General features: G+C 64.9%; 114 protein-coding genes (2 of these 114 running past the window's edge). 71 read left to right on the top strand and 43 right to left on the bottom strand.

Annotated features, from left to right (window positions below):
• From radA to ACQ4MJ_RS19770, 7 genes are all read left to right on the top strand, one after another.
• A protein-coding gene (gene radA, locus ACQ4MJ_RS19800; protein WP_431151549.1) for a DNA repair protein RadA crosses the window boundary here: on the top strand, positions 1-868 show its 3' portion. Its footprint begins 509 nt before the window's first position; the window shows 868 of its 1,377 coding nt (coding positions 510-1,377); the start codon falls outside the window, past its left edge; the stop codon is at positions 866-868.
• Between the two features lie 49 nt (positions 869-917).
• The gene (locus ACQ4MJ_RS19795) at positions 918-1,337 is read left to right on the top strand and encodes a glycerate kinase (protein ID WP_431151550.1); all 420 of its coding nucleotides are present in this window, start codon (positions 918-920) and stop codon (positions 1,335-1,337) included.
• A gap of 127 nt (positions 1,338-1,464) precedes the next feature.
• Positions 1,465-2,403, top strand: a complete 939-nt coding sequence (locus ACQ4MJ_RS19790) for a branched-chain amino acid transaminase (protein WP_121421947.1) — start codon at positions 1,465-1,467, stop codon at positions 2,401-2,403.
• A 5-nt stretch (positions 2,404-2,408) separates the two neighbouring features.
• On the top strand, positions 2,409-2,615 hold the full coding sequence (locus tag ACQ4MJ_RS19785) for a zinc-finger domain-containing protein (protein ID WP_055399857.1): 207 nt from the start codon (positions 2,409-2,411) through the stop codon (positions 2,613-2,615).
• A 3-nt stretch (positions 2,616-2,618) separates the two neighbouring features.
• A complete protein-coding gene (locus ACQ4MJ_RS19780; protein ID WP_055399868.1) occupies positions 2,619-3,434 on the top strand; it encodes a glycosyltransferase family 2 protein in 816 nt (271 codons plus the stop codon).
• On the top strand, positions 3,434-4,699 hold the full coding sequence (locus tag ACQ4MJ_RS19775) for an O-antigen ligase family protein (RefSeq protein WP_176887904.1): 1,266 nt from the start codon (positions 3,434-3,436) through the stop codon (positions 4,697-4,699). The genes ACQ4MJ_RS19780 and ACQ4MJ_RS19775 overlap by 1 nt, the downstream gene beginning before the upstream one ends.
• A 176-nt stretch (positions 4,700-4,875) precedes the next feature.
• On the top strand, positions 4,876-5,850 hold the full coding sequence (locus ACQ4MJ_RS19770; protein WP_431151551.1) for a glycosyltransferase: 975 nt from the start codon (positions 4,876-4,878) through the stop codon (positions 5,848-5,850).
• A 374-nt stretch (positions 5,851-6,224) separates the two neighbouring features.
• Here the strand turns inward: ACQ4MJ_RS19770 and ACQ4MJ_RS19765 are convergent, their stop codons facing one another.
• Positions 6,225-7,388, bottom strand: coding sequence for an NAD(P)H-dependent flavin oxidoreductase (locus tag ACQ4MJ_RS19765; RefSeq protein ID WP_431151552.1), 1,164 nt, complete (start codon positions 7,386-7,388; stop codon positions 6,225-6,227).
• Positions 7,389-7,431: 43 nt separating this feature from the next.
• Entirely contained in the window at positions 7,432-8,301 is an 870-nt protein-coding gene (locus ACQ4MJ_RS19760; RefSeq protein WP_431151553.1) for a LysR substrate-binding domain-containing protein, read from the bottom strand.
• 198 nt (positions 8,302-8,499) lie between these two features.
• Here ACQ4MJ_RS19760 and ACQ4MJ_RS19755 point away from each other — a divergent pair, with 198 nt between their 5' ends.
• Positions 8,500-9,678: a YbfB/YjiJ family MFS transporter gene (locus tag ACQ4MJ_RS19755; RefSeq protein ID WP_431153044.1), complete on the top strand. Its 1,179-nt coding sequence runs from the start codon at positions 8,500-8,502 to the stop codon at positions 9,676-9,678.
• A 62-nt stretch (positions 9,679-9,740) separates the two neighbouring features.
• Here the strand turns inward: ACQ4MJ_RS19755 and ACQ4MJ_RS19750 are convergent, their stop codons facing one another.
• Positions 9,741-10,979 (bottom strand): HAMP domain-containing sensor histidine kinase, encoded by a 1,239-nt coding sequence (locus ACQ4MJ_RS19750; RefSeq protein WP_228897664.1) that lies wholly within the window; start codon positions 10,977-10,979, stop codon positions 9,741-9,743.
• Between the two features lie 153 nt (positions 10,980-11,132).
• Positions 11,133-11,855, bottom strand: coding sequence for a response regulator transcription factor (locus tag ACQ4MJ_RS19745; RefSeq protein WP_055401574.1), 723 nt, complete (start codon positions 11,853-11,855; stop codon positions 11,133-11,135).
• A gap of 280 nt (positions 11,856-12,135) precedes the next feature.
• On the opposite strand from ACQ4MJ_RS19745, the gene ACQ4MJ_RS19740 reads away from it, so the two are divergent.
• Positions 12,136-12,816 (top strand): response regulator, encoded by a 681-nt coding sequence (locus ACQ4MJ_RS19740; protein WP_431151554.1) that lies wholly within the window; start codon positions 12,136-12,138, stop codon positions 12,814-12,816.
• Positions 12,817-13,114: 298 nt separating this feature from the next.
• A complete protein-coding gene (locus ACQ4MJ_RS19735; protein ID WP_431151555.1) occupies positions 13,115-14,734 on the top strand; it encodes a sensor histidine kinase in 1,620 nt (539 codons plus the stop codon).
• Here ACQ4MJ_RS19735 and ACQ4MJ_RS19730 read toward each other — a convergent pair.
• Entirely contained in the window at positions 14,616-16,034 is a 1,419-nt protein-coding gene (locus ACQ4MJ_RS19730) for an AmpG family muropeptide MFS transporter (protein WP_431151556.1), read from the bottom strand. The two genes, ACQ4MJ_RS19735 and ACQ4MJ_RS19730, sit on opposite strands and share 119 nt — an antisense overlap.
• A gap of 130 nt (positions 16,035-16,164) precedes the next feature.
• Here ACQ4MJ_RS19730 and ACQ4MJ_RS19725 point away from each other — a divergent pair, with 130 nt between their 5' ends.
• On the top strand, positions 16,165-17,016 hold the full coding sequence (locus tag ACQ4MJ_RS19725; RefSeq protein WP_431151557.1) for a M48 family metallopeptidase: 852 nt from the start codon (positions 16,165-16,167) through the stop codon (positions 17,014-17,016).
• A 138-nt stretch (positions 17,017-17,154) separates the two neighbouring features.
• Here the strand turns inward: ACQ4MJ_RS19725 and ACQ4MJ_RS19720 are convergent, their stop codons facing one another.
• From ACQ4MJ_RS19720 to ACQ4MJ_RS19710, 3 genes are all read right to left on the bottom strand, one after another.
• Positions 17,155-18,219, bottom strand: coding sequence for a GGDEF domain-containing protein (locus tag ACQ4MJ_RS19720; RefSeq protein ID WP_431151558.1), 1,065 nt, complete (start codon positions 18,217-18,219; stop codon positions 17,155-17,157).
• Positions 18,220-18,518: 299 nt separating this feature from the next.
• The gene (locus tag ACQ4MJ_RS19715) at positions 18,519-19,157 is read right to left on the bottom strand and encodes an MBL fold metallo-hydrolase (protein WP_431151559.1); all 639 of its coding nucleotides are present in this window, start codon (positions 19,155-19,157) and stop codon (positions 18,519-18,521) included.
• Between the two features lie 59 nt (positions 19,158-19,216).
• On the bottom strand, positions 19,217-20,134 hold the full coding sequence (locus ACQ4MJ_RS19710; protein ID WP_431151560.1) for a LysR substrate-binding domain-containing protein: 918 nt from the start codon (positions 20,132-20,134) through the stop codon (positions 19,217-19,219).
• A 111-nt stretch (positions 20,135-20,245) separates the two neighbouring features.
• Here ACQ4MJ_RS19710 and gstA point away from each other — a divergent pair, with 111 nt between their 5' ends.
• From gstA to ACQ4MJ_RS19695, 3 genes are read left to right on the top strand one after another with little or no spacing between them, the layout of a single operon-like run.
• On the top strand, positions 20,246-20,854 hold the full coding sequence (gene gstA, locus ACQ4MJ_RS19705; RefSeq protein ID WP_431151561.1) for a glutathione transferase GstA: 609 nt from the start codon (positions 20,246-20,248) through the stop codon (positions 20,852-20,854).
• A gap of 32 nt (positions 20,855-20,886) precedes the next feature.
• Positions 20,887-21,114, top strand: coding sequence for a tautomerase family protein (locus tag ACQ4MJ_RS19700; RefSeq protein WP_121421962.1), 228 nt, complete (start codon positions 20,887-20,889; stop codon positions 21,112-21,114).
• A complete protein-coding gene (locus ACQ4MJ_RS19695) occupies positions 21,111-21,488 on the top strand; it encodes a nuclear transport factor 2 family protein (protein ID WP_055400737.1) in 378 nt (125 codons plus the stop codon). The genes ACQ4MJ_RS19700 and ACQ4MJ_RS19695 overlap by 4 nt, the downstream gene beginning before the upstream one ends.
• A 144-nt stretch (positions 21,489-21,632) precedes the next feature.
• Here ACQ4MJ_RS19695 and ACQ4MJ_RS19690 read toward each other — a convergent pair whose 3' ends face one another.
• A complete protein-coding gene (locus tag ACQ4MJ_RS19690; RefSeq protein ID WP_431151562.1) occupies positions 21,633-23,537 on the bottom strand; it encodes a GspE/PulE family protein in 1,905 nt (634 codons plus the stop codon).
• A 22-nt stretch (positions 23,538-23,559) separates the two neighbouring features.
• A complete protein-coding gene (locus ACQ4MJ_RS19685) occupies positions 23,560-24,363 on the bottom strand; it encodes an exodeoxyribonuclease III (RefSeq protein ID WP_431151563.1) in 804 nt (267 codons plus the stop codon).
• Positions 24,364-24,373: 10 nt separating this feature from the next.
• Here ACQ4MJ_RS19685 and pyrE point away from each other — a divergent pair, with 10 nt between their 5' ends.
• On the top strand, positions 24,374-25,072 hold the full coding sequence (pyrE, locus tag ACQ4MJ_RS19680; protein ID WP_055394401.1) for an orotate phosphoribosyltransferase: 699 nt from the start codon (positions 24,374-24,376) through the stop codon (positions 25,070-25,072).
• Positions 25,073-25,077: 5 nt separating this feature from the next.
• Entirely contained in the window at positions 25,078-25,770 is a 693-nt protein-coding gene (locus ACQ4MJ_RS19675) for a DUF4124 domain-containing protein (RefSeq protein ID WP_431151564.1), read from the top strand.
• Between the two features lie 76 nt (positions 25,771-25,846).
• Here ACQ4MJ_RS19675 and ACQ4MJ_RS19670 read toward each other — a convergent pair whose 3' ends face one another.
• The 4 genes from ACQ4MJ_RS19670 to gatC form a co-directional block, all read right to left on the bottom strand.
• Positions 25,847-27,004: a hypothetical protein gene (locus ACQ4MJ_RS19670; protein ID WP_431151565.1), complete on the bottom strand. Its 1,158-nt coding sequence runs from the start codon at positions 27,002-27,004 to the stop codon at positions 25,847-25,849.
• Positions 27,005-27,136: 132 nt separating this feature from the next.
• Positions 27,137-28,582, bottom strand: coding sequence for an Asp-tRNA(Asn)/Glu-tRNA(Gln) amidotransferase subunit GatB (gene gatB, locus ACQ4MJ_RS19665; protein ID WP_431151566.1), 1,446 nt, complete (start codon positions 28,580-28,582; stop codon positions 27,137-27,139).
• A 1-nt stretch (position 28,583) separates the two neighbouring features.
• Positions 28,584-30,077 carry an Asp-tRNA(Asn)/Glu-tRNA(Gln) amidotransferase subunit GatA gene (gatA, locus tag ACQ4MJ_RS19660; protein ID WP_121421968.1) on the bottom strand — a complete coding sequence of 498 codons (1,494 nt, stop codon included), beginning with the start codon at positions 30,075-30,077 and terminating at the stop codon, positions 28,584-28,586.
• Between the two features lie 12 nt (positions 30,078-30,089).
• Entirely contained in the window at positions 30,090-30,389 is a 300-nt protein-coding gene (gatC, locus tag ACQ4MJ_RS19655) for an Asp-tRNA(Asn)/Glu-tRNA(Gln) amidotransferase subunit GatC (RefSeq protein ID WP_055394393.1), read from the bottom strand.
• Positions 30,390-30,595: 206 nt separating this feature from the next.
• On the opposite strand from gatC, the gene ACQ4MJ_RS19650 reads away from it, so the two are divergent.
• The 4 genes from ACQ4MJ_RS19650 to mrdA all read left to right on the top strand — a co-directional run bounded on the left by ACQ4MJ_RS19650 (position 30,596) and on the right by mrdA (position 35,282).
• Positions 30,596-31,639, top strand: a complete 1,044-nt coding sequence (locus tag ACQ4MJ_RS19650; protein ID WP_005798130.1) for a rod shape-determining protein — start codon at positions 30,596-30,598, stop codon at positions 31,637-31,639.
• A 130-nt stretch (positions 31,640-31,769) separates the two neighbouring features.
• Entirely contained in the window at positions 31,770-32,693 is a 924-nt protein-coding gene (gene mreC, locus ACQ4MJ_RS19645; RefSeq protein WP_176887922.1) for a rod shape-determining protein MreC, read from the top strand.
• Between the two features lie 31 nt (positions 32,694-32,724).
• Positions 32,725-33,243 carry a rod shape-determining protein MreD gene (gene mreD / locus ACQ4MJ_RS19640; protein ID WP_055394387.1) on the top strand — a complete coding sequence of 173 codons (519 nt, stop codon included), beginning with the start codon at positions 32,725-32,727 and terminating at the stop codon, positions 33,241-33,243.
• 98 nt (positions 33,244-33,341) lie between these two features.
• Entirely contained in the window at positions 33,342-35,282 is a 1,941-nt protein-coding gene (gene mrdA / locus ACQ4MJ_RS19635; protein ID WP_218301235.1) for a penicillin-binding protein 2, read from the top strand.
• Positions 35,283-35,458: 176 nt separating this feature from the next.
• Here the strand turns inward: mrdA and ACQ4MJ_RS19630 are convergent, their stop codons facing one another.
• The 5 genes from ACQ4MJ_RS19630 to ACQ4MJ_RS19610 all read right to left on the bottom strand — a co-directional run bounded on the left by ACQ4MJ_RS19630 (position 35,459) and on the right by ACQ4MJ_RS19610 (position 39,882).
• Entirely contained in the window at positions 35,459-36,355 is an 897-nt protein-coding gene (locus ACQ4MJ_RS19630; RefSeq protein WP_055394385.1) for a DMT family transporter, read from the bottom strand.
• An 89-nt stretch (positions 36,356-36,444) separates the two neighbouring features.
• Positions 36,445-37,200, bottom strand: coding sequence for an amino acid ABC transporter ATP-binding protein (locus ACQ4MJ_RS19625; protein WP_055394382.1), 756 nt, complete (start codon positions 37,198-37,200; stop codon positions 36,445-36,447).
• Positions 37,197-37,979: an amino acid ABC transporter permease gene (locus ACQ4MJ_RS19620; RefSeq protein WP_121421972.1), complete on the bottom strand. Its 783-nt coding sequence runs from the start codon at positions 37,977-37,979 to the stop codon at positions 37,197-37,199. The genes ACQ4MJ_RS19625 and ACQ4MJ_RS19620 overlap by 4 nt, the downstream gene beginning before the upstream one ends.
• 125 nt (positions 37,980-38,104) lie before the next feature.
• On the bottom strand, positions 38,105-38,869 hold the full coding sequence (locus tag ACQ4MJ_RS19615; protein WP_121421973.1) for a transporter substrate-binding domain-containing protein: 765 nt from the start codon (positions 38,867-38,869) through the stop codon (positions 38,105-38,107).
• A gap of 254 nt (positions 38,870-39,123) precedes the next feature.
• Positions 39,124-39,882: a sulfite exporter TauE/SafE family protein gene (locus ACQ4MJ_RS19610; RefSeq protein ID WP_055394375.1), complete on the bottom strand. Its 759-nt coding sequence runs from the start codon at positions 39,880-39,882 to the stop codon at positions 39,124-39,126.
• A gap of 365 nt (positions 39,883-40,247) precedes the next feature.
• Between ACQ4MJ_RS19610 and ACQ4MJ_RS19605 the strand changes: the two genes are divergently transcribed.
• Complete coding sequence (locus ACQ4MJ_RS19605) at positions 40,248-41,609, top strand: ammonium transporter (protein WP_431151567.1); 1,362 nt, start codon at positions 40,248-40,250, stop codon at positions 41,607-41,609.
• A gap of 190 nt (positions 41,610-41,799) precedes the next feature.
• Positions 41,800-42,129, top strand: coding sequence for a hypothetical protein (locus tag ACQ4MJ_RS19600; protein WP_431151568.1), 330 nt, complete (start codon positions 41,800-41,802; stop codon positions 42,127-42,129).
• 36 nt (positions 42,130-42,165) lie between these two features.
• On the opposite strand, the gene ACQ4MJ_RS19595 is transcribed toward ACQ4MJ_RS19600, so the two are convergent.
• Together ACQ4MJ_RS19595 and ACQ4MJ_RS19590 are read right to left on the bottom strand one after the other, a co-directional pair.
• Entirely contained in the window at positions 42,166-42,516 is a 351-nt protein-coding gene (locus tag ACQ4MJ_RS19595; RefSeq protein WP_121508865.1) for an antibiotic biosynthesis monooxygenase family protein, read from the bottom strand.
• 20 nt (positions 42,517-42,536) lie between these two features.
• Complete coding sequence (locus ACQ4MJ_RS19590; protein WP_431151569.1) at positions 42,537-44,216, bottom strand: GMC family oxidoreductase; 1,680 nt, start codon at positions 44,214-44,216, stop codon at positions 42,537-42,539.
• A 444-nt stretch (positions 44,217-44,660) separates the two neighbouring features.
• On the opposite strand from ACQ4MJ_RS19590, the gene ACQ4MJ_RS19585 reads away from it, so the two are divergent.
• From ACQ4MJ_RS19585 to ACQ4MJ_RS19570, 4 genes are read left to right on the top strand one after another with little or no spacing between them, the layout of a single operon-like run.
• Positions 44,661-45,785: an MlaE family ABC transporter permease gene (locus ACQ4MJ_RS19585; protein ID WP_176887926.1), complete on the top strand. Its 1,125-nt coding sequence runs from the start codon at positions 44,661-44,663 to the stop codon at positions 45,783-45,785.
• Entirely contained in the window at positions 45,782-46,669 is an 888-nt protein-coding gene (locus tag ACQ4MJ_RS19580) for an ABC transporter ATP-binding protein (protein WP_121421978.1), read from the top strand. The genes ACQ4MJ_RS19585 and ACQ4MJ_RS19580 overlap by 4 nt, the downstream gene beginning before the upstream one ends.
• A complete protein-coding gene (locus ACQ4MJ_RS19575) occupies positions 46,669-47,631 on the top strand; it encodes an MlaD family protein (protein WP_121421979.1) in 963 nt (320 codons plus the stop codon). Before ACQ4MJ_RS19580 ends, ACQ4MJ_RS19575 begins: the two co-directional genes overlap by 1 nt.
• A gap of 12 nt (positions 47,632-47,643) precedes the next feature.
• Positions 47,644-48,342 carry an ABC-type transport auxiliary lipoprotein family protein gene (locus tag ACQ4MJ_RS19570; RefSeq protein WP_431151570.1) on the top strand — a complete coding sequence of 233 codons (699 nt, stop codon included), beginning with the start codon at positions 47,644-47,646 and terminating at the stop codon, positions 48,340-48,342.
• Positions 48,343-48,425: 83 nt separating this feature from the next.
• Here ACQ4MJ_RS19570 and ACQ4MJ_RS19565 read toward each other — a convergent pair whose 3' ends face one another.
• The 3 genes from ACQ4MJ_RS19565 to ACQ4MJ_RS19555 all read right to left on the bottom strand — a co-directional run bounded on the left by ACQ4MJ_RS19565 (position 48,426) and on the right by ACQ4MJ_RS19555 (position 53,471).
• Entirely contained in the window at positions 48,426-49,829 is a 1,404-nt protein-coding gene (locus ACQ4MJ_RS19565; RefSeq protein WP_431151571.1) for an NAD(P)/FAD-dependent oxidoreductase, read from the bottom strand.
• A gap of 172 nt (positions 49,830-50,001) precedes the next feature.
• Positions 50,002-51,447: a DUF1501 domain-containing protein gene (locus ACQ4MJ_RS19560; protein ID WP_121421982.1), complete on the bottom strand. Its 1,446-nt coding sequence runs from the start codon at positions 51,445-51,447 to the stop codon at positions 50,002-50,004.
• Positions 51,448-51,458: 11 nt separating this feature from the next.
• Positions 51,459-53,471, bottom strand: a complete 2,013-nt coding sequence (locus tag ACQ4MJ_RS19555) for a DUF1800 domain-containing protein (protein WP_431151572.1) — start codon at positions 53,469-53,471, stop codon at positions 51,459-51,461.
• Positions 53,472-53,898: 427 nt separating this feature from the next.
• Between ACQ4MJ_RS19555 and ACQ4MJ_RS19550 the strand changes: the two genes are divergently transcribed.
• The 4 genes from ACQ4MJ_RS19550 (at position 53,899) to ACQ4MJ_RS19535 (ending at position 56,674) form a co-directional block, all read left to right on the top strand.
• Complete coding sequence (locus tag ACQ4MJ_RS19550) at positions 53,899-54,117, top strand: CsbD family protein (RefSeq protein WP_055398709.1); 219 nt, start codon at positions 53,899-53,901, stop codon at positions 54,115-54,117.
• Between the two features lie 119 nt (positions 54,118-54,236).
• On the top strand, positions 54,237-54,818 hold the full coding sequence (locus tag ACQ4MJ_RS19545; RefSeq protein ID WP_121421983.1) for a hypothetical protein: 582 nt from the start codon (positions 54,237-54,239) through the stop codon (positions 54,816-54,818).
• A 198-nt stretch (positions 54,819-55,016) separates the two neighbouring features.
• Positions 55,017-55,532: a hemerythrin domain-containing protein gene (locus ACQ4MJ_RS19540; RefSeq protein ID WP_431151573.1), complete on the top strand. Its 516-nt coding sequence runs from the start codon at positions 55,017-55,019 to the stop codon at positions 55,530-55,532.
• Between the two features lie 95 nt (positions 55,533-55,627).
• Positions 55,628-56,674 (top strand): sensor domain-containing diguanylate cyclase, encoded by a 1,047-nt coding sequence (locus ACQ4MJ_RS19535; RefSeq protein WP_055398715.1) that lies wholly within the window; start codon positions 55,628-55,630, stop codon positions 56,672-56,674.
• An 88-nt stretch (positions 56,675-56,762) separates the two neighbouring features.
• On the opposite strand, the gene ACQ4MJ_RS19530 is transcribed toward ACQ4MJ_RS19535, so the two are convergent.
• Both ACQ4MJ_RS19530 and creD read right to left on the bottom strand, forming a co-directional pair.
• Complete coding sequence (locus ACQ4MJ_RS19530; RefSeq protein ID WP_431151574.1) at positions 56,763-57,083, bottom strand: hypothetical protein; 321 nt, start codon at positions 57,081-57,083, stop codon at positions 56,763-56,765.
• Positions 57,080-58,561 (bottom strand): cell envelope integrity protein CreD, encoded by a 1,482-nt coding sequence (creD, locus tag ACQ4MJ_RS19525; RefSeq protein ID WP_431151575.1) that lies wholly within the window; start codon positions 58,559-58,561, stop codon positions 57,080-57,082. The genes ACQ4MJ_RS19530 and creD overlap by 4 nt, the downstream gene beginning before the upstream one ends.
• Positions 58,562-58,762: 201 nt before the next feature.
• Here creD and ACQ4MJ_RS19520 point away from each other — a divergent pair, with 201 nt between their 5' ends.
• Positions 58,763-59,125, top strand: coding sequence for a phosphopantetheine adenylyltransferase (locus ACQ4MJ_RS19520; protein ID WP_431151576.1), 363 nt, complete (start codon positions 58,763-58,765; stop codon positions 59,123-59,125).
• On the opposite strand, the gene creC is transcribed toward ACQ4MJ_RS19520, so the two are convergent.
• Positions 59,122-60,588: a two-component system sensor histidine kinase CreC gene (creC, locus tag ACQ4MJ_RS19515; protein ID WP_218301226.1), complete on the bottom strand. Its 1,467-nt coding sequence runs from the start codon at positions 60,586-60,588 to the stop codon at positions 59,122-59,124. The two genes, ACQ4MJ_RS19520 and creC, sit on opposite strands and share 4 nt — an antisense overlap.
• Positions 60,589-61,027: 439 nt before the next feature.
• Here creC and ACQ4MJ_RS19510 point away from each other — a divergent pair, with 439 nt between their 5' ends.
• Entirely contained in the window at positions 61,028-62,290 is a 1,263-nt protein-coding gene (locus ACQ4MJ_RS19510; protein ID WP_431151577.1) for a porin, read from the top strand.
• 238 nt (positions 62,291-62,528) lie between these two features.
• Here the strand turns inward: ACQ4MJ_RS19510 and ACQ4MJ_RS19505 are convergent, their stop codons facing one another.
• The 3 genes from ACQ4MJ_RS19505 to ACQ4MJ_RS19495 all read right to left on the bottom strand — a co-directional run bounded on the left by ACQ4MJ_RS19505 (position 62,529) and on the right by ACQ4MJ_RS19495 (position 64,790).
• Entirely contained in the window at positions 62,529-63,233 is a 705-nt protein-coding gene (locus tag ACQ4MJ_RS19505; RefSeq protein WP_431151578.1) for a response regulator, read from the bottom strand.
• A 6-nt stretch (positions 63,234-63,239) separates the two neighbouring features.
• The gene (locus ACQ4MJ_RS19500; protein WP_055402029.1) at positions 63,240-63,875 is read right to left on the bottom strand and encodes a MarC family protein; all 636 of its coding nucleotides are present in this window, start codon (positions 63,873-63,875) and stop codon (positions 63,240-63,242) included.
• A 168-nt stretch (positions 63,876-64,043) separates the two neighbouring features.
• A complete protein-coding gene (locus ACQ4MJ_RS19495) occupies positions 64,044-64,790 on the bottom strand; it encodes an SDR family oxidoreductase (protein ID WP_431151579.1) in 747 nt (248 codons plus the stop codon).
• A 115-nt stretch (positions 64,791-64,905) separates the two neighbouring features.
• Here ACQ4MJ_RS19495 and ACQ4MJ_RS19490 point away from each other — a divergent pair, with 115 nt between their 5' ends.
• Complete coding sequence (locus ACQ4MJ_RS19490) at positions 64,906-65,595, top strand: dienelactone hydrolase family protein (RefSeq protein WP_431151580.1); 690 nt, start codon at positions 64,906-64,908, stop codon at positions 65,593-65,595.
• Positions 65,596-65,746: 151 nt separating this feature from the next.
• A complete protein-coding gene (locus ACQ4MJ_RS19485; RefSeq protein ID WP_431151581.1) occupies positions 65,747-66,685 on the top strand; it encodes an amidohydrolase in 939 nt (312 codons plus the stop codon).
• A gap of 38 nt (positions 66,686-66,723) precedes the next feature.
• Here the strand turns inward: ACQ4MJ_RS19485 and ACQ4MJ_RS19480 are convergent, their stop codons facing one another.
• A complete protein-coding gene (locus ACQ4MJ_RS19480; RefSeq protein ID WP_158603838.1) occupies positions 66,724-67,839 on the bottom strand; it encodes a heavy metal sensor histidine kinase in 1,116 nt (371 codons plus the stop codon).
• Between the two features lie 55 nt (positions 67,840-67,894).
• Positions 67,895-68,578: a heavy metal response regulator transcription factor gene (locus ACQ4MJ_RS19475; protein ID WP_431151582.1), complete on the bottom strand. Its 684-nt coding sequence runs from the start codon at positions 68,576-68,578 to the stop codon at positions 67,895-67,897.
• 788 nt (positions 68,579-69,366) lie between these two features.
• Between ACQ4MJ_RS19475 and ACQ4MJ_RS19470 the strand changes: the two genes are divergently transcribed.
• Together ACQ4MJ_RS19470 and ACQ4MJ_RS19465 are read left to right on the top strand one after the other, a co-directional pair.
• A complete protein-coding gene (locus tag ACQ4MJ_RS19470) occupies positions 69,367-70,380 on the top strand; it encodes a porin (protein ID WP_057228604.1) in 1,014 nt (337 codons plus the stop codon).
• A 273-nt stretch (positions 70,381-70,653) separates the two neighbouring features.
• Positions 70,654-72,204 carry a tetratricopeptide repeat protein gene (locus ACQ4MJ_RS19465; protein ID WP_218301220.1) on the top strand — a complete coding sequence of 517 codons (1,551 nt, stop codon included), beginning with the start codon at positions 70,654-70,656 and terminating at the stop codon, positions 72,202-72,204.
• 74 nt (positions 72,205-72,278) lie between these two features.
• Here ACQ4MJ_RS19465 and ACQ4MJ_RS19460 read toward each other — a convergent pair whose 3' ends face one another.
• Entirely contained in the window at positions 72,279-73,409 is a 1,131-nt protein-coding gene (locus ACQ4MJ_RS19460; protein WP_121421994.1) for a magnesium transporter CorA family protein, read from the bottom strand.
• A 58-nt stretch (positions 73,410-73,467) separates the two neighbouring features.
• Entirely contained in the window at positions 73,468-74,475 is a 1,008-nt protein-coding gene (gene hemB, locus ACQ4MJ_RS19455) for a porphobilinogen synthase (protein ID WP_431151584.1), read from the bottom strand.
• A 325-nt stretch (positions 74,476-74,800) separates the two neighbouring features.
• Here hemB and ACQ4MJ_RS19450 point away from each other — a divergent pair, with 325 nt between their 5' ends.
• The 21 genes from ACQ4MJ_RS19450 (at position 74,801) to ACQ4MJ_RS19350 (ending at position 89,948) form a co-directional block, all read left to right on the top strand.
• Positions 74,801-75,229: a CopD family protein gene (locus ACQ4MJ_RS19450; protein WP_121507830.1), complete on the top strand. Its 429-nt coding sequence runs from the start codon at positions 74,801-74,803 to the stop codon at positions 75,227-75,229.
• 12 nt (positions 75,230-75,241) lie between these two features.
• A complete protein-coding gene (locus ACQ4MJ_RS19445; protein WP_431151585.1) occupies positions 75,242-76,339 on the top strand; it encodes a VanZ family protein in 1,098 nt (365 codons plus the stop codon).
• A gap of 55 nt (positions 76,340-76,394) precedes the next feature.
• On the top strand, positions 76,395-76,754 hold the full coding sequence (locus ACQ4MJ_RS19440) for a (2Fe-2S) ferredoxin domain-containing protein (protein WP_121421997.1): 360 nt from the start codon (positions 76,395-76,397) through the stop codon (positions 76,752-76,754).
• Between the two features lie 96 nt (positions 76,755-76,850).
• Complete coding sequence (locus tag ACQ4MJ_RS19435; protein WP_431151586.1) at positions 76,851-77,504, top strand: alpha/beta hydrolase; 654 nt, start codon at positions 76,851-76,853, stop codon at positions 77,502-77,504.
• Positions 77,505-77,623: 119 nt separating this feature from the next.
• Entirely contained in the window at positions 77,624-78,793 is a 1,170-nt protein-coding gene (locus ACQ4MJ_RS19430; protein WP_121421999.1) for a D-alanyl-D-alanine carboxypeptidase family protein, read from the top strand.
• Between the two features lie 259 nt (positions 78,794-79,052).
• Positions 79,053-79,430: a 30S ribosomal protein S12 gene (gene rpsL / locus ACQ4MJ_RS19425; RefSeq protein WP_007851137.1), complete on the top strand. Its 378-nt coding sequence runs from the start codon at positions 79,053-79,055 to the stop codon at positions 79,428-79,430.
• A gap of 172 nt (positions 79,431-79,602) precedes the next feature.
• Complete coding sequence (gene rpsG / locus ACQ4MJ_RS19420) at positions 79,603-80,076, top strand: 30S ribosomal protein S7 (protein WP_005798541.1); 474 nt, start codon at positions 79,603-79,605, stop codon at positions 80,074-80,076.
• Between the two features lie 151 nt (positions 80,077-80,227).
• Positions 80,228-82,330 (top strand): elongation factor G, encoded by a 2,103-nt coding sequence (fusA, locus tag ACQ4MJ_RS19415; protein ID WP_055401687.1) that lies wholly within the window; start codon positions 80,228-80,230, stop codon positions 82,328-82,330.
• Between the two features lie 222 nt (positions 82,331-82,552).
• On the top strand, positions 82,553-83,743 hold the full coding sequence (gene tuf / locus ACQ4MJ_RS19410; protein ID WP_056642984.1) for an elongation factor Tu: 1,191 nt from the start codon (positions 82,553-82,555) through the stop codon (positions 83,741-83,743).
• A 26-nt stretch (positions 83,744-83,769) separates the two neighbouring features.
• Positions 83,770-84,081, top strand: a complete 312-nt coding sequence (gene rpsJ / locus ACQ4MJ_RS19405) for a 30S ribosomal protein S10 (RefSeq protein ID WP_005796953.1) — start codon at positions 83,770-83,772, stop codon at positions 84,079-84,081.
• A gap of 232 nt (positions 84,082-84,313) precedes the next feature.
• Positions 84,314-84,988, top strand: a complete 675-nt coding sequence (rplC, locus tag ACQ4MJ_RS19400) for a 50S ribosomal protein L3 (protein WP_055394981.1) — start codon at positions 84,314-84,316, stop codon at positions 84,986-84,988.
• Positions 84,988-85,608, top strand: coding sequence for a 50S ribosomal protein L4 (rplD, locus tag ACQ4MJ_RS19395; protein WP_008906425.1), 621 nt, complete (start codon positions 84,988-84,990; stop codon positions 85,606-85,608). Before rplC ends, rplD begins: the two co-directional genes overlap by 1 nt.
• Entirely contained in the window at positions 85,605-85,919 is a 315-nt protein-coding gene (rplW, locus tag ACQ4MJ_RS19390) for a 50S ribosomal protein L23 (protein WP_010467173.1), read from the top strand. The genes rplD and rplW overlap by 4 nt, the downstream gene beginning before the upstream one ends.
• A 2-nt stretch (positions 85,920-85,921) precedes the next feature.
• The gene (gene rplB, locus ACQ4MJ_RS19385) at positions 85,922-86,746 is read left to right on the top strand and encodes a 50S ribosomal protein L2 (protein ID WP_010467175.1); all 825 of its coding nucleotides are present in this window, start codon (positions 85,922-85,924) and stop codon (positions 86,744-86,746) included.
• Positions 86,747-86,756: 10 nt separating this feature from the next.
• Positions 86,757-87,032: a 30S ribosomal protein S19 gene (rpsS, locus tag ACQ4MJ_RS19380; protein ID WP_010467177.1), complete on the top strand. Its 276-nt coding sequence runs from the start codon at positions 86,757-86,759 to the stop codon at positions 87,030-87,032.
• A gap of 9 nt (positions 87,033-87,041) precedes the next feature.
• A complete protein-coding gene (gene rplV, locus ACQ4MJ_RS19375; protein WP_007847806.1) occupies positions 87,042-87,374 on the top strand; it encodes a 50S ribosomal protein L22 in 333 nt (110 codons plus the stop codon).
• A gap of 15 nt (positions 87,375-87,389) precedes the next feature.
• A complete protein-coding gene (rpsC, locus tag ACQ4MJ_RS19370) occupies positions 87,390-88,271 on the top strand; it encodes a 30S ribosomal protein S3 (protein ID WP_055394983.1) in 882 nt (293 codons plus the stop codon).
• Positions 88,272-88,273: 2 nt separating this feature from the next.
• Positions 88,274-88,690, top strand: coding sequence for a 50S ribosomal protein L16 (gene rplP / locus ACQ4MJ_RS19365; RefSeq protein ID WP_015012190.1), 417 nt, complete (start codon positions 88,274-88,276; stop codon positions 88,688-88,690).
• Between the two features lie 16 nt (positions 88,691-88,706).
• Positions 88,707-88,901, top strand: coding sequence for a 50S ribosomal protein L29 (gene rpmC / locus ACQ4MJ_RS19360; RefSeq protein WP_055394985.1), 195 nt, complete (start codon positions 88,707-88,709; stop codon positions 88,899-88,901).
• Between the two features lie 9 nt (positions 88,902-88,910).
• The gene (rpsQ, locus tag ACQ4MJ_RS19355) at positions 88,911-89,180 is read left to right on the top strand and encodes a 30S ribosomal protein S17 (RefSeq protein WP_055394987.1); all 270 of its coding nucleotides are present in this window, start codon (positions 88,911-88,913) and stop codon (positions 89,178-89,180) included.
• A 258-nt stretch (positions 89,181-89,438) separates the two neighbouring features.
• Positions 89,439-89,948 carry a peroxiredoxin gene (locus ACQ4MJ_RS19350; protein WP_431151594.1) on the top strand — a complete coding sequence of 170 codons (510 nt, stop codon included), beginning with the start codon at positions 89,439-89,441 and terminating at the stop codon, positions 89,946-89,948.
• 142 nt (positions 89,949-90,090) lie between these two features.
• Here ACQ4MJ_RS19350 and ACQ4MJ_RS19345 read toward each other — a convergent pair whose 3' ends face one another.
• The 3 genes from ACQ4MJ_RS19345 to ACQ4MJ_RS19335 all read right to left on the bottom strand — a co-directional run bounded on the left by ACQ4MJ_RS19345 (position 90,091) and on the right by ACQ4MJ_RS19335 (position 93,146).
• Positions 90,091-90,981, bottom strand: coding sequence for a reverse transcriptase family protein (locus ACQ4MJ_RS19345; protein WP_431153045.1), 891 nt, complete (start codon positions 90,979-90,981; stop codon positions 90,091-90,093).
• A gap of 946 nt (positions 90,982-91,927) precedes the next feature.
• The gene (locus ACQ4MJ_RS19340) at positions 91,928-92,419 is read right to left on the bottom strand and encodes a GNAT family N-acetyltransferase (protein ID WP_121422003.1); all 492 of its coding nucleotides are present in this window, start codon (positions 92,417-92,419) and stop codon (positions 91,928-91,930) included.
• 46 nt (positions 92,420-92,465) lie between these two features.
• Positions 92,466-93,146, bottom strand: a complete 681-nt coding sequence (locus ACQ4MJ_RS19335; protein ID WP_121507823.1) for a cytochrome b/b6 domain-containing protein — start codon at positions 93,144-93,146, stop codon at positions 92,466-92,468.
• Positions 93,147-93,305: 159 nt separating this feature from the next.
• Between ACQ4MJ_RS19335 and ACQ4MJ_RS19330 the strand changes: the two genes are divergently transcribed.
• Entirely contained in the window at positions 93,306-93,761 is a 456-nt protein-coding gene (locus ACQ4MJ_RS19330) for a c-type cytochrome (RefSeq protein WP_055394996.1), read from the top strand.
• Positions 93,762-94,003: 242 nt separating this feature from the next.
• Here the strand turns inward: ACQ4MJ_RS19330 and ACQ4MJ_RS19325 are convergent, their stop codons facing one another.
• Complete coding sequence (locus ACQ4MJ_RS19325; RefSeq protein ID WP_121422005.1) at positions 94,004-94,507, bottom strand: peroxiredoxin family protein; 504 nt, start codon at positions 94,505-94,507, stop codon at positions 94,004-94,006.
• A gap of 211 nt (positions 94,508-94,718) precedes the next feature.
• Between ACQ4MJ_RS19325 and ACQ4MJ_RS19320 the strand changes: the two genes are divergently transcribed.
• The 5 genes from ACQ4MJ_RS19320 to ptsP are packed head-to-tail and all read left to right on the top strand — an operon-like array spanning position 94,719 to position 99,003.
• The gene (locus tag ACQ4MJ_RS19320; protein WP_055395000.1) at positions 94,719-95,267 is read left to right on the top strand and encodes a hypothetical protein; all 549 of its coding nucleotides are present in this window, start codon (positions 94,719-94,721) and stop codon (positions 95,265-95,267) included.
• Complete coding sequence (locus ACQ4MJ_RS19315; protein ID WP_431151596.1) at positions 95,264-96,550, top strand: MFS transporter; 1,287 nt, start codon at positions 95,264-95,266, stop codon at positions 96,548-96,550. Before ACQ4MJ_RS19320 ends, ACQ4MJ_RS19315 begins: the two co-directional genes overlap by 4 nt.
• Entirely contained in the window at positions 96,547-96,999 is a 453-nt protein-coding gene (locus ACQ4MJ_RS19310) for a PTS sugar transporter subunit IIA (protein ID WP_055395004.1), read from the top strand. Before ACQ4MJ_RS19315 ends, ACQ4MJ_RS19310 begins: the two co-directional genes overlap by 4 nt.
• A complete protein-coding gene (locus ACQ4MJ_RS19305; RefSeq protein ID WP_121422008.1) occupies positions 96,968-97,237 on the top strand; it encodes an HPr family phosphocarrier protein in 270 nt (89 codons plus the stop codon). Before ACQ4MJ_RS19310 ends, ACQ4MJ_RS19305 begins: the two co-directional genes overlap by 32 nt.
• A complete protein-coding gene (gene ptsP, locus ACQ4MJ_RS19300) occupies positions 97,234-99,003 on the top strand; it encodes a phosphoenolpyruvate--protein phosphotransferase (protein WP_055395009.1) in 1,770 nt (589 codons plus the stop codon). The genes ACQ4MJ_RS19305 and ptsP overlap by 4 nt, the downstream gene beginning before the upstream one ends.
• Positions 99,004-99,087: 84 nt before the next feature.
• Here ptsP and ACQ4MJ_RS19295 read toward each other — a convergent pair whose 3' ends face one another.
• The 5 genes from ACQ4MJ_RS19295 to ACQ4MJ_RS19275 form a co-directional block, all read right to left on the bottom strand.
• On the bottom strand, positions 99,088-99,921 hold the full coding sequence (locus ACQ4MJ_RS19295; RefSeq protein WP_431151598.1) for a DMT family transporter: 834 nt from the start codon (positions 99,919-99,921) through the stop codon (positions 99,088-99,090).
• A gap of 103 nt (positions 99,922-100,024) precedes the next feature.
• Entirely contained in the window at positions 100,025-100,735 is a 711-nt protein-coding gene (locus ACQ4MJ_RS19290; protein WP_055396224.1) for an AraC family transcriptional regulator, read from the bottom strand.
• Positions 100,736-100,767: 32 nt separating this feature from the next.
• Positions 100,768-101,748 carry a lipoyl synthase gene (gene lipA / locus ACQ4MJ_RS19285; RefSeq protein ID WP_431151599.1) on the bottom strand — a complete coding sequence of 327 codons (981 nt, stop codon included), beginning with the start codon at positions 101,746-101,748 and terminating at the stop codon, positions 100,768-100,770.
• 15 nt (positions 101,749-101,763) lie between these two features.
• Entirely contained in the window at positions 101,764-102,459 is a 696-nt protein-coding gene (lipB, locus tag ACQ4MJ_RS19280) for a lipoyl(octanoyl) transferase LipB (RefSeq protein WP_228897621.1), read from the bottom strand.
• A 26-nt stretch (positions 102,460-102,485) separates the two neighbouring features.
• The gene (locus ACQ4MJ_RS19275) at positions 102,486-102,803 is read right to left on the bottom strand and encodes a YbeD family protein (RefSeq protein ID WP_055396230.1); all 318 of its coding nucleotides are present in this window, start codon (positions 102,801-102,803) and stop codon (positions 102,486-102,488) included.
• Positions 102,804-103,079: 276 nt separating this feature from the next.
• Here ACQ4MJ_RS19275 and ACQ4MJ_RS19270 point away from each other — a divergent pair, with 276 nt between their 5' ends.
• The 8 genes in view from ACQ4MJ_RS19270 to atpD are tightly spaced (at most 60 nt apart) and all read left to right on the top strand, a layout consistent with a single transcriptional unit that may run on beyond the window.
• Positions 103,080-103,553, top strand: a complete 474-nt coding sequence (locus tag ACQ4MJ_RS19270; RefSeq protein WP_055396234.1) for an ATP synthase subunit I — start codon at positions 103,080-103,082, stop codon at positions 103,551-103,553.
• A gap of 19 nt (positions 103,554-103,572) precedes the next feature.
• The gene (atpB, locus tag ACQ4MJ_RS19265; protein ID WP_121422014.1) at positions 103,573-104,451 is read left to right on the top strand and encodes a F0F1 ATP synthase subunit A; all 879 of its coding nucleotides are present in this window, start codon (positions 103,573-103,575) and stop codon (positions 104,449-104,451) included.
• A gap of 60 nt (positions 104,452-104,511) precedes the next feature.
• Complete coding sequence (atpE, locus tag ACQ4MJ_RS19260; RefSeq protein WP_007847749.1) at positions 104,512-104,781, top strand: F0F1 ATP synthase subunit C; 270 nt, start codon at positions 104,512-104,514, stop codon at positions 104,779-104,781.
• Positions 104,782-104,815: 34 nt separating this feature from the next.
• Positions 104,816-105,286, top strand: a complete 471-nt coding sequence (locus ACQ4MJ_RS19255) for a F0F1 ATP synthase subunit B (RefSeq protein WP_007847746.1) — start codon at positions 104,816-104,818, stop codon at positions 105,284-105,286.
• Between the two features lie 10 nt (positions 105,287-105,296).
• Positions 105,297-105,839, top strand: a complete 543-nt coding sequence (locus ACQ4MJ_RS19250; RefSeq protein ID WP_055396238.1) for a F0F1 ATP synthase subunit delta — start codon at positions 105,297-105,299, stop codon at positions 105,837-105,839.
• A gap of 42 nt (positions 105,840-105,881) precedes the next feature.
• Positions 105,882-107,435 carry a F0F1 ATP synthase subunit alpha gene (gene atpA / locus ACQ4MJ_RS19245; RefSeq protein ID WP_055396240.1) on the top strand — a complete coding sequence of 518 codons (1,554 nt, stop codon included), beginning with the start codon at positions 105,882-105,884 and terminating at the stop codon, positions 107,433-107,435.
• Positions 107,436-107,453: 18 nt separating this feature from the next.
• Entirely contained in the window at positions 107,454-108,320 is an 867-nt protein-coding gene (gene atpG, locus ACQ4MJ_RS19240; protein ID WP_055396242.1) for a F0F1 ATP synthase subunit gamma, read from the top strand.
• 33 nt (positions 108,321-108,353) lie between these two features.
• On the top strand, positions 108,354-108,651 hold the start of the coding sequence (gene atpD, locus ACQ4MJ_RS19235) for a F0F1 ATP synthase subunit beta (protein WP_055396243.1). It continues 1,109 nt past the right edge of the window; 298 of the gene's 1,407 nt are visible here — the first part of the coding sequence; it begins with the start codon at positions 108,354-108,356; its stop codon lies beyond the right edge, outside the window.

Genomic DNA, 108,651 nt, shown 5'->3' with positions numbered 1-108,651 from the left:
TGCGGTGGCCGTGATCGACTCGATCCAGACCGTGTACTCCGACCAGCTCACGTCCGCGCCCGGCTCCGTGGCGCAGGTGCGCGAATGTGCGGCGCACCTCACGCGTTGTGCCAAGGCCTCGGGCGTGGCCATCGTGCTGGTGGGCCATGTGACCAAGGAAGGTGCGCTGGCGGGGCCGCGCGTGCTGGAGCACATGGTGGACACGGTGCTGTACTTCGAAGGCGACACGCACAGCCAGTTCCGCCTGGTGCGGGCCATCAAGAACCGCTTCGGCGCGGTCAACGAAATCGGCGTGTTTGCAATGACCGAGAAGGGCCTCAAGGGCGTGAGCAACCCCAGCGCCATCTTTTTGAGCCAGCATTCCGAGCCCGTGCCCGGCAGCTGCGTGATGGTGACGCTGGAGGGCACACGCCCGCTGCTGGTGGAGATCCAGGCACTGGTGGACAGCGGTGGCCCCAGCCCCCGGCGCCTGTCCGTGGGCCTGGACAAGGACCGCTTGGCCATGCTGCTGGCCGTGCTGCACCGCCACGCGGGGGTTGCGTGCATGGACCAGGACGTGTTCGTGAATGCCGTGGGCGGCGTGCGCATCAGCGAGCCAGCGGCCGACCTGGCGGTGATGCTGTCCATCACCTCCAGCCTGCGCGGCAAGGCGCTGCCGCGCGGCTTTCTGGCGTTTGGCGAGGTGGGGCTGGCGGGCGAGGTGCGGCCCGCGCCCCGCGGCCAGGAGCGCCTGAAGGAAGCTGCCAAGCTCGGTTTCAGTGTGGCCGTGGTGCCCAAGGCCAATGCGCCCAAGAAACCCATTGAGGGGCTGACCATCCACGCGGTGGAGCGGGTGGAAGAGGCCATGAACGTGGTGCGGGGCTTGTAAGCAATGCCCACAGCCACACACGGTTGAGGCCGTAAGACAATCCCAGCCTATGAATCTGCGCAATATCCTGGTGCCCCTGGGGGCGGTGGCCCTGGTCGGGTTTGGTTTTACAGCCTACGGTTGGGCCGGTGTGGCGGCCGTGGTGGGCGGGCTGGTCATGTGGGCCCTGCTGCATTTCACGCGGCTGGTGAATGTGATGAAGAAGGCCGCCAAGCGCCCCATCGGCTATGTGGGCAGTGCGGTCATGCTCAATGCCCGGCTGGTTGAGGGCGTGAACCTGATGCATGTGGTGGCCATGACGCAGGCGCTGGGGGAACTGCTGTCGCCCGAGGGCGCTGACCCCGAGGTGTACCGCTGGACAGACGGCACCCAGTCGCATGTGACCTGCGAGTTTCGCCATGGCAAATTGGTGAAATGGACGCTGTTGCGGCCGGAGGGCGAAGCGGCCGCCACTCCCCCCCAAGGCTGACCGCTGCACAGGCCCTTGCCCTTGGCGGGGCACCATTTGCTGCACTGCACCCTGGTGCCCCGGTTCCTGGCCCGCTGCGGCCCCGTAAAATCCCGGTTTTGCGACCCACAGCAACCAAAGGATTCCCATGAGCCCCGTAGTTCCCTCGATGGCCGACCGTGACGGCAAGATCTGGATGGACGGCCAGATGGTCGATTGGCGCGACGCCAAGATCCATGTGCTGACCCACACCCTGCACTACGGCTGCGGCGCCTTCGAAGGCGTGCGCGCGTACAACACGGCCAACGGCACGGCGATCTTCCGACTGGAAGAGCACACCGACCGCCTCTTCAACAGCGCCAAGATCTTGCGCATGAAGATCCCGTTCACCAAGGAAGAAGTGAACGAAGCCCAGAAGGCTGTGGTGCGTGAAAACAAGCTCGAATCCTGCTATCTGCGTCCATTGACCTGGATCGGCTCGCAAAAGCTGGGTGTTTCGCCCAAGGGCAACCAGATCCACCTCATGGTGGCCGCCTGGGCCTGGGGCGCCTACCTGGGCGAAGAAGGCATGAAGCGCGGCATCCGCGTCAAGACCAGCAGCTACACCCGCCACCACGTCAACATCACCATGACGCAGGCCAAGGCGGTGAGCAACTACACCAATTCCATCCTCGCCAACATGGAAGCGCTGGACGACGGCTACGACGAAGCACTGCTGCTCGACAGCTCTGGCTTCGTGTCCGAAGGTGCGGGCGAAAACATCTTTGTCATCAAGAACGGCGTGATCTACACGCCCGACCTGTCGGCCGGTGCCCTCAACGGCATCACCCGCAACACCGTGTTCCACATCGCCAAGGACCTGGGCCTGGAGATCGTGCAAAAGCGCATCACGCGCGACGAGGTGTACATCGCCGACGAAGCCTTCTTCACCGGCACGGCGGCTGAAGTGACCCCCATCCGCGAACTCGACCGGATCGAGCTGGGCAGCGGATCACGCGGCCCCATCACCGAAAAAATCCAGAGCGCCTTCTTTGACATCGTCAACGGCCGCAACTCCAACTACGCCCACTGGCTCGCGAAAGTCTGAACACCATGTCCCAAGCCGCCATCGAACTCCTGGCCAAGGACCTCAATGCCCAGGGTGGGGTTTTCTGCCCCAGCCCCAAGGCCGATATGAAAATCTGGAACAGCCACCCCAAGGTGTACCTGGATGTGGCCCGCACCGGCGAGGCCAAGTGCCCGTACTGTGGCACGGTGTACCGCCTGAAGGCGGGCGAGCACGTACACGCTGGCCACTGATTGATGCCCGTGGGAACCGGCGGCGCATCGGCGCCGCCCACGTTGACCGTGGCGGTGCTGACCCACAACGAGGCGCACCGCATCGAGGCCTGCCTGAAAAGCGCCGCGTTCGCCGACCAGCTGCTGGTGGTGGACAGCGGCAGCACGGACAACACCGTGGCCATCGCCCAAAGCCTGGGCGCCGAAGTCCACAGCTATCCCGACTGGCAGGGCTTTGCCGTGCAGCGCAACCGGCTGCTGGCGCATTCGCGCGGCGACTATGTGTTTTTCCTCGACGCTGACGAGGTGATGACACCCGCGTTTGCGCAGGAGCTGCAGGCCATCGTCCGTTCGGGCGAGCAGGCAGTGTGGACCATCCGCTGGCGCATGGTGGCCTATGGGCACGAGCTCAAGTATTTCCGGTCGCAGTCGCAGATCGAGCGCCTGTTTGTGCGTGCGCTGGTGAAGGAATACACCGGGGTGGTGCACGAGCAGGCCCAGCTCCATGCCCTGCCCGGTGGCGCAGCGGTGCCGCGTCGCCTCATCAAGGCGCGGCTGCTGCACTACTCCCGCACCACGGTGCGCGGCAGCCTGGAGAAGCTTACCCAGTACGTGATGCTCGGTGCCGCCAAGCGGGCGGAGGCGGGCAAACGCGGCGGGGTCTTGCGGGGCCTGGCGTCGGGCGGGTCGATGTTCCTGCGTCTGTATGTGTTCCGGCTGGGTTTTTTGTGTGGCGGCGCGGGCTTTCTGTACTGCCTGTTTGTGGCGCTGGAGGGCTTTTTCCGGTACGCCGCCCTGCACTACGACCGCGACAGCCTGACGGGGCGGGTGATTCGCTGATGACGTCTCCGCAGGATACCCACCGCTGGTTTTCCCGTTGCGCCAGCATTGGCGCGTTCATGGTCCCGGGGCTGGCGCTGTGGCTGCCCTCGGGCTATTCCTACGGCGCCGTGCTGCTGCTGCTGGCCACGCTGGCCAGCGCGCCGCTGTGGTGGCGCCGCCCTGCGCCGCGTGCCGCCTGGTGGCTGACGGCGGCTTTTTCGTGCATGGCTGCGCTGTGGATGCTGGATGTGGGCGCCACCTGGGGCTGGGGCAGCATGGATCGGCCGGTCAAATACCTCCTGGCCTTGCCCTGCATCTTTTTCCTGATGACGTTCGAGCCCCGTGCCGCCTGGCTGTGGATGGGTGTGGCGGTCGGCGCAGTGGGCAGCGGGCTGGTGGCGCTGTACCAGACCTTCGTGATGGAGCTGCCGCGTGCCAATGGATTTACCAACGCCATCCAGTACGGCAATCTGAGCATGCTGCTGGCCGTGATGAGCGGCCTGCTGCTCGTCGTGCAATGGAAGCGCTGGTGCCTGTGGCAGCGGTTGCTGCTGGCCAGCGCCATCGGGCTGGGTGCCGCCGGCTCGGTGCTCTCCCAGTCGCGCGGCGGCTGGCTGGCGCTGGTGCTGTTGCTGCCCGTGTGTGCCTGGCTGCTGGTGCGCACCACCGGGCAGCGGCGCGTGTACTGGGGCCTGTGTGCGCTGGCGCTGGCGGCGGCTGCGCTGTCGCAGGTGCCTGCGGTGGAGCAGCGGGTGGACGAGGCGCGCCAGGAAGTGCAGGTCTACAAGGACCACGGTGACGGCCGCAGCTCGGTTGGCCAGCGGCTGGCGCATTGGCGCCTGGCGTGGCAGATGGGCTGGGACCGGCCCTTCACCGGCTGGGGCCGGGCCGGGTACACCGACGAGAAGGCCCGGCGCGTGGCCGCCGGGCTGGCGCATCCCGTGGTGCTCGAATTTGGGCACGCGCACAACGAAATCCTGGACCTGTTTGCCAAACGCGGGCTGCCTGGCGTGCTGTTGCTCATGGCGTTCTACGGCATTCCGCTCGCGATGTTCTGGCCCACGGCGCGGCGCATTCGCGACGGTTCCGGCAAGATGGACAAGGAGTCGCTCTCGCTGTGCCTGGTGGGTGTGATGGTGCCCCTGTCGTACATCGGTTTTGGGCTCACGCAAGTGTTTCTGGCTCACAACAGCGGCAACATGTTCTACCTCTTCATGTGCCCCCTGGTGCTGGCGGCCCTGCACGAGCGGCGCACGCGCATGGGCTGCCCAAGACCTCTTTAGATGAAGCACCCCCTGAGTCGCTTCGCGCCTTCCCCCTCTCTCGCTGCGCGGGAGGGTGGCGCCACCCGTGGCCTGGCAAAGCCAGTTCCACTGGTGGCACTGGCTTGGGCCGCGCCAGTTTCATGGTCTGCGGGTGTAGCGTAGCGCCATGGAAAACTGAGACGAAAGATTTCCCTATGCACATCCTGCTCATCAACAACTCCCCCATCCCCGTCTACGGCTACGGCGGCACTGAGCGCGTGATCTGGGATCTGGGCAAGACGCTGGTGCAGCTTGGCCACCGCGTGAGCTACCTGGTGCCCCACGGCTCCAGCTGCGACTTCGGCCATGTGCTGCCCATCCGCCCCGACGCACCGTGGGAGGGGCAGATCCCGGCCGATGTGGACATTGCGCATTTCCAGTTCAACCCCCGCACCGAGCTGAGCCGGCCCTATCTGGTCACCGAGCACGGCAACGCGCGCAAGCCCAAGCCGCTGCCGCTGAACACCGTGTTCCTCTCGCGTGACCACGCCGCGCGTTACGGTTCCACCGAGTTTGTCTACAACGGACTCGATTGGAGCGGCTATGGCCCTGTGGACTTTGACCGCCCACGGCCCCACTACCACTTTCTGGGCAAGGCGGCCTGGGGCGTGAAGAACGTGCGCGGCGCGATCAAGGTGGCCAAGATGGCCGGCGTGGAACTGGACGTGCTGGGCGGAGACCGCATCAACTTCAAGCGCGGCTTTCGCTGGACGTTGTCGCGCAAGATCCACTTTCACGGCATGGTGGGCGGCGCGCAGAAGACCGGCCTGCTCAATGCCTCGCGCGGGCTGATCTTTCCGGTGCGCTGGCACGAGCCCTTTGGCCTGGCCGTGATCGAAAGCCTGTACTTCGGCTGCCCGGTGTTTTCCACGCCCTACGGCGCATTGCCCGAGCTGGTGCCGGTGCACTGCGGCGTGCTGTCGGCCGAAGCCTCCGTGCTGGCCGAGGCGGTGCGCAACAACCGCTTTGACGCCCGCGCCTGTCACCAGCATGTGGTCGATCACTTCGGCGCCGAGCGCATGGCGCGCAACTACCTGCGCATGTACGAGCGCGTGCTCGCGGGCGAGAAGATCAACGCCCAGCCGCCCGTCATCCAGGGGCCTGCGCGCGAACTGCCCTGGAGGCAGTGAATCACCCCCTGAGACGCTGCGCGCCTTCCCCCTCTCTCTACGCGCTTCGCGCTATGGGAGGGGGACGCCATCGGTGGCCCGGCGAAGCCGGTTCCACGGTGGCACTGGTTTTTTGCGGCGCGCCGGTATCGAAAGGAGTGAGCATCGCGGGCCGGTCACCCGAGGGGCCGAGGATCGCCAACCGGCGCTCCCATGTCGCCCCACCCGTTGCCCGTCGGGCCGAGCCGTTCGAGGCGGGCACCTTCCCCGGTCATTCGGGCTGAGCTTGTCGACGCCAGGGCGCGCCATGCAGTGGCGGCCGCTGAAAAACCAGTCAAATAGGCCGCTAGCGCTTATTCATCAAGCGCAACTTGCTATTTAATTAATAGCAAAAGTCACCTCTGCCCCGCGCCCTGCGCTCCCACGGCTGCCAGCGCGGCGCGCCATTCCTCTTCCAGCACCGCCACGAGCGCCGCCGCTGGCATGGGGCGCACCGCCGCCACGCCCTGGCCGGCCCACAGTGAGAGGTAGTCCGCCCGCCCCGCCTCGGCAGACGCCCGGCGCAGCGCGCCGGTGAGGGCGTTCTGCACCGGGTAGGCTGGCACATCGGCCTCGTGCGCGTGCAGCCGCTGCAGCATCGTGTTGACGATGCCACGCGCCGGGCGGCCCGAGAAGACGCGGGTGGTGCGCGTGTCCGTGCCGGTGGCGTGGGCCAGCGCATCGCGGTAGGCCGGGCCGATGCCCGACTCGTCGCAGGCCAGGAAGGCCGTGCCCATCTGCACCGCCTCGGCGCCCAGGGCCTGGGCCGCGGCGATACCGCGGCCGTCCATGATCCCGCCGGCCGCGATCACCGCCACGCCCCGGGGGCGCAGCGCATCCACGCACTGCGGGATGAGGGCCATGGTGCCCACCATGGACGCCGCAAAGTCGGCCTGCGAGGGGCCCTTGGCGGCAGGGGCCTTTTCTGCGGGCGCAAGGCCCTCGGCCTGCAGACGGCCCGTGGGCAAAAAAGTGCCCCGGTGGCCGCCCGCCTCCATGCCCGATGCGACCACCGCGTCCGCGCCCACATCGGCCCAGGCCACGGCCTCGGCCACGGATGTGGCCGTGCCGATGACGGTGCAGCCCGCGCTGTGCAGCCGCTCGACCTGCGCGGCGTTCAGGATGCCAAAGGTAAAACTCGCCACGGCAGGGCGCGCTTCGACCAGGGCGTCGAACTGGGCCGCAAAGTCCTCGCACCAGCGCGCGGGCACGGCGGGCGTGAGGCCGAACTCCGCATACAGCGGCGCCAGACGGGCCACGGCCTTTTCCACCGTGGCCGCATCGGGCGCGGGCGTGTCCTGCACGAAGAGATTGAGCCCGAAGGGCCGGTCGGTGCGCCGCCGCACCTCGGCCGCCGCCTCGGCCATGGCGGCGGGGGAGCGCATGCCGCAGCCCAGGGTGCCCAGCCCGCCCGCCGCAGACACGGCGGCAGCCAGCGCCGGGGTGTCGGCACCCGTCATGGGCCCCTGGATGATGGGCAGGCGCAGGGAGAGGGCGGTGCGCAGGCTGGGGTGGGGCATGGTGGCGTTCCGTTCGCTAAAAAAGGGAAGAAGAGAAGGGTTGTCAGTCGCGCAGCACTTGCTGCAGCGCATCCAGCGCCGCGGACCGGTAGCCGTGGCGCCACACCAGCAGCGTCTGCAGGGTGGTCAGGGGGTGCTGGGCCAGCAGCGCGGCGTGGGGCGAGAGCTGGAGCACCGAGCGTGGCACGATGCCCACGCTGCCACCCCCCGCCACGCTGGCCAGGATGGCGTGGTACGAGCCCAGTTCCAGCGTCTGCATGGGCGGGGTGCGGGTTGCGAACCAGTCCTGCGCCACCCCCCGGTAGGTGCAGCCAGGCTCGAACACCGCCAGCGTGCCGGGCACCACATCCTGCGGGCCGGACACGGGCGGATGCCCCGTGGGCAGCACCAGGATCAGTTCCTCGGCGAACACGGGGCTGGCTTCCAGCGCAGGGTCGGGCGACTGCCCTGGCGGCCAGGCCACCAGCACGGCGTCGAGCGCATGGGCGCGCAGCCGCTCCAGCAGTTCGCGCGTGGGGGCGGTCGACAGCTCCAGCGCCACCCCGGGCCACTGGCGGTGCAGTTGCGCCAGCGGGGCGGGCAGGCGGCTGGCGGCGGTGCTTTCCATCGAGCCCAGGCGCAGGCGTCCCGTGGGCTGGCCTGGCCGCACGGCCTGCCGAGCCTCCTCGGCCAGCGCCAGCAGCCGGTCGGCGTAGCCCCGCAGCACTTCGCCCTCGGGCGTGAGCGCCATACGCTTGCCCTCGCGCAGGAACAGCGGGGTGCCCAGGTCGGCCTCCAGCTGGCGCACCCGCGTGGTCACATTGGACTGCACGCGCTGCAGCCGCTCGGCCGCGCGCGTGACGCTACCCTCTGCCGCCACGGTGCGGAAGATGTCGAGGGCGGCCAGATCGAGTGGGGGGGATGCTTTATCCATCTTGAAAAAGTATGAATGTCAAAAATTCAATCTCTTGCTAAGATCATAAGACCCCGCATCCGACGCCGCAACTCCCCTCCCACCGTCCCACCGCGCAACCGCCCCCATGCCGTGACCCAGGCCACTTCTTCTTCCACGCTTGCAGCCACCCGCCGTGGCGACACCTGCTCCTCCGCGCTCCAGGTCGCACTGGCGGGCATGGCCGCGCTGGCGGCCGCCATGGGCATCGGCCGCTTCGCCTTCACACCGCTGTTGCCCATGATGCTGCACGACGGCGTGGTGGACATCGCCACCGGCAGCTGGCTGGCCACGGCCAACTACGCGGGCTACCTGGGGGGTGCGCTGCTGTACATGGCCTTGCCCTGGCTGGGCCGGCGCCTGGACGCGGTGCCTGACAATGCAGCCCTGGTGCGCAGCGGGCTGGTGGCCACGGTGCTGCTCACGGCCGCGCTGGCCTTGCCATGGCCCTGGCTGTGGCCCCTGATGCGGCTTCTGGCCGGTGTGGCCAGCGCCATGGTGTTCCTGGGCACGGCCAACTGGTGCATGGGCCGGCTGGCCCACCTGGGACATCCGGCCCTGGGCGGGTTGATCTTTTGCGGCCCGGGCCTGGGCATCGTCGCCACCGGCCTGCCCACCAGCGCCATGGTGGCAGCGGGCTGGAGCGCCGCCACGGGCTGGGCCGTGTTCGCCGTGCTCGCCGCCTTGCTGTGCGCGCTGGTGTGGCCGGTGGTGCGGGGCAGCGAAGCCTCCTCGGTGGTGCCAAGTGCCGCAAGCACGGCGGCAACGGCGCCACCTCCGCCCGCGCCGCATCCGGCAGCCGAGCGCGCCCTGCTGGCGCTGGCCTATGGCCTGGCCGGCCTGGGCTACATCGTCACGGCCACCTTCCTGCCCGTGATCGCGCGGGCCGCGCTGCCTGCAGGCTCGGCCTGGCCCGACCTGTTCTGGCCCATCTTCGGCGCGGGTGTGGCGTTGGGGGCGCTGCTGTCCACGCGCATTCACCCTGCGCGGGACCGGCGCCTGCTGCTGGCGGGGGCCTACCTGCTGCAGGCGGCGGCCATCGGCCTGGGCCTGCTCTGGCCCGGCCCGGCAGGCTTTGCATTCGGTAGCCTGCTGCTGGGCCTGCCCTTCACGGCCATCACGTTCTTTGCGTTGCAGGAGGCGCGACACCAGTGGCCCCAGGCGGGCGCAGGCTTCACCGGCCTGATGACCGCGCTGTACGGCATCGGCCAGATCGCGGGGCCGCCCATGGCGGCTGCACTCTTGGCGCGCGCGGGCTCGCAGGCGCAGGGGTTTGACTGGGCGCTGGGTGTGGCGGGGGCTGCGCTGGGGTTGGGGGCGGCGCTGTATGCGCTGATGGCCTGGCGCTGGAGAACGTGAGCTAAGCTAAAAATGGCCTGTAGCGCTTATCCAATGAGCGCATGCAGCTATCGATGTGATAGCTATTGGGGGAGGGGCAACCGCAGCACAAAGCACGCGCCACTCGCGCCATCCGGCCGGTCCTCGCAGTGCACCGTGCCGTTGTGGCGCCCTGCAATCGAGCGCACCAGCGCCAGCCCCAGGCCCACGCCCCCGGCGCGCTCGCTGGCGCCGGGCAAGCGGTAGAAGGGCTCGAAGATGCGTTCACGGTGGGTCACGGGCACGCCCGGACCCCGGTCGCACACGCGCACCTCGGCGTGACCCTGGCGGCGTTCGACCACCAGGGTGATCTCGCCGGTGCTGTAGCGCCGGGCGTTTTCCAACAGGTTGCGGATGGCGCGGCGCAGAAGCTTTGGGATGCCGCGCACATCCACGGAGTCCGAACTCACGTCCAGATCGGCGTCCACGCGTGCACACTCTTCGGCGGCCAGACCGATCAGATCCACCAGCTCCACGGTACCCACATCGGCTTCGCGTGCATCCAGGCGACTGGCCAGCAGGATCTCGTCCACCAGCTGGTCCAGCTCGGCAATGTTGCGCAGGATTTCCTCACGGAACGCGGGCGAGGGCTGCTGCCCGCCCATCAGCTCCAGCCCCATGCGGATGCGGGTGAGCGGTGAGCGCAGTTCGTGCGAGGCGTTGGCCAGCAGCGATTTGTGCGACTTGACCAGCGTTTCCACGCGCGCAGCGGCGGCGTTGAACTGGCGCGCGAGGTCGGCCACTTCGTCCTGCCCTTGCTCGGGCACACGCACCGACAGGTCACCCTCGCCAAACTTTTGCACGCTGCGTTGCAGGGCTTCGAGCCGCAGCGTGAGGCGCCGGATGATGGGGTACACACCCACGGCCACGGCCAGGCCCACGATGCCCAGCAGCCACAAAAAGCCGAACGGTGGCCGGGTCCAGAACGCGGCGTCGCCCTGGTTCGGACCTCCGGGTCGGCCGCTCCGATCGCCGCGTGGCTGGCGAGGCGCCATCTGCAGCAGAAAGACCTGCCCAGTGTCCGATTGGATCTGGAATTCAATGCCTTCGCCCGGCTCGCTGGGCTGGCGCGTGGCCAGGCCCTTGAGCACCTGCGTGCCGTTGGGATCGCGCAGCACCATCTCGCGCGAGGGCGGCACGAACGGCTGGGCGTTCTGCGCCTTTTGTTCCTCGGCCATGCGCCAGGCCCAGCCCACGGTCAGCGTCAGCACCGCGATGCCGCCGACCACGGCCAGCCAGATGCGCAGGTACAGACGGCGGGAGAAGGGAGTGGAAAGTGACATTGAAACTCGATTAGCGTCAGCGTCAATATCCGCAGCACGCGCGCTGCTGGAAACTGGCGCAGCACAGGCCAGTGGCCGCCGCGCAAGGGCCGCCCCGCCGCGCTGGCGGCGTCCCCCTGTGGGGGATGGCGCGAAGCGACTCAGGGGGCATGGCTAATCCTGTTGTTTCGCAAAAACGTAGCCCACGCCACGCACCGTGAGGATGCGGCGCGGGTTCTTGGCGTCGGCCTCGATGGCGGCACGGATGCGACCCATGTGCACGTCGATGGAGCGGTCAAACGCCTCCAGCTCGCGGCCGCGCACGGCCTCCATGATCTGGTCGCGCGTGAGCACGCGACCCGCGCGCTCGGCGAGCGCCACGAGCAAATCGAACTGGTAGGAGGTGAGGTCGGCCAGCTCGCCTGCCACGGTCACGGTGCGGGCGTCGCGGTCGATCTCCAGCGTGCCAAAACGCAGGACCTGCGTGGCCGCCGTTGCATTGCCGCCATCAGTGCGGCGGCGCAGGATGGCGCGGATGCGGGCCAGCAGCTCGCGCGGCTCAAACGGTTTGGGCAGGTAATCGTCGGCACCCAGCTCCAGGCCGATGATGCGGTCCATAGGGTCGCCCTTGGCGGTGAGCATGAGCACCGGCACCTGGGCCGCATGGCCTTGCAACGAGCGGATGCGCCGGCACACTTCCAGGCCGTCCATGTCGGGCAGCATGAGGTCCAGGATCACGAGGTCGGGCAGCGGCCCGGCGTCGGGTCCCTGCAGCTGCGCCAGGCCACTCTTGCCGTCCGCGCGGTGCGTGACCTGCAGGCCCGACTGGCCCAGGTACTCGCCCACCATCTGTGCGAGGCGGGCGTCGTCTTCGATCATCAGCAGTTGGGAACTCATGGGGGCAGTGTAGTAGCGGGTGGCTTCATGGTCGCCAAGGGCTGTCTCGGTGCGTTGTCGGCCATGTAAACCTCCCGTAAAGCCACCAAGCCCGTGCAGCCGTACGACCGCGGTCAAACTTGCCCTGCCGCGCGGTCCCGCCCGGGCCGCTTGTGTTGCACGCATGCCATGCGCAGGAGGCGCAGCTTCTTCTTGTGTGGGCACTGCTTTGCCCCTACGCTCGGAGCATGAATTCCCCCTTCCTTACGCCGGGATGCCACGGCGCCAGCCCGCCGTCCGCATGACGCTCCCGGAGCCTCGCCTTGCCCCGTCCGGGCGCGACGTCTCCGTGGCGATCGTGGAGGACGATCCGCGCACGCGGCGGCGGTTCGAGCACGCGCTGGCGCGGGCCGACCGCCTGTGGCTGGCCTACTCTGCGGGCACGGTGGGCGAGATGGTGGCTTGGCTGCGCCAGAACAGCGTAGATGTCCTTTTGGTGGATCTGGGCTTGCCGGATGGATCGGGCCTGGATGTGATCCGTGAATGCCAGAAGCTGTCGCGAGGGACCGAGATCATGGTGATCACCATGTTCGGCGACGAAGCAAACATGATGCGGGCTTTCGAGGCGGGCGCGCGCGGCTACTTGCTGAAGGACGGGACGGAAGACGACTTGGCTGAACATGTGCTGAGTCTGAATGCGGGGGGGTCTCCGATGACGCCCATCATCGCGCGGCAGTTGCTGGCACGACTGTCTCCTGTGGCGTTGCAGCAGGGCGCACCGGTTGCTGTCGAGGCGCTGACCACCCGAGAGCGGGATATCCTGGCCAAGCTTGCGCGGGGATATACCTATTCGGAAACTGCCGAGATCCTTGGTATCGCTGCGTCTACTGTCCAGTCGCATGTCAAGAATATCTACAGCAAGTTGGCGGTTCATTCCAAGACTGAAGCGATCTATGAGGCGCGGCAACTGGGGCTCTTGTAGGGGCGGTCTGCTCCAAAGGGCGCTGGCGGTGCTTCTCCGGTTTTTCGGAAGCGGAGTGTTGTCCCTGCTGCTGTGTGGCGGGGCCTTCGCGCAGGAGGAGCCTCTCACCCTTGAGTTCGCGCGTGCCTACCTGGAGCCTGAAGGTGCCGCGGCATGGTCAGGTCGGGTGACACTTCCCCACCTTTGGGACAAGGTCTACCCGGGTCGTGCGGGGCGTGCTCGTTATCAGCTGGAGTTGCCGCCAGTTGCGTCGGATGGGGTTCTTCGGGGGCTCTTTTTTCCTCGTGTCGGAAATCAGGTGGAGATCTTTGTTGGGGGCGACTTGATTGCGCATCGCGGCGTTCTGGGCGATAGCCGCCACGATGCGACCAAAGCGCCGCTGTGGGTGCCGGTGCCAGCGAGCCTCCTGTCCACCACCGCTCCCACGGTGCTGGTGGTGCGCGTGGCGGTGCAACCGGTGCGTTGGGGTGGGTTGGCCGCGCCACGCTTCGGACCAGAGGTCAACTTGCTGCCGCAGTACCGCGAGCGCTATGTCTGGCGGCAGTGGGGGGCTGTCGCTGTGGTGTTTGCGCTTGCACTCACGGGTGTGATTGCCGGGGGGCTCTGGCATCTGACCCGTGAACCCGTGTATGGCTACTTTGCGCTGTGTGCACCTTTTGGAATGCTGCGATACGGCGACCGGCTGTGGGAAGTGCCTCCGCTGGGCTGGCCACTGTGGGGAGGGATCGTGGCCTTCTCATTGACAGTGCACATGCTGCTGCTGGTGCGCTTCTCGCTTGCGTTGCTGGGTCGCGACGGCATCGGCGTCCGGCGGGGCTTCTGGGCCTTGGTGGTGGCCGAGGCCGCGCTGGTTTGGGGGGGCTATGGTATGGGAAAGCCTTGGTGTTGGACTGCTGGCTTGGCGCTGCTGTTCGTGCCGTCTTTCTGGGCATATGCCGTGGCGGCCCGCGAAGCCTTGGTGGTGAGGCAACCAGAGGCCGTAGCGTTGTGTCTTGCCAGCTTCATCCCCATAGGCGCAGGCCTGTATGACTTCCTGGAAATTCGGGTGTCCACCGAAAGCGTGGGCCGCTCTTCCTATCTTCCCCTGGCCACCATGCTGTTCGTGCTGCTCATGGGCTGGCTGATCCTGAGTCGTTATGCCCGCCAGGTGCGTGCATACCAGGCCCTGAGCAATTCCCTGGACGAGAAGGTGCGCCAGCGTGAGCGTGAGCTTGAGGTCAGCTACGCGCTCCTGCAGCAGGAGCATGAGCAGCACGCGGCCCTGCAGGAGCGCCAGCGCATCATGCGCGACATCCACGACGGCGTCGGCTCGCAACTGGTGGGGCTGCTCAGCCTCATTGGCAAAGGCCGGTCCAGCCGGGCCGCGCTGCGTGAGCATGCCCACGCGGCGCTCGATGAACTGCGCATGGCCGTGGACGCCATGCAGCCGGTGGACGGTGACCTGGCCACCGTGCTGGCCACGCTGCGCTACCGGCTACAACCGCGGCTGGCCGCCTCGGGCATCTCGGTCGATTGGCAGGTTGACGAAGAACTGCCTACGCTGGACAGCCTCACGCCGCACAGGGTGCTTCAGATCCAGCGCATCCTGCTGGAGGCATTCACCAACGTGCTGAGGCATGCGCAGGCCAGCACGGTGCGGGTCAGCGCTCGCCATGAGGCTGGGCCGAGCCACCCGCCGCACCTGGTGCTGGAGATCGCCGACAACGGTGTGGGCATGAGGGACCCCGCCCACATGCACGGCGGACAGGGCCTGGCCAACATGCGCGCACGCGCGCAGGCTATCGGCGCGCAGCTGGATGTCACGTCTGTGCCGGGCCAGGGGACGTGTGTGCGGATTGCGTTGCTGGGGGAGCCTGCACCCGCGATGCCAGCCACACCAGCACCAGCACCGGCAGCCCCAGCAGCGCCGTCGATGTGAAGAACTGCGCATAGCCAAACGCATTCACGTAATCGCCAGAGAAACCCGCCACGAATTTCGGCAGCAGCAACATCATCGAGCTGAACAGTGCGTACTGCGTGGCCGAGTAACTCACGTTCGTCAGGCTCGACAGATAGGCAATGAATGCGGCCGACGCAATGCCACTGGCCAGGTTGTCGGCCGACACCACGGCAATCAGCGCCGTCACGTCGTGTCCGTGGCCCGCCAGCCAGGCGAACAGCAGGTTGCTGGCCGCGCTCAGGATGGCGCCCAGCATCAGGATGCGCATCACGCCAAACCGCATCGATAACACGCCGCCCACAAAGGCGCCGGCCAGCGTCATGATCACGCCGTAGATCTTGGTCACGGCGGCGACCTCGTCCTTGGTGAAGCCCATGTCCACATAGAACGGGTTGGCCATGATGCCCATCACTACATCGCTGATGCGGTACACGGCGATCAGCGCCAGGATCAGCGCCGCGTGCCAGCCATAGCGGCGCAGAAAATCGGCAAAAGGTTCCACCATGGCGCTCTGGATCCACTCCGCCGCGTTGCGCGCAGGGGGCAGTTGCACGGGCGCGGGCTCGCGTGAGAACAGCACGGTGACCACGCCCACGGCCATCGAGGCCGCCATCCCCAGGTACGCCACTTGCCACGCGCTGTTCTGGTAGGCCGCAGCGCCTTGTGCGATGGCCTGGCCCACGGCGGGCGTCACCTCGGAGCGCGCTGCAATCCACAACACGCCCGCTCCGGCCCAGATCATGGCCAGGCGGTAGCCCGTCTGGTACGACGCTGCCAGCGCCGCCTGGTGGTTGGCGTCGGCGGATTCGATGCGAAACGCATCGAGCGCGATGTCCTGCGTGGCCGAGCCAAATGCCACGGCCAACGCGCACCACACGATGGGCCCCAGGGTCTGGCGCGGGTCGGCCAGCGCCATGCCCACCAGCCCAGCCACGATCAGCGCCTGCGACAGCAGCAGCCAGCTGCGCCTGCGCCCCAGCGCGTGTGTGAGCAGCGGAATCGGCAGCCGGTCTACCAGTGGTGCCCACACCCACTTGAAGCCATAGGCCAGGCCCACCCAGCTCAGGTAGCCGATGGTGCTACGGTCAATGCCCGCCTCGCGCAGGCGAAAGCTCAGCGTGCCCAGTACCAGCAGCAGTGGCAGCCCGGCCGAGAACCCGAGCGTAAGCATGCGCAGGCTGGCGGGCTCCAGGTACACGCGCAGGGTCTGCAGCCAGGGCGTGCGGTGCGGCTTTTCCGGGGTGAGGTTGGGGGCGGATGAAGTGGAGGTGTCTGACATGGGCGCGCGGAGGTTTTGTCTATCATCGCCGACACACCCTTGTAGCCAGCCTGCCGGCCTCCATCTGCGCGGCAGACTCTGGTGTGTTGTGTGCCAGCTCTGCTCATTATTCCTTCTGGGATCGCCTTGTATGTGTCTTTTCTGCCCCACTCCCTCTGTTGCGCCCTCGTCCCCGTGGTCGCCGCGCCGCGCCTTCCTGCTGGCGGCAGGCGCCAGCGCTGCGGCGCCAGTGCTCGCGCAGGTCGAGGTGGGCTCGGCATCCAGCCTGCGCAAGCTGGTGCCCGCTGAAACGCTGGAAAACTCCGCAGCCCAGCAGTACCAGCAGATGCTGCAGCAGGCCAAGGCCAAGCGCGCGCTGGCACCCAGCGACCACCCGCAGCTGCAGCGCCTGCACGCCATCGCCAAGCGGCTGATTCCGCACACCATGCCGTGGAACGACCGCGCCAAACAATGGCGCTGGGAGGTCAACCTCATCGGCAGTTCGCAGATCAACGCCTTCTGCATGCCTGGCGGCAAGATTGCGTTCTACACCGGCATCCTGGACCAGCTCAAGCTCACCGACGATGAGACCGCCATGATCATGGGCCACGAAATGGCCCACGCGCTGCGCGAACATGCGAGAGAGCGCATCGCCAAGACACAGGGCACCAACCTGGCGCTGCGCCTGGGCTCGCAGCTGCTGGGGCTTGGCGACCTGGGCCAGGCGGCGGCGGGGCTGGGTGGGCAGCTGCTCACGCTGCAGTTCAGCCGCTCGGACGAGACGGATGCCGACCTGGTGGGGCTGGAGCTGGCCGCCCGCGCAGGCTACCAGCCCTCGGCCGCCGTAAGCCTGTGGCAGAAGATGGGCAACGCCAGCGGCAGCAAGCAGGGCGGGCTGGCGTTTTTGTCCACACACCCTTCAGGCCCCGCGCGCATCCGTGAGCTGGAGGTGAATGTGCCCAAAGTGCAGGGCCTGTACGAGGCGGCGCGGCGCAACGGGTAGTCGTGGACGGCGGGTGGGTGGCAGAGGCGCGCCATCGAAAGGTGCCTGGGAATCCTGATGCTACTGTTTTAATAGCTATTAGCGCTTGATGAATAAGCGATAGCGGCCAGTTTGACTAAGAATTTGGCTGCCGTGGAGCTATGCCACGCTCACCCGGTTGCGGCCCGCGTTCTTGCTTTGGTACAGCGCCTTGTCGGCGCGTGCAATGGCAGCTTGCAGGTCTTCGGCGCTGTGCACCTGGGCCACGCCAAACGACATGGTCAGCGCAATGGGCGCCTGGCCCACGTCCAGCGGCGTTTGCTCGATGGCGGCGCGGATGCGTTCGGCGGTGGCACAGGCGGCGTCCAGCGGGCTGGCGGGCATCAGCGCCAAAAACTCCTCGCCGCCCCAACGCGCCAGCACGTCCCCTTCGCGCAGGTTGGCGGCCAGCACTTTGGCCATGGCCACCAGTACCTCGTCACCCACGGCGTGGCCGTATTGGTCGTTGATCCGTTTGAACAAGTCCACATCACACAGCAGCAGGGTGACTGGCGCACCGTCGCGCTGGCTGCGCGCCAGCGCGTTGGTGGACAGGGCTTCGAAGTGGCTGCGGTTGGCCAGGCCGGTCAGCGCATCGAGCGTGGCCTGCTTGCGCAAGCGGGCCTCCGCGATCAGGATCGTGCGGCGGTAGAAGGCCGACAGCGCGGCCGACATGGCGAACACCAGACAGATGTGTACCCAGTTCACGATGTTGACGCTGCGGGCGGGCAGGGGGTCGAGCGGACCCAGGTGGCTGCTCAGTGCATGCAGGCCCAGGTAGTACGCCAGCAACGCCAGCACCATCGGTGCGGCATACCCGCGCGTATTGGCAATCACGATGGCAGGAATGAACATCAGCAGGTAGTAGTGAAATCCGCTGTCCCAGCCGATGAGCAGCGATCCCAATGCCGAGTGCCCCACCACCTCCAGCCAGATCAGCAACAGCCCGGCCACGTTGTAGCGTTTCTGTATGAGCCGGTATGCGCCCAGGTACATGCCGATGCTGACCACGTTGATGGCCGCCAGCGGCAGCGATCCCAGCCACAAAAACAGCGCGATGTAGCCGACATCGATAGCCGCAGCGGTCAGCGCCACCCGCTGCACCATGGCCCAGTAGGCCTTGCCCGCCAGGCTGGAGCCACGCTGCGGTGCTAGGGGAGGGCGTGGCTTGAAGGTGGGGTTCATGGCGCGAAAGCGGGGCGGGGCGGATGGAGCCTGGGCAAGGGTGCCACAGGCTGCTTACAACACGATACATCGTAAGCATGCAGACCATCGGCGGTCCGCAGAACTGGCCGCTTTTGCCGCGCATATCCGCCCCGGGCGGGCGCCTGGGTGGGGCGGGGCTACCTCCTAAAAGGATAATTTAGTAGTCAAATTTGCCGCTAGCGTTTGTCCATCAAGCGCTGGCAGCTATCAAAAAGATACTAATGAGGCGATGTGCAGTGAAGCGCTGCGGGAATTTTCTGAGGCTCTTCAGGCACGTCTCAGGTCCCGCCCACGTAGGGATTGCTCTGGCGCTCACGCCCGAAAGTGCTCTCCGGACCGTGCCCCGGGATGAACACTGTCTGGTTGCCCATGGGCCACAAGCGCTGGGTGATGCTGTCGATGAGCTGCTGGTGGTTGCCCTGCGGGAAATCCGTGCGGCCCATGCTGCCCGCAAACAGCACATCGCCCACAAACGCCCGGTCGATCTGCGGCGCGTGGAACACCACATGCCCTGGCGTGTGCCCGGGGCAGTGGCGCACGTTCAGGGTCTCGTTGCCGATCTGCACCGTGTCGCCATCGTGCAGCCAGCGCGTGGGCGTGAAGTGCTGCGCGGGCGGAAACCCAAACATCGCGCTTTGCTGCGGCAGGCCGTCAATCCAGAACTGGTCACCCGGGTGGGGGCCAACGATGGGCAGCGAAAGCCGCTCTGCCAGCTCGCCCGTGCCGCCCGCGTGGTCGATGTGGGCGTGGGTGAGCCAGATCTGTTCGAGCGTGAGGCCTAGGCGCTGGATCTCTGCCAGCAGCACCTCCAGGTCGCCGCCGGGGTCGATCACGGCGGCTTTGTGGGTGGCGTCGCACCAGACGAGGGAGCAGTTTTGCTGGAACGCGGTGACGGGGATGGTGAGGTAGTGGAGCATGGTGGGTGAGGTGGTGGTGTGTATTTTTGCAGGCCTGGCGCACGGCGGCCGGGAGAGGCTCAAGCCCGTGCCAGCCGATCGACGAGGAAATCCACCAGCACGCGCACGCGCAGCGGCATGTGCCGGTTGGCGGGATACAGCAGCGAAAACGGGCGAGAGGCACCGGCATGGGCGGGCAGCACCTCCCGCAAGGCGCCGCCGTGCAGATCGGCCTCCACAATGAAGCGGTAGGTCTGCAGCAGCCCTGCGCCTGCACGCGCCAGGGTCACGGGGCCCAGGATGTCGTCGGCACAGCGCAGGTGGCCTTGGGTGGGCACCTCCACATCGCGCCCGGCGGCGTCGCGCAGTATCCATGGCACCGCCTGGCCGCTGCTGGGCAGCACAAACTGGATGCATTCGTGCGCCGCCAGGTCGGCGATGGCATGCGGCGTGCCGCAACGCGCCAGGTACGCCGGGGCAGCGACCACCACCAGGGCGGCGTCCTCCAGCTTGCGCGCCACCAGCCCCGAGTCGATGGGGGCTCGACCGCGCACGGCCAGGTCAAAGCCTTCTTCGGTGAAGTCCACGTTGCGGTTGCTCAACTGCAGCTCCAGCTCCACGTCGGGGTAGGCCTGCGCAAATGCGGGCAGCAGGGGCAGGATGCGGCAGTGCCCGTAGGAGGTGGGCAGGCTGAAGCGCACGAGGCCTGCCGGGCTTTGCTGTTGGCCCGACAGCTCGCGTTCTGCCTCGGCCAGCTGGCCCAGCGCCTGGCGGCATTGCTCGTAGTAGCGCTTGCCTGCGTCGGTCAGCCGCACCTGGCGCGTGGTGCGCTGGAACAGCCGCACGCCCAGGCGCGCCTCCATGCGCGCCACCGATCGGCTCACGGCCGCCGCCGTCAGCCCGGCCGCCTGGGCGGCGGCCGTGAAGCTTTGCCACTGCGCGGTCAGGCAGAACAGTTCGATGCTGCCCAGCTTCAGGTCGTCAAATTGGCGCGCCATGTTCTGTTTATTACTTCATGTAATCAGTGAAATTACTGGTGTCTAGTTTATTGCTGTTTGCATCGCCAATACCATCGTTTCACCTTTCCACCACGCCCCCAAGGCCTCCCCATGAAGCTGTACTTTTCCCCCGCCGCCTGCTCCTTGTCGCCCCACATCCTGCTGCTGGAATGTGGCCTCACTTTCGAACTGGAGAAGGTCGATACCGCGCGCCACCAGACGGCCGATGGGCAGGATTTCTATGCGATCAACCCCAAAGGCCAGGTGCCCGTGCTGGAGCTGGACGACGGCTCCCGCCTCACCGAAGGCCCGGTCATTGCGCAATACATCGCCGACCAGGCCCAGGCCACGCAACTGATGCCGGCCGCCGGCACGCGGGCGCGCTACCGGGTGATGGAGTGGCAGAACTACGTCAGCACCGAGCTGCACAAGTCCTTCACGCCCCTGTTCCACGCCGGGCTGGACGACAACGCCAAGGCCGCGCTGGCCGCCCTGCTGCGCAAGAAGATGGAGTGGCTGGACGCGCAGCTGCAGGACGGCAACTACCTGACGGGCGAGCACTTCACGGCGGCCGACGCCTATCTTTTTGTGGTGCTGGGCTGGGCCAAGTTCGTGAAGCTGGACATCAGCGACCTGGCCCATCTGCAGGCTTTCCTGCGCCGTGTGGCCGCGCGCCCCGCCGTGCAGGCCGCGATGCGGGCCGAAGGGTTGCTGGGCTGAGAGGCCATTGCTTCATTCCAAGGAAAATAGCCATGCCTTACATCAACATCAAAGTGACCCGTGAAGGCGTCAGCAGTGCGCAAAAAGCGGCGCTGATCCAAGGCGCCACCGATTTGCTGGTGCGCGTTCTGAACAAGGAGCCCGCCACCACCTTTGTCGTGATCGACGAGGTCGAGACCGACAACTGGGGCGTGGCCGGTGAAACGGTGACCGTGCGCCGCCAGCGCGCTCGCGCCGCCGCCGACGGGAGCGCGCCATGAGTGACCCGCGCTTTGACGCAGTCGCCGCCGTGCTGCAGGAATATTTCGACGGCCTGTGCCACAGCGATACACAGCGCCTGCGCCGCGTGTTCCACCCGCAGGCGGTCTATGCCTGCGCCACGGCCGAGCCGGCGGTGATCCTGCGCATGGAGGAATATTTCCCCATCGTGGACCAGCGCCCCTCGCCCGCCAGCCGGGGCGAGACGGTGCAGGAGCGCATCCTGTCCATCGAGTTTGCCGGGCCGGTGACGGCCCTGGCCAGGGTGGAATGTGCCATCCTGCCCAAGCACTTCACCGACCTGCTGACCCTGATCCACGTGGACGGGCGCTGGCAGATCATTGCCAAGGTGTTTCACTACGAGCTGGATCGCTGAGGCGGCGGTGCGCGCAAGCCGGTGGGCGAGTTCCTCTTCTCGGAAGGACTCATTGATTGATAGCTGCTAGCGCTTGTCAGATAAGCGCTAGAGCCCAATTTGGCTAAAAAACCGGCGGCAGGCATCATCGGCGGTGGGCCCGCCTCACAGGTTGGTTGCCGCGACCACTTCCGACATGTCGGTCAGCCCCTGCAGCACCTTCTCGATGCCGTCTTGGCGCAGGGTCAGCATGCCGGCGGCCAGAGCCGAGTGGCGGATGTCCGAGGCGGGGGCGCGGTGGCGGATGTGCTGGCGAATGGTCTCGTCGCTCATCATCAGCTCATGGATGCCCAGCCGGCCGTGGTAGCCATGGCCTTCGCACTTCGTGCAGCCCACATGGCGCCACAGGCGCAGCTCGCCCTGTGCGCCGCCGTGCTGCTGGCGCCAGCGCGCCACCTGTGCCTCGCGGGCCTCGGGGGAGTTGTTGGTGCCGCTGTCCAGGTACTGCGATGCCAGGCCCAGCAACGTGTCGTGGTCGGCCACACGCGGCTCGCGGCAGGCTGTGCACAGGCGGCGCACCAGGCGCTGGGCCAGGATGGCGAGCAGCGAATCGGAGAAGTTGAACGGGTCCAGGCCAATCTCCAGCAGCCGCGCAATGCTCTCGGGCGCCGAGTTGGTGTGCAGGGTGGACAGCACCAGGTGCCCCGTCAGCGAGGCCTCGATGGCGATGCGCGCGGTTTCCTCGTCGCGCATCTCGCCGATCATGATCACGTCGGGGTCGGCCCGCAAAAAAGTGCGCATGGCGGCGGCAAAGGTCCAGCCGATGCGCGGGTTCACCTGCACCTGGCGCAGGCCCTCCTGCGTGATCTCGATGGGGTCTTCGGCCGTCCAGATCTTGCGGCCTGCGGTGTTGATGTCGCGCACCACCGAGTGCAGCGTGGTCGTCTTGCCGCAGCCCGTAGGGCCGCACACCAGCACCAGGCCATAACTTTTTTGCACCACGGAGCGCAGTGCCAGCAGGTTGGGCTGGCTCAGGCCGATGTTCTCCAGCGGCAGGGGCTTGGCACCCGCCAGCAGGCGCAGCACCACGTCTTCCAGCCCGCGCGAGGTGGGCACGGTAACCACTCGCAGCTCCACCGGCGGGCCTCCGAAGCGCGCGAAGTCGATCTTGCCGTCCTGGGGCTTGCGGTGCTCGGAGATGTCCATGCCCGCCATGATCTTGATGCGCGCCACCATCGCAAAGCGGTAGCGCGCGGGCAGCTCCAGGTAGGGCGTGAGGTCGCCGTCGATGCGCAGGCGGATGCGCACGTTCTGCGGCGCGGGCTCGGTCTCGATGTGGATGTCGGACGCGCGGTGGTGGATGGCTTCGTCGATCACCGAGTTGATGAGCCGCACCAGGGTGTTGTCCGACTCGCTGATCACGTCCGCCTGCTCGGAGTCCGCGTCCGGGACGGTGCTGCCCAGGTTGGCGGCCAGCTCGCGCGAGGTGGCGCGGGCAGCGGTGGTGGCGTCGGCGCCGCCAGACTGGGTGCGGTAGGCGCGGTGGATGGCGGGCATCAGCGTGCCTGGCGCGGCCTGCAGCGGAATGAGCCGCCGCTGCGTGAGAAACCGCAGTTCGTCCAGCAGCACGCGATCGAGCGGGTCGGCCATCAGCAGCACCAGCGCGTCATCGCGGGCAATCAGCGGCAGCACCGATTCACGCTCTGCCATCGCCCTGGGCACCATGGCCAGGGCCGCCGGATCGGGGGTGATGTCGCCGGGGTGCACGGTGTAGTCGCCCAGCCACGCGGCAATGACCTGGCGCAACTGCTCCTGGGTCAAGACACCGTCATCCACCAGGATCTGCCCTATTAGCCGGTTTTGCCCGGCGCTGCGCTCCTGCTGCTGGGTCTGCAGGCCGTCTTGCAGGGCCGACGGGGACAGCATGCCGGCGTGGATCAGCGCCTCACCCAGGTGCCGCGCCTTGCCGACGGTGGGATGGGGGGCGGAGAGCTGTTTCCACAAGGATTCCGCATTGGGCGGGCGGAATCCGTGGGCGGGGAGGGAGGGGGGAACAGCGGTGTCGGTCATCAAGGGTCAGGAGCGGGCATCGTCAAAGGCTGAAGTCATAGTCCACCGTGATGGGAGCGTGGTCTGAGAACTTTTCACCTTTGTAGATGGATTCAGCACGTGCCAGCGCCGCGAGCGCGGGGGTGGCCAGGTGGTAGTCCAGCCGCCAACCCACGTTGTTGGCATACGCCTGCCCCCGGTTGCTCCACCATGTGTAGGCGGTGTCTGTGGCGGTAGGTTGTAACTGACGGTAAACGTCTATGATGCCGCCGCCCTCATCAGTTGTGTGCAACAGTTTTGTCATCCAGGCCCGTTCTTCGGGTAAAAAACCACTGTTTTTCTGGTTGCTGCGCCAGTTTTTGAGGTCGATTTGCTGATGCGCAATGTTGATGTCGCCGCACAGAATGAAGTCACGTTCGCGCTTGACTTTCATCAGGTGGGGATGCATCTCGGCCAGAAACCGGAACTTGGCCTGCTGGCGTTCTTCGCCCGAGGAACCACTCGGAAAGTAAGCGCTGATGATCGACAGCTTGCGGGCCGGTGTGTCAAAACGCAGCTCCACATATCGACCTTCTGTATCGAACTCTGCTGACCCATAGCCAATGACTACATCAGAGGGCTCATGCCGGGTATAGATGCCCACGCCGGAATAGCCCTTTTTCTGGGCAAAGTGGAAGTGGCCCTGCAGGCCCGCCATGCGCTCGAACCGGTTGGCCATGTCGGCCGCCTGGGCCTTCACTTCCTGCACACAAATACAATCCGGCCGCGTGGCTGCCATCCAGCTTTCCACGCCTTTGCTGGTGGCCGAGCGGATGCCATTGAGATTGAGGCTGGTTAACTTGAACAAGGAATTCCCCATGGTGGATGTTGGCGCGCAAACCTCTGAACAGGGCCAGCTGGCGCAGGATTTTGTACGTTTTGCCGTCGAATCGGGCGTGTTGCGGTTTGGCGAATTCAAGACCAAGGCGGGGCGCCTGAGCCCGTATTTCTTCAACGCAGGGCTGTTCGACGATGGCCGCAAGATCGGGCGGCTCGCGGAATTCTATGCAAAAGCCCTGCTGGCCAGCGGCATCGAATTCGACATGGTATTTGGCCCTGCCTACAAGGGCATTCCGCTGGCCGCTACCGTGGCCGTGGAGCTGGCGCGCCTGGGCCGCAACGTGCCCTTTGCCTACAACCGCAAGGAGGCCAAGGACCACGGCGAGGGCGGCACGCTGGTGGGCGCACCCCTCAAAGGCCGGGTGCTGATCGTGGACGACGTGATGTCGGCTGGCACCGCCGCCCGCGAGTCCATCGCCATCATCCGCGCTGCGGGTGCCACGCCGCATGCGGTTGCAATTGCGCTGGACCGCCAGGAAAAAGCCACGGAGAATGGCCAGGACGTGGACCACAGCGCCGTGCAGTACGTGCGCGAGCAACTGGGTATGCAGGTGTGTGCCATTGCCCGGTTGGCAGACTTATTGCTGTATCTCTCCCAAAACGGGGAAGAGGGGATGCGCTCGCATCACGAAAAGGTGCTGGCCTATCGCCAGCGGTACGGTGTTAACGAAGGGTAGACCATTTGAGCAAGTCGGCGTGGATCATGGGCGGGGTGATGCTGCTCACCCTGGGCGCAGAGCTGGCCTCGGCACAGTCCCAGGGTGCGACGGGCGGTATCTACACGTGCGTGGACCGCAACGGCCGTCGGCTGACGGCCGACCGACCCATCCCGGAATGCCTGGACCGCGAGCAGCGCGAACTCAGCCCTTCGGGCATCACGCGCCGCCAGATTGGCCCCTCGCTCACCGAGCTGGAGCGCGCAGCCCAGGACGCCCAGAACCGCAAGGATGCCGAAGAGCGCGCCCGTGTGGTGGAAGAGCGCCGCCGCGAACGCGTGCTGGTGGCCCGCTACCCCGACAAGGCCGCCCACGATGTGGAGCGCGCTGCGGCCATCCAGATGGTGGATGACGTGACGGCCACCGCAGAAAAGCGAATGCTGGAGCTGAAGGCGGAGCGCAAGAAGCTCGATGTGGAGATGGAGTTCTACAAGAAGGACCCCAACAAGGCCCCCATGACGCTGCGCCGCAAGATCGCTGAGATTGACGACAGCCTGGCCGAGCAGCAGCGCTTCATCGCGGGGCAAGACCAGGAAAAGCGGCGCGTGCATGCGCGGTTTGACAACGAGCTGTCGCAGTTGCGCAAGCTGTGGGATGCGCAGGGCATGAGCGCAGGCTCCCCCGCAAGCCTAGCCACACCACTGGCGCCTTCGCGATAGTGGGTGGTGGTATCTGGGTCGTGGGCACTCGCCCCTCTTCTGTCCACCCTCACTCGCTGTGCGTCCGAGAGTCTGATTATTTCCAGCCTGCCTTGTTGATTTCCGCCAAGACCAGATTGGCCACGTGATCTTGGGCGTGCTGCGAAATACGATGCTTGGTGGTCGTGAATGAACTGCTGCTGTCGACCCATTGCCAAACCATGTATGACTTCCACCAGGTGGCGCTCTTGTCCGAGCTTTCGGTAGGGGCGGGAAGCGCGGCCAATTCGCTGGCGGAACACAACTCTTGATTGGCGGCGCTGGCGCATGCCGGTGTAGTTGTGTTGGCGTATCCGTACTGTTGCGGTTTGGCGATCTGCTCTCTGACCAGGAGGGCTCCATCCACCACCCTTACCTTGGTGTTGGTTGCAAATCGTTGTGCCAACGCGGTATTGAAGCTTTGTGTCCACTGGTCCAACTTCGCCATGCTCTGGGCGGAATGCGCGGTACCTGTCAGTAGGTGCGCTGGTATGGTGTTGAGTACCGCGACGCGTGTCACCCCATTTTGGAGGGCATACCGGTCGATGGCATCTGCCAGTCGACCTGCCAAGGCCTTCATGTAGAGATCAATGACGGTTACAAGGGTCCGCTGTTCAGTAGGCAGCAATCGGTTGACTTCCGCCGCGCCCAGCAGCCTCTCGAGCCTCTCGATATAGTTGGCGACGACAATGCGCTCGCTTTCAGGGCCCAAGCCACCAATGAGGGAGAGTGCCGATCGGGCTTCCAGAATGTGCGCGTAGCCTGTGCCTACCAGTAGGATGTCGTTGGCGCCCAGACCCTCGGCTGCAGCTCGCTGCAACTGCCCCACGATGCTGACGCCATCGTCGGTTTCTAAGGAGGTGGGGCCGCTGGTCAGGCTACTACGGGAATGGTCGTTGATAGCATAACTGGTGCACACGGCATTACCCGCTGTCCAGCCGATGACGGTGCCTGCACCGACTAGGACAAAACGGTTGCACAACGCCTCGCCGCGCAGTCGCTGGGCGACCAGATCTGGCCAGTTGCGGTAGTCCGGTGTTAGCGAGACGGCATAGTTGGCGCCACCACCTGCTTCCCATCCTCCGCCAACCACTTTAATGCTAGCGCGGGTAGAAGGAGGTGTTGGTGGCTCTGCAGGAACTTCGTTCGATCCGCCTCCACCACATGCTGTCAGCACCACAGCACTGAGTGCAGCAATCACAAATCCATTGTTCATCCACGCTCTCCCCACATTTAAAGTAAAGATTGTTGTATAGCCAATGTCCAGACTCTGTATCTGCGTGCAACGGTGCACCAGGGGGCAAGCTTCAGGTGATACCTGACGACCAAAGGTTCCGATGCCTGGTGCCTAGGCAAGTTTACCCCTGAGTAACTCGTTTACCTGTGTCGGGTTGGCCTTGCCCTTGCTGGCTTTCATGATCTGGCCGACCAGCGCGTTGAAGGCCTTGTCCTTGCCCGCGCGGAACTGCGCCACGTTGTCGGGGTTGGCGGCAATCACTTCGTCGATGATCTTCTCCAGCGCGCTGGAGTCGTTCATCTGCTTGAGTCCCTTGGATTCGATGACGGCATCCACGTCGTTCGACTCTCCGGTCCACAGCGCGTCAAACACCTGCTTGGCGGCGTTGTTGGAGATCGTGCCGTCGGCAATGCGGCCGATCAATGCGGCCAGCTGAGTTGCCGTGACAGGGGCCTGCTCGATACCGGTCTCCGCCATGTTCAGGCGGCGTGACACCTCTCCCATGATCCAGTTGCTGGCCAGCTTGGGCTGGCTGCAGGCTTTGGCCGCCGCTTCAAAGTACGCCGCCATGGCCTTGCTCTGCGTGAGCGTGGTGGCGTCGTACTCGGGCAGGCCATAGTCCGCCACAAAACGTGCGGCCATGGTACGAGGCAATTCGGCCATTTGCGCCCGTTCTTCCTGCACCCACTGCTCTGAAATGTGTAGTGGAGGCAGGTCGGGGTCTGGGAAGTAGCGGTAGTCCGCCGCATCTTCCTTGGTCCGCATCGCGCGCGTTTCGCCCGTGTCCGGGTCGAAGAGCACGGTGGCCTGCTGGATCGCGTGGCCGTCCTCGATCTGCTCGATCTGCCAGCGGATTTCGTAGTCGATGGCCTGCTGCATGAACTTGAACGAGTTCAGGTTCTTGATCTCGCGTCGTGTGCCCAATTCGGCGCCGGGCTTGCGCACCGACACGTTGGCGTCGCAGCGGAAGCTGCCTTCCTGCATGTTGCCGTCGCAGATGCCGATCCAGGTGACGATCTTGTGCAGCTCCTTCGCGTAGGCCACGGCCTCTTCGGACGAGCGCATGTCGGGCTCCGTCACGATCTCCAGGAGCGGTGTGCCCGCGCGGTTCAGGTCGATACCACTCTGGCCGATGAAGTCTTCATGCAAGGACTTGCCTGCGTCTTCTTCGAGGTGGGCGCGCACCAGGCGCACGGTCTTTTTCTCATCGCCCAGAAAGAATTCCACCTCACCGCCTTGCACCACCGGAATCTCGAACTGGCTGATCTGGTAGCCCTTGGGCAGGTCGGGGTAGAAGTAATTCTTGCGCGCAAAAATGCTCACTGGCGCAATGTGGGAGCCCAGTGCCAGTCCCAATTTGATAGCGCAGGCTACGGCCTCGCGGTTCATCACGGGCAGGGTGCCCGGCAGGGCCAGGTCCACCGCGCAGGCTTGCGTGTTGGGCTCGGCGCCAAAGGCGGTGGGCGCGCGGCTGAAAATTTTGCTCTGCGTTGCGAGCTGGGTGTGGGTTTCGAAGCCGATGACAACTTCGTAGCCATGGATCAGTTTGGCGGTCATGTCAGAAGCCCTCCGGACGGCGGAGGTGGAAGTCGGTGGCTTGCTGCAGGCGGTGCGCAGCGTTCAGAAGGCGGGCTTCCTGGAAGTAGTTGCCCAGCAACTGCAGGCCCACTGGCATGCCGCCCTCGCCAAAACCGGCGGGCACGCTCATGCCGGGCAGGCCGGCCAGCGAGCCGGGCAGGGTGAAGATGTCGGCCAGGTAGTCGGCCAGCGGGTCGTTGCCGTGGTCGCCCAGCTTCCAGGCCACCGTGGGGGCCACCGGGCCGGCGATCAGGTCGCAGTCCTTGAAGGCATTCTGGAAGTCGTCGGCGATCATGCGGCGGATCTTCTGTGCCTGCAGGTAATAGGCGTCGTAGTAGCCGTGCGAGAGCACATAGGCGCCGATCATGATGCGGCGCTTGACCTCGTCGCCAAAACCTTCGGCGCGGGTCTTCTTGTACATGTCCACCAGATCGGTGTAGTCCTTGGCGCGATGGCCGAACTTCACGCCGTCAAAGCGGGAGAGGTTGGACGATGCTTCGGCCGGAGCAATGATGTAGTAGACCGGAATGGACAGCTGCGTGCGGGGCAGGCTGATGGGCACGAGCTTGGCGCCGAGCTTCTCGTATTCCTTCAGGGCACCATCTACGGCGGCGCGCACATCGGGCGCCAGGCCTTCTCCAAAGAACTCGGCGGGGATGCCGATGCGCAGGCCGTCGATGCTGTCGTTGAGCTTGGCGCTGAAGTTTTCTGCAGGCACATCGAGCGACGTGGAGTCGCGGTCCGGGTCGGGGCCGCACATGGCGGACAGCAGCAGCGCGCAGTCTTCGGCCGAGCGGGCCATGGGGCCGGCCTGGTCGAGGCTGGAGGCAAACGCGATCATGCCGTAGCGGCTGGCGCGCCCATAGGTGGGCTTGATGCCGGTAATGCCGCAGAACGAGGCGGGCTGGCGGATGGAGCCGCCGGTGTCGGTGCCGGTGACGGCCGGGGCCAGGCGTGCGGCCACGGCCACGGCGCTGCCGCCGGACGAGCCGCCCGGGATGCGGTCGGTGGCCCAGGGGTTGCGCACGGGGGCGGGGGCGTCAAAGCCCACGGGGGCGACGGCCGAGTTTTCGTTGGCCGAGCCCATGGCGAACTCATCGCAGTTGAGCTTGCCCAGCGTCACGGCGCCAGCATCGGCCAGCTTGGTGACCACGGTGGCGTCAAAGGGCGACTGGTAGCCCGCGAGCATCTTGGAGCCGGCGGTGCTGGGGAAATCCTTGGTGACAAAGATGTCCTTGTGCGCAATCGGCACGCCCGCCAGCGGGCCGGCGGTGCCTGCGGCGATGGCTGCGTCTTGCGCGCGGGCCTGGGCCAGGGTGATGTCCGGGTTCACGGCCACGTAGGCGCCCAGGTTCTGGTGGGCCTGTGCGCGGGCGAGGAAATGCTGGGCGGCCTCGACGGCCGAGACGCGGCGCTCGCGCAGCTCGGTGGCCAGCTGGGCCACGCCCAGGTCATGCAATGCGGTGGAAGTCATGCGGCGGGGCTCTTACTCGATCACTTTGGGCACGAGGAACAGGCCTCGTTCGACAGCGGGGGCGCTTTGCTGGTTGGCTTCGCGCTGGTTGGGCTCGCTGGCCAGGTCTTCGCGCAGGCGCAGCTGCACGTCCTGGATGGCGGCCACGGGGTGGGCCAGGGGCGTGACGCCCGAGGTATCCACAGCCCGCATCTGTTCCACGATGTCAAAGAAACCATTGAGCTGCGTGAGCATGCGCTCACTTTCGGAAGGTGTCAGCTCAAGCCGCGCCAAGTTGGCAATGCGGCCGATGTCCTGGGGGGTCAGTGCCATAGGGAGGAGAATCTAGAGAAACCAGAAGTAAAGCTGTGATCCGGTGCTCGCCGGAGGGAGTTATTCACAGGGGATGGGGTATTATCCCGGCTTTGCCGCAAAGCTCCCGGAATGGGAGTCAATTGCGTGAAAAAAGCCAATAAACACCCCTGAAATACCTGGCGATGGCAGGCCGACGCGCATGCCGTGCCCGAGAGGACTTTTGAATGTTCGGAGCTTTCCGTCGGTACTTCTCCACCGACCTTGCCATTGACCTTGGCACAGCCAACACCCTCATCTTCGCCCGCGACAAAGGTATCGTTCTTGATGAACCTTCCGTCGTCGCCATCCGCCACGAAGGTGGCCCCCACGGCAAGAAAGTCATCCAGGCCGTAGGTCGTGAAGCCAAGGCCATGTTGGGCAAGGTGCCCGGCAACATCGAAGCCATCCGGCCCATGAAGGATGGCGTGATCGCCGACTTCGTGATCACCGAGCAGATGATCAAGCAGTTCATCAAGATGGTGCACCCGCGCACGCTGTTCACCCCCAGCCCTCGCATCATCATCTGTGTGCCCTGCGGCTCCACCCAGGTCGAGCGCCGCGCCATCAAGGACGCGGCCGAGGCTGCGGGCGCCACGGCGGTGTACCTGATCGAAGAACCCATGGCTGCTGGCATCGGCGCTGGTCTGCCCGTCTCGGAAGCCTCGGGCTCCATGGTCGTGGACATCGGTGGCGGCACCACCGAAGTGGGCGTGATCTCGCTGGGCGGCATGGTCTACAAGGGCAGCGTCCGCGTGGGCGGTGACAAGTTTGACGAGGCCATCATCAGCTACATCCGCCGCAACTACGGCATGTTGATTGGCGAGCCCACCGCCGAAGCCATCAAGAAGAACATCGGTTCGGCCTTCCCGGGCTCCGAAGTGCGCGAGATGGAAGTCAAGGGCCGCAACCTCAGCGAGGGCGTGCCACGCAGCTTCACCATTTCGTCCAACGAAGTGCTGGAAGCCCTGACCGACCCGCTCAACCAGATCGTCTCGGCCGTGAAGAACGCGCTGGAACAAACCCCCCCTGAGCTGGGCGCCGACATTGCCGACCGGGGCATGATGCTGACCGGCGGTGGCGCTCTGCTGCGCGACCTGGACCGCCTGTTGGCCGAGGAAACCGGCCTGCCCGTGCTGGTGGCCGAAGACCCGCTGACCTGCGTGGTGCGCGGCTGCGGCATCGCCCTGGAGCGCATGGACCGCCTGGGCAGCATTTTCACGAGCGAGTAAGCCAGCGGGCCTGTATGCTGCAGGCACTTTTTTCGCTCTGAATTGCATGACTGCACCTGCTCCAATGCTTGTTTCTGAGCACCCGCCCGTGGAGCCGCCTCCACGCGGCAGATCCTGACCGCTGCGCACCATGCCCCTGGGTACTCTGGAGCGCAGCGCTCCCCCTTTCTTCAAACAGGGCCCTTCGGCCCTGTCGCGTTTGGCCGTGTTCAGCGCGCTCGCGCTGTTCCTCATGGTGGCCGATGCACGCTTTCAGATCACCGGCCCCTTCCGTCAGGCCGTGGCCACGGTGCTGTACCCCGTGCAGTGGCTCATGCTGCAGCCCGTGGAATTCGCCAGCCACGGGCGCAGCTATTTCCAGTCGCTGCAAACCGCGCAGGATGACCTGGATGCCGCCCGCAAGAAAATGACCGTGATGGGCCAGCGGGCCAACCAGGCAGATCAGCTGGCGATGGAAAACCAGCGGCTGCGCAAACTGCTGGAGCTGCGCGACCGGCTGCAGACACCCGCCCAGGCGGCCGAGGTGATCTACGACACGGCCGACCCCTACACGCGCCGCGTGGTGCTGGACCGGGGGCAGATGGGTGGCGTGGAACTGGGCGCCCCCGTGATGGATGAAGCCGGTGTGCTGGGTCAGGTCACCCGCGTGTTCCCGCTGGTCAGCGAAGTCACCTTGCTGGTAGACCGCGATCAGGCGATTCCGGTGCTGAACATCCGTACCGGTGTGCGCGGCGTGGCCTATGGCGACCCGGTGGCGGGCCATGGCGGTGGCATGGAGCTGCGCTTCATGCCCGCCAATGCAGACATTCGCGAGGACGACCTGCTGACCACCAGCGGTGTGGACGGTCTGTACCCGCCCGGCCTGCCTGTGGCGCGCGTGGTGCGGGTGGAGCGCCGTGCCGACTCTGCGTTTGCGCGCATCTATTGCATGCCGCTCGCCCAGGTGCAGGGCGCGCGCCATGTGGTGGTGCTCAAGCCGCTGGCCGACAATGAACTGGCGCGTCCCGAACCCGCCCCGGCTGTCCCCGCCAACAAGCGCGGAGGCCGCAAGTGAGCCACCGCTTGACCCCACAAGGAGGCCCACGATGATCATGCCGCGTGGTGAGCCCCTGCTGATGCCGGTGAACCCGGTCTTCATCTGGGCCAGCTTGGCTGTGGGCCTGGCCATCAACATGCTGCCGCTGGGCCGCATCGTCTGGACGCCCGATGTGCTCATGGTGTTGTTGGTCTTCTGGGGTGTGCACCAGCCTCTGCGCATCGGCATGGGGGTAGCGTTCCTGCTGGGCCTGTGCATGGACGTGAGCCAGTCGGCGCTGCTGGGCCAGCATGCGCTGTCCTATACCGTGCTGTCGTTTGGCGCGATTGCCATTCACCGCCGCCTGCTGTGGTTCAGCGTGCCGTCGCAGGCCTTACAGGTGTTGCCCCTGTTTGCCCTCGCCCACGCGATCGAGCTCTTGCTGCGGATGGCGTCCGGGGGCATATTCCCGGGGCTGTGGAGTTTTCTCGCACCGGTGCTGGAGGCCTTGCTGTGGCCCCTGGCCAGCTGGGTGCTTCTGGCTCCGCAGCGCCGCCCGCCCGACCGCGACCAGAACCGGCCTCTGTAGCCCATGCCTTTCTTGATGCCCGCGCATTTCGCCAGCGTTCCGCCTTGGCCCCTGGGGGTGGAGCCTGGGCTTGCGCGCGCCCGAATGGGAGGGTGGGCGTGACTGAGGTGCGCAGCAGCGAAGCCGATGCTTCGCGCTTTCGGGTGCGGGCCCTGGTCATCGGCGCCCTGGTGTTTTTTGCGTTCTGCCTCATTGCTGCCCGGCTGGTGTATCTGCAGGTGGTCCGGCACGAAGACCTGGCGGCGCAGGCCGAGAGCAACCGCACGGCGGTGGTGCCCATCGTGCCCAACCGGGGGCTCATCCTGGACCGCAACGGCGTGGTGCTGGCCACCAACTATTCGGCCTACACACTGGAGATCACGCCCTCGCGCGTCGGGGTGCTGGACGAGACCATCGACGAGCTGTCCAAGGTGGTGGAAATCCAGAGCCGTGACCGGCGCCGCTTCAAGCGGCTCATGGAAGAGTCGCGCAACTTCGAGTCCCTCCCCATCCGCACGCGGCTGACCGACCAGGAAGTGGCGCGGTTCACCGCACAGCGCTACCGTTTTCCGGGCGTGGACATCAAGGCACGGTTGTTTCGCAACTACCCGCTGGGTGACGTGGCCAGCCATGCCATCGGCTACATCGGCCGCATCAACCAGACGGAGAAGGCGCGCATCCAGGACTCCGAAGACGAGGCCAACTACCGGGGCACCGAATACATCGGCAAGCTGGGCATCGAGCAGAGCTTCGAGTCAGCCCTGCACGGCGCCACCGGGGTCGAGCAGATGGAAACTTCGGCCGGGGGGCGGGCGGTGCGCAAGCTCTCCAGCCACGCGGCCACGCCCGGCGACAGTGTGATGCTGTCGATCGACATCAAGCTGCAAAAGCTCATTGAAGACATGTACGGCAACCGCCGGGGCGCGTTGGTGGCCATCGACCCGCGCAACGGTGAGATCCTGGCGCTGGTGAGCAAGCCCACGTTCGATCCCAATCTGTTCGTCGAAGGCATCGACGTGGAGAACTGGACCGCGCTCAACGAATCCATCGACAAGCCCCTGCTCAACCGCGCCATGCGCGGCACCTACCCGCCGGGCTCCACCTACAAGCCTTTCATGGCGCTGGCCGCGCTGCAGCTGGGCAAGCGCTCGCCCAGCATGGTGGTCAACGACCCGGGCTTTTATACCTTCGGCGGCCACACCTTCCGCAGCCACGAGGGCGGGCTGGGCGGGGTGGACATGCACCGCGCCATCCAGCAGTCGAGCAACACGTATTTCTATTCGCTGGCGGTGGAGATGGGTGTCGATGCCATCCATGACTTCATGAAGCCGCTGGGCTTTGGACAGTCCACGGGCATCGACCTCAATGGCGAAGTGCGCGGCACCTTGCCCAGCACCGAGTGGAAGCGCAATGCCTACAAGCGCCCCGAGATGAAGCGCTGGTTCCCCGGCGAAACCGTGTCGCTGGGCATTGGCCAGGGCTACAACAACTTCACGATGCTGCAGCTGGCGCTGGCGCAGGCCACGCTGGCCAATGGCGGTATTCGCTACCGGCCGCACATGGCCAAGGCGGTGAAAAACGCGGTCACGGGCGTCGTCACCGAGATCAGCCAGCCGCCGGGAGTGGATCTGGGTTTTTTGCCGAAGAACGTGGACATCGTGCGCAACGCCATGGTGGCGGTGAACAAGGGCGGCACCGGCACGCGCGTGTTTGCCGGGGCGCCCTACACCTCGGGCGGCAAGACCGGCACAGCCCAGGCGGTGACGATGGGCCAGAACGTCAAATACAACGCCAAGGCGCTGGAAGAACACCAGCGTGACCACTCGCTGTTTGCCGCCTTTGCTCCTGCCGAAAACCCCACCATCGTGATTGCGGCCATCGTGGAAAACGCCGGTTTCGGCGCTGCGCACGCCGCCCCCATCGCGCGCCGGGTGTTTGACTACTGGCTGCTGGGCGACTATCCCAACGAGGAAGACATGGCGGCTGTGCAAAAAGGCCTGGCCTCTGCCCCGATCGGCAAGCCCCGCAAAGCGGTTGATGTGCCGCTGATTGCGCCATAGTTTGCTATATAAATGATAGCTGTTTGCGCTTTGTGGATAAGCGCTGGAGCCCGTTTTGGCTTGAAATGGCCGCGCCCGTGGTGCCCGTGCCACCTGTGGAACAGGCTCCGCCAGACCATGGGTGGCGTTCCCCTGAGAGGAAGGCGCGGAGCGGCTCGGAGGGCGTACCGCGCCTCTCAGGCCCGTTGCGTCCGGCCCGCGCGCGCAGCAGGCTGGATCTGGCTGAACACCAGCGCTGCCACGATGAGCGCGGCGCCACCGAGCCCCGCCCAGCCCAGCCTTTCCCCTAGCAGCACCCAGGCTGTGAGGGCCGCGAACACCGGCTCCAGCCCGAACACGATGGCGCTGCGCATGGCGTCCACGCGCTGCTGGCCCCAGGCCTGCAGCGTCACCACCACTACGCTGGCCAGCAGGCCCAGGTACAGCAGCGCCAGCAACGCATCCAGAGGCAGGTCGGCCACGGACCGTAGCCAGCCCATGCCCTCGCCCTGCGCAAGCAGCAGCGCGGTGGACGCCAGCGCCATCACCGTGGCCTGCGCGGCGGCCATGCGGGTGGCCCGCAGCGGCTGCGCGGCCGTGCGGCGTGCGCACTCTTCCAGCGCCAGGATGTACAGCGCGTAGAACACGGTGCTGGCCAGCGTCAGCGTATCGCCCAGGTTCCAGGGCTCGTTTTCGTGGAACATCAGCGCCATGCCCGCCAGCGCCATCACGCAGGCACCCCAGAGTCGCCAGCCATAGCGCCGTCCCAGGAAGGCCATGGCGATCAGCGGCACCACCAGCACGTTCAGGCCGGTCACAAACGCATTGCGGTTGCTGCTGGTGCGCGCGAGGCCCTCGATCTGCAGCCAGAACGCCAGGAACAGCAGCAACCCCAGCGCGCAGCCCCAGCGCCGCTCGTGGCGCAGCATGCCGCGCCACAACGGCGCCAGCACCAGCAGCGCGATCACGAACCGCAGCCAGATGATCTGCAGCGCGTCCAGGTGTGCCGAGAGCAGTTTCATGGCCGGGAAGGTGGTGCCCCACACCACGGTCACAGCCAACAGGGCCATCAGGCCCCAGCGTTCAGTACGCATCGGAAGAATTCCCCAAAACCAAAAGAAAAAAAGGGCCGCCGGTTGCCCGGCGGCCTCTGCTTTGCAGTGCAGTCCGGTGAGGACGCGGCTCAGTGGCTGACCTGGCCCAGGAACGCGCGGATGCGGTCATTGGCCGGGTTGCTGAAGAACTCCTGCGGCGGCGCATCGTGCGCAATGCGGCCCTGATCGAAGAACATCACGCGGTCGGCCACCTCGCGCGCAAAGCCCATTTCGTGGGTGACCACAATCATGGTCATGCCACCACGCGCGAGGCCTCGCATCACGTCCAGCACTTCCTTAACCATCTCGGGGTCGAGTGCCGATGTGGGCTCGTCAAACAGCATCACCTTGGGTTGCATGGCCAGCGCACGCGCAATGGCCACCCGCTGCTGCTGCCCGCCCGACAGCTGCCACGGGTACTTGTGTGCGTGGTCCTGCATGCCCACGCGGCGCAGCAGCTGCATGGCTTCGTCGTTGGCCTGGGTGCGCGGGGTGCGGCGAATGCGGCGGGGCGCCAGCGTCACGTTGTCCAGCACGCTCATGTGGCCGAACAGGTTGAACTGCTGGAACACCATGCCCACCTCGCAGCGCTGGCGCTGCAGGGTGGCGAGGTCGTCGCAGACGTCCACGCCATCGATGGTGATGCGCCCGCTGTCGTGGGGTTCCAGCCGGTTGATGGCGCGCAACAGCGTGCTCTTGCCCGAGCCCGAGGCGCCGATGATCACCGTTACCTCGCCGGTGTGGAACACGGTGGAGACGTCCTTGAGCACCTGGTGTGCACCAAACGACTTGCACACCCGCTCGGCCACGATGTAGGGCTTGGGCTGGTTGGTCGTTGCGGTCATCGGTTGCGCCCTTCCACGTCAAAGCGGTATTCGACGGCGTTGGAGACTTGCGTGACCAGCGTGGTCAGCAGCAGGTAGGTGATGGCCACCGTGGTCAGCGTGGCAATGGGCTGGAACGTGGCCGACTGGATGCGGTTGCCCACATTGGTCAGCTCCACCACGCCGATGGCGTAGGCCAGTGACGAGTCCTTGAGCAGTGCCACAAAGTTGCTCACCAGCGGCGGCAGCGAGATCTTGAACGCCTGCGGAAACACCACGTCCAGGAACACGTGCATGCGGCCCAGGCCCAGCGCCTTGGCGGCCTCGGTCTGACCGCGGGGCACGGCCAGCAGGCCGGCGCGCAGGGCTTCGGCGTTGTAGGCGCCCACGTTCAGCCCCAGGGCCACGACGGCGGCGGCAAAGTCGGGCAGGTTCAGCCCCGGCACCAGCACGGGCAGGGCAAAGTACACAAACAGGATTTGCACCAAGAGCGGCGTGCCGCGAATAGCCCAGATGTACACGCCGGCAATCCAGCGCACGGCCGTCCAGCGGGCGGTGCGGGCCAGCGCCGCCGCCGTGCCCAGCACCAGGCCCACGGCACCACTGACCAGCGTGAGCCACAGCGTGGTGCGCGCGCCTTCGGAAAACGCCTGGGCGTTGGGGCCGATGGGGTCGGGAAAGAACGAAAGCAACTGGCCCAGCAACGAGAGGGCCAGAACCATCAGCACCAGTGCAGCGACCAGCGTGGCATTGCTGCGCTGCTGTCGGGACCAGCCTTGTGGCCAAAGAGCGAGAAGCATGGATCGGACGACCGGAAGGTCTTGGTTGGAAATCGGGTCGGCGACAGGACCATGGTGACGCCGTCAAAAACAGCAAAGGGTGCGCAACGGGCCAGGCCCAGCGCACCCCGTAGCGTGTTTTTATATCAGTTGCAGCGCACGTCTTCGTTGAAATACTTCTTGGAGACGGCGGCGTAGCTGCCATCGGCCAGCACTTCGGCAAACGCCTTGTTCCAGGCATCGGCCAGGCCGGTGTTGCCCTTGGCCATGGCGGGGGCGATGCGTTCGATGAACAGCATGTCGCCCAGCTTGAACCCGGCCTTGGCGTTCTTGGCGGCGGCTTCCTTGGCCACGAACTTGTCGCTGACCCAGGCGTCGACGCGTTTGGAGATCAGGGCGCGCTGGGCATCGGTGTCTTGCGGGAAGTTCTTCACCTCCTTCACCCCGGTGAGCTTCTGCACGTTTTCCAGGTAGCTGGTGCCGGTCTGCACTGCCACCACCTTGCCGGTCAGGTCCTTGGCGTTGCGGATTTTTGCGTCCATGGCCACGATGATGCCGCCCGAGCAGTAGTGGGGGTTGGCAAACGTGACGGCCTTGGAGCGTTCTTCGGTCACGCCGTGTGAGGCAATGACAGCGTCCCAGCGGCTTTGGCCCAGGCCGGTCAGCAGTGCGTCAAAGCCCAGCGTCTTCCATTCGAGCTTCAGGCCCATCTTCTTGACCACCAGCTCTGCCACTTCCACCTCGAAACCCGTCAGCTTGGTGCCTTCGAAGAAGTTGAACGGGGCAAACTGGCCTTCGGTGGCCACGATGATCTTGCCGTCCTTCTTGATTTCGTCCAGCGTGCGGGCCTGGACGGCGAGGGCAGCGCACAGCGCCACGGCGGTGACAACGGCAGACTTGAAAAACTTCATGGCAGGTTCCTGTGGGGGTGGTTCAGGTACAAAAAATCCGGCATGCGGGTAGGCAAGCCGGAGCGGGTGAATGCAGGCATCGCCAACAGCGATGGGCCTCGTCATCAAACGGAAATGCGCAGAAATTATAGGACGGGCGTTCACATTCGGGCCATGCAGGGCAACCCCGATGACCTCGGGGCGCCCTGGTGGTAGGCCAGCTCAGCTTAGCAAGCATGATGCCATCCGGGGGCACGAGCCCCTTCGGGCCTCGGCTAGCGCAGGAACGCGTCGTAACCCGTCTTGAGGATCAGCGTGCTCACCACCACGATGAAGATGCCACGCACAAAACCCGTGCCGTGCTTGAGCGCCAGGTGCGTGCCCAGCAGGCTGCCCACCACATTGGCGATGGCCAGCGTCACCGCAAAGTGCCACCACACATGGCCCTTGGCGGCAAACAGCGCGATGGCGGCGATGTTGGTGGCGCAATTGAGCAGCTTGGCCGAGGCCGAGGCGTTCAGGAAGTCATAGCCCAGCAGCCGCACAAACAGAAAAACGAAGAAACTGCCGGTGCCCGGGCCGAAGAAGCCGTCATAAAAGCCGATGACCACGCCGATCAGGCAGGCCGCCAGCACTTCGGCCCTGCCCGCAAAGCGGGGTGTGTGGTGCCGCCCCAACTCTTTCTTGGCCAGCGTGTAGACCAGCACCCCCAGCAGCACCAGGGGCAGCAGCTTGCGCAGGAAGTCGGCCGACATCACGGTCACGGCCCAGGCGCCTGCAAACGACCCCGCAAAACCGGCCGCTGCCGCGGGCAGCATGGCCGACCAGCGAACCTGCACCTTGCGGCTGTACTGCCAGGTGGCCATGGCCGTGCCCCACACCGAGGCCGCCTTGTTGGTGCCCAGCAGCGTGGCAGGGGGCGCCCCGGGGAAAGCCGCAAACAGCGCCGGCACCATCACCAGCCCGCCACCCCCCACGATGGCATCCACGAAGCCTGCGAGCAGCGAGGCAAAGGTAATAAAAATCCATTCCATCGCAGGATTTTCGCAGCTTGCCTGCTATGGATTCAGGACTCCCCGGGGCATTGGCGAAAGGGAGGCCAGCGTAGAACAGGCAAGAAAAAGGCGCTGGGATCGCCAGCGCCTGGAAAAAAACGCACCTCGTTGGGTGCTTGAAATTTGTTTATTGGTAGAAAGAGTGTCTCCTCGGGCCCCTCGCTTGGCACACCGAAGCGCGCTTTCGAGTGCCGCAACTGTAGCGACTGCACTCCGCTGGTGCATTGGGGGTTTCCCGCCCCCGTTGTGGGGCAGTGATCGGGTTTCCAGGGGCGGAATCGGGGTGTTGGGGTTGGCACGGCTCGTGCAATCGCGCTTGTAACAATTTGCGAAAGGGAGCCGCCATGCGGGGAGTCAACCACCGGTTCGTTGGGGTAGGGTCGCTGTGTCTGGGCCTGTGCGCGAGTGCGCTGGCGCAGACGGCGCCAGAGGTGGCGGCGGGAGCGGTGTCTTCCTTGTCCCTCACACGTCCTGGGCTGGTGGCGCAGACCACGATCAGCGCGGCAGATACCGCGTGGATGATGACCTCCACAGCGCTGGTGCTGCTGATGACGCTGCCGGGCATTGCCCTGTTCTACGCAGGCATGGTGCGCAAGAAGAACGTGCTCAACACCATGGCCAGCGTGGTGGCCATTGCCGCGCTGGTCAGCCTGCTGTGGTTTGGGGCGGGTTACTCGCTGGCCTTCACCCCGGGCAGCCCCTGGCTGGGGGGATGGGACCGCATCGGCTTTGCGGGCCTGGACTTTCAGCTCGCTGGCGGCAAGCTGGCCGTAAGCCATGTGGCGCCGCACATCCCCGAGTCGGTGTACGCCATGTTCCAGCTCACGTTTGCCATCATCACTGCCGCGCTGCTGGTGGGGGCGTTTGTCGAGCGCATGCGGTTTTCCGCCATGCTGATCTTCATCAGCCTTTGGACCCTGCTGGTCTACGCCCCGGTGGCGCACTGGGTGTGGGAGCCAGGGGGCTGGCTGGCCCAGATGGGTGCGCTGGACTTTGCCGGAGGCTCGGTGGTGCACGTGAATGCGGGTGTGGCCGGGCTGGTGTGCGCGTGGTTCCTGGGGCGGCGCACGGGCTATGGGCGCGAGGCGTTCGAGCCCTACAACCTGGGGCTGACCATGGCGGGCGCGGGCTTGTTGTGGGTGGGCTGGTTCGGCTTCAACGCAGGCTCTGCCGTGGCCGCCGACGGCCGTGCGGGGCTGGCGATGGCGGTGACGCACCTGGCCGCAGCGGCGGGTGCCTTGTCGTGGATGCTGGGCGAGTGGGTGGTGCGCGGGCGGCCATCCCTGCTGGGGCTTTGCTCTGGCCTGGTGGCGGGGCTGGTGGCCATCACGCCTGCTGCGGGTTTTGTCACGCTGCGCTCGGCAGTGGTGATTGGCGTGGTGGCGGGTTTGGCCTGCTACTGGGGCGCCACGGGGCTCAAGCGCCTGCTGCGCGCCGACGATTCCCTGGATGTGTTTGGGGTGCATGGCATCGGCGGCATCGTGGGCTCGCTGCTCACCGGCATGCTGGCCAGCCGCACCGTGGGGGGTGTGCCAGGCAGCTTGCTCACCCAGGCCATTGGCGTGGGCGCTGTGATGGCCTACAGCCTCGTCGCAACCGCCGTGTTGTTGTGGATCACCAACCTGGCTGTGGGCCTGCGGGTGGATGAGCAGAGCGAGCAGACCGGGCTCGACATTGCCCAGCACCGTGAGCGCCTGGGGAGTTAATGAATTCCACCTCCCTGAGGCCCTGCGGGCCTTCCCCCTGCCCGCATTGCTGCGCAATGCGGGCAGGGGGACGCAGCCAGCACGGCGGGGCGGCCCTTGCGCGGCTACCCGCGCTTGGGCCGCGCCGGTTTCATACGCTGCGGGTGGTGCGCAGCGCCATGGATGACTGAAATGCCATAAGGAGCCGACCATGCCCGATTCCGACAAGCTTGCCATTGCCGCCCATTTGCATGTGCTGCTGCGCCGCAAGACGGGGCGCGTGACCGACACTGAATGGATGGCTTCCAACGTTGAATATGCGCTGGAGATCGTGCGGTTCGCACGCCAACGTGCCCAGGAGGACAACGTTCCGGAGCTGGTCGAGTGGGCCGACCGTCTCGATCTCGCCATCCATGCCGCCCCACCTGCTGCGCCGCGCCGACCCTTGCTGGATGTGGCCACGCAGGCGGTGCGCCAGCGCATGGCGCCGCCGCCAGAGCCTGCGCCGGAGGTTCCCCGTTATGTGGGAGGGATTCGCTGACCACACTGCGGCCGGGTGGCCGTTGCGCGGGCGGTGTCAGTGCGCTGCCGTGCCTTGCACGAACAGGCCCGCCGTGGGCAGCAGCCCGGCCAGCTTGTCATCGCCATAGGTGCGCAGCACCTGCGCAATCACGACCTGGTAGCCGTTGAGCCACTGCGCTTGCGCCGCCTTGGCCTTCAGGTGGGCGGGGTGCTGCATCAATGCCTGCAGCGCTTCGAGCGACTGCCAGTAGTAGACGTTGGACACGAGGCCCTTGCCCGTGTCCTCCCACGATTCCTCGCCCAGGTAGCCGTCGATGGAGCGGGCGGCGGTGGCAATCGCCTCGTCCAGGCGGTGGAAGGCGTCGTCGAATTGTTTGGTGGCAAAGATGAAGGTGGAGGAGTACATGGGCGCGATGGTATCCGCGCTTATGCCGCGCGCCGCGCCTGGATGATCCACTCCGCCGCCTTCTCGGCAAGCATCAGTGTGGGCGAGTTGGTGTTGCCGCTGGTGATGGTGGGCATGGCCCCCGCATCCACCACGCGCAGGCCTGCAATGCCACGCACGCGCAGTTGGGAGTCCAGCACCGCCAACGGGTCGTCATCCCGCCCCATCTTCGTCGTGCCCACGGGGTGGAAGATCGTGGTGGCAATGTCACCGGCCAGGCGCGCGAGGTCCTCGTCGCTTTCAAACTGCACGCCGGGCTTCCACTCCTCGGGCTGGTACCTGGCCAGCGCGGGCTGGGCCACGATGCGGCGCGTGACACGCAGGCTGTCGGCGGCCACCTGCCGGTCTTCGGTGGTGCTGAGGTAGTTGGGGGCGATGGCCGGTGCGGCCTTGAAGTCGGCGTTCTTGATGTTCACCGTGCCCCGGCTTGTGGGGTTGAGGTTGCACACGCTGGCCGTGAAGGCCGGAAAGCTGTGCAGCGGCTCGCCAAAAGCGTCGAGCGATAGCGGCTGCACGTGGTACTCGATGTTGGGCCAGGGCTGGTCGGCGCTGCTGCGCGTGAAGGCCCCCAGCTGCGAGGGCGCCATGCTCATGGGGCCACTGCGTTTGGTCGCGTATTCGAGCCCGATCTTGGCCTTGCCCCAGAGCGAGCTGGCCATGGTGTTGAGCGTGGCCACGCCGTTGACCTTGAACACCGCGCGGATCTGCAGATGGTCCTGCAAATTGGCGCCCACGCCGGGCAGGTCGTGCACCACGTCGATGCCGTGCTGGCGCAGCAGCGCGGCCGGGCCGATGCCCGAGAGCTGCAGCAACTGCGGTGAGTTGACCGCGCCTGCGCTCAGGATGACCTCGCCCGTTGCGCGGGCCGTGACCATCTCGGTGCCGTCCCACACCTGTACGCCGGTGCAGCGCTTGCTGCCGTCGGGCTGCGTCTCGACGATGAGTTTGGCGGCCTGGGCGCTGGTCCACATCTCGAAGTTGGGGCGGCCGTAGCAGGTGGGCCGCAGGAAGGCCTTGGCGGTGTTCCAGCGCCAGCCGCTTTTCTGGTTGACCTCAAAGTAGCCCACGCCTTCGTTGCTGCCGCCGTTGAAGTCGTCGGTGGCCGGGATGCCCGCCTGCTGCGCGGCCTGGGAAAACGCATCGAGCACATCCCAGCGCAGGCGTTGCTTTTCCACACGCCACTCCCCGGTGCTGCCGGTGGCCTTGTTGCCGTGCAGGCGTTTGAAGTTTTCATTCACGGTGCCGGGCTGGTCCAGGCGCCAGTGGTCCTCGTGGCGGCGGAAGTAGGGCAGGGCGTTGTCCCAGCGCCAGCTGGCGTCGCCGGTCAGTTCGGCCCACTGGTCGTAGTCGCGCGCCTGGCCGCGCATGTAGATCATGCCGTTGATGCTGCTGCAGCCGCCCAGCGTCTTGCCGCGCGGGTAGCGCAGGGTGCGGCCGTTCAGGCCCGCATCGGGTTCGGTGTTGTAGAGCCAGTCGGTGCGCGGGTTGCCGATGCAGTACAGGTAGCCCACGGGGATGTGGATCCAGTGGTAGTCGTCCTTGCGGCCGGCCTCGATGAGGAGCACGCGGTGGCGGCCGTCGGCGCTCAGGCGGTTGCTCAGCAGGGCGCCGGCGGTGCCGCCGCCGATGATGATGGTGTCAAACGTGGTGTGGTCGCTCATGGGCAGGGGCGGTGGCAATGTGTGGAAGGAGACGGAGGGCCATTGTGCGGACGGCGCCGGATGTGTCGAGAGGGTCAGTGCCTATTGCTATTGAATATATAGCTATCAGCGCACGATGGTAAAGCGCTGGCGGCCTGTTTGATATTAATTTCACGCATTCCTGGCCCGCCTGTGCTTGGCGCACGGCCCTGGGGGTCCTCTGCACGAATCGCCGCGCCGTGTGCATCTGCGGTCTCGGGTGGTCTGCGGCGTTGCAAAACCTCGCAATAGCTACGGCTATTGCGAGGTTTTGCGCCTTGCAGCCCATCCCGATCCGCAGCGCACACTTTCCGCTCGATTCGTGCAGAGGATCCCTGGCGGGCATCAATCCTACGTGCCGCCTGCGTCCGGCTCCGCTACCATGCACGCTCCCTTTCATTCTTGGCAGCCCGCGCTGCCCAGTTCATGACCGACCCCGCTCCTCGCATTGTTCGCGCCGACACGCCCCAGGGGCCTTGTGCGCAGCTGCACGGGCGCTGGGGCGCGGCGGAGCTGGGAACCGGGGCACAGTGGCAGGCCGTGTCGGGTCAGCTGCGCAGCCACCCGGCCGCACCCACGCTGGGCTGGGACCTGATGCAGCTGCAGTGGCTGGACCACGTGGGCGCCCAGTTGCTGTGGAACCACTGGCAGCATGCCTGGCCCGAGCGCCTGGCTTGCACCGACGCCCAGCGCGACATGCTGGCGCGCGTGGCGCAGTTCACCTGCACCGCGCCGCCGCCCGAGCCCTGGCGGCTGGGTGAGCAGGTGGACCACCTGGGGGTGCTGGTGCTGCACGGCGTGGACCATGCCCGCCACATGCTCGAAATGGTGGGCCGGCTGGTGCTGGACCTGGGCCGCCTGGCGCGCGCGCCGCGCAAGGGGCCGTGGCGCGACGTATCGGGCCACCTGTACCGCATGGGGGCCACGGCCCTGCCCATCACGGCGCTGGTGGGCTTTCTCATCGGCGTGGTGCTGGCCTACCTCATGAGCCTGCAGCTGCGGCAGTTTGGCGCCGAGTCGTTCATCGTCAACATCCTGGGCATCTCGCTCATCCGCGAGCTGGGGCCGATGCTGGCCGCCATCCTGGTGGCGGGGCGCTCCGGCTCGTCGATCACGGCGCAGATCGGCGTGATGCGCGTGACCGAGGAACTCGATGCCATGCGCGTCATGGGCATTCCTCACGGCTTTCGGCTGGTGATGCCGCGCACCATTGCGCTGGCACTGGCCATGCCGCTCATCAGCGTGTGGACCACGCTGGCAGCGCTGGCGGGTGGGATGCTGGCGGCCGACGTGGCCATGGACATCTCGCCCGGCTACTTCGTGCAGGCCCTGCCCGCCGCCGTCAAGATCGGCAACCTGGGCCTGGCCATGGCCAAGTCGGTGGTGTTTGGCGCGTTCATCGCGCTCATCGGCTGCCACTGGGGCCTGCGCGTGAAGCCCAACACCCAGAGCCTGGGCGAGGGCACCACCGCTTCGGTGGTCACGTCCATCACCATGGTGATCATCGTGGATGCGTTGTTCGCTGTGGCATTTAAAAACATAGGCATATGAGCAGCCACGCACGCACATCGTTGCCCGAGCACATCGCCGTGGCGCCCGGCGAGCCGCCCATCGTGGACGTTCAGGGCCTGTGGACGCAGTTTGGCAAGGGCGATGAAACCTTTACCGTGCACCAGGACCTGAACTTCACCGTGCAGCGCGGCGAGATGCTGTCGCTGGTGGGGGGCTCGGGCACGGGCAAGACGGTGCTGCTGCGCCAGATCCTGGGCCTGGCCCGGCCTGCGCGGGGGCAGGTCACGGTGCTGGGGCGCCCGGCGTCCGAGATGGGGCGCGAGGGCGCGGCCAGCCGCGTGGGCATGCTGTTCCAGCACGGCGCGCTGTTCTCGGCCTTCAATGTGCTCGACAACGTGGCCTTTGCGCTGCGCGAGCAGGGCACGCTGCCCGACGACCTGGTGCGCGACGCCGCGCTGGTCAAGCTGCAGATGGTGGGCCTTCAGCCCGAGCACGCCACGCGCATGCCGGCGGATCTGTCGGGGGGCATGGTCAAGCGCGTGGCGCTGGCGCGTGCGCTCATCATGGACCCGCCGCTGCTGCTGCTCGACGAACCCACGGCGGGGCTGGACCCCAGCAGCTCCGACGACTTCTGTGCGCTGCTGCGCGAGCTGCGGGCCGCGCTGGGGCTCACGGTGGTCATGGTCACGCACGACCTTGATACGCTGTTTGCGCTCAGCACCCGGGTGGCCGTGTTGGCTGATAAGAAGGTCATCGTCACCGGTCCGCCGCACGAGGTGGCGCATTTCAAGCACCCGTTCATCGAACATTTCTTCCTGGGTGAACGTGGCCAGCGCGCCATGGCCCCGGTGCAATCCGTGGAGCACGCCCTGGCAGCACAGACCGCCGCCGCCGTGCCCACGCCCGACAAGGAACCCAGCTGATGGAAAACAAATCCCACGCCCTCGCCGCAGGCATCTTTGTGCTGGTGGTGGCCGCCATGCTGGCGGGCCTGGCCATCTGGCTCACGCGCGACAGCGCCAACTACGAGCAGTACGAGCTGTCCACCAAGGACGGCGTGAGCGGCCTGCAGCCCCAGGCCGCCGTGCGCTACAAGGGGGTGGCCGTGGGCAAGGTCACGCGCATCGGCTTCGACCCGCAGGTGACGGGCAACGTGCTCATCCGCATTGCCGTCAACGAGCAGGCCCCCATCAGCCCCACCACCTTCGCCGTGCTGGGCTACCAGGGCGTGACGGGCCTGGCCCACGTTCTGCTGGACGATGCCGACCAACCTTACCCCGAGCTGCCCCCGGGCCCCAGCGGCCTGCCGCGCCTGCCCATCAAGCCGTCGCCGTTTGGCAAACTCGCCGAGCAGGCCCCCGCCATCCTCACCCAGGTGGAAGAAGCCACGCGGCGCATCAACCAACTGCTGGGCGACACCAACCAGCAAAAACTCACCGAAGCCCTGGGCAACATTGCCCAGGCCGCAGGCAGCGTGAACACGCTGACCCAGCGGCTCGATGCCACCGTGGCCCAGCGCCTGGACCCGGCCCTGGCCGCGCTGCCCCCGCTGGCCAGCGATGCGCGCAAGACCCTGCAGTCCCTGCAGCAGGCCGGCGCCAGCGTGTCGGTGCTGGCGGCCGACGTCAGCAAGACCACGCAGCGCCTGGGGGCCGAGGGCGGCCCCATCGACCAGATCACCATCGGCACGCAGTCCCTCGCCCGCGCGGCCGACCAGTTCAGCACCACCACGCTGCCGCGCCTGAATCGCGCGGCCGACGACACCTCGCGCGCGGCACGCACGCTCAGCCGCACGGCGGGTGGTGTGGCGGACAACCCCCAGCTGTTCATCTACGGCTCGGGCCGCATCCCGCCCGGCCCGGGCGAACCTGGTTTCGCGCCCTGAGGAGAAGCGTTGATGAAAAACACTATTAAAAACATAGCTGCTATCGCTTTTCCATCAAGCGCTAGAGGTCTATTTGTTTCAGTTGTTGCTGTGGGACTGCTGGGCATCGCAGGCTGCTCGGCGCTGCCCAGCCCGCCCTCGCGCCCCGTGCTTTACGACTTTGGCCCCGGCCCGGTCGCCACGGCCCCCAGCGATCGCCGCGCCCCCTTGCCCCCGTTGGCGCTGGCCGATGTAGAGGCCCCGGGCCTGCCCGAGGGCAGCAACGCCGTGCTCTACCGCCTTGCCTACGCCGACGCCCAGCAGCTGCGCCCCTACAGCCAGGCCCGCTGGAGCCAGCCACCCGCCCAGTTGCTGCAGCAGCGCCTGCGCGAGCAGCTCGGCCAGCGCCGCGCCATCCTCAAGGCCGACGACGGCGCGGCCCAGGCGCGCGACGCCGCCCAGGGCGGCCGCTTGCCAGCCGTGCTGCGCGTGGAGCTGGAAGAGTTCAGCCACCTATTTGCCAGCGCCTCGGACAGCGCGGGCGTGGTGCGACTGCGTGCCACGGTGGTGGACCTGACCCTGGGCGGTGAAGCGCTGCGCGGCCAGCGCGTGTTCACCGTGCGCACCCCGGCGCGCAGTGCGGATGCAGCAGGCGGCGTGGCTGCATTGGCCGATGCATCGACTCAGGTGGCGCGGGAAGTGGCGGAGTGGGTGGAGCAGGTGGGGCGGTAGACCGACGCTGCGGTGGGTGTAGCCCGGTGGGTGCCTGTCGTCTGTCGAGGCCCCGCCTTGTGGCGATCAGCGGCGCCCACCGGTTATGAACGTGTCGGCGCGGCGGTTTCTGCCTGTTTTGCTCCGTTGGATTTAGCGCTTCCCTCGATCCCCGTTACAACCCGCGCATAGCGCGCAAAGCTCCAGTACGCCCAGGCCCAGTCCAGCAGCACGACCAGGCGGTTGCGAAAGCCGATCAGGAAGTAGACGTGCGCGAACAGCCAGAACAGCCACGCAAAGTAGCCCGAAAACCGCACCGGCCCAGCGGGCGAGGTGAGGTCCACCACGGCGGAGTTGCGGCCGATGGTGGCCAGGTTGCCGTAGTCGCGGTAGCGAAACGGCTGCGTGGCCTGGCCGGCCAGGCGGCGCAGGATGTTGGCGGCCGTGGCGCGCCCCATCTGCTTGGCGCCGGGTGATACACCGGGAACGGGGGTGGGCTCCTGGCCGGGCGCGTGGCTGTTGGCAGCAGCCAGGTCGCCGATGACGCTGATCTCGGGGTGGCCGGGCAGGCTGAGATCCGGCGCTACCACCACGCGGCCCGCCCGGTCGGTGGCGCAACCCGTGGCCCCGGCCAGTTGGCGGCCCAGCGCCGACGCCGCCACACCGGCCGCCCAGACAATGCATTTGCTCTTAATTTGATAGCTAATTGCGCTTGTTGGTTGAGCGCTGGATGGCGATTCGACCATCAACCCGTCGCTGTCGATGGCGGTGACGCGGGCGTTCAGGCGCACTTCCACGCCCAGCTTTTCGAGCTGCTCCCTGGCGCGCTGGCTCAGTGCCTCGGGCATGGACTGGAGCACGCGAGGGCCGCCTTCGAGCAGGATGATTTTTGCGCTGGCCGGGTCGATGTGCCGGAACTCGCCGGGCAGTGTGTGGCGTGCGATCTCGGCCAGCGTGCCCGCCATCTCCACGCCCGTGGGGCCTGCGCCCACGACCACAAAGTTGAGCCAGTCGGCGCGGCGGGTGGGGTCCGCTTCCTTTTCTGCCGCCTCGAAGGCCAGCAGGATGCGGCGGCGGATCTCGAAGGCATCGTCCAGCGTCTTGAGGCCCGGGGCATGGGGTGCCCAGTCGTCGCGGCCGAAGTAGCTGTGGGTGGCGCCTGCAGCAACGATGAGGTGGTCGTAGGGCAAGGGGGCAGACGGGTGGGGCCCGTCCTTCAAATGCACGGTGCGCGCTGCCACGTCGATGTGCGTGACTTCGCCGAGCAAAGTCGTGACGTTGGGCTGCTGCCGAAACAGGTGCCGGATGGGCGCAGCGATGGCCGGCGCCGACAGCCCGGCCGTGGCCACCTGGTAAAGCAGGGGCTGGAAGAGGTGGTGGTTGGTCTTGTCGATGAGCGTCACATCCAGCGCGGCACCGCGCAGCGCACGGGCGGCTTCGAGGCCGCCAAAGCCGCAGCCGATGATGACAACACGGGGGCGGGGCGAGGGAGCGGAAGAAGTGGTCATGCCCCCATTATTGGGGCTCACAGCTTCCGGGCAGCCTGTGAAACGGGCGCCCTCCCGGACAAGGGCAGCCAAGCAAGGGCCGCCCCGCAGCGAGGGCTGCGTCCCCCCGCCCGCAGCGCGCAGCGCTACGAGAGCGGGGGGAAGTGGCGCAGCCGCTCAGGGGGGGCTCACATCACGCCATGAAACCCAGGTTGGTCGGGTAGTCGGCCCCGCCAAAGTGGCTCAGGTTGGGCAGCACGCCCGCCAGTTCGCTGTTGCTCACGCCAAACCAGCTGGCCAGCGTGGCCGCGTACTGGTCCACCGAGGTGCTGGGCAGCAGGCGGCCCTGGCCCACATGCCACTGGTCGTTGGCATCGGCAGTGTTGGTGATGCTGACTGGCGGCGCCTTGCCATAGAAGGCCTTGCCCTTGACTGCGCCACCCACCATGAGATGGTGGCTGCCCCAGCCGTGGTCCGAGCCGTCGCCGTTGGAGCTGAGCGTGCGGCCGAAGTCCGAGGCCGTGAACGCCGTCACCTTGTCGGCCACGCCCAGTTCGACCGTGGCGTTGTAGAACGCGGTCATGGCTTCGCTCACGCGCTGCATGAGCGTGGGCTGCTGCGAGATCAGGTTGTCATGCAGGTCGAACCCGCCCAGCGACACCATGAACACCTGCCGTTTGCTGCCCAATGCGGTGCGTGCACCAATAAGGCGGGCGACCATCTTGAGCTGGTCGGCCAGCGAATTGCTGGTGGGGAAGGCCGTGGCCAGCGTGACACCGGCCAGCCCGGAGGTGATGGAAGCCTCGGCGCCCACAGCCCGCGCGGTGACGCGGTTGTATTCGTTCTCCAGCGTCTGGCCGCTGGTTTGCTGGATCAGCGAGGTCAGCGCTGCGCGCACGGCCGTGGAGCCGTAGACATTGCTTTTGACGCCGTTGATCGGGATCGCACCGTTGGTGCTGACCTGGTACTGCAGCGCGGAGTCGCCCGAGAGGAACACCGCATTGCCCGTGACGGAGATGCAGGTGAACAGCGAACTGCCGTTGGAGGACAGCGCCAGGTCGCCGATGTTGCCGCCCCAGCCCACGGTGGAGCCTTCGGGCGAGGACGACTGCCAGACCGATTGCTGGTCGTTGTGCGAGAACAGCTTGGGGGGCAGCGGGTACAGCGCACGGTTGCTGCCGCTGTATTGCGCACGCGTGAGTGGAACCACCAGGGGGCCCACGTTCAGCTGCACGGCTGCCTTGCCGGTGTTGAACAGGTTGGTCAGCCCGGTCATGGCAGGGTGCAGCGCGTACTGGCGCCCACCGGCCAGTGGCGTGGTGGGCGCGAGCAGGGTGGGGGTCAGGGCGGACTTGGCCAGGGCAATGCCCCCCGCCGTCTGTCCGGCACCGCCTCCGCGCGCGGCGCTGTATTTGTTGTAGCTGTCGTCGTCATAGGTAATGACGGTGTTGGCGTAGTCGTTGCCGCCGTACAGGAAGACGCAGACCAGCGCCTTGTAGTCGGTGGCCGTGAAAGCTGCGGCTTCGCCCACGGCGGCGAGATTGAGCGCAAAGGGCAGGGCGGTGCCTGCCATGCCCAGCTGGGCCGAGCGGCGCAGGAAGGCGCGGCGGGAATGGAGGTCGGGTTGGAGGAGATGCATGGCGGCGCGCCTTATTTCTGGATCAGGTATTCGGCCGAGGCCATGACGAGGAAAATCGCGGCCGCCACGCGGTCACGTTTGGCGTTGTCCGTGCTTGCCGCCGTGACGGGGGTCGTCTTGAGGGCGTCTGCGATGAGCTTGACGGTGGCTGCAGACAGCTGGCCAGCCGTCATGAGCAGGTTGATCCGGTCCACGAGCGCATCGGCATCGGCCACGATGGCCAGTTCGTTGGTATAGGCCGCCTTGATGTCGAAGCCGTTGTTGCCGTTGCTGCCGTTGTTGGGCAGGTCTGGCGCGTTCACGAAGATACCGTTGCGGATCACGCCCTGCATGTAGTTGAGGTAACCGCCCACGCTGCTCTCGTTGACCAGCTGGAACTCGGGCGCCACGGCACCGGCCGTGGCCAATGCCGTCGAAGGCGGCACATAGCCCGGCCGGAAGAAGTTGAACACCGATGGCGAGCGCAGCGGGCTCTGCGCCAGGCGCGAGCCGGCCGAGCTGAGGTCGCCGATCTTCCAGCTGCCGTATTGCGACGCGATGCCAAAGGTGCGGCCCCACTGCACAAAGCGCAGCATGGGCTCGCGCAGGCGGCCGAACATGGGGTCCGTGAGCCCGGCGGGCGCACGGGCTTCGTCGTCGAGCAACACAGCCTTGACCACGGCCCGCAGGTCGCCCCGCACGCCGAGGCCGTTGTTGTTGAAAGCGGCCGCCACACGGCTGATGTAGCCGGGTGACGGGTTGCTGGTGACCAGGCGCTGGATCAGCTGCTTGCCGATGAATGGCCCCACGTTGGGGTGGTTGAAGATGGTGTCCAGCGCCGTTTTGAGCGCCGCCGCACCGGGCGTGCCAGCGGCAACCGTGGTGCCCAGGAAGGTGGCGGCCAACGTGGAGTGCCGCGACTCGTTGAGTGCCATGGGCAGCCGCGTGAAATGGGTGCTGGGCACGGTGCGCGTGGTGCCAGGCACAGTGGTCGGGGCATTTTGCGACTGGTCGTAGTCGTAGCCCGTGAACACGCGTGCCAGGTTGGTGATGTCGCTCTGGGTATAGCTATCGACCACCTGGCCCGAGCCATTGCGCTTGGCTGTGCCATCCTGGTTCAGCTCCACGAGCCCGATGGACATCAGCTGCAGGATCTCACGGGCATAGTTCTCATCGGGCTGGCGGCCGGTGGAGGGGTTTTCCTTCTGGTTGCCGCGCGTGTTGAGGTAGTAGCCCATCGCTGGATTGAGGGTCACGTCCTCCAGCAGCTTGCGGAAGTTGCCAAAGGCGTTGGCAACCAGCTGGTCCCAGTAGTGGGCGATGGCATGGCTGCGCCAGCTGAAGTCCAGGCCCGAGAGCGATACCACGCAGATCTCGGACAGCGCGAGTGCCACGCGTTTGCGCAAGCCGTCGCTGGATGTCATGAGCTGTTGCCAGATCATGTAGTCGCCCGGGTAGGTGTTGTCGTAGTACGACGTGGCGTTGTCCACCGTGTTGTACCCGCGCTGGTTCAGCCAGTCCCACCCTTTGGTGCCGACGGGCAGGCTGAACTGGTTGTTGATCCAGCTGTCGTAGGTGCTGGCGCGCAGGGTGGCGATTTCGCCGGTGGATGCCGAGAACTGCGCTTGCAGGAGAAACCGCGCTGCTTCCTGGTCGGTGTCGGCCCGTGTGTAGGTGTAGCTTCCAGCTCCCGGGGCTGGCGGTGGGGGCGGCGGCGTCGCAGGCCCTGGAGCGGGTGTGGGGCCGGGTGCTGGTGCAGGCCCTGGGGCGGGCGGCGTGGCGGGACCCGGTGCGGGGGCCGGGCCAGGCGCCGGTGCCGGGCCAGGGGGGGGCGCAGAGCCCGGTGTTGGCGTCGTGGGCGGGCTCACGGTTTCATCAGCCGCATCACCACCACCACAGGCCGCCAACGCCACGCTGGCCATCAGGGCGGCGAGCGTGGCCTCCTTGGGCAACGGGGCCGGGCGCGGAGCCGGCTTTGTGGTGTCGATTCCCTCTGCGACCTCGGCAGGCGCTGCTGCGCAAGGCTCCTCTTTCAACAGTGTCATGGTGGTTCTGCTAGTTGTTTGTCACGCGAGCAACACCCTGCGTAGAGCCTTCCAACGCATCGCGTGCACGGGCCGTCTGCGTTGGTAGCTCTGCCCTGGGTGCCAAGGCCGGTGAATCAAGTGTATGGATTTGCAACTGGGAGCCACTCGGGCTAAATCGTTATGAATGACTACAAAAGTCACCAAATGCAACTTTTTACCCAATGAGGTCGGTTTCGACTATGGCGTATTCACCCACGGTTTTCTGAGCGGCGATCCCGAGCGGCTTGTCTGGCATCGGTGTAGTCCACAGGCCGACGTTCTCTGCCTCTGACTGCCTACGTGTGGCGCGGCGCGGGGTTTCTACAGTGGGCTCATCGCTGACCGGCACCGTTTACCGCCATATCGGTGGCATGGCCGCAGCGAAACAACCGCAAGGAAGAAGACCATGAACGAAGACACCCTCAAGGGCAACTGGAAGCAGTTCAAAGGCAAGATGATTGAACAGTGGGGCAAGCTCACGAACGATGACTTTGACGTCATTGATGGCAAGCGTGAACAGTTCCTGGGCAAGCTGCAGGAGCGCCAGGGCATTGCCCGCGACGCAGCCGAAAAGCAGCTCAAGGAATGGCAAGAACGCCACCCGGACTTCCGCTTCAACGACTGACCGGTTGCCCGGCGCAGGGGCTCGGCCCCTGCCCTGCAGCAACACGGGAAACGACGGCTCCCGCACCCTGGTGCAGGCAGCTGGACACCCCTGAATCACCCAATCCCGAGGAGAAACCCATGAAATTCGCACGTACTCTGATCGCATCCGTGGCTGCCGGCCTGCTGGCAACCTCTGCCTTCGCCATGACCGAACCCGAGCACAAGGCCGCCAAGGAGCGCATCTCGGCCGACTACAAGGCCGACAAACAAAAGTGTGATGCCCTGAAAGCCAACGCCAAGGACGTCTGTGTGAAGGAAGCCAAGGGCAAGGAAGATGTGGCCAAGGCAGAACTGGAAGCCCAGTACAAGCCGAGCCCCAAGGCCACCCAGAAGGTGGCAGAAGCCCGCGCTGACGCTGCCTACTCTGTCGCCAAGGAAAAATGCGATGACCTGAAGGGCAATGAAAAGGATGTCTGTGAAAAGGATGCCAAGGCTGCCCAGGTGAAGGCCAAGGAAGATGCCAAGGTTGCCGCAGCGCAGGCCAAGCCTGCTGACAACGCCGCCGAAAAGGGCGCCGCCGTGGCAGAGGCCCGCAAGGATGCCAACGCTGAAAAGAACGACGCCAACTACAAGGCCGCCAAGGAGCGCTGCGATGCGCTGTCGGGTGATGCCAAGTCCAAGTGTGTGGACGACATGAAGCGCATGTACGGCAAGAGCTGATCCGCTGGGGACCTCTCAGTGGCCGGTACTCCCAGCCGCTGGCAGTCTTCACAATGCCCCGCCCCGTGCGGGGCATTTTTTATTGTGGAGTCCGGATGGTACTGAGTGGTTGATGCCGAACTGACCTGCATCAACACGCCCTGGTGGCTGGCGGCCTAAGCTCATGCCCTGTTTTTGTCTCGCTGCAAAGGGATTCCCATGGCACAACTCGAATGGTCGGACGCGCTGGCCCTGGACCTGCCCCTGATGGACGACACCCACCGCGAATTCGTGGACCTGCTGGCCGCCGTGGACCGGGCCGACGATGCGCAGCTGCTCTCGACCTGGCATGCGCTCGTGGAGCACACCGATCACCATTTTGCGCAAGAGGACGCCTGGATGGCGTCCACCCGTTTTGCCTCGGGCAACTGCCACAGCATGCAGCACCGGGTGGTGCTGCAGGTCATGCGCGAAGGGGTGGTGAGGGCCCAGCAAGGTGACCTGCAAGTGCTGCGTGTGATGGCCAGCGAACTGGCGCTGTGGTTTCCGCAGCACGCCCAGAGCATGGACGCTGCGCTGGCCCTGCACTTGCGCCGTGTGGGCTTTGACCCGGTCTCGGGCGTGGTGCACGCGCCGCACGCGTTGCCGGGCGAACTGATCCAGGGTTGTGGTGGATCGACCTGCTCCGACACCTCGGCCGGTGTTACCGCCACCGAGCCAGCGGCAATGGCCTGAGAGCGTCAACAGGCTCTTACCCCCGTGCGTAGGCCGCGCCGGTGTGGCATGCTGCCAAGTCTCTAGGCAAGTGGGCGGCATGACCGCTGTGCTTCATGGCCGAAACCTCTTCCCCTGTGGCTCTGTACGACGAGGCCGCAAGTCTCCAAGCCCTGCAGCGCTATGGCATTCTCGACACGCCGATGGAGCCCGCCTACGACGACCTGGCAGGGATTGCGGCCCATGTGTGTGAAGCCCCAGTCGCCCTGATCAGCCTGCTCGACAGCCACCGCCAGTGGTTCAAGGCCTCAGTGGGGCTCCCGCTGCGGGAAACCCCGCTGGACCAGTCCGTGTGCCGCTACGCCGTGCGGCAGCCCGGCGTTTTCATCGTGCCCGACCTGGCGAAGGATGCGCGTTTTGCGCACTTCAGCATCGTGACCCAAGAAAATCCGCTCCGCTTCTATGCCGGGGCGCCGCTGGTCACGCCCGATGGTTATGCCCTGGGCACGCTCTGCGTGCTGGACCACCGGCCGCGCCATCTGTCCCAAAAGGCCCAGGACATGTTGTGTGCGCTGGCGCGCCAGGTGATCCGCCTGCTGGAGCTCAAGCGCGCCAACGACCGCCAGGGCCAGATGCTGGTGGAGTTGGAAGAAGCGCGCCGCCAGATGGCCGTGCTGGCCCATACCGATGTGTTGACCGGCCTGGCCAACCGGCGCTCGTTCACCGCGCGCCTTTTGCAGGAGCAGGCCCTTTTGCGGCGCGACGGCGAACCCGCCTGCCTGCTGATGATGGACATCGACCACTTCAAGCGCGTCAACGACGTGCATGGCCACCATGTGGGCGACCAGGCCCTGCAGCTTTTTGCCACGCTCTGCCGCGATGTGTTCCGCGCGGCAGACATGGTGAGCCGCTGGGGCGGCGAGGAGTTTCTGGCCCTGTTGCCTGCTACCCGGGTGGAGCAGGCCCAGGCGGTGGCGCAGCGTGTGCATGACGCGCTGACCACCCACCCGGTGCCGGGGGTGACGCCGCCCTTGGCGCTGACCGTGAGCATGGGGCTGTCCAACTTCGATCCCCTGCGCCCTCTCGACATCACCCTTCGCGCGCTGGATTCAGCGCTCTACGCAGCCAAGCGCGAAGGCCGCAACCGCACCGTGGTGGTGTAGGTGCAGCGAATTTGCTTTAATTTTGATAGCTGCTAGCGCTTTTCAGTAAAGCGCTAGGGCCATATTTTTTCAATATTTCGACGCTGCTTCAGTGCCCTGCGGTGCGGGGCAGTATCAGCGCAGCCATGCGCCATGACAGATCCCGCAGGGCCCGGCGCACGGCGGGTGAATCCTGCGCACCCACGGGGTTGGCATCGCTGCGCGGGCAGAACGCAGCCTCCAGGACCTGCTGCTTGGCGCAGACCAGCGCCACCCGGTCTTGCGCCCGCAGGGCCGCCATCAGCTGGTCGCGGTGGCGCTGCACGCGCTCCGCTTCGGCCAGCGTCAGGGTGGGTGGGTGCGCGGCAGCGCCTGCGGCCGGGCCGGTGAGGTGCTGTGCCCAGGACAGGGGCGTGGTGCGCGTTGTCATACAGCGCTCACCGGCGGTGTCGGGGGCGTGGCGGGGCGCGCAGCCGGTGGGGTGGGAGGGCGCACCTCCGGTGGCGCCGTCGGGCGGCGGGGCGGCGTGTTGCCCTGCGACAGGCCGTACCAGTTCACCTTGCGCGTCAGCACCATCACAGCGGTCAGTACCAGGAACAGCGCAATTGCACCCACCACCAGGGCCGTCTGCTCCAGCTGCAGCAGCACATACAGCAGGCCATACAGCACCGCGATGCCCCCGCCCAGCGGAATGCCCCGCGCCAGCCCACCCAGCATGTGGCTGGCGTAGTAGGCGAGCAGCAGCACACAGGCGCTGGCGGCCACGGCATACGAGATGCCAAACGGCAGGTGCTCCGACAGGCTCACCAGCAGCAGGAAGAAGCTGCACAGCGCGCTGCCCACCAGCAGGTACTGCACCGGGTGCACGCGCAGCTTCTTCATCAGTTCGAACAGGCCCACGGCCACGAAGGTGAGGGCAATGAACAGCACGCCATATTTGGTGGCGCGGTCCGACAGCGAATAGGGGTTCACCGGGTCGATGAAGGCCACGCTGAAGCTGTCGGCGCAGTCGCCGGGGGTGGCGCCTCCGGGCACATAGTCGCTGTGGCCGCCATCGTCTGTGCCGCCCAGGCAGATGCGTTTGCCGTTGGCAATGTCGGCCTGCGCCGTGGTGGCCAGCGACGACAGGCGCCACTGGGCCGCGAAACCGGTCTTCTTGACCTCGCGCTCCGACGGCAGAAAGCGGCCCCCGAACGACGGGTGGGGCCAGCTGCTGGTCATCTGCACCTCGGTGTTGCCACCCAGCGGCACAAAGGCCAGGCGTTCGGTGCCCACCAGTTCCAGGTCCAGCGTGGCGGTCAGTCCGTCGGCCTTGCCGCGCACCGATTCTGGCAGTGCCGCATGCAGGCCCCGGCTGTAGGTGGGGTGGAAGGTGCCGGGCTTGAGGGCCAGGGTCTGCGAATCCAGGGTGAACTGCGCGGTGCGGATGCCACGCGCGTCGCCCACGGCCATCATGACGATGGGCGCACCGCAGTGCATCCGCGAGTTTTTCATGCTGCTTTGCGGCACCAGGCTCGCCAGCGGCCCCCACTGCGCCGTCACGTGGGCCTTGAGGTTGAAGGTGTTCACCTTGTGCAGGCCGCGCGCACGCTCTTCCATCGCGGCGCCGGTGCTGAGCTTGAGCTGCTCGGGCATGGCGGTCAGCAGGAACTCGCGGCGCTGCTCCACCATGCGGCGCTCGTCGCCCTTGCCGGTCTCTACCTCCCAGCTCTCCACACAGGCGCTGTGGATCATCGGGCCCATCAGCGTCTGCGGTCCGGCCAGGCTTTCGGCCACGCTCTGGGCGGTGATGTTGCGGTAGCGCAACCGGTCGCGCACCACGTCTTCGATCATGCCGAGGCCAAAGAGAAGCAGCACGGTGATGGCGGCCAGCGCTGCCAGTTTGGTGAACAAGGGGTGTTTGAGCAAGAGATCCTCCACAAATGATGTTGTGGAGGCAGTGTTGTGGCCCGGTGTGAGGGCGCTATGAAGTTTGTGAGGCCAGTGTGAAGTCGGGCGTTGTGTCGGCATGACCTGTCAGGTCATCGACGGCCGAACTCCTTGCACCTACAAACGGCACATGGCTAAAAGAAACACGTTTAGGGGGGCGGCATGCGCTATGGGGTTCCGGTGATTCTGGTCTTGGTGGCAGTGGTCCATGCCCTGCCGCTGGTGGGCGTGCTCGGGGCGGGCAAGCTGGCGCAGCTGTACGGCACCCCGGTGCAGGATGCAGGCGTGGAGCTGCTGTTGCGGCACCGGGCCGTGCTTTTCGGGCTGCTGGCCGCCTTCATGGGCTATGCAGCCCTGCGCCCCGATCTGCATCGGCTGGGCCTGGTGGCGGGGTTGGTGAGCGTGGTGTCGTTTCTGCTGCTGTCGTGGCTGCAGCGGGGCAGCGCGATCAGCGCCCCGCTGGTGACGGTCGTGCGGGTGGATGGGGTGGCACTGGCCTTGCTGGTGGTGGGGCTCGCTCTACACCTGCGCCGCTCGCATTAACTGGCGGGAAACTCCAGCGCCACTTGCAACCCAGGCCCGGTATTGCGCACCACCATCTGCCCCCCGTGCAGCGCCATCACGCGCTTGACGATGGCCAGCCCCAGGCCCGATCCACTGCGCTCGCCGCCTGGCCGCGCGGTGGTGAAGAAGCGTTCGCCCAGGCGGGGCAGGGCGTAGTCGGGCACGCCGGGGCCGCTGTCCCGCACGGCCACGGTGGCGCCGTCCAGCTCCACCTGCACCGTGCTGCCTGCGGGCGCAAAGTCGATGGCGTTGTCCAGCAGATTGGTCAGTGCCATGGTCACCAGCTCGGCCTCCCAGGGGCCGTTGCTGCCCGTACCGGACAGGGCCAGCATGATGCCGCGTTGCGCAGCACGGGCGCGTGTCTGGCCGATGGCGGCCTCGGCGCAGGCCTGCAGGGCCACAGGCGCGCGACCCTCGGCATGGTGGCGCTGCTCCAGTTTGGACAGCTCCAGCAGCCGGTCGATGATGCGCTGCAGGCGCTCGCTTTGCTGCACCACCTGGGTCGCAAATTCGGCACGGTCGGCAGCGGGCAGCTCGTCCTGCAGCAGCTCGCCCGCGCCCCGGATGGCCGCCACGGGGCTTTTGAGTTCGTGCGTCAGTGCGCGCACGTAGCCCTCGATGTAATCGCGCCCCTCCAGCCGGGCACGCATGCGGTCCATGGCGCGGGCCAGGTCGCCCAGCTCGCCCGGTACCTCGGGCACGGCCAGGGCCGTGGTGGGCGGGGCGCCGGGGTCATGGCGCTCGCCATCGGCCGGGCCCTGCACGCTCAAGGCGTAGTCGCGCAGACGGCGCACGTTCCATACCATCCACAGCGTCACGGCCACGCCGACGGCGGCCGAGAGCGCCAGTAGCAAGAGACCGCCCATGAACACCTTGCGCTCGGCGCGGTCGATGAAGCGCTGCACGGTGCGGGTGGGTTTGGCCACCGTCAGCACGCCTGCAATCTGTTCTTTCACGTAGATGGGCGCCGCCACATGCATCACGCCGCTGGTGTCGTCGTCTTCCACATCGCGCGTGGAGCGTGCGCCGTACTCGCCCCGCAGCGTGCGGGCCACGTCGCGCCACTGCGAGTAGTCGGCGCCGATGGCGCGGTTCTCCGAGTCGAACAGCACGCGGCCCGTGGTGTCGGTCACATAGATGCGGTAGTCCAGTGACTGCTTGGAGAAACCCCAGATCGCTGCATCGATGGGCCGCGTGGCGTAGCGGCGCACATGCTGCGCAAACGGGCTGGTGCTGCTGTTGTCAGCCCCCGCAGCCAACCGCCCGGCGGCCAGGTCTTCGCTGGCCAGCTCGGCCAGGATGTTGGCAGTGTCCACCATCATGTCCTCCATCACCTCGCGCACGCTGGGTTTGATCTCGGCCATGAACACGCGCAGCACAAAAAACGCGGCGATGCCGTTGATCAGGAAGAAGGCGAACAGCAGGCGGATGCCCAGGCGCATGGGGCAGTTCTCTTAAAAAAATCTTGACCGGCAAAGCGTCTCAGAAGCGCTGAGTATCGGTATGGAGCAAGACGATGTGGGGGACGGGCAGTGCGTAGCACGCCTGGCGGACATGCTGGTCAGATCGTACAGGCGGTTGAATCGCAAGGTGAATTTGGCCAGGAAGCGCGTTGCGGGCTCCCTGTGCGTGATGCTGCGACCCAGTCCTTGCCATCTGGCACGGGATGCACCGTGGGGACGCAAAGCCTGTTGCGCGGCCCACAAAAGTTGCAAACGCGCAACGTTTTCGCTCGAAAACAGATCGTTGCGACCGGGCTGCTCCAGCGATCCCGTGCTACCCGCTGTTACCGCTTGAGACATGTCACCTAGGCTGAACCCGGAGCTGCCCACGGTGTGGCGCGGGCTTCTGCCAATTTCATGCAGCAACAGGAGACAAGTTATGAACAAAATGCGTGCCCTATCAGCGGCCGTGCTTGGGTGCTTTTCGTCGTTTGGCATGGCGCAAAGCGCGGCTGACGGGAGCAGTGTGACGATGTACGGCATCGTCGACGTTGGCATCCACCATGTCACCGGAGCACCCGGCGGCTCTAAGACCAGCCTTACCAGTGGGAACATGCAAGGTTCGCGCCTCGGATTCAAGGGAAATGAAGACCTGGGCGGTGGATACCGCGCCGTCTTCACGCTCGAATCGCGGCTCGAAGCTGACACCGGCGCACTGGGCAACCGCCCCATTTCCCAAGGGCGGCTGCCGGACCGTCTCAGCAACGCTGGATCGTTGGGCCTGCCCGCTGCGCTTCAGCCTGCTGTGTCCGCAGTGGCCGCCCAGATCGGCAATTCCGTGGGCGTCAACTTGGGCAACAACTTCTTTGATCGGCAAGTGTTCACTGGTCTGATCACCCCGTTCGGTGCCTTCACATTCGGGCGACAGTACACACCGGGCTACTTGGCCAACGCCAACTTTGACGCGATGAAGACCGAGTCCAGCCTGTCACTGGGACAGTTGGTGGCGATTCCGGCTTCGTTCGATATCCGCGTGAGCAACTCACTCCAGTACGGTCTGCAATTGAACGGATTCACCGCCACCGCGATGTACGCAGCCGGGGAAGTCGCTGGTCGGTCGAGCGCGGGGCGGCTGTGGGGTGCCATGGCCATGTACAACGGCAACGGCTATTCGTTCGGCGGCGGTTACAACACACGCAACAACGAACTGGGTGAAAAGTCGCTGACGACCGCTGTCCTCGGCGCGACGCTGGATGTCGGGCCGGGCACCCTGTCGGGCCAATTCAGTGTCATCAAGGACGACCATCCCACCAACCTGTCCGGCATTTCCGCCGTCCTGTCTGCCAACCCGGCCACGGCACCAGTGGCCGGTCTGGTGCAAAACGCCTTCATTCAGGGTTTCCGGCAAGACGCACGCCTGTTCCAGGTTGGCTACCGCATCACCAGCGGCGTGCACGCCGTGACCGTGGCCTACAACAACATGAACGACAAACGCCCGTTCAATGCGGATCGCGCGTCGTATGGGGTGGCTTACACCTATGCACTGTCCAAGCGCACCGACCTGAATGCCGTACTCACACACCTGAACAACAAAAACACGTCGCAAGACATGTTGGGCGGCAACGGATTTCTGGGTGGCGTTGCGGCAGCGCCCGGAAAAGACGTCAATAGCCTGGCACTGTCGATTCGCCATCGTTTCTGAGGGCTTGCAGAGCGGAGGGCATCCGTGTGCTGCGCCGCTCAGGCCCTACACGCTACCCCGCCAGATAGTCCGCCTGTCCAGCCCTCCGGCCCGAGCATTTCTCAGTTTTCGGTGGTTTGCGGCCGTGGCCTGCATGCCAGTGCTCGTGCCTGCTGGGGGCGGGACGCCTTGCAAGGGCCCGCTCTACCTATGAGTACGTGCAATGTCATTGGCTCCATCGACGGGGGCCAATGGGGTTTTAAATATCGATGCAATACCCCATGCCCCGGTGTGTGCTGATGTACTCGCGCCCCGGGTCCACCTCGCGCAGCTTGGCGCGCAGGGTCTTGATATGGGTGTCCACCGTGCGGTCGGTGCTCTCGCTGTCGTCGCCCCAGGCAGCGGCCAGCAGCGCGTCGCGCGAATGAATGCGGCCTGCGCCTCGCAACAGGTGGGACAGCAGGCGGTATTCGCGCCGGGTCAGCGGCAGGGCCTGGCCGCGCAGGCTGATGCGCTGGCCCGTCTCGTCGTCGAGGAACAGCGCGGAGGCCGTGGCGGTGGGCGTTGCCGGGTGGCCATTGCCGTTCCCGTTGCCCGCGCGGCGCAGCAGCGCCTTCACGCGTGCCGCCAACTCGCGCGGGCTGAAGGGCTTGGTGAGGTAGTCGTCCGCGCCCAGCTCCAGGCCCAGCACGCGGTCGATTTCTTCGCCGTGGGCGCTGAGCATCAGCACGGGCAGGGCGGCCGTGGGCGCAGCGTTGCGCACGTCGCGCAGCAGGTCCAGCCCACTGCCGTCGGGCAGGCCCACGTCCAGCACCAGCAGGTCAAAACGTGCGCGCTGCAGTTGCTGGCGCGCATCGTGTACCAGCAGGCTGTGCGTGACGGTCAGGCCATCGCGCTCCAGCGCATAGGCCACGGTGCGGGCGATGGCGGGATCGTCTTCGAGCAGCAACAGGCGGGCGGACATGGAGGGTCAGCGTGCGACGAGGATGGGGAACAGCTTGCCCAGCCCGTCGGCCATCACTTCCACGGCCAGCGCAGCCAGAATGAGGCCCATCAGGCGGGTCATCACATTGATGCCGGTTTTGCCCAGCACGCGCGCAATGGGGTCGGCCAGCGCAAAGCAGACGGCCGTGGCCAGCGCGATGACCACGCCGTAGCCCACCAGCGCGGCGTGCTGCCAGAAGGTCTGTGCGCGGTCGGCGTAAATCACCACCGTGGACATGCTGGCTGGGCCGGTGAGCAGCGGGATGGTGAGCGGCACCACGGCAATGCTGCTGCCCGCTGCTGCCTTCTCGGCCCCTTCTTCGTACTCATTGGTGCTGGGCTTGGCCTCAGCGGGCTGGGCGTTGAGCATGTTCATCGCGCTGATGAGCAGCAGCATGCCGCCGCCCACCTGGAAGCTCTGCAGCGAGATGTTGAAGAAGTCGAGGATCTGCAGGCCCAGCAGCGCACAGGCTGCAATCACGCAGAACACGCTGAAGCTGGCCACCTGTATGGTGCGTCGCCGCTGCGGGTACGAAAAGCCCTGCGTGTAGTGGATGAAAAACGGCACGATGGCCAGCGGGTTCACGATGGCGAGCAGGGTGATGAGCGGTTTGAGATCCATACTAGTTTTCCGTTTTGAAGCTTGTCGCCCATAGATTTTCGACTTGGCGCTGTCGAGGCCAGTGCCCCCGCGCAAGGGCCGCCCCGCCGCGCTGGGGGCGTCCCCCTCCCGCTTCGCGCAGCGAAGCGAGAGAGGGGGAAGGCGCGAAGCGACTCAGGGGGTGCTTCATTACCTTCCTCCAGAGACTTCAAGCAATGACATGGTGGTGTAGGGCGACGCATCCGACATCAGCCATACGATGGCCTCGGCCACTTCTTCGGCCGTGCCGCCGCGTTGCATGGGCACCTGGTGGGCCAGGTCGCGCACGCGGTCGGGCAGGCCGCCGCTGGCGTGGATGTCGGTCTCGATCAGGCCCGGGCGCACGGCGTTCACACGGATGCCTTCTGCCGCCACCTCGCGTGCCAAGCCCATGGTGAAGGTGTCGATGGCGCCCTTGGCCGCCGCGTAGTCCACATACTGGTGGGCCGAACCCAGGCGTGACGCGGCGCTGGAGACGTTGACGATGGCCCCGCCAGTGCCGCCATGGTGCGTGCTCATGCGGCGCACGGCCTCGCGGGCGCAGATGAAACTGCCGATCACGTTGATGTCGAACATGCGGCGCAGGCGCGCCACGCTCATTTCGTCCACCCGCTGGGTGGTGTCCACCACGCCTGCGTTGTTTACCAGTGCGGTGATGCGGCCCAGTTGCGCGTCGATGGTGGCAAACATGGCCAGCACCTGGGCTTCGTCAGCCACATCGGCCTGCACGGCCAGCGCGGTGCCGCCTGCGGCGCGGATTTGCTGCACCACTGCATCGGCGGCGGCCTGGTTGCCCTGGTAGTTCACCGCCACCGCCCAGCCCTGGCGCGCGGCCAGTTGGGCGGTGGCGGCGCCAATGCCTCGGCTGGCGCCGGTGATTAAGACGATCTTGTCCATGAAATCGGGGTCTCCTGCAAGAATGGCGCATTGGAACAGGTTCTGGGTGCTGCGGGCAGCGGTTTGCAGCAGGCAAACCTCCACTCCGGCGCATTTTTATCAAGGAGATTGCAGCATGGGACAGTTTGTCGATCTGACTTCGTGTGACGGTTTTGTATTTCCGGCCTGGGTGGCCCAGCCCGATGCCGCACCGCGTGGCGCCGTGGTGGTGCTGCAGGAAATTTTTGGCGTGAACTCCCACATTCGCACCGTGGCCGACCGCTTTGCGGCGCGTGGCTACCTGGCGGTGGCGCCTTCGACCTTCCACCGCGTGAAACCCGGCGTGGACCTGGGCTACACCGGCGACGACATGCAGGCTGGCATGGGCCTGAAAGCGGCGGTGGAGGCGCTGCCCGCCCCTGGCGTGATGCCCGACATCCAGGCCGCCATCGACTACGCCGCCGCGCAAAGCGGCCGCAAGGTGGGCATCGTGGGCTTTTGCTGGGGTGGGCTGCTCACCTGGCGCGCGGCCTGTACGCTTACCGGCCTGTCGGCCGCCGTGCCCTATTACGGTGGTGGCATGACCACCCCTGACGAAGCTGCGCGTCAGCCGCGCGTGCCTGTGCTGGCCCACTTTGGCGAGCGCGATCACTGGATCCCCGTGGACAGCGTGCAGGCCTTTGCCCGCGCGCAGCCGGGAGCCGAGGTGCACATCTACGCAGCCGACCATGGCTTCAACTGCGACCAGCGCGGCAGCTACGACGAGCCTGCGGCCATGACGGCACGCGACCGCACCCTGGCGTTCTTCGACAAGCACCTCGCATGAATTGGAATCCCCCCTGAGTCGCTGCGCGCCTTCCCCCAGGGGGGACGACGCCGTCGCTGCGGGGCGGCCCTTGCTTGGCGTCTCTGGCGGGGGCGCGCCCATTGCAGGCGCCAGGGCGCAGCGATGAACTGCTCAATGTTTGGAGGCCGCCATGGCGAGTTCGACGTATATCCAGGTTTTGAGGCAAATTTGGCCGCTACCGCTTGCCTGTAAATCGATAGCAGCTATTGTTTTAATAGCATTTGGATTTCAGACCCATGCGGCCGACTACACCGGCCCCCTGTTCGACGCGCACCTGCACTACAACGAGGAAGCGTGGGACGGCAAAACCGGCCCCCACCCGCCCGCCGATGTGCTGGCGCGCATGAAGGCCAGCGGCGTGCGTGCCATCGTTGCCAATTCGCGGCCCAATGCGGGTTCGCTCACGCTGGCGGGCCTGCCGCAGACGCGCGAGGCGGGCGTCACCGTCGTGCCCTTTGTGCGGCTGTACCGCAACCGGGCGGACTACACCGGCTGGTTTGCCGACGAGAGCATCTACACCATGGTGCAGACCGAGCTGGCGCGCGGCACGGCGGCCGGGCCCTACCGGGGCATTGGCGAGTTCCACCTGTACGACAGCGCCAATGCCGACGGCCCGGTCGCCAAAAAGCTCATGGTCCTGGCCGAAGAGCGTGACCTGGTGGTGCTGGCCCATGTGGACGATGTGGCCATCGACCTGCTGATGGCCCACACGCCGTCGAAGGGCCAGAAGGCGCGCCTGATCTGGGCCCACACCGGCATCGGCGGTACGCCCGTGGAGCGGGTGGATGCGCTGATGGCGCGCTACCCCGGCCTGGTGGGCGAACTCTCGTACCGCCCGGGCCTGGTCTGCGGCGACAACCAGCTGTGCCCCGCCTGGCGTGCGCTGCTGCTCAAGTACCCCACGCGCTTCGTGATCGGCTCGGACACCTGGGTCAACCAGCGCTGGCAGCACTACGAAAGCCTGATGCAGGGCTACCGCCAGTGGCTAGGTGGATTGCCTACCGATGTGGCGCGCAAGGTGGCGTGGGACAACGGGGCGGGGTTGTTCGGCGTCCAGGCGCCGCGCTGATCTTGCGACCCAAGGTCCCCGCCCGATCGCACCCCGTGCTACCGGCTGATACGCCCGCGTGATGGCCCAGCCTCCGGTGCACGCGGCGGTGGTGGCGGGAACCACAGGGTGAACACCGTCGGATGGCCTGGGGCGCTGCGCACGTAGACCAAGCCTCCATGCAATTCCATGGTGCTTTTTACGATGGCCAGCCCCAGGCCAACGCCGGGCGCTTGTTCGTTGCTCGGACTTTCAACCCGGTATGCGCGTTCAAAAATCCTGGCCTGGTGCTTGAGGGCGATGGGTTCGCCCTCGTTAGAGACCGAAATATGGCAGCCGCCATTTGATGCCACCGATCCTGAGAGCACAACCGTGCTGCCTGGGCGGGCGTGGCGAATGGCATTGGTCAGCAGGTTGCCGGTGGCGCGGGTGAGCAGGGTGTCATCAGCCCAGACGTGGGCGCTCTGGTCTACCTGGAGCGCCAGCTCCAAACCCCGCTCCTGGGCGAGCAGTTCGAAGAAGGCTGCGATGGCCCCTAGCCGTTGCTCCAGCGGGATGAAGGTGGCATGAACGGCGCTTTGCTGGCTCTCGGCGCGCGCGAGGAACAGGATGTTCTCGATCATCCGCCCCATGCGCTCATACGTTGGCACAGCCGACTCGATCACCGCACGGTATTCGTCCGCACTGCGGGGACGGTCCAGCGTGACCTGCGCGACCATCAGGAGGCGGTGGATGGGAGTGCGCAGATCGTGCGCAATGTCGGACGACACACCCGACAGGCGGGTGAAGGAATCCTGGAGCCGGTCGAGCATGTTGTTGAACGCCCGGGCCACAGGTTCCAGCTCGGCAATGTTGTTCTCGGGGGCCAGCCGTTCGTGCAAGGCATGGGCGCTGATGCGGTTGGCCGTGTTGGCCAGGCGGTGGGCCGAGGACAGGATGAGCTTGGCGGTGCACCATGCGAAGAGGCTCGCGGCCAGCGCGCCGACGCCCAGCGTGATGGCAAACACACGCCATGAGCGCAGGGCAAAGGCATGGCCCCGCGCGTGCAAATCCTCTGCAGGGATATGGACCATGCCTCCGTTGCTGGCGAGCAGCGGCAGGAGGTCGTTGAAATCCTGGCCCAGCAGGTAGATCACCATCCAGAAGCTGGCCGTGATCAACAGCAGGGTGATCAAAGAAATCGCCAGCGCGATCTTCAGGGGCAGAGAGCGCCGCAGGAAAGTCCTCGCCCTAGGCGTTGTTTCGGAGTTCGAGGACATAGCCGACGCCCCTGACGGTGTGAATGAGTTTTTCGGCGAAGGGCTCGTCGATCTTGGCGCGCAGTCGGCGCACCGCCACATCGACCACATTGGTGTCACTGTCAAAGTGCATGTCCCACACGTTCTGCGCGATCAGGGTGCGCGATACGACCTGGCCGGCATGGCGGGCCAGATAGTCCAGGAGAACAAACTCCTGGGTGGTGAGATCAATGCGCAGCGCGCCCCGTTTGACGCGTCGGCGGGCGGTATCGACTTCCAGCTCGCCCACGCGCAGCACGCCCTCTGGTGCGGACATGGGTGCGCGGCGGCGCGCGACCACCTGGATGCGTGCCAGCAGTTCGGAAAACGCAAAGGGCTTGACCATGTAGTCGTCGGCACCCAGCAGCAGCCCCTTGACGCGGTCTTCGACCTCATCGCGGCCCGATATGAAAAACACCGGTGTCTGTTGCTGTGTGCGAATGCCCTGCAGCACATCCCAGCCACTGGCGCCGGGCAGCCCCACGTCGAGCAGGATGAGGTCGTAGTGCCCTGAGGTAGCTAGGTGCAGGCCTTCCACCCCGTCGAACGCCGTGTCTACAACATGGCCATGCTCGGTCAAGCCCTTGTACAGGTAAGCAGCGGTTGATCGTTCGTCTTCAATGGAAAGCAAGCGCATGTGACGAGATCCCGGCGGTTTCTCAAGGGACAAAAAAAGGTGGAGTGCAGACGGATGGAGGGAAGCTGCGGATTGACTTTGGTGGATTGTTGAAGGTGCGTGTGGATTTGAGAAGCTTGCTGGATCGAAATGCACTGTTGCGAATTCACGAACAGTCGTGAGTGCTTGTGTGCGGTCTCGCGGGAGGATTGGTCTGGAGCGCGACCATGATCCTCGCGGATGCTTCGGGTGCGCCGTTTGCGCTAGGGATCCTCTGCACGAATCGAGCGGCAAGTGGGCGCTGCGGATCGGGATGAGCTGCAAGGCGCAAAACGCAGCAATAGCCGCAGCTATTGCGAGTATTTGCAACGCCGCAGACCGCCCGAGACTGCAGCTGCACACGGCGAGGTGATTTGTGCAGAGGGTCCCTAGCCCTTGCGCAATCAGCGGTTGTGTCTCCTCACCCGATTTCGCGGCAACCTTTCGGGCCGTGGTGTTTGCAGCCGGTCTCTGCTTTTGCAGCGGTTTTGCAAGTCCAGGCTATCTATCTATTGCACACCGTGTCTGGCGTACCCATCCCGCCAAACCGCTGTGTGCCTCCCGGGGATCGCCAACAGCCTTTCAGTTCGGAGGGAATGTGGCACCTGTGAAACGGCGTTGTCCCAAACCGAGGGGGGGGCGCATGCGTGTCCCCCGTGGTTGCGCTCTGCGGTCTGTGGGCACGAGGGTGCAGTGCCTACGCTTGCACCATGTCCTGCCAACAAGGCGTGGGACATGACTCCGATTGAACCCACTTAACAAGGATGACCATGAAAAAATTCGCCACATTGGCTGTGCTTGCAGCCATCAGCGCAACCTCTTATGCACAATCGTCTGTCACGCTGTTTGGCGTGGCCGACGTGGCGGTTCAGGTGGGCCGCGGCAGTGAGACGAACCGGACCAGCGTGGGCAGCGGTGGTCTGGCTTCCAACCGCCTCGGTTTCCGAGGTATTGAAGATCTTGGTGGTGGCATGAAGGCTGGCTTCTGGCTGGAAGCCGGTTACAACCTGGACGACGGTACTGGCGTCGGCAACACCTTCAACTTCAACCGTCGCTCGACCATCAGCCTGATGGATGACCTCTGGGGCGAAGTTCGCCTGGGCCGTGATTTCACTGCGACCTACAACAACATCTATGACGCATTCGGCGACAACGGCGTCGGCGCTCTTCTGAAGACGACTTCGCTGGGCAGCAACTACGGCTACGCCATGCAGACGCGTACCAGCAATTCCGTGTCGTACTTCACGCCCAGGAATCTGGGTGGGTTCTTTGGCCAGGTGCAGTACTACCGTGGCGAGGCCGCCAATGGCTCCAATGACGGCAATGGCTATGGGTTGCGCGCTGGCTATGAAAACGGCCCCCTCAATGTGGGCGTGAGCTACGGCTCGGTGTCCAGCCTTGGTGCGTATGGCGACGTGACGAATGCCAACATCGGAGGTTCTTACGATTTCGGGGTGGCCAAGCTGCTGGTTGAAGCTGGGCAGGATGAGTCCAAGGCCCGCGACGAGAAGGCTCGCCACTACATGATCGGCGCAACGGCTCCCGTGGGCAGCGTTGGTCTGGTCCGCGCTTCGTGGTCCCGCGTCAGCGTTCAGGACACCAATGTGCAGGCGAACAAGTTTGCCGTGGGGTACGTGCACAACCTGTCCAAGCGCACTGCCCTGTACACCACCTTCGCGTACCTGAAGAACAAGAACGGTTCTGCGCTTGCACTGAACGGTGCCAAGACCAGTGCAGGTGACAACTCCAAGGGCCTGGACTTCGGCCTGCGCCACACGTTCTAAGACCCCAGGCGGTCTTCCTCTTGCCCATCGTGATGGGCAATCCTCTCCAAGGTAAACGATTGGCCCGCATCCCCCAGGGGATGCGGGCCTTTTTGCGTGGGCCGCAGGCCGGCCAGGTGGTTCATTACAGAAATGTCATGTGCACGCAATCCCGCTGTCAGGCGTGCATTTCTATTCTTCAAACCTGTCCAAAGCAGGGGGTGTTTGCCAGTTTGCGTGCCAAAAACCGCTCAGGTGTGCCGCCCCCGCAACACATATTGAAGAGAGCCGAGCATGCGCAGACAAGACATTCAATTGCTGACCCTGGCCCGCCAGGGTGATCCCGCCGCCCGCAGCAAAGCGGGCCGACGTTACCTGGTGGGGGGCGACGGCTTCCCGCGCCATGTGGCCACGGGGATCGAGTACCTCTCACATCCCAGCGTTCGAGAGCTGCCAGAAACCGCGTGTGCCATTGCAGAGAGTTTGCCGCTGCAGGATTTGCTGGACCTGAAACAGGAAGATGCATTGCACAAGGCTGCCGCTGCGGGAAGCCCCTTGGCGCAGTTCAAGCTGGGCGTGTGGATGGCGTTGACGCGCAGCTCCGTCACGGCGGGGCAGTCGTGGCTGGAGACTGCCGCCGCAGCCGGGCACGTCGAGGCCTGCCAGGTCATGGCGGCCGTGGAAGGTGCACGTTCGGACCGCGCCCTGGAGGCGATGGTGGAATCGATCCAATCCAGCGCCGCAGTGGACGTGGTGCAGGTCGCGGTGATCGCTGCGCGCCAGGCGCGTGAAGAAGGGGGACTGGACCAGCTGGTCGATTGCCTGCGGGTGGCGCTGATGGTGGCGCCGCGCTTGACACACGCCCTGTCGGATCTGGTCGTGGCGGCGGTCTTGTGGGCCGAGCGCGAGAAACACTCCTTGCGCGGGCTGGCACCTGACCAGATTGAGGCCAGCCTGGAGCTGGCTGTCGTACGCGGGGATCGGGACGCTGCGTGCCTGCTGGGCCGTGCGCGTTGCGGAATTGACAGCGGCACGCTGGCGCCAGCGCGGCTGGCCACGTCGCTGAACCTGCGCAAAGGCGTGGCCTTGTTGTTGCGCGCTGCGGACGCGGGCCGGGACGATGCATGGCTTGCCTTGTACGCGACGCATGCAGACCACCGCTCGTCGGTATCCAACCCGCAGATGGCCCGCTTCTTCCTGGAGAAAGCGGCAATGGCCGGGCAGTCCGAGGCGCAGCGCAAGCTGGGGGCTTTGATACTGCGCGCGTCGAACTCGGTGGTGGAGTCGGAGCAGGCCATTGCGTGGCTGCATGCCGCTGCCAACCAGGGCGATGCGCACGCGCAGCGCCTGTTGGGCTCACTGGTGCTTCCGCTGCAGGGGAGTGAATCCGTGGCGCGCGAGGCGATTGAGCAAGTGCGTCAAGCCGATCCCTGGCTGGCCGTGCGGCTGACGCTGGCGCGCGACTTCGGTTTGACCAAGCTGGAAGCCTTGAGTGTCGACCCCGTCGAGGGCCGTCGGCCATGGGGTTTGCTGGTGGGGCAAAACCCGTTTATCGCGCAGGCCCGTTTGTCCGCACCGCGTGCCGTGCCGGCATTGACGCCCCTGGCGCTGCAGAACCTGGCGCGCGCGGCAGCATTGTTCGAACAATCGCGCGGTGACGGCAATGCCTTTGAGGGGGATCTGCGCCGCCGCTCGGTGCGCCAGCGGCGGGTATTTGAACGCCTCCATTTGTCCGAAGACCTCTTTTTTGCCACCGCTTCCTCGCGCAGGCTGGAGGCCTTCCGTCTGGGGCCGAAATGGGCTTTTCGCGCACGGCAACCACTGGCCCTGGCATTGGCGGGTTGACGGCTGCGTGGACCCTGGTGCGAAGAATGTCTGACTGGGAGAGCTTCGTCAGCTGAGTGCCTTCGTGAGCACGGTCACCTCGTCCTCGCCAGATACCGCTTGCGCCAGAACAGCATCACCAGCGACAGGGCGATGAAGACCATCGAGCCCAACGCCCACCAGAACCCATCGGCCTTGTGGATGAGCGGCAAGAACTCGAAGTTCATGCCGAAGATGCCCGCTATCAGATTGAGCGGCAGGAACACGGCGGTGAGCGCCGTGAGCGTGCGCATGATGTCGTTGGTGCGGTTGCTCTGCACGCTGAAATGCATCTGCACGGCGGTTTCGGTGCTCTGCTCCAGCCGCCGCACGTGGTGCACCACGCGCTCGATGTGCTCCAGCACGTCGCGGCTGCGCACCTTGAGCAGGTCCAGCTCGCGCAGGCCAGCCGGGGTGTCGGGCAAGGCCCAGGTTTCCAGCGCATCGATCCAGTCCTGCACGGCGGTGCGCTGGTCTTCGCAGATCTCGTCGAGCTTGTGCAGGGCCAGCCGTGCTTCCAGCAGCGAACTCCAGTTCACATACCGCGCCCGGGGCTTGAGCAGCTCGTTTTGCCAGTGGTCGAGCTGGCGCGTGAGTTCGCGGCGCAGGTCCAGATAGCGGTCCACCATCATGTTCACCACGCGCAGCATCAGGTCGGCCGGGCTGGCGGGAACGCGGGCGCCGGGCACGGGGCTGCTGCGGCCTTCGGTGCCGTTGCTGGTGGGTAGCGATGCCAGCAGACGGGCCGCATAGGCGTCGCGCACTGCGCAGTCTGCGGGGTGTACGGTCAGCAGCAGCTGGTCGAACACCGCAAACCCCACCGGGCTGGTGTCGATGCGGCGCAGCACCGGTGGGCCGCTGCGTTTGAGTGGGCTGGCGGGGCTATCACCTTCCACGGGCGAGTCGACGGTGTCGCCCTGCGCGGTGGCCAGGCGGCGAAACACCAGCAGGTCATATTGCGAGGTGTAGTCGTAGTGCGAGGGCAGCTGCGCGTTGAGCAGGTCGGACACGTGCAGGTCCACCAGCTGCAGCCCCACCAGGGTTTGCAGGCGTGCCTGGATCTCGGCCAGCCGCGCCTGGAAGGCGGGGCGCCCGCAGGCGATCCAGACAAAACCCTGGGCGGGCATCTGAGCGGGCAACGCGGTCAGCTCCTGCACGCCGCCGTTGTGGATGTGGAAGATGCGCATGAACCCGGTTTTGAATGAAAAGTGCCTCTAGCGCTTGTCCATAAAGCGCTAGTAGCTATTATTTTGTTAGCAAGCGAGCCGCGTCGCGCGCAAAGTAGGTCAGCACGCCATCTGCACCGGCGCGCTTGAAGGCCAGCAGGCTTTCCATCATCACGGCGTCGTGGTCCAGCCAGCCATTGGCGGCAGCGGCCTTGATCATGGCGTACTCGCCGCTGACCTGGTAGGCGAAGGTGGGCACCTTGAACTCGTCCTTCACCCGGCGCACGATGTCCAGGTACGGCATGCCGGGCTTGACCATCACCATGTCCGCGCCTTCGGCGATGTCGATGGCCACCTCGCGCAGGGCCTCGTCGCTGTTGCCGGGGTCCATCTGGTACACATTCTTGTCGGCCTTGCCCAGGGCGCCACGCGTGCCCACGGCGTCGCGAAAGGGGCCGTAGAAGGCGCTGGCGTACTTGGCGCTGTAGGCCATGATGCGGGTGTGGATATGGCCCTGCACCTCCAGCGCCTCGCGGATGGCGCCGATGCGCCCGTCCATCATGTCGCTGGGCGCGACGATGTCCACACCCGCCTCGGCGTGCGTGAGCGCCTGGCCGGTGAGGATCTCCACCGTCTCGTCATTGATGATGTAGCCGGTCTGGTCCAGCACGCCGTCCTGGCCGTGGCTGGTGTACGGGTCCAGTGCCACGTCGGTCATCACGCCCAGGCCGGGGAATTCCTTCTTCAGCGCCCGCACCACGCGTGGGATCAGGCCGTCGGGGTTCAGGGCCTCTTTGCCGTCGGGCGTCTTGAGCGACGGGTCGATCGCCGGGAACAGCGCCAGAACCGGAATGCCCAGCTTCACGCAGTCTTCGGCCACGGGCAGCAGCAGGTCCAGGCTCAGGCGGTCCACGCCGGGCATGGAGGTCACTGCCTCGCGGCGCTGGCTGCCTTCATGCACAAACACGGGGTAGATCAGGTCGTGCGGCGTCACAGCGTTTTCGCGCACCAGGTTGCGGGTAAAAGCATCGCGGCGCAGGCGGCGCGGGCGGTTCTGGGGGAAGGGAGCGGGGCTTTGGAGGTGCATCGCGAGATTATCTCCCTGAGCCGCTGCGCGGCTCCCTCGGGGGACGCATCCCTGGACCGGCGAAGCCGGATCCACGGGTGCACTGGCATGGGGCGCGCCGGTTTCAAACATCATGGCGACGCCTTCTCACCTTGGAAAAGCCGCTTGTAACACCCGATGCCCGGTGCTAAATTGGCGCCGGGCGGCTTGCCGCCCCCCGCTTTCCCTCCCTGAGCGGGGCCTCGGGTTGCAGCGATGCAAAACAGGCTTTCCCGGCCCGGCGGATTTGCCGGGCTTTTTTTTGGTGCGGCCTCGTGTGGCCCGCACGGGCCCTTAAACTGCCTCCATGCTCTGGGTCAAAGCCTTTCACATCGTCTTCGTGGCCAGCTGGTTTGCTGGCCTTTTCTATCTACCGCGCATCTTCGTCAATCTGGCGATGGTGGCGCCGGGCTCAGCCGCCGAGCGCGACCGCCTGCTGCTCATGGCACGCAAGCTTTTGCGCTTTACCACGCTGCTGGCCGTGCCTGCGCTGGCGCTGGGCCTGTGGCTGTGGATGGGTTACGGCATCGGCTGGGGCCCCGGCAATGGCTGGATGCACGCCAAGCTTGCGGTGGTGCTGCTGGTGATCGGCTACCACCACGCCTGCAGCGTGGTGCTGCGCAAGCTGGCCGACGGCACCAGCCGCAGGAGCCATGTGTGGTTCCGCTGGTTCAACGAGGCTCCCGTGCTGATGCTGGTGGCCGCCGTCGTGCTGGTAGTGGTCAAGCCGTTCTAGGCCCGCACGCAGGTGCCCAAGACCTCCGCCTGGCCTCTCGCGCTGATCTATACAGCGCTCATCGTCTTTGCCAGCCTGTTCCCGTTTGACGGCTGGCGCGCCCAGGGCATTGACCCCCTGGTCTTCCTGCTGGCGCCGCTGCCCCCGCCGTACTGGACGGGTTTTGACATCGCCACCAATGTTGTGGGGTATGCCCCGCTGGGTTTTCTGCTGGTGCTGGCCATGCTGCGATCGGGCTGGGGGCGGGGCGCGGTGCTGCTGGCCACGCTGGTGGGCATGCTGCTGTCACTGGTCATGGAGTTCCTGCAGATCTACCTGCCCCGGCGTGTGCCCTCCAATCTGGACTTGCTGCTCAACGCGGCGGGCACCCTGGCGGGGGCGCTGAGCGCCGCGCTGCTGGAGCGCCTGGGCGCCATCGACCGCTGGAGCGATTTCAAGGGCCGCTGGTTTGTGCAGGACGCCAGCGGCGCCATCGTCCTACTGGCGTTGTGGCCGCTGGCGCTGCTGTTCCCGGCGGCGGTGCCGTTCGGGCTGGGGCAGGTGCTGGAGCGGCTGGAAGCGGCGCTCATCGAGGTGCTGGCCGACACCCCGTTTCTGGACTGGCTGCCGCTGCGCGAGGCTGCGCTCGACCCGCTCTCGCCCAGTGGGGAGCTGCTGTGTGTGACGCTGGGCCTGCTGGCCCCGTGCCTGCTGGGTTACTGCGTGATCCGCCATGTGGGGCGGCGGGCGCTGTTTGCCCTGGGTGTGGTGGCCGTGGGCGTCACGCTCACCGCGCTGTCGGCCGCCCTGAGCTGGGGTCCCGTGCATGCCTGGGAATGGATGGGCCTGCCCACGCGCGTGGGCGTGTGGGGCGCGCTGGCGCTGGCGGTACTGCTGCTGGCCTTGCCTCGGCGTGCCTGCGCTGCCGTGCTGCTGGTGGCCCTGGTCTGGCACCTGGCGCTGCTCAACCAGGCGCCCACCAGCGCCTACTTTGCGCAGACGCTGCAGATCTGGGAGCAGGGCCGGTTCATCCGCTTTTACGGCCTGGGCCAGTGGCTGGGGTGGCTGTGGCCCTACGCCACGCTGATCTACGTGGTGTTTCGGGTGTCGCGCAAGGAAGGCTCCTCCTGAGTCGCATTCAGCGCCGCGACGGCGTCATGGACGCGTGGGTTCGTAAAATGCAGCCATGAGCGACACCACCCCCGCACCGGCCGCAGCGCCCGGCTACTACCAGCGCCACATCTTTTTCTGCCTGAACGAACGCACCAACGGCGAGGACAGCTGCGCCCACCACAACGCACAGGCGGGTTTTGACCGCTGCAAGGCCCAGGTGAAGGCGGCTGGCCTGGCGGGGGCCGGCAAGGTGCGCGTGAACAAGGCCGGCTGCCTGGACCGCTGCGCGGGCGGCCCTGTCGCGGTGGTCTACCCCGAGGGCACCTGGTACACCTATGTGGACGCGGCCGACATCGACGAGATCGTCGAATCGCACCTCAAGAACGGCCAGGTGGTGGAGCGCCTGGTCACACCGGCGGAACTTGGCCGCTGAATACGCCTCCATCCGTCTCGTTGTTTTTCTTGAATGATTTTGGCTGCTAGCGCTTTTCCATCATGCGTTAGCAGCTATTAAATTGGTAGTAAACCCGTGAATGCCCAGACCGAACGCCTGACCCTGTCCGGCCCCGCAGGCGCCATCGAGGCCGTGTGTGACGCTGCCACGCTGGCCGACGGTGCTGCTGCGCCCCGTGGCGTGGCCATCATTGCCCACCCCCATCCGCTGTTTGGCGGCACCATGGACAACAAGGTGGTGCAGACGCTGGCGCGCGCCTTTGTACAGTGTGGCTGGACGGCCGTGCGTTTCAATTTTCGCGGCGTGGGCGGCACCGAAGGCGTGTACGACGAAGGCCAGGGCGAGCTGCAGGACCTGCTGGCCGTGGTGGAGCAGGTGGCGCCCGCTGCCGCTGGCCAGCGGATTGCGCTGGCGGGATTTTCGTTTGGCGCATTTGTCACCAGCCATGCGCTGGCCGCCCTCTGGCCGCAGGGTCGCGTGGACCAGGCGGTGCTGGTGGGCACGGCAGCCAGCCGTTTTGCCGTTGCCCCGGTGCCGCCCGATGCCCATCTGCGCACCCTGGTCGTGCACGGCGAGCACGACGACACTGTGCCGCTGGCCGCTGTGATGGACTGGGCGCGGCCCCAGATACTGCCTGTCACAGTCATTCCCGCAGGGGGGCATTTCTTTCACGGACAATTGCCGCTTCTGAAAAATCTGGTGGTGCGCCACCTGCAATCGCAAGGCTGAGCCACCCCAGCCTGCGTCTGACTTTGGGTTGGCTTCAGCCCGCCCCTCCTGGTCGCCTCCCAGCAGTTTCTGCTGTTTCTTTTTCCTCTTTTCCGAGCCTTTCCAGCCCCTTATTGCCCATGAAACGAATCCTGTCCGCGCTGCGATCCCTGGCCGTCTTTGCTGCCGTGGCCCCTGCCGCTTTCGGCGCCTATGCCCAGGCGCCCCAGCCTCCTGAAATTGCCGCGCGCACTTATATGCTGGTGGACGTCACGGCCAACCAGGTGCTGGCCGCCAAGGACATTGACGCGCCGGTGGAGCAGGCTTCGCTCACCAAACTCATGACGGGCTACCTGGTGTTTGACGCGCTGCGCGCCAAGAAGATAACGCTGGACCAGAAGCTGCCCGTGAGCGTGCGCGCCTGGAAGATGCCCGGCTCGCGCATGTTCATCGACCCCAAGATGCAGGTGCCGGTGGAAGACCTCATCAAGGGCATGATCGTCCAGTCCGGCAACGATGCCACGGTAGCGCTGGCCGAGGGCGTTGGCGGCACGTACGAAAACTTCGTCAAGCTCATGAACGACCAGGCCAAGGCCCTGGGCATGAGCGGCACCAGCTACAAGAACCCCGAAGGCCTGACCGAGCCCGGCCACCTCACCACGGCGCGCGACCTGTCCGTTCTCGCCACGCGCCTGATGAAGGATTTCCCGGAGTACATGCACTACTACTCCACCAAGCAGTACAGCTACCCCGGCACGCCCGCATCGAACGGCAGCAATCGCAATTCCCTGCTGTTCCGCGATCCGACCGTGGACGGCCTCAAGACCGGCCACACCGCAGCCGCAGGCTACTGCCTGGTGGCCACGTCCAAGCGTGAATTCCCCGGCGTGGGCCAGCGCCGCCTGCTGTCCATCGTGCTCGGTGCTGCCAGCGAAAATGCGCGCGCCAACGAAAGCCAGAAGCTGCTGAACTGGGGCTACACCGCGTTTGAAGCCGTCAAGCTGTTTGACGCCGGCAAGCCCGTCGCCACGCCCGCTGTCTGGAAGGGGACAGAAAACACCCTCAAGATCGGCCGCGATGAGGCCATCGTGGTGACCGTGCCCGCAGGCAGTGCAGGCAAGATCACCACCCAGATTGCGCGCCCCGACCCGCTGGTTGCTCCGTTCACCAAGGGGCAGTCTGTGGGCACCCTGAAGGTGCTCTTGGGCGAACAGGCTGTGGCGGAAGTGCCGCTGGTAGCGCTGGAAGGCGTGGAACAGGCGGGCATCCTGGGCCGCGCATGGGATGCCATCCGGCTCTGGATAAAGTAGCAGGAACATCCCCCTCAGGCGCTGCCGCGTCTTCACCCCCTTCCCGAACAGCGCAGCCATTCGGGAAGGGGGTATCGCCAGCGCGGCGGTTCTGGCTGGCCGCGCGCTTTCGGCGGCTTTTGGTCTCCATCTTGAGCCTGGGTTTCCGAGGAAAACCGCGTAGCGCTTGCCCGTTCAAGGCCTTGCTGCTACATTAGAAGGCTTTTCGGAAATTCCGAAGGGTTTCACGTTTTCGTTTTTTACGTTTAGGGACGTATTCATGCCAACCATCAATCAACTAGTCCGTCAGGGGCGCGAGGTCGAAAAGATCAAGTCCAAGAGCCCTGCGATGGAAAACTCTCCCCAGCGCCGCGGCGTGTGCACCCGTGTGTACACCACGACGCCTAAGAAGCCTAACTCCGCTCTGCGTAAGGTTGCCAAGGTGCGCCTGACCAACGGTTTTGAGGTCATTTCCTACATCGGCGGTGAAGGCCACAACCTGCAAGAACACAGCGTGGTGCTGGTTCGTGGCGGTCGTGTCAAGGACTTGCCCGGTGTGCGTTACCACATCGTGCGTGGTTCGCTCGACTTGCAAGGCGTGAAAGACCGCAAGCAGTCGCGCTCCAAGTACGGTGCCAAGAAGCCCAAGGCCAAGTAAGCCCTGCGCTTTTGCACAAAAGAATTTTCGGTGCTGTCTCCCGCGTGGCGCGGTGAAGCAGCGTAGTGGCCCCAAACGCAGGTGTTCTGCGCGGGTCGAGTAAGTGGGAGTCCTTGATTGGCTCTCGCGGTGTCTGAAAAGATGCCAACTGAAGCAAAGATAGAGGTAAAAAATGCCACGTCGTCGCGAAGTCCCCAAACGTGAAATCCTGCCGGATCCCAAGTTCGGCAATGTAGAGCTGTCCAAATTCATGAACGTGATCATGGAAGGCGGCAAAAAGGCGGTTGCAGAGCGCATCATTTATGGCGCCCTGGAACTGATCGAGAAGAAGCACCCTGACAAGGACCCGCTGGAAGCCTTCACTGTTGCCATCAACAACGTGAAGCCCATGGTCGAAGTGAAGTCCCGCCGCGTGGGCGGTGCCAACTACCAGGTGCCTGTGGAAGTGCGCCCTGTCCGTCGTCTGGCTCTGTCCATGCGCTGGATCAAGGAAGCCGCCCGCAAGCGCGGTGAGAAGTCGATGGCCCAACGCCTGGCCAACGAGCTGCTGGAAGCCACCGAAGGCCGTGGCGGCGCCATGAAGAAGCGTGACGAAGTGCACCGCATGGCCGAAGCCAACAAGGCATTCAGCCACTTCCGCTTCTAAATCGACGAACTGCCCTCGTCGCCAAGCGCAAGGCTGCCGGCAATTTTGCCTGCAGCCTTGTGGCGATTGAGGTGGTCACAAAATTGACGGGTCGCAGCGCCACAATGCTGGGCCCTTCCCCTGAATAACACGACCCATCCAAGGATCCACCATGGCTCGCAAGACTCCCATCGAGCGCTACCGCAATATCGGTATCTCGGCCCACATTGACGCTGGCAAGACCACGACCACCGAACGTATCCTGTTCTACACGGGCGTGAGCCACAAGATTGGCGAAGTGCACGACGGCGCTGCCACCATGGACTGGATGGAGCAGGAACAAGAGCGCGGCATCACGATCACCTCGGCTGCTACGACCTGCTTCTGGAAGGGCATGGACAACTCCTACGAGGAGCACCGCTTCAACATCATCGACACCCCCGGTCACGTGGACTTCACGATCGAAGTGGAACGTTCGATGCGCGTGCTTGACGGCGCCTGCATGGTGTACTGCGCCGTGGGTGGCGTGCAGCCCCAGTCGGAAACCGTCTGGCGCCAAGCCAACAAGTACAAGGTGCCTCGCCTGGCCTTCGTGAACAAGATGGACCGTACCGGTGCCAACTTCTTCAAGGTCTACGAGCAGATGAAGCTGCGCCTGAAGGCCAACCCTGTGCCCGTGGTGATCCCAATCGGCGCCGAAGACAAGTTCACCGGCGTGGTCGATCTGCTGAAGATGAAGGCCATTCTGTGGGATGAAGCCTCGCAGGGCATGAAGTTCACCTACGAAGAAATTCCAGCCGACCTGGTCGCATCTGCCAAGGAATGGCGCGAGAAGATGGTGGAAGCCGCTGCCGAAGCCTCCGAAGAGCTGATGAACAAGTACTTGGAAGAGGGCGACCTCTCCGAAGCTGAAATCAAGTTCGGCCTGCGTACGCGCACCATTGCCACGGAAATCCACCCGATGCTGTGCGGCACCGCGTTCAAGAACAAGGGTGTGCAGCGCATGCTGGACGCCGTGATCGACTACCTGCCGGCACCGACGGACATCCCTGACGTGACGGGTACCGATGAAGACGAAAACCCCGTCACCCGCAAGGCGGACGACAGCGAGAAGTTCTCGGCCCTGGCATTCAAGCTGATGACCGACCCGTTCGTGGGCCAGCTGACCTTCGTGCGTGTGTACTCCGGCGTTCTGAGCAAGGGCGATACCGTCTACAACCCCATCAAGGGCAAGAAGGAACGCATTGGCCGTATCGTGCAGATGCACGCCAACGAGCGCCAGGAAGTCGAAGAAATCCGTGCCGGCGACATCGCTGCCTGCGTGGGCCTGAAGGACGTGACGACCGGTGAAACGCTGAGCGACATCGACTCCCAGATCATTCTGGAGCGCATGGTGTTCCCTGAGCCTGTGATCACCCAGGCCGTGGAACCCAAGACCAAGGCTGACCAGGAAAAGATGGGCATCGCACTGCAGCGCTTGGCTGCAGAAGATCCATCCTTCCGCGTGAAGACCGACGAAGAATCGGGCCAGACGCTGATCGCCGGTATGGGCGAGTTGCATCTGGAAATCATCGTGGACCGCATGAAGCGTGAATTCGGCGTGGAAGCCAACGTGGGCAAGCCCCAGGTGGCCTACCGCGAAACCATCCGCAAGACGGTGGAAGAAGCCGAAGGCAAGTTCGTGCGCCAGTCCGGCGGTAAGGGCCAGTACGGCCACGTCGTGCTCAAGATCGAACCTAACGAAGCCGGCAAGGGCATCGAGTTCGTCGACGCGATCAAGGGTGGTGTGGTTCCTCGCGAATTCATCCCGGCCGTGGAAAAGGGTATCAACGAAGCCGTGACGCAAGGCGTGCTGGCCGGCTACCCCGTGGTGGACGTCAAGGTCACGCTGCACTTCGGTTCGTACCACGATGTGGACTCGAACGAACTGGCGTTCAAGATGGCTGCCATCTTCGGCTTCAAGGAAGGCTGCCGCAAGGCCGGCCCGGTCATTCTGGAGCCCATGATGGCTGTGGAAGTGGAAACGCCGGAAGACTACGCTGGTACCGTGATGGGTGACCTGTCCTCTCGCCGTGGCATGGTCCAGGGCATGGACGACATCCCGGGCGGTGGCAAGGCCATCCGCGCTGAAGTGCCGCTGTCCGAAATGTTCGGCTACTCGACCTCGCTGCGCTCCGCGACGCAAGGCCGCGCTACGTACTCGATGGAATTCAAGCACTACAGCGAAGCGCCGCGCAATGTGTCTGAAGCCATCATGGCTGCACGCGCCAAGTAAGCGCGTCGAGTGAAAGGTCTGCCCTGGGCAGGTCTTTCCTCTTTGTTTTTGAGTCAGATTGGCTGCTAGCGCTTGTCTATAAAGCGCTAGCAGCTATTAAAACAGTAGCAAAATTCTTGCAATCTGCGACCCGGTGCCGTCCTGTTGCCCTGTGCGGGACGAACCAGCAATCGGGTGCAGACGTTAAACCCCAACACAGGCATTGCTCTTTGGAGATTCAAAATGGCAAAAGGTAAATTCGAACGGACCAAGCCTCACGTCAACGTGGGCACAATCGGCCACGTGGACCATGGCAAGACGACGCTGACGGCAGCCATCGCTACCGTGCTGTCTGCCAAGTTCGGCGGTGAAGCCAAGGCATACGACCAGATCGATGCAGCGCCCGAAGAAAAGGCCCGCGGTATCACGATCAACACCGCCCACGTGGAATACGAAACGGCCAACCGCCACTACGCCCACGTGGACTGCCCTGGCCACGCCGACTATGTGAAGAACATGATCACCGGCGCAGCCCAGATGGACGGCGCTATCCTGGTGTGCTCGGCTGCTGACGGCCCCATGCCCCAGACCCGCGAGCACATCCTGCTGGCTCGCCAAGTGGGCGTGCCTTACATCATCGTGTTCCTGAACAAGTGCGACATGGTGGACGACGAAGAACTGCTCGAACTCGTCGAAATGGAAGTGCGCGAACTCCTGGACAAGTACGACTTCCCAGGCGACGACACCCCCATCATCCGTGGTTCTGCCAAGCTCGCCCTGGAAGGCGACAAGGGCAAGCTGGGTGAAGAAGCCATCATGAAGCTGGCTGAAGCGCTGGACACCTACATCCCCACGCCAGAGCGCGCTGTGGACGGTGCCTTCCTGATGCCCGTGGAAGACGTGTTCTCCATCTCCGGCCGTGGCACCGTGGTGACCGGTCGCGTTGAGCGCGGCATCATCAAGGTCGGCGAAGAAATCGAAATCGTCGGTATCCGCGACACGCAAAAGACCATCTGCACCGGCGTGGAAATGTTCCGCAAGCTGCTGGACCAAGGTCAAGCTGGCGACAACGTCGGCCTGCTGCTGCGCGGCACCAAGCGCGAAGACGTGGAGCGCGGCCAAGTGCTGTGCAAGCCCGGCTCGATCAAGCCCCACACCCACTTCACCGCTGAAGTGTATGTTCTGAGCAAGGACGAAGGCGGCCGTCACACGCCCTTCTTCAACAACTACCGCCCTCAGTTCTACTTCCGCACGACCGACGTGACCGGCGCCATCGAGCTGCCAGCCGACAAGGAAATGGTCATGCCTGGTGACAACGTGTCGATCACTGTGAAGCTGATCAACCCCATCGCCATGGAAGAAGGTCTGCGCTTTGCTATCCGCGAAGGCGGCCGTACCGTAGGCGCTGGCGTCGTGGCCAAGATCATTGCTTAATCCATAAGCAGAACAAGGAACTTGCCATGTCCAAGCAAAAAATCCGCATCCGCCTGAAGGCGTTTGACTACAAGCTGATCGACCAGTCCGCTGCCGAGATCGTTGACACTGCCAAGCGCACCGGCGCCATCGTCAAGGGCCCCGTGCCCCTGCCGACACGCATGAAGCGTTTCGACATCCTGCGCTCGCCGCACGTCAACAAGACCAGCCGCGACCAGCTCGAAATCCGCACGCACCAGCGTCTGATGGACATCGTAGACCCAACGGACAAGACCGTTGACGCCCTGATGAAGCTCGACCTGCCTGCTGGCGTGGACGTCGAAATCAAGCTGCAGTGATGTAGCGACGGCCGTTGTGAGGTGGGTCCGCCCACCTTGCAGTGTCTGAAATAACGCGAACTTGCTTGAAAAAGCAGTTCGCGTTATACTTTAGGGCTTCGCTCAATTTGTGCCTGTTAAAAGGTGTGCATTGGCGGAGTTTTATTAACCTTCTTTCATACACGCGGGCGAGAGCTTGCGGAAACGCTGCAGCCAATTGAAGTTGTGGCGGTGAGAGTTTTGGAGAAAACCAATGAGTCTGAGCAACTCCCTCGGGTTGCTGGGTCGCAAAGTGGGCATGATGCGTCTGTTCACCGATGATGGGGACGCAGTGCCTGTCACGGTGGTGGATGTGTCCAACAACCGCGTTACCCAGGTCAAAACCCAAGAGAACGATGGCTACGTGGCCTTGCAGGTCACGTTTGGTTCGCGCAAAGCATCGCGCGTAACCAAGCCAGAAGCCGGCCACCTTGCCAAGGCAGGTGTGGAAGCCGGTGAAATCATCCAGGAATTCCGCGTCACTGCTGATACCGCTGGCAAATATGCCGCAGGTGCAGCTGTGCCCGTAACCGATGTGTTTGCCGTGGGCCAGAAGGTCGATGTGCAAGGCACTTCCATCGGTAAGGGTTACGCCGGTACCATCAAGCGTCACAACATGAGCTCGCAGCGCGCGTCGCACGGTAACAGCCGTTCGCACAACGTGCCTGGCTCGATCGGTATGGCACAAGACCCCGGTCGTGTGTTCCCCGGCAAGCGCATGACGGGCCACCTCGGCGATGTCACCAAGACCACGCAAAACCTCGATGTCATCCGCATCGACGAAGCGCGTCAACTGCTCTTGATCAAGGGCGCTATTCCGGGCTCCAAGGGTGGGTTCGTGACGGTGCGTCCAGCGGTCAAGGCCAAATCTTCCAAAGGAGCGAACTAATGCAGCTCGAACTCCTGAATGACCAAGGCCAAGGCGCGTCCAAGCTGGATGTTCCTGAAACCGTGTTCGGTCGTGAATACAACGAAGATCTGGTGCACCAGATCGTCGTGGCCTACCAGGCCAATGCACGCCAAGGCACTCGCGCCCAGAAGGACCGCGAGCAAGTCCGTCACTCGACCAAGAAGCCTTTCAAGCAAAAGGGTACGGGTAACGCACGTGCAGGTATGACTTCCTCGCCACTGTGGCGTGGGGGCGGTCGGATTTTCCCGAACATGCCTGACGAAAATTTCACGCAGAAGATCAACAAGAAGATGTACCGTGCCGGTATGTCTGCCATCTTGTCGCAGCTGGCCCGCGAAGGCCGTCTGGCTGTGGTCGACTCGCTGAAGCTTGACTCCCCCAAGACCAAGGTCCTGGCCGACAAGTTCAAGGCGATGAACCTGCAATCGGTGATGGTGATTGCCGACGAAGTGGACGAAAACCTGTACCTCGCTTCGCGCAATCTGGTGAACGTGCTCGTCGTTGAGCCCCGTTACGCCGATCCCGTGTCGCTGGTGCGTTTCAAGAAAGTGCTCGTCACCAAGGGTGCAATCGACAAACTCAAGGAGATGTTCGCATGAGCACACTCAAGTTTGACGAAGGTCGTCTGATGCAAGTGCTGGTCGCTCCCATCGTGTCCGAAAAGGCCACCATGGTTGCTGAAAAGTCCAATGCTGTGACGTTCAAGGTGCTGCAGAACGCAACCAAGCCAGAAATCAAGGCCGCTGTGGAATTGATGTTCAAGGTCGAGGTCAAGGGCGTCTCTGTGGTGAACACCAAAGGCAAGACCAAGCGTTTTGGCAAGACCATCGGCCGCCGCGACAACGTTCGCAAGGCATACGTCACGCTGCAACCAGGTCAAGAGCTGAACCTCTCTGGGGAGGCCGCGTAATCATGGCTGTCATCAAGATGAAACCCACTTCGCCCGGCCAACGTGCCGTGGTGAAGGTCACGCGTGACCACCTGTACAAGGGTGAAGCGTACGCACCCCTGCTGGAGCCACAATTCCAGAAGGCCGGTCGTAACAACAACGGTCACATCACCACCCGCCACAAGGGCGGTGGCCACAAGCACCACTACCGTGTGGTGGACTTCAAGCGCAACAAGGACGGCATTCCGGCCAAGGTTGAGCGCATTGAGTACGACCCCAACCGTACGGCCCACATCGCTCTGGTGTGCTATGCCGACGGCGAGCGCCGCTACATCATCGCTCCCCGCAACCTGGAAGTGGGCGCAACCCTGCTGTCCGGTTCGGAAGCCCCGATCCGCGCTGGCAACACGCTGCCTATCCGCAACATCCCCGTGGGTTCGACCATCCACTGCATCGAGCTCAAGCCCGGTGCCGGTGCTCAGATCGCTCGCTCGGCTGGTGCTTCGGCAACGCTGCTGGCCCGTGAAGGCGTTTACGCTCAAGTGCGTATGCGCTCCGGCGAAGTGCGCAAGATCCACATCGAATGCCGCGCCACCATTGGTGAAGTGGCCAACGAAGAGCACAGCCTGCGCCAACTGGGCAAGGCCGGTGTGAAGCGCTGGATGGGTATTCGTCCTACGGTTCGCGGCGTGGCCATGAACCCTGTGGATCACCCTCACGGTGGTGGCGAAGGCCGCACCGGCGAAGGCCGCCATGCAGTCGATCCTTGGGGCAATCTGACCAAGGGTTATCGCACCCGTAACAACAAGCGCACACAGATCATGATCGTGTCGCGTCGCAAGAAGTAAGGGGTAACAGATGACTCGCTCTCTTAAAAAGGGTCCATTTGTTGACCATCACTTGCTGGCCAAGGTCGAAAAGGCCGTTGCCACCAAGGACAAGAAACCAGTCAAGACCTGGTCGCGTCGCTCCATGGTTCTGCCCGAGTTCATCGGTCTGACCATTGCCGTGCACAACGGCAAGCAGCACGTACCTGTCTATGTCACCGACCAGATGGTGGGCCACAAGCTGGGCGAATTCGCCCTGACGCGCACCTTCAAGGGTCACCCCGCTGACAAAAAAGCGAAGAAGTAAGGAACGACCATGTCTGAAACACGTGCAGTCCTCCGGGGCGTCCGTCTGTCGGTCGACAAGGGCCGTCTGGTCGCTGACCTGATCCGCGGCAAGAAGGTGGACCAGGCTCTGAACATCCTGAACTTCACGCAGAAAAAAGCTGCGGGAATCGTCAAGAAAGTTCTGGAGTCGGCTATCGCCAATGCCGAACACAACGATGGCGCTGACATCGACGAACTGAAGGTCAAGACCATCTACGTCGAACAAGGCACCACGCTCAAGCGCTTCACCGCGCGCGCCAAAGGCCGCGGCAACCGCATCAGCAAGCCCACGTGCCATGTGTACGTGACGGTTGGCAACTAAAGGCTCGGGAAGACTATGGGACAAAAAATCCATCCTACCGGCTTCCGCCTTGCGGTCAGCCGCAACTGGTCCAGCCGTTGGTACGCCAGCAACCGCGACTTCGCGGGCATGCTGGCCGAAGACATCAAGGTGCGTGAGTACCTGAAGGCCAAGTTGAAGAACGCGGCTGTGTCGCGCATCCTGATCGAGCGTCCAGCCAAGAACGCCCGCATCACCATTTACTCGGCACGTCCTGGTGTGGTGATCGGCAAGAAGGGTGAAGACATCGAGAACCTCAAGAAGGAACTCGCTCTGCGCCTGGGTGTGCCAGTGGCAGTCAACATCGAAGAAGTGCGCAAGCCCGAAATCGATGCCAAGCTGATCGCCGACAGCATCACGCAACAGCTCGAAAAGCGGATCATGTTCCGCCGCGCCATGAAGCGTGCGATGCAGAACGCCATGCGTCTGGGTGCCCAGGGCATCAAGATCATGTCGTCCGGTCGTCTGAACGGTATCGAAATCGCTCGTTGCGAATGGTACCGTGAAGGCCGCGTGCCACTTCACACGCTGCGCGCCGACATCGACTACGGCACCTCTGAAGCCAAGACCACCTACGGTGTGATCGGCGTCAAGGTCTGGGTCTACAAGGGCGATACGCTGGGTCGTAACGACCTGCCTGCCGTGGAAACCCCACGTCCAGACGAAGAACGCCGCCCACGCGGTCCACGCCGTGACGGCCGCCCAGGTGGCGATCGTCCAGGCGCAGGCCGTGGCCCACGTCGTCCAGTCGGTGGTAACACCGCTCCGGCCGACGGCAGCGACAAGCCAGTGGAAGCTGGTGGCGCTGATAACACCGCCGTTAAGCGCGTACGCAAAGTCGCCGCGCCCGCTACAGCAGCGGACGGAAAAGGAGAATAAGTATGCTGCAACCTGCTCGCCGCAAGTACCGCAAGGAGCAAAAGGGCCGTAATACCGGTGTCGCAACGCGGGGTGCCTCCGTTGCGTTCGGTGATTTCGGTCTGAAGTGCACCGATCGTGGCCGTCTCACGGCCCGCCAGATCGAAGCTGCACGCCGTGCGATTTCCCGTCACGTCAAGCGTGGCGGCCGTATCTGGATCCGCGTGTTCCCGGACAAGCCAATCTCTACCAAGCCCGCAGAAGTGCGTATGGGTAACGGTAAGGGCAACCCCGAGTACTACGTGGCCGAAATCCAGCCCGGCAAGATCGTTTTCGAGATCGTCGGTGTGCCTGAAGAACTGGCCCGCGAAGCGTTCCGCCTGGCTGCAGCCAAGCTGCCGCTGCGCACCACGTTTGTCAGTCGTCACCTTGGCGCTTAATTCAGGAGAACAAGCAATGAAGACTACTGAACTTCGCCAAAAAGACGTCGCCGGTATCGAAGCCGAAATCAAGGCGCTGCAAAAGGCCCACTTCGGCCTGCGCATGCAAAAGGCTACGCAGCAATTGGCTAACACCAACACGCTGCGCACCACCCGCCGCGATATCGCCCGTGCAAAGACCATTCTTGCTGAAAAGCAAGCCGCCAAGTAAGGAGCCCACATGACGGAACCTAAAAAATCCCTCAAGCGCACCTTGGTTGGCAAGGTGGTCAGCGACAAGCGTCAAAAGACTGTGACCGTGCTGGTCGAGCGCCGTGTGAAGCACGAGCTCTACGGCAAGATCGTTGCGAAGTCGAGCAAGTACCACGCCCATGATGAGAATGGCGAGTACAAGCTGGGCGACGTGATCGAAATTACCGAAAGCCGTCCGCTCTCCAAGACCAAGAACTGGGTGGCTACCCGCTTGGTGCAAAAGGCCGGTCTGCTGTAAATCAGCATCCCATTGCCCCGGGGTCAAGACCCCGGACGGCAAAGCCTTTCAAAACGACCCACAATGTGGGTCGTTTTGCTTTGTGGCCCACTTTTTTAGGACTCAGGCAAATCGGGATGCGGCATCAACTCGCTTTGGCGTGAGTCGCTTGTCTGAGCCTTGTTTTGCGCACGTCATGTTGTGTTGGCGGCGCGGGGCACTTCGCGTATCCAATCCCATTCATCCCGCTATCCATTCCACCATCCCAAGGAGATAACAATGATCAAAGTCGGTGACACCCTGCCTGCCAGCACGCTCATGGAATATTCGGAAGTCGAGGGCGAGGGCTGCAGCATCGGCCCGAACCCTGTGCCTGTAGACAAGGCTACGGCTGGCAAGACGATTGCCCTGTTTGCATTGCCCGGAGCGTTTACGCCCACCTGCTCGGCCAAGCATGTGCCAGGCTATGTGGAAAAGGCCGCCGAGTTCAAGGCCGCTGGTGTGGATGAGATCTGGTGCGTGAGCGTGAACGACGCCTTTGTCATGGGCGCATGGGCACGTGACCAGAAGACCGATGGCAAGGTCCGCATGTTGGGCGACGGCGACGCCACTTTCGCCAAGGCCACCGGTCTGACGCTGGATCTGACGGGCAAGGGCCTGGGTCTGCGCAGCAACCGCTATTCGATGCTGGTGCGCGACGGCAAGGTGGTCACCCTCAACGTGGAAGCCCCGGGCAAATTTGAAGTGAGCGACGCTGACACGCTGCTCCAGCAAGCCCAAAAGACTTGAGTTCGGCGTTAACCGGCTGCGCCGAGTTGCTCCCTGCGATGTGGGGTGTTCTGGCTTGGGCCGGCTGCCGGGGTCGCCATTGCTTTGGCGAGAACTTGCGAAGCCGGCCATAAGCGTGATCCCGGGAAGGCCTTGAGCGGATCTAAAGCTCGTTGGAAAACCGGATGGCATGGAGCAGCCGCTGCAGCTTCGCTCTGCGTGTCGGCGCCAGCCATTGACTGGCCCATTGGATCTCGCCGGTCAGCCGGGCCCGCTCGCTGATGTCCACCTGGGGCTGTTGGCACAGCCGGTGCAGGCGGGCCTTGAGGATGTCGAACTGTGTGCGGCTGTAGTTGGCGCGCTCGTTGACCACCAGTCCCGTCACATACTGCCGCTGGTGCGCTGGCATCACGCGGGTCTTGTCCGCGCGCAGGGTGAATCCTTCGTCCTGGGCAATGGCGGTCACCCAGGCGCGCAAGTCCACCCACTGCTGGTGCAGCGCCTTTGAACTTGAAAACACCAGGTCGTCGGCATAGCGGGTGTAGCGCGCGCCAAAGCGCTCTGCCAGGGCGTTCAGCCGCAGGTCCAGCCCGAAGGCACACAGATTTGCCAAGGCGGGCGACGTGGGCGCACCCTGCGGCAAATGGGGCTGTTTCAGGCGCGTGCTGATGGCACGGCGCTGCGCGATAGCCTCCCGCGGCAGGGGGGCTGCTTCCAGCAATCGTTCCCGGACGACCTGAGGGGTTCGCGTGGTGGTCAGCCGCGTGAGCAGCTCGGCGGCCGGGCGACCATGGCCCAGTGCCCGCCACAGCGCGCGCACGCGGGTGGCCGTGATGCACATGAAGAAATCGGCCAGGTCAAACCGTATCACCACAGCCTGCTGGGTGTGGACCTGTGCGTGGGTGCCCACGCCGTGGCCGCGCACAAAGCCATGCGCGGCCTCGTGCACGGGCACGCCAGCCAGCAGGCTGTCCAGAATGCGGCGCTGCGTGCTGGCCAGGCGCGGGCGGGGCGCCTCCAGCAGGCGCAGCCCACCGCTGGGCTTGGGCAGCAAGCGGTAGCGATAGTGCGAAAGGGGTAGGGCATGGCCCCCGTCCTGACGTTCGCGCCAGTGCGCATGCTCGGGCGCGAGCCACAGGAGGTCATCCTGCGAAACGGCCAGGGCCTCGGTCACGTCGGTGGCGGCCAGCAGCACGGGCGTGGTGCGCTCACGGCCCATCCATGCGGGGTGCGCGCCTGCCGTGGCGGAGCGCAGCAGCCAGTGCAACGGCTCCCCGGTGCGTGGGCTGGCGGCCCAGGTGCGGAAAGCCCGGGCGAGTTGGGGGTCGGGCCATTGGTGCAAAGGCAGGGCTGGTTCGGCGTTTTCATCGTCGTCGCCCGCCAGCTCGTCCCAGGCGTCCTGGTCTTTTTCCTCCTGCTGGCTGAAGGTCGTCGTAAGCGACTGCAAGGTGGCGCCATTGCGCAGCCCCGCTTTACGCCACCAGACACCCCAGCACAGCCAGGTGGCCACGTCCTCAGGCTCCAGCCGCGCCCATTCGGCCCCGGACGCGTGGGACAGGCGGCGCAGCTGTTCGAGCAAGGGCGGGGGCAGTGGAACGGGGCTGTCCGCCAGGGTCGTGTTGTTACCCAGGCAGGCACCTGCGCGCGCTGCCAGTGCCTGGAGGGTGCGACGCTCCGGCTCCCGTGCATCGGCCAGCACGGCCATGGCCAGCGCCTTGGCCAGTGCGCGTGTGCGGGCTGGAGTCTTCGTCACGAAGCTGCGAAGTGTAGGAAGTTGGCCCGGTGCCAACCTGCGGGTTGGGTGCGAACTGCACGCCACGGGTGGCGGGAGGTTCGCGCGCCGCGATGGACGCGTTGGAAGACAACACCGTGGGGCTGCCCCACGGCTCGATCCTGATCAACAGGCTCGAAGTGCTTGGCACCGGGCCGGTCTGATTCTATAACCGCTATAAATTTAATAGCTATTGACGCAATATCAGTGAGAGCCAGGCGACAAAAACTCAAGAAATATCAACCTTGAGGTAATGCGCCCCCGCAATGGGGTTGTGGTAATAGGGTGGAATCTCTTCAAAGCCCAGGTCGGTGTACAGCGCCCGGGCCGATTCCATGTCGTCGAGCGTGTCGAGCAGCACGCAGGCGTAACCCGCCTGGCGCGCCCGGTCGAGCATGGCCTCCGCGAGTTCGCGGCCCAGGCCGAAGCCCCGGAAGGCTTTGCGCACGTACAGCCGCTTCATTTCGCTCGCGTTCGGGTAGTCGGCCGTATCCAGTGGCCGAAGGGCGCAGCAGCCGGCAATCGCCCCTTCGACCTGGGCCAGCAGCAGTGCGCCGCGCGGCGGGCCGTAGTCGCCGGGCAGGCCCGCGAGTTCGGTCTCGAAGTCCTGGAAACACAGGTCTACGCCGAGGGTGTCGGCGTACTCCCGGAAGATGGTGCGGACCGCTTCCATCTCAGCGGGCGAGGTGGGGGTCAGCAGGGTGACGGAAGGCTTGTCCAAAACGCAGTAGTTCAAAACAGCGGAAGCCGCAGTGTAGCGAGTCTGGCTAGAACCCCGCCGCTGCCCCCAGAGAGGACACCCACCAGGCCAGCGCGGCACTCAGGGCCAGCACCACCAGCGCCACGGCCCGGCTGGTCAAGTCGTCGCGAGACGGCGTGGCCGGGGCGGGCAGCAGCTTGTCGCCATGCAGCATGGGCCGGACGAGGCGTTGGCGGCGAACCAGCACATAGAAAATGATGGCGATCAGGTGCAACCCCACCAGCCCCAGCACCAGGTACTGGCCAATTTCCTTGTGGTAGCCCGTGGCCTGGCCGACCACTGCATTCGACACAAACCGGGTGAGCGGGCCAGCGAAGGCGATCTCGTCATCACTCAGCAAACCGGTGGCCACTTGGGCCACCAGCACGGCCAGCAGCGCAAAGACCGACAGGGCGCCCAGTGGGCTGTGGCCAATGCTGTCTTCGGCGTGGGCTGAACCGCGCAGATACCGCAGCACCCGCATCGGGGAGTACAGAAAACTCGTGAAGCGCGACCAGCGCCCGCCCATCAGTCCCCAGACCATGCGGAACACCAGCAGCGCCAACACGCCGTACCCCAGCCGGAAATGCCATTCCATGGCGTTGCCCCCCACCTTGGCGGTGATGACCAGGCCCACGACGCTCGCGGCGAGTGCCCAGTGGAAGATGCGGGTGGGAAGGTCCCAGATGCGTACGGAGTGTTGCGTCATGGCGGCGGGGCAGGGTGGTTGGACGAAGGGTGGTGGGCCGCATTGTGAAGGAGGCGGGGTCAACCCGAAAGAGCATGCCCGCTGCGAAATGGGCGGTAAAACGGCATACTTGCCCCGGGCTCTCAGAGCCTGTCCACCCCACGAAAAAGGAATCTCCCTATGAAAGCACTTGCCGCGTTCGCCCTTGCCGCCGCTACGCTGACCTTGTCCGCACCGGCCTCTGCCCAGTTCGCCAAGGCGGAAGACGCCATCAAATACCGCCAGAGCGCGCTGTTTGTGATGGGCCAGCACTTTGGCCGCCTTGGGGCCATGGCCAATGGCCGTATCCCGTTCGACGCCAAGGCCGCGCAGGAGAACGCGGACGTGGTGGCGCAGATGGCCAAGCTGCCCTGGGCGGGATTTGGCGCGGGCACCGACAAGGGCGCGCCCACCAAGGCATTGCCTGAAATCTGGACCGAACAGGCCAAGTTCAAGGAGCATTCCGACAAGCTCGAAGCCGAATCCGTCAAGCTGGCCGCTGCGGCCAAGACGGGCAACCTGGACAACCTCAAGACCGCATTCGGCGCGGCCGCTGGCACCTGCAAGGCCTGCCACGACAATTACCGCGCGAAATAAGGCACATCCCCCTGAGCGGCTGCGCCGCTTCCCCCTTCTCTCTACGCGCTACGCGCTGCGGGAAGGGGGACGACGCCAGCGCGGCGGGGCGGCCCTTGCGCGGCGTCCGCTCCTCTGGGAAACGCCAGTTTCAGAGGTCATTTGCAAAATTGATAGCTGCTGGCGCTTGCCCCATAAGCGCAAAAGGCCGATTTCTCATGAAATCGGCCTTTTGTCTTTGGAAGGACTGACGGAGGCGCAGCTCAGGTCTCTGCGAGCAACTTCTCGATCAATTGATGCAACTCGGGGAAGTTCGGCGCCCCCACATAGGTTTTCACGATCTCGCCGCGCTTGTTGACGATGAAGGTCGAGGGCGTGAGGCGCACATCGCCCCAGGCCTGGGCCACCTTGCCGGTGTTGTCGATCGCCACCTTGAAGGGCAGCTTGCGGGTTTCGGCAAAGTTCACCACGTAGCTGGGCGGGTCGTAGCTCATGGCCACGGCGAGCGTGTCGAAGCCTTTGGCGTGGTACTTGTTGTAGGTGGCCACGATCTCGGGCATTTCCGCCACGCAGGTGGTGCAGCTGGTGGCCCAGAAATTCACCAGCGTGACCTTGCCGCGCAGATCGGCGGTGGATTGGCTCGTGCCGTTTAGCAACACGAAGGTGGATTCCGGTGCCGCAGAGCGGCCTGTATCCAGGTAAACATAGGCACCCACGGCCGCAAATGCTGCCACTGCCACCCCTGCCGCCCAATGCTTGATCGCCATGACTTGTCCATTCATCCTGAAACTGTGGCCCCTGTGGGTACCCGGGCCTGCAACCGGCATTGTGCCGGACCTGCCCTAACAACAACGCCCGTCTTCTACCTTCACGGGTGGCCCGCAGGCCGAACTTGGGATGGAGTCGGCTTGGCGGGCAAAAGTTCGCCCGCAGGGGATGCAGCCTGTTGATCTGGGTCACTGTGCCGATAATCGACCGATGAACTGGACACCAACCCGGGCTGCTGCCCTGCCACCGTTGCTGTGGCTGCTCGTGGGCTGCAGCCCTGCACTGAACTGGCGCAGCGTGCCTTTGCCCGAGGCCGGCATCACCATCACCTTGCCTTGCAAGCCTGACCAGGCCACGCGCACGGTTGAACTGGCGGGGGTGCCCGTCGAGCTGTCCATGGCGGGCTGCGATGCCGACGGCGCCACATTTGCCGTGTCGCATGCGGCCCTGGCAGACCCTGCCCAAGCGGGCGCTGCCCTGCGGCACTGGCGGGCCGCTGTGGTCGCCAACCTCGGCGCGGGCGCCGCAGCCACGGCGGCTGATGCGCCGTATGCCCCCAAGGGTGCACTGCCCCTGCCGCAGTCGGTGCGCACCGTGGTGCAAGGCCAGCGTGCCGACGGCAGCCCCGTGTTTGCCCAGGGCGTGTGGTTTGCGCGCGCTGCGGGGCCGCAGATGCGGCTGTACCACGCGGTGGTTTACACGGGCAAGCCCCGCCCCGAGTTGGCCGACCAGTTCTTTGCAGGGATGGTGCTCCAATGACCGGGCATGCGGTGTTGCCCAGGCGGGCAGCGGTCATCGTTTTTCTGGCCTTTGCCTTCGCCTACTTCCTGTCGGCACTGGTGCGGGCTGTTACGGCCACTCTAGCGCCCACACTGGCGCAGGAGTTTTCGCTGCAGGCCAGCGACCTGGGCTTGCTTGCGGGCGGGTACTTTCTGGGCTTTGCGGCCACGCAGCTGCCGCTGGGCACCTGGCTGGACCGGCATGGCCCCCGCAAGGTGGCGCTGGGATTTCTGGGCGTGGCCGTGGTGGGCAGCCTGGTGTTTTCGGTGGCGACGGGGTTTTCGGGCTTGCTGGCCGGGCGTGTGTTGTGTGGTGCGGGCGTCAGCGCCTGCCTGATGGCGCCGCTCACGGGCTATAGGCGCTGGTTCGAGCCCACGGCGCAGATGCGCGCCAACTCCTGGATGCTGATGACGGGCTCGCTGGGCATGGTGGCGTCCACGCTGCCGGTGCAGTGGGCCCTGCCCCTGGTGGGGTGGCGGCCGCTGTTCTGGGGGTTGGCGGCGCTGATCGCGCTGTCGATGGTGGTGATTGCCGTCTGGGTGCCCGGCTGGGCGGCGGGCACACCGGGCGCGGGCGGTGGTGGTGGTGATGCCACGGCGGAGCGCGGCCCCAGCGGTGTCACTGTGCCACCGGGCTATGCGATGGTGTGGCGCCACCCATATTTCCAGCGCCTGGCGCCCCTGGGCTTCTTTGTGTACGGCGGCATGGTGGCCATGCAGACGCTATGGGCAGGCCCATGGATGCAGCGGGTGGCGGGCTACTCACCGCTGGAGGCTGCCACGGGGCTGTTCTGGATCAACGTGGCCATGCTCTGCACGTTCTGGACCTGGGGCATGGTCAACCCCTGGCTGCTGCGCAAGGGGCTGGGAGCGGACCGGCTGATGGCTGCGGGCTTGCCGCTGTGCCTGGTGGTGTTGCTCGGCATCATTCTCGCGGGGCCGCAGGCGGGAGGCGGTGCCTGGGCGCTGTTTTGTGTGTCGTGCACGTTTGTGTCGCTGTCGCAGCCTGCGGTGGCCATGGCGTTCCCGCAGGCGCTGGCGGGGCGCGCGCTGTCAGCCTACAACCTCGTGATTTTTGCGGGAGTGTTTGTGGTGCAGTGGGGCATTGGCCTGGGGGTGGACGCCTTTGCCGCGGCCGGCCTGTCCACGGTGCAGTCGTTCCAGGCCGCGATGGCGGTGTACCTGGCGTGCAACGCGGTCGCCTACGCGTGGTTCCTGCTGCAGGGGCGGCGCCATAATGTGCTGCAAACCACCACGCCATGAGCACCACCAGCATCCTCATCATTGCCCACGCCCCGTTGGCCCATGCACTGCGCGAATGTGCGCTGCATGTGTTTCCTGACTGCGGCGACAACGTGGCCGCTCTCGACGTGCAGCCCAACCAGCCGCCCGAAGAGTCGCTGGCGCAGGCCCGCATCATGCTGCAGCAACTGGGCGCAGATTCCACCCTGGTGCTCACCGACGTGTTTGGTGCCACCCCCTGCAACGTGGCGCAGCGCGTGATCGAGAACGTGCGCTCGCGCCTGGTGACGGGGGTCAACCTGCCCATGCTGCTGCGGGCAGTGAGCTACCGCCACGAACCCCTCGACGCGGTGGTCACCCGCGCCGTGGTGGGGGGCACCCAGGGCGTGATGCAGGTGGCCATCTCCGCGCCGCAGAACCAGAACACCCGTAATCGACATGATCAAGATACGTACGACCATCAGCAATAAATTGGGCCTGCATGCCCGCGCTTCGGCCAAGCTGACCAAGCTGGCTGGCAGCTTCCCCTGTGAGGTTTTCATGAGCCGTGGCGACCGCCGCATCAACGCCAAGAGCATCATGGGCGTGATGATGCTGGCCGCCGGCATGGGCACTGAGGTGGAGATTGAAACCAACGGGGATCGTGAACAGGAGGCCATGGATGCCCTGCTGGCCTTGATTGCCGACAAATTTGGTGAGGGTGAATGACTTTTTCCGTCCACGGTCTCGCAGTCGCTCGCGGCATTGCCATCGGCCGTGCCGTGCTGGTGGCGTCCAGCCGTGTGGACGTGGCGCACTATTTTGTGAAGCCAGAACAGGTCGAGGGCGAGATTGAGCGGGTGCGCAACGGCCGCAATGCCGTGGTCGAGGAACTGCAGCGCCTGCAGACCGACATGCCCGCCGATGCGCCGCATGAGCTGACCGCGCTGCTCGACGTGCACCTGATGCTGCTGCAGGACGAGGCCCTCACGGGCGGCGTCAAGCACTGGATCACCGAGCGCCTGTACAACGCCGAGTGGGCGTTGACCACACAGCTCGAAGTCATCGCGCGCCAGTTCGACGAGATGGAGGATGAGTACCTGCGCGAGCGCAAGGCTGACCTGGAACAGGTGGTCGAGCGCATCCTGCGCTACATGAAGGGCGTGGCCAGCCCCGTGGCGCCGCCGGTCAGCAGCCCGCGCCGCCACAAGCAACTGGGCCTGCAGCAAGACCTGCTGCTCGACGACACGGTGGACGTGCCCCTGGTGCTGGTAGCGCACGACCTCTCGCCCGCCGACATGCTGCAGTTCAAGCAAAGCGTGTTCGCCGGCTTCGTCACTGACGTGGGCGGCAAGACATCGCACACCGCCATCGTGGCGCGCAGCATGGACATCCCGGCCGTGGTCGGTGCGCGCGCCGCCAGTCAGCTGGTGCGGCAGGACGACTGGGTCATCATCGACGGCGATGCAGGTGTGGTCATTGTCGATCCGTCGCCCATCATCCTGGCCGAATACGGCTTTCGCCAGCGCCAGGTGGAGCTCGAGCGCGAGCGGCTGGCCCGGCTGCGCCACACCCCTGCCATCACCATCGACGGCCACAAGATCGAGCTGCTGGCCAACATCGAACAACCCGGCGACGCGGCCACCGCCGTGCGCGCCGGGGCCGTGGGCGTGGGCCTGTTCCGCAGCGAATTCCTGTTCATGGGCAAGACGGGCAACCTGCCCGGCGAGGACGAGCAGTACCGCGCCTATTGCGAGGCCATTGACGGCATGCAGGGCCTGCCCGTCACCATTCGCACCATCGATGTGGGCGCGGACAAGCCGCTGGACCACAAGAGCCACAAGGACAACTACCTGAACCCCGCGCTGGGTCTGCGCGCTATCCGCTGGAGCCTGGCCGACCCGGCCATGTTCCGCACCCAGCTGCGCGCTGTGCTGCGTGCGGCGGCGCATGGCAAGGTCAACCTGCTGTTCCCCATGCTGGCGCACACGCACGAGATCCAGCAGACGCTCGCCCAGGTGGACCTGGCCCGGGGTGAGCTGGATGCGCGTGGCGAACCCTACGGCCCGGTGCAGCTGGGCGCGATGATCGAGGTGCCCGCCGCCGCGCTCATGGTGCGCACCTTCCTCAAGTACTTCGACTTTCTCTCCATCGGCACCAACGACCTGATCCAGTACACCCTGGCGATCGACCGTGCCGACGAGGCTGTGGCCCACCTGTACGACCCGCTGCACCCCGCCGTGCTGCGCCTGGTGGGCGACGTGATCGCCGAGGGGGAGCGCCAGGGCAAGAGCGTGTGCGTGTGTGGTGAGACGGCGGGCGATGTGACCATGACGCGCCTGCTGTTGGGCCTGGGCCTGCGCAGCTTCTCCATGCACCCCGCGCAGATCCTGGCTGTGAAGCAGGAGGTGCTGCGCGCTGACACGCGCAAGCTGGCGCCCTGGGCGCAGCAGGTGCTGGAGGGCGACGAACCTGCGGCGTTGCTGAGCTCTTGAGCGATAGGTTTTGCTCTTAAAATAATAGCTGTTAGCGCTTTATAGATGAGCGCTAGAGGCCAATCTGACGCGTATTTCTCATGGTCAGCGCGCCCGCATCCCCATCACTGCCGCGCTGATGATCATCACCGTGGCCAGTGCGATGCTCCAGCTGAACGAGCGGCCACTCACCACGATCAGCAGCGCGGTGGACGCCAGCGGCGTGATGTAGCTCAGGATGCCGATGTGCCGCGCGTCCCCGAGCTTGAGCGCCTTGTCCCACATGAAAAACGACGCCCCCAGCGGCCCCAGGCCCAGCACTGCCAGCAGGGCCCAGTCGCGCGGCTGCAGCGCCACGGCGGGCTCCAACACCACATGGCACAACAGGGACAGCACGCCGGACACCAGTCCGAACAGGCCGATGGCCGTGGTCGGAAAAGCCGCCACGCTCTTGGTCATGAGCGAGTACGTGGCCCAGATGAATGCTGCGGCCAACGCGGGCAGGTAGCCCCAGGCCAGCGTGCCACTCAGCTCGCGTCCACCCGCAATCGCAATGGCTGCGCCCCCAAAACCCAGCAGCGCCGCCAGCACATGCGGCAGGCGCAGCGCCACACCGGGCAGCACCACAGGCGAGAGCACCACGATGAACAGCGGCCACAGGTAGTTCACCAGATTGGCCTCCACGGGCGGCGCGTGGCGCAGCGCAATGAACAGCAGGAAGTGGTACGCAAACAGGCCATACACACCGAGCGCTAGCGTGCGCAGTGGAATGCGCCACTGCGACGGGTCACGCAGCACAAACGGCCAGGCTGGCACGCTGCCGATGATGAGCGCAATGCCCGTGAGCAGGAACGGTGGAATGTGGGTGAGCGAGACACCCAGCGAGGCGAGGGAGGCCCACAGCGCGATGGCGCCCAGGGCGTACAGGTTGGCTTGCATGGCGCCGAGCTTACGCGCGCACGGCACTCGGGATCGTCGCGCAACGATGGTCCGTCGTCGCGGGTTGATCGTCGGCTGGACGCGGCAGCCTTTTGTCAGTGATTCAGTGATCTTCAGCGCGCCGCAGTGCCGCTGTGAGGGCCGAGGGCGAGCGGTAGCCCGTGCGCCGTGCTACTTCGGCCACGGCCATGCCTGTGCCCCGCAGCAGCCGCGCCTGTGCCAGGCGCTGGCCGCGCAGCCAGGCCATGGCACCCATGCCCTGGTCTTCGCGGCACCTGGTAGCGAACTGGCTGGGGCTCAGATGCACCTGCGCCGCCAAGTCGGCAACGTTGAGTTCGCGGTGCCATTGCAGGGCTGCCCAGCGCTGCAGAGCAGGCCAATCGATAGTGCGTTGGCGCGTGGATCGGTGGAGGGATGTATGGGGCGCTGAGCCCGCCAGCCACGCTTCCAGCAGCAATGCCGGGCCGTGGGTCTGCGCCAGCGGGCGGCCTTGTTGCAATGCGCTGGCCAGGTAGTGCGCCAGGGGCAGCGCATCGGTGGGCAGTGCGGTAGTGAGCTGCGCGCTGGCGCACTGCGCCCAGCCGGGGTGGGCGCTGTCGAGCACCAGGCAGACGCTGCCGCGCGACGATTCGAAGTCGTGGCGATCCCCCGGCGCAATCACGCAGCCGCCACCGGGCGCCACGCGCACACCGTGCCCCGCGACTTCCAGGTCCAGTGCGCCGGAGAGACCCAGCAGTATCTGGAAGTGATCGTGGCTATGGCTGCCCGGCGATGCACCGTAGCGCCGCAGCGAGAGCGATTCCGCGGCGCCCATGATCGTGCTCTGGGTTGCGCGTCCCGCCAGGCTTAAACGCCAGCGGCGTGCGCCTGCTGGTCCGCGTGGTAGCTGCTGCGCACCATGGCGCCGACCGCAGCGTGGCTGAAGCCCATCTTGTAGGCCTCTTCCTCGAACATCTTGAAGGTGTCGGGGTGCACGTAGCGGCGCACGGGCAGGTGGCTGTTGCTGGGCGACAGGTACTGGCCGATGGTCAGCATGTCGATGTTGTGATCGCGCATGTCGCGCATCACCTGCAGAATCTCTTCGTCCGTCTCGCCCAAGCCAACCATGATGCCGCTCTTGGTGGGGACATTGGGGTGCAGGGCCTTGAATTTTTTCAGCAGGTTCAGGCTGAACTGGTAGTCGGAGCCTGGGCGCGCTTCCTTGTACAGGCGGGGTGCGGTTTCCAGGTTGTGGTTCATCACGTCGGGTGGCGCGGCTTTCAGGATTTCGAGCGCACGGTCGTCGCGGCCTCGGAAGTCGGGCACCAGGATCTCGATCTGCGTAGCGGGCGACAACTCGCGGATGTTCTGGATGCACTCCACAAAATGGCCGGAGCCGCCGTCGCGCAGATCGTCGCGGTCCACGCTGGTGATCACCACGTACTTGAGCTTGAGCGCGGCGATGGTCTTGGCCAGGTTCAGGGGCTCGTCCTTGTCCAGCGGGTCGGGGCGGCCGTGGCCCACGTCGCAGAACGGGCAGCGGCGCGTGCACTTGTCGCCCATGATCATGAAGGTGGCCGTGCCCTTGCCGAAACACTCGCCGATGTTGGGGCAGGAGGCTTCTTCGCACACCGTGTGCAGCTTGTGCTCGCGCAGGATCTCCTTGATCTCGTAGAAGCGTGTGGTGGGGCTGCCCGCCTTCACGCGAATCCACTCGGGCTTCTTGAGCACTTCGCCTTGCTCGACCTTGATCGGAATGCGCGAGAGCTTGGCGGCCGCTTTTTGCTTGGCCAGCGGGTTGTAGGCTTCGGTGGATTGCGCTTCGCGGACGACTTCAGGGGTGCTCATGGCATGTAGGCAGGTTCAGGGCGCCAACCGGATGCTGAGCTGCTGGCCCAGCACCTGCGCGGCTTCTTCCCAGGTGGTGTGGACCCCGATTGTAGAAAGGTCCACCGTTTGCAAACCTGCGTAACCGCAAGGGTTGATGCGCGCAAAGGGCTCCAGGTCCATCGCCACATTGAGCGCCACGCCGTGGTAAGTGCTGTGCCGACTGACCTTGATACCCAGGGCGGCGATCTTGCCCAGGCCCTCGAAGTCCGGGATTGGCGCCGCCGTGCCGATGCGCTTTTGCGGACGCTGCGGCAGCAGGGCGTGGCTGTGTGGGTCGTCCAGCCGCACATAGATGCCAGGCGCGCCGCCCACGCGGTGGCCCGTGATGCCAAAGTGCGCCAGCGTGCGGATCACGGCTTCTTCCACGCGGTAGACGTACTCCTTGACGAAGTAACCTGCGCGCTGCAGGTCGATCAGTGGATAGGCCACCACCTGGCCGGGGCCGTGGAAAGTGACCTGCCCGCCACGGTTGGTGGCTACCACCGGAATGTTGCCCGGGTTCAGCACGTGATCACTTTTGCCTGCGAGCCCTTGTGTGTACAGCGGTGCGTGCTCGCACATCCAGAGCACGTCGGGTGTACCGGCCGAACGCGCGGTGGTGTAGTCCTGCATGGCCTGGACGGTGGTGGCGTAGTCCACGCGGCCCAGCATGCGAATGTCGATGGTCATGCGGCAAACATGCTGCAGCCTCGGGGCTACAGCACCACTTTCACCAGGGGGTGTGACGACAGTGCGCGGTACAAGTCGTCGAGCTGCTCCCGGCTGGTCGCGGTGATGGTGATGGTTACTCCGAGGTAATTGCCAGCGCGGCTGTCTCGCAGTTCAATGGTGCTGGCGTCAAAAGTGGGGTCGAACTGGCGGGCCAGTTCAGTGACAGCATGCACAAAGCCGTCCACCTTGGCGCCCATGACCTTGATGGGGAACCTGGAGGGATATTCGATCAACGAGTCTTTGCGTGGATCGTTAGCCTGTGTGTCGAGGCCATTGGCAGGTGGTGGGCTGGAGGTTGTCATGGTGCGTACTGCTTCGGTTTCAATAGCTGGCGGGGCTTTGCCATTGTGCGCTAGCGGGGTTGTTGTGCTGCCGCTGGGGTGCAGGCAGCCTGCCCCAGGCCAGTGCACGGCAGTGCGGGAAGGATGGGAAAAGCCGTTGGCCTGTCACCACAACAGCGCATGCACGCGCACCGGTTTTGGGCCGGGCTTGCAGGTCTTTGTCGTGCGTCACGGGTTTTTACTTATAATTAGAGGCTTTGTGAAAGTTGCAGTCTGTAACGCGGGCGTCATTCAACAATGAAAACAATCCCGCCAGAGACTGAAATTGAGGCTGAAGAATCTGACTTCAAGCCCCTGACGGCCGAGGAGGCCGAGGTGTGGCGCAGTCGCAATCCTTCCATCTCTGTGTGGAAGGTGGTGGCGGGTCAGGCACTGGTCGGGATGCTGGTGGCCCTGGTGGCCTGGGCTCTGACGGGCAGGGCATCGGTGGGCTGGTCTGCGGCTTATGGTGCGCTGGCTGTGGTGGCTCCGGCAGCGTTGTTTGCACGCGGTGTGTTGCGCCATTCGGCGTCTTCCAAGCCGCGTGCTGCCATGGTGGGATTCTTTGGTTGGGAGATTGCCAAGATCGTGCTGACGGTGGCGCTGCTTGCTGCGGCACCTCGGCTGGTGTCGGGCTTGAGCTGGATTGCCTTGCTGGTTGGCATGGTGGTCGCAATGAAAACGTACTGGGTGGCGCTTTTGGTGCGACCCGGTGTCCGAAAAACCGATTGATATAGAGAAGAGTTGTCCGATGGCCGCAGAAGCGCACGCTCCGACTGCAAGTGAATACATCGTTCACCACCTGCAGCATCTTCAAAACGTCAACCAGACCAAGATTGTTGATTTCACCGTCATCAACTACGACTCGATCATCGTCGGTCTGGTTCTGGGTGTGCTCACCCTTTTGATTCTGTGGTCAGCTGCCCGTAAGGCAACCTCCGGTGTGCCCGGTCGCTTCCAGGCGGCGGTGGAAATGCTGGTCGAGATGGTGGACAACCAGGCCAAGGCCAATATCCACAATGCCGAGAGCCGCAAGTTCATTGCTCCTCTGGGTCTCACGGTGTTTGTCTGGATCTTCTTGATGAACTTCATGGACATGTTGCCGGTGGACCTGCTGCCCGCCATCTGGGCCAAGATCTATGGCGCTGCTGGTCATGATCCCCACCACGCCTATCTGCGTGTCGTGCCTACGGCCGACCTGTCCACCACCCTGGGGCTGGCATTTGCTATTCTGATCCTGCGCTTCTGGTATAGCGTCAAGATCAAGGGCGCTGGCGGCTGGGCGCATGAACTCGTGTCGGCTCCGTTCGGCACCAGCAAGAACCCCATCTTCGCCCTGATTCTGGGCGTCGTGAATCTGCTGATGCAGATCATTGAATATGTCGCCAACACCGTATCGCATGGCATGCGGTTGTTCGGCAACATGTACGCCGGTGAACTGGTGTTCATGCTGATCGCCCTGATGGGTGGTGCGGCTGCACTGTCGCTGTCGGGTGTGCTGCTGCCTGTGGGCCACGTCATCGCTGGCACCATCTGGACGCTGTTCCACATTCTGGTGATCTCTCTGCAAGCCTTCATCTTCATGATGCTTGCACTGATCTACCTCGGTCAGGCGCACAACGCGCACTAACGGTTCCCTTTCGTTTCCCTTTTCTTTTTCAACCTTTCTTTTTTTAACTCAGGAGTCATCATGGAAAACATTCTCGGTCTCGTCGCTCTGGCTTGTGGTCTGATCGTTGGTCTGGGCGCTATCGGCGCTTCCATCGGTATCGCACTGATGGGCGGCAAGTTCCTCGAATCGTCGGCACGTCAGCCTGAACTGATCAACGAACTGCAAACCAAGATGTTCATCTTGGCTGGTCTGATCGACGCCGCCTTCCTGATCGGCGTGGCTATCGCTCTGCTGTTCGCTTTCGCCAACCCCTTCGCTTCGACGTTCTTGGCCAACCTGCCCAAGTAAGTCCCGTTCAACGCCACTCTAGAAAGGTGTTGCCGTGAGTATCAATGCGACCCTGTTCATTCAGGCCATCGTCTTCTTGATCCTGGTGTGGTTCACGATGAAATTCGTGTGGCCCCCGATCGCGAAGGCGTTGGATGAACGAGCCCAGAAAATCGCCGAAGGCCTCGCTGCTGCCGACCGTGCCAAGTCCGAACTGACCGCTGCCAACCAGCGCGTCGAAAAGGAGTTGTCACAGGCGCGCAACGAAACGGCCTCGCGTCTTGCGGACGCCGACCGACGTGCCCAGGCCATCATCGAAGAAGCCAAGGCACGCGCCACGGAAGAAGGCAACAAGATTGTTGCCTCCGCCCGTGCCGAAGCCGAGCAGCAAACGGTGCAAGCCCGCGAAGCCCTGCGTGAGCAGGTGGCAGCGCTGGCCGTCAAGGGTGCTGAGCAGATTCTCCGCAAGGAAGTCAATGCCGGCGTTCACGCCGACCTGCTCAACCGCCTGAAGACCGAGCTGTAAGGGGACACACATGGCTGAACTCGCCACCATTGCCCGCCCTTACGCCGATGCCCTGTTCAAGGCCGCTACTGCGGGTGCGGGCATGGACCTGGCCAGCACCGCTGACTGGGTCGATGAACTGGCGGCCATTGCCGCCAACCCCCAGTTGCGTCAGCTGGCGGACAACCCCAAGGTGACGGCAGATCAGGTGTTTGCCGTCTTCACGGGTGTTGCGCGTTCGGCGCTGTCCGATACGGCCAAGAATTTCCTGCGCACAGTCATCGACAACGGACGCATCAACGCGCTCCCGGAAGTGGCTTCGCAGTTTCGTACCCTCGTGAATCGCCGCAACGGCTCTTCGGATGCCGTGGTGTACAGCGCTTTTCCGATGGACAGTGCCGCACTGTCCGAGGTCAGCGCAGCGCTGGAAAAGCGCTTCGGCCGCAAGCTCAATCTCGCTGTTCAGCAGGACGAGTCCCTGATCGGCGGCATTCGCGTAGTGGTGGGTGACGAGGTGCTGGACACTTCGGTCAAGGCCCGTCTTGAACAAATGAAAGCGGCCCTCACCGCGTAACGCGCGGCGAGGACAGCGAACCAAAGAAAGAAGGAAAGAGTCATGCAACTCAATCCCGCAGAAATTTCTGAACTCATCAAGAGCCGCATCGAAGGTCTGGCTGCCAGCAGCGATATCCGCAATCAGGGCACCGTGGTGTCTGTGTCGGACGGTATCGTTCGCGTTCACGGCCTGTCGGACGTGATGCAAGGCGAAATGCTGGAGTTCCCCGCCACCAAGGACGGCCAACCTTCCTACGGCTTGGCGCTGAACCTGGAGCGCGACTCCGTCGGCGCCGTGATTCTGGGCGAGTACGAGCACATCTCCGAAGGCGACACCGTCAAGTGCACGGGCCGCATTCTGGAAGTACCCGTCGGTCCCGAGCTGATCGGCCGCGTGGTGAACGCCCTGGGCCAGCCTATTGATGGCAAGGGTCCTATCAACGCCAAGCTCACCGACGTGATCGAAAAGGTCGCTCCGGGCGTGATCGCCCGTAAATCGGTGGACCAGCCTCTGCAAACCGGCCTGAAGTCCATCGACTCCATGGTGCCTGTGGGCCGTGGCCAGCGCGAGCTGATCATTGGTGACCGCCAGACCGGCAAGACCGCTGTGGCCATCGACGCCATCATCGCCCAGAAGGGCCAAGGCGTGACCTGTATTTACGTTGCCATCGGTCAGAAGGCATCGTCGATCAAGAACGTGGTGCGCGCACTGGAACAAGCCGGTGCCATGGAATACACGATTGTGGTGGCCGCATCGGCTTCCGAATCGGCCGCCATGCAGTACGTGTCGGCCTACTCCGGCTGCACCATGGGCGAATACTTCCGCGACCGTGGCGAAGACGCCCTGATCGTGTATGACGACCTGTCCAAGCAAGCTGTGGCTTACCGCCAAGTGTCGCTGCTGCTGCGTCGCCCACCAGGCCGCGAAGCCTACCCTGGCGACGTGTTCTATCTCCACAGCCGTCTGCTCGAACGTGCAGCCCGCGTGAATGCCGACTACGTCGAAGCCTTCACCAAGGGTGAAGTCAAGGGCAAGACCGGTTCGCTGACCGCACTGCCGATCATCGAAACGCAAGCTGGCGACGTGTCCGCTTTCGTGCCGACCAACGTGATCTCGATCACTGACGGCCAGATCTTCCTGGAAACCTCGCTGTTCAACGCCGGTATCCGCCCCGCCATCAACGCCGGTATCTCGGTGTCGCGCGTCGGTGGTGCTGCCCAGACGAAGCTGGTGAAGAACCTGTCCGGTGGTATCCGTACCGACCTGGCCCAGTACCGTGAACTGGCTGCGTTCGCGCAGTTCGCTTCCGACCTGGATGAAGCCACCCGCAAGCAGCTCGACCGCGGCGCCCGCGTGACCGAATTGCTCAAGCAGGCGCAGTACAGCCCGCTGTCCATCTCGCTGATGGCTTCCACGCTGTTTGCTGTGAACAAGGGCTTCATGGACGACATCGACGTCAAGAAGGTTCTCGACTTCGAACACGGCCTGCACCAGTTCCTGAAGACCAGCCACGCCGCTCTGCTGGCCAAGCTGGAACAGGCCAAGGCCATGGACAAGGACGCAGAAGCCGAATTGACCGCAGCCATCGCCGCGTTCAAGAAGTCGTTCGCTTAAACCGGACGAGGAGCCATCATGGCAGCAGGCAAGGAAATACGCGGCAAGATCAAGTCGGTGGAGAACACCAAAAAGATCACCAAAGCCATGGAAATGGTGGCTGCATCCAAAATGCGCAAGGCGCAAGAGCGGATGCGGGCTGCCCGCCCTTACAGCGAGAAGATCCGCAACATTGCAGCCAATCTCGGCCAGGCCAACCCTGAATACGTGCATCCGTTCATGAAAGTGAACGATGCCAAGACGGCTGGCGTGATCGTGGTGACGACCGACAAGGGCCTGTGCGGTGGCATGAACACCAACGTGCTGCGCGTCGTGACGTCCAAGCTGCGTGAGCTGCAGGGCGCTGGCGTGTCCACCGAGGCGGTTGCCATTGGCAACAAGGGCCTGGGTTTCCTGAACCGTGTCGGTGCCAAGGTGGTTTCGCACGTGACGGGCCTGGGCGACACGCCCCATCTGGACAAGCTGATCGGACCGGTCAAGGTGCTGCTCGATGCGTATGCTGAAGGCAAGATCAACGCGGTGTACCTCTCGTACACCAAGTTCATCAACACCATGAAGCAGGAATCGGTGGTGGAGCAGTTGCTCCCCCTGTCGTCCGCGCAGATGCAGGCCGACAAGACCGAACATGGCTGGGACTACATCTACGAGCCCGATGCACAGACCGTGATCGACGATCTGCTGGTCCGCTATGTCGAATCCCTGATCTACCAGGCCGTTGCGGAAAACATGGCGTCCGAGCAGTCGGCACGCATGGTGGCCATGAAGGCCGCCACCGACAACGCCGGCAGCGTCATTGGCGAGTTGAAGCTGGTCTACAACAAGACGCGCCAGGCAGCGATCACGAAAGAACTTTCGGAAATCGTGGCTGGCGCCGCTGCTGTGTAAGCAGCTCAACCAACATCTTTATTGGAGCGAAAAATGGCTCAAGTGCAAGGCAAGATTGTTCAATGTATCGGCGCTGTGGTGGACGTTGAGTTCCCGCGCGACCAGATGCCCAAGATTTACGACGCTCTGAAGCTCGACGGTTCGACCCTGACGCTGGAAGTGCAGCAGCAGCTGGGCGACGGCGTGGTGCGTACCATTGCGCTGGGTTCGTCCGACGGCCTGCGCCGCGGCATCATGGTGACCAACACCGGCAACTCCATCACCGTGCCCGTGGGCAAGGCGACGCTGGGCCGCATCATGGACGTGTTGGGTGCTCCCATCGACGAACGTG

This window comes from Acidovorax facilis (assembly GCF_050626955.1).
GTDB lineage: Bacteria > Pseudomonadota > Gammaproteobacteria > Burkholderiales > Burkholderiaceae_C > Acidovorax > Acidovorax facilis.
This window is presented reverse-complemented; position numbering and strand designations above follow the sequence as displayed.

Coding starts and splice junctions, on each gene's coding strand:
- ACQ4MJ_RS19795 (WP_431151550.1), top strand. CDS start 918: ATGAATCTGCGCAATATCCTGGTGCCCCTGGGGGCGGTGGCCCTGGTC.
- ACQ4MJ_RS19790 (WP_121421947.1), top strand. CDS start 1,465: ATGAGCCCCGTAGTTCCCTCGATGGCCGACCGTGACGGCAAGATCTGG.
- ACQ4MJ_RS19785 (WP_055399857.1), top strand. CDS start 2,409: ATGTCCCAAGCCGCCATCGAACTCCTGGCCAAGGACCTCAATGCCCAG.
- ACQ4MJ_RS19780 (WP_055399868.1), top strand. CDS start 2,619: ATGCCCGTGGGAACCGGCGGCGCATCGGCGCCGCCCACGTTGACCGTG.
- ACQ4MJ_RS19775 (WP_176887904.1), top strand. CDS start 3,434: ATGACGTCTCCGCAGGATACCCACCGCTGGTTTTCCCGTTGCGCCAGC.
- ACQ4MJ_RS19770 (WP_431151551.1), top strand. CDS start 4,876: ATGCACATCCTGCTCATCAACAACTCCCCCATCCCCGTCTACGGCTAC.
- ACQ4MJ_RS19765 (WP_431151552.1), bottom strand. CDS start 7,388: ATGCCCCACCCCAGCCTGCGCACCGCCCTCTCCCTGCGCCTGCCCATC.
- ACQ4MJ_RS19760 (WP_431151553.1), bottom strand. CDS start 8,301: ATGGATAAAGCATCCCCCCCACTCGATCTGGCCGCCCTCGACATCTTC.
- ACQ4MJ_RS19755 (WP_431153044.1), top strand. CDS start 8,500: ATGGCCGCGCTGGCGGCCGCCATGGGCATCGGCCGCTTCGCCTTCACA.
- ACQ4MJ_RS19750 (WP_228897664.1), bottom strand. CDS start 10,979: ATGTCACTTTCCACTCCCTTCTCCCGCCGTCTGTACCTGCGCATCTGG.
- ACQ4MJ_RS19745 (WP_055401574.1), bottom strand. CDS start 11,855: ATGAGTTCCCAACTGCTGATGATCGAAGACGACGCCCGCCTCGCACAG.
- ACQ4MJ_RS19740 (WP_431151554.1), top strand. CDS start 12,136: ATGACGCTCCCGGAGCCTCGCCTTGCCCCGTCCGGGCGCGACGTCTCC.
- ACQ4MJ_RS19730 (WP_431151556.1), bottom strand. CDS start 16,034: ATGTCAGACACCTCCACTTCATCCGCCCCCAACCTCACCCCGGAAAAG.
- ACQ4MJ_RS19725 (WP_431151557.1), top strand. CDS start 16,165: ATGTGTCTTTTCTGCCCCACTCCCTCTGTTGCGCCCTCGTCCCCGTGG.
- ACQ4MJ_RS19720 (WP_431151558.1), bottom strand. CDS start 18,219: ATGAACCCCACCTTCAAGCCACGCCCTCCCCTAGCACCGCAGCGTGGC.
- ACQ4MJ_RS19715 (WP_431151559.1), bottom strand. CDS start 19,157: ATGCTCCACTACCTCACCATCCCCGTCACCGCGTTCCAGCAAAACTGC.
- ACQ4MJ_RS19710 (WP_431151560.1), bottom strand. CDS start 20,134: ATGGCGCGCCAATTTGACGACCTGAAGCTGGGCAGCATCGAACTGTTC.
- gstA (WP_431151561.1), top strand. CDS start 20,246: ATGAAGCTGTACTTTTCCCCCGCCGCCTGCTCCTTGTCGCCCCACATC.
- ACQ4MJ_RS19700 (WP_121421962.1), top strand. CDS start 20,887: ATGCCTTACATCAACATCAAAGTGACCCGTGAAGGCGTCAGCAGTGCG.
- ACQ4MJ_RS19695 (WP_055400737.1), top strand. CDS start 21,111: ATGAGTGACCCGCGCTTTGACGCAGTCGCCGCCGTGCTGCAGGAATAT.
- ACQ4MJ_RS19690 (WP_431151562.1), bottom strand. CDS start 23,537: ATGACCGACACCGCTGTTCCCCCCTCCCTCCCCGCCCACGGATTCCGC.
- pyrE (WP_055394401.1), top strand. CDS start 24,374: ATGGTGGATGTTGGCGCGCAAACCTCTGAACAGGGCCAGCTGGCGCAG.
- ACQ4MJ_RS19670 (WP_431151565.1), bottom strand. CDS start 27,004: ATGAACAATGGATTTGTGATTGCTGCACTCAGTGCTGTGGTGCTGACA.
- gatB (WP_431151566.1), bottom strand. CDS start 28,582: ATGACCGCCAAACTGATCCATGGCTACGAAGTTGTCATCGGCTTCGAA.
- gatA (WP_121421968.1), bottom strand. CDS start 30,077: ATGACTTCCACCGCATTGCATGACCTGGGCGTGGCCCAGCTGGCCACC.
- gatC (WP_055394393.1), bottom strand. CDS start 30,389: ATGGCACTGACCCCCCAGGACATCGGCCGCATTGCCAACTTGGCGCGG.
- ACQ4MJ_RS19650 (WP_005798130.1), top strand. CDS start 30,596: ATGTTCGGAGCTTTCCGTCGGTACTTCTCCACCGACCTTGCCATTGAC.
- mreC (WP_176887922.1), top strand. CDS start 31,770: ATGCCCCTGGGTACTCTGGAGCGCAGCGCTCCCCCTTTCTTCAAACAG.
- mreD (WP_055394387.1), top strand. CDS start 32,725: ATGATCATGCCGCGTGGTGAGCCCCTGCTGATGCCGGTGAACCCGGTC.
- ACQ4MJ_RS19630 (WP_055394385.1), bottom strand. CDS start 36,355: ATGCGTACTGAACGCTGGGGCCTGATGGCCCTGTTGGCTGTGACCGTG.
- ACQ4MJ_RS19625 (WP_055394382.1), bottom strand. CDS start 37,200: ATGACCGCAACGACCAACCAGCCCAAGCCCTACATCGTGGCCGAGCGG.
- ACQ4MJ_RS19620 (WP_121421972.1), bottom strand. CDS start 37,979: ATGCTTCTCGCTCTTTGGCCACAAGGCTGGTCCCGACAGCAGCGCAGC.
- ACQ4MJ_RS19615 (WP_121421973.1), bottom strand. CDS start 38,869: ATGAAGTTTTTCAAGTCTGCCGTTGTCACCGCCGTGGCGCTGTGCGCT.
- ACQ4MJ_RS19610 (WP_055394375.1), bottom strand. CDS start 39,882: ATGGAATGGATTTTTATTACCTTTGCCTCGCTGCTCGCAGGCTTCGTG.
- ACQ4MJ_RS19605 (WP_431151567.1), top strand. CDS start 40,248: ATGCGGGGAGTCAACCACCGGTTCGTTGGGGTAGGGTCGCTGTGTCTG.
- ACQ4MJ_RS19600 (WP_431151568.1), top strand. CDS start 41,800: ATGCCCGATTCCGACAAGCTTGCCATTGCCGCCCATTTGCATGTGCTG.
- ACQ4MJ_RS19595 (WP_121508865.1), bottom strand. CDS start 42,516: ATGTACTCCTCCACCTTCATCTTTGCCACCAAACAATTCGACGACGCC.
- ACQ4MJ_RS19590 (WP_431151569.1), bottom strand. CDS start 44,216: ATGAGCGACCACACCACGTTTGACACCATCATCATCGGCGGCGGCACC.
- ACQ4MJ_RS19585 (WP_176887926.1), top strand. CDS start 44,661: ATGACCGACCCCGCTCCTCGCATTGTTCGCGCCGACACGCCCCAGGGG.
- ACQ4MJ_RS19580 (WP_121421978.1), top strand. CDS start 45,782: ATGAGCAGCCACGCACGCACATCGTTGCCCGAGCACATCGCCGTGGCG.
- ACQ4MJ_RS19575 (WP_121421979.1), top strand. CDS start 46,669: ATGGAAAACAAATCCCACGCCCTCGCCGCAGGCATCTTTGTGCTGGTG.
- ACQ4MJ_RS19570 (WP_431151570.1), top strand. CDS start 47,644: ATGAAAAACACTATTAAAAACATAGCTGCTATCGCTTTTCCATCAAGC.
- ACQ4MJ_RS19565 (WP_431151571.1), bottom strand. CDS start 49,829: ATGACCACTTCTTCCGCTCCCTCGCCCCGCCCCCGTGTTGTCATCATC.
- ACQ4MJ_RS19560 (WP_121421982.1), bottom strand. CDS start 51,447: ATGCATCTCCTCCAACCCGACCTCCATTCCCGCCGCGCCTTCCTGCGC.
- ACQ4MJ_RS19555 (WP_431151572.1), bottom strand. CDS start 53,471: ATGACACTGTTGAAAGAGGAGCCTTGCGCAGCAGCGCCTGCCGAGGTC.
- ACQ4MJ_RS19550 (WP_055398709.1), top strand. CDS start 53,899: ATGAACGAAGACACCCTCAAGGGCAACTGGAAGCAGTTCAAAGGCAAG.
- ACQ4MJ_RS19545 (WP_121421983.1), top strand. CDS start 54,237: ATGAAATTCGCACGTACTCTGATCGCATCCGTGGCTGCCGGCCTGCTG.
- ACQ4MJ_RS19540 (WP_431151573.1), top strand. CDS start 55,017: ATGGCACAACTCGAATGGTCGGACGCGCTGGCCCTGGACCTGCCCCTG.
- ACQ4MJ_RS19535 (WP_055398715.1), top strand. CDS start 55,628: ATGGCCGAAACCTCTTCCCCTGTGGCTCTGTACGACGAGGCCGCAAGT.
- ACQ4MJ_RS19530 (WP_431151574.1), bottom strand. CDS start 57,083: ATGACAACGCGCACCACGCCCCTGTCCTGGGCACAGCACCTCACCGGC.
- creC (WP_218301226.1), bottom strand. CDS start 60,588: ATGCGCCTGGGCATCCGCCTGCTGTTCGCCTTCTTCCTGATCAACGGC.
- ACQ4MJ_RS19510 (WP_431151577.1), top strand. CDS start 61,028: ATGAACAAAATGCGTGCCCTATCAGCGGCCGTGCTTGGGTGCTTTTCG.
- ACQ4MJ_RS19505 (WP_431151578.1), bottom strand. CDS start 63,233: ATGTCCGCCCGCCTGTTGCTGCTCGAAGACGATCCCGCCATCGCCCGC.
- ACQ4MJ_RS19500 (WP_055402029.1), bottom strand. CDS start 63,875: ATGGATCTCAAACCGCTCATCACCCTGCTCGCCATCGTGAACCCGCTG.
- ACQ4MJ_RS19495 (WP_431151579.1), bottom strand. CDS start 64,790: ATGGACAAGATCGTCTTAATCACCGGCGCCAGCCGAGGCATTGGCGCC.
- ACQ4MJ_RS19490 (WP_431151580.1), top strand. CDS start 64,906: ATGGGACAGTTTGTCGATCTGACTTCGTGTGACGGTTTTGTATTTCCG.
- ACQ4MJ_RS19485 (WP_431151581.1), top strand. CDS start 65,747: ATGGCGAGTTCGACGTATATCCAGGTTTTGAGGCAAATTTGGCCGCTA.
- ACQ4MJ_RS19475 (WP_431151582.1), bottom strand. CDS start 68,578: ATGCGCTTGCTTTCCATTGAAGACGAACGATCAACCGCTGCTTACCTG.
- ACQ4MJ_RS19470 (WP_057228604.1), top strand. CDS start 69,367: ATGAAAAAATTCGCCACATTGGCTGTGCTTGCAGCCATCAGCGCAACC.
- ACQ4MJ_RS19465 (WP_218301220.1), top strand. CDS start 70,654: ATGCGCAGACAAGACATTCAATTGCTGACCCTGGCCCGCCAGGGTGAT.
- ACQ4MJ_RS19460 (WP_121421994.1), bottom strand. CDS start 73,409: ATGCGCATCTTCCACATCCACAACGGCGGCGTGCAGGAGCTGACCGCG.
- hemB (WP_431151584.1), bottom strand. CDS start 74,475: ATGCACCTCCAAAGCCCCGCTCCCTTCCCCCAGAACCGCCCGCGCCGC.
- ACQ4MJ_RS19450 (WP_121507830.1), top strand. CDS start 74,801: ATGCTCTGGGTCAAAGCCTTTCACATCGTCTTCGTGGCCAGCTGGTTT.
- ACQ4MJ_RS19440 (WP_121421997.1), top strand. CDS start 76,395: ATGAGCGACACCACCCCCGCACCGGCCGCAGCGCCCGGCTACTACCAG.
- ACQ4MJ_RS19430 (WP_121421999.1), top strand. CDS start 77,624: ATGAAACGAATCCTGTCCGCGCTGCGATCCCTGGCCGTCTTTGCTGCC.
- rpsL (WP_007851137.1), top strand. CDS start 79,053: ATGCCAACCATCAATCAACTAGTCCGTCAGGGGCGCGAGGTCGAAAAG.
- rpsG (WP_005798541.1), top strand. CDS start 79,603: ATGCCACGTCGTCGCGAAGTCCCCAAACGTGAAATCCTGCCGGATCCC.
- fusA (WP_055401687.1), top strand. CDS start 80,228: ATGGCTCGCAAGACTCCCATCGAGCGCTACCGCAATATCGGTATCTCG.
- tuf (WP_056642984.1), top strand. CDS start 82,553: ATGGCAAAAGGTAAATTCGAACGGACCAAGCCTCACGTCAACGTGGGC.
- rpsJ (WP_005796953.1), top strand. CDS start 83,770: ATGTCCAAGCAAAAAATCCGCATCCGCCTGAAGGCGTTTGACTACAAG.
- rplC (WP_055394981.1), top strand. CDS start 84,314: ATGAGTCTGAGCAACTCCCTCGGGTTGCTGGGTCGCAAAGTGGGCATG.
- rplD (WP_008906425.1), top strand. CDS start 84,988: ATGCAGCTCGAACTCCTGAATGACCAAGGCCAAGGCGCGTCCAAGCTG.
- rplW (WP_010467173.1), top strand. CDS start 85,605: ATGAGCACACTCAAGTTTGACGAAGGTCGTCTGATGCAAGTGCTGGTC.
- rplB (WP_010467175.1), top strand. CDS start 85,922: ATGGCTGTCATCAAGATGAAACCCACTTCGCCCGGCCAACGTGCCGTG.
- rpsS (WP_010467177.1), top strand. CDS start 86,757: ATGACTCGCTCTCTTAAAAAGGGTCCATTTGTTGACCATCACTTGCTG.
- rplV (WP_007847806.1), top strand. CDS start 87,042: ATGTCTGAAACACGTGCAGTCCTCCGGGGCGTCCGTCTGTCGGTCGAC.
- rpsC (WP_055394983.1), top strand. CDS start 87,390: ATGGGACAAAAAATCCATCCTACCGGCTTCCGCCTTGCGGTCAGCCGC.
- rplP (WP_015012190.1), top strand. CDS start 88,274: ATGCTGCAACCTGCTCGCCGCAAGTACCGCAAGGAGCAAAAGGGCCGT.
- rpmC (WP_055394985.1), top strand. CDS start 88,707: ATGAAGACTACTGAACTTCGCCAAAAAGACGTCGCCGGTATCGAAGCC.
- rpsQ (WP_055394987.1), top strand. CDS start 88,911: ATGACGGAACCTAAAAAATCCCTCAAGCGCACCTTGGTTGGCAAGGTG.
- ACQ4MJ_RS19350 (WP_431151594.1), top strand. CDS start 89,439: ATGATCAAAGTCGGTGACACCCTGCCTGCCAGCACGCTCATGGAATAT.
- ACQ4MJ_RS19335 (WP_121507823.1), bottom strand. CDS start 93,146: ATGACGCAACACTCCGTACGCATCTGGGACCTTCCCACCCGCATCTTC.
- ACQ4MJ_RS19330 (WP_055394996.1), top strand. CDS start 93,306: ATGAAAGCACTTGCCGCGTTCGCCCTTGCCGCCGCTACGCTGACCTTG.
- ACQ4MJ_RS19325 (WP_121422005.1), bottom strand. CDS start 94,507: ATGGCGATCAAGCATTGGGCGGCAGGGGTGGCAGTGGCAGCATTTGCG.
- ACQ4MJ_RS19320 (WP_055395000.1), top strand. CDS start 94,719: ATGAACTGGACACCAACCCGGGCTGCTGCCCTGCCACCGTTGCTGTGG.
- ACQ4MJ_RS19315 (WP_431151596.1), top strand. CDS start 95,264: ATGACCGGGCATGCGGTGTTGCCCAGGCGGGCAGCGGTCATCGTTTTT.
- ACQ4MJ_RS19310 (WP_055395004.1), top strand. CDS start 96,547: ATGAGCACCACCAGCATCCTCATCATTGCCCACGCCCCGTTGGCCCAT.
- ACQ4MJ_RS19305 (WP_121422008.1), top strand. CDS start 96,968: ATGATCAAGATACGTACGACCATCAGCAATAAATTGGGCCTGCATGCC.
- ptsP (WP_055395009.1), top strand. CDS start 97,234: ATGACTTTTTCCGTCCACGGTCTCGCAGTCGCTCGCGGCATTGCCATC.
- ACQ4MJ_RS19295 (WP_431151598.1), bottom strand. CDS start 99,921: ATGCAAGCCAACCTGTACGCCCTGGGCGCCATCGCGCTGTGGGCCTCC.
- ACQ4MJ_RS19290 (WP_055396224.1), bottom strand. CDS start 100,735: ATGGGCGCCGCGGAATCGCTCTCGCTGCGGCGCTACGGTGCATCGCCG.
- lipA (WP_431151599.1), bottom strand. CDS start 101,748: ATGAGCACCCCTGAAGTCGTCCGCGAAGCGCAATCCACCGAAGCCTAC.
- lipB (WP_228897621.1), bottom strand. CDS start 102,459: ATGACCATCGACATTCGCATGCTGGGCCGCGTGGACTACGCCACCACC.
- ACQ4MJ_RS19275 (WP_055396230.1), bottom strand. CDS start 102,803: ATGACAACCTCCAGCCCACCACCTGCCAATGGCCTCGACACACAGGCT.
- ACQ4MJ_RS19270 (WP_055396234.1), top strand. CDS start 103,080: ATGAAAACAATCCCGCCAGAGACTGAAATTGAGGCTGAAGAATCTGAC.
- atpB (WP_121422014.1), top strand. CDS start 103,573: ATGGCCGCAGAAGCGCACGCTCCGACTGCAAGTGAATACATCGTTCAC.
- atpE (WP_007847749.1), top strand. CDS start 104,512: ATGGAAAACATTCTCGGTCTCGTCGCTCTGGCTTGTGGTCTGATCGTT.
- ACQ4MJ_RS19250 (WP_055396238.1), top strand. CDS start 105,297: ATGGCTGAACTCGCCACCATTGCCCGCCCTTACGCCGATGCCCTGTTC.
- atpA (WP_055396240.1), top strand. CDS start 105,882: ATGCAACTCAATCCCGCAGAAATTTCTGAACTCATCAAGAGCCGCATC.
- atpG (WP_055396242.1), top strand. CDS start 107,454: ATGGCAGCAGGCAAGGAAATACGCGGCAAGATCAAGTCGGTGGAGAAC.